Origin of the sequence: Flavobacterium sp. 123, from assembly GCF_003634825.1 — a bacterium.
Taxonomy (GTDB): Bacteria; Bacteroidota; Bacteroidia; order Flavobacteriales; family Flavobacteriaceae; genus Flavobacterium.
Window position 1 is genome coordinate 1 of the sequence record NZ_RBXD01000001.1, and the last position, 115,343, is coordinate 115,343.

At 32.5% G+C, this 115,343-nt stretch carries 94 protein-coding genes, 5 tRNA genes, 3 rRNA genes, 1 other RNA gene and 2 pseudogenes; 43 read left to right on the forward strand and 62 right to left on the reverse strand.

The genetic code is table 11. From position 1 onward, the window contains the following. The coding region (locus C8C88_RS00005) for an OmpA family protein (RefSeq protein WP_147403434.1) at window positions 1–736 on the forward strand (736 nt) is incomplete at its 5' end. Window positions 737–1,130: 394 nt separating this feature from the next. Here the strand turns inward: C8C88_RS00005 and C8C88_RS00010 are convergent. The 9 genes from C8C88_RS00010 to nagB form a co-directional block, all read right to left on the reverse strand. Further along, entirely contained in the window at window positions 1,131–1,640 is a 510-nt protein-coding gene (locus tag C8C88_RS00010) for a CAP domain-containing protein (protein ID WP_121336187.1), read from the reverse strand. Between the two features lie 348 nt (window positions 1,641–1,988). After that, window positions 1,989–2,498 (reverse strand): CAP domain-containing protein, encoded by a 510-nt coding sequence (locus tag C8C88_RS00015; protein ID WP_121336187.1) that lies wholly within the window; start codon window positions 2,496–2,498, stop codon window positions 1,989–1,991. A 556-nt stretch (window positions 2,499–3,054) separates the two neighbouring features. Next, window positions 3,055–3,699 (reverse strand): pyridoxamine 5'-phosphate oxidase, encoded by a 645-nt coding sequence (pdxH, locus tag C8C88_RS00020; protein WP_121336188.1) that lies wholly within the window; start codon window positions 3,697–3,699, stop codon window positions 3,055–3,057. A gap of 65 nt (window positions 3,700–3,764) precedes the next feature. After that, window positions 3,765–4,670 carry a ribonuclease Z gene (locus C8C88_RS00025; RefSeq protein ID WP_121336189.1) on the reverse strand — a complete coding sequence of 302 codons (906 nt, stop codon included), beginning with the start codon at window positions 4,668–4,670 and terminating at the stop codon, window positions 3,765–3,767. 78 nt (window positions 4,671–4,748) lie between these two features. Further along, window positions 4,749–5,081, reverse strand: coding sequence for a ribonuclease Z (locus C8C88_RS00030; RefSeq protein WP_121336190.1), 333 nt, complete (start codon window positions 5,079–5,081; stop codon window positions 4,749–4,751). A gap of 72 nt (window positions 5,082–5,153) precedes the next feature. Next, window positions 5,154–6,080: an aspartate carbamoyltransferase catalytic subunit gene (locus C8C88_RS00035; protein ID WP_121336191.1), complete on the reverse strand. Its 927-nt coding sequence runs from the start codon at window positions 6,078–6,080 to the stop codon at window positions 5,154–5,156. Window positions 6,081–6,088: 8 nt separating this feature from the next. After that, window positions 6,089–6,634 (reverse strand): bifunctional pyr operon transcriptional regulator/uracil phosphoribosyltransferase PyrR, encoded by a 546-nt coding sequence (gene pyrR, locus C8C88_RS00040; RefSeq protein WP_121336192.1) that lies wholly within the window; start codon window positions 6,632–6,634, stop codon window positions 6,089–6,091. A gap of 261 nt (window positions 6,635–6,895) precedes the next feature. Then, the gene (locus tag C8C88_RS00045) at window positions 6,896–8,512 is read right to left on the reverse strand and encodes an ABC-F family ATP-binding cassette domain-containing protein (protein ID WP_121336193.1); all 1,617 of its coding nucleotides are present in this window, start codon (window positions 8,510–8,512) and stop codon (window positions 6,896–6,898) included. A 247-nt stretch (window positions 8,513–8,759) separates the two neighbouring features. Further along, window positions 8,760–10,697 (reverse strand): glucosamine-6-phosphate deaminase, encoded by a 1,938-nt coding sequence (nagB, locus tag C8C88_RS00050; RefSeq protein ID WP_121336194.1) that lies wholly within the window; start codon window positions 10,695–10,697, stop codon window positions 8,760–8,762. Window positions 10,698–11,100: 403 nt separating this feature from the next. On the opposite strand from nagB, the gene C8C88_RS00055 reads away from it, so the two are divergent. Beyond that, a complete protein-coding gene (locus tag C8C88_RS00055; RefSeq protein WP_121336195.1) occupies window positions 11,101–12,762 on the forward strand; it encodes an MFS transporter in 1,662 nt (553 codons plus the stop codon). A gap of 103 nt (window positions 12,763–12,865) precedes the next feature. Here the strand turns inward: C8C88_RS00055 and fsa are convergent, their stop codons facing one another. The 3 genes from fsa to ffs all read right to left on the reverse strand — a co-directional run bounded on the left by fsa (window position 12,866) and on the right by ffs (window position 14,690). After that, on the reverse strand, window positions 12,866–13,522 hold the full coding sequence (gene fsa / locus C8C88_RS00060) for a fructose-6-phosphate aldolase (protein ID WP_121336196.1): 657 nt from the start codon (window positions 13,520–13,522) through the stop codon (window positions 12,866–12,868). A 137-nt stretch (window positions 13,523–13,659) separates the two neighbouring features. Next, window positions 13,660–14,463: an SDR family oxidoreductase gene (locus C8C88_RS00065; protein ID WP_121336197.1), complete on the reverse strand. Its 804-nt coding sequence runs from the start codon at window positions 14,461–14,463 to the stop codon at window positions 13,660–13,662. A gap of 129 nt (window positions 14,464–14,592) precedes the next feature. Beyond that, window positions 14,593–14,690: signal recognition particle sRNA small type (ffs, locus tag C8C88_RS00070), an RNA gene on the reverse strand. A gap of 87 nt (window positions 14,691–14,777) precedes the next feature. Between ffs and C8C88_RS00075 the strand changes: the two genes are divergently transcribed. The 3 genes and pseudogenes from C8C88_RS00075 to hutI all read left to right on the forward strand — a co-directional run bounded on the left by C8C88_RS00075 (window position 14,778) and on the right by hutI (window position 17,336). Continuing rightward, entirely contained in the window at window positions 14,778–15,827 is a 1,050-nt protein-coding gene (locus tag C8C88_RS00075) for a glutaminyl-peptide cyclotransferase (RefSeq protein ID WP_121336198.1), read from the forward strand. 107 nt (window positions 15,828–15,934) lie between these two features. Beyond that, a pseudogene (locus tag C8C88_RS13020) lies at window positions 15,935–16,003 on the forward strand (glutaminyl-peptide cyclotransferase); the annotation flags it as partial. 94 nt (window positions 16,004–16,097) lie between these two features. After that, window positions 16,098–17,336, forward strand: a complete 1,239-nt coding sequence (gene hutI, locus C8C88_RS00085) for an imidazolonepropionase (RefSeq protein WP_121336199.1) — start codon at window positions 16,098–16,100, stop codon at window positions 17,334–17,336. A gap of 51 nt (window positions 17,337–17,387) precedes the next feature. Here the strand turns inward: hutI and C8C88_RS00090 are convergent, their stop codons facing one another. Beyond that, window positions 17,388–18,272, reverse strand: a complete 885-nt coding sequence (locus C8C88_RS00090) for a hypothetical protein (RefSeq protein WP_121336200.1) — start codon at window positions 18,270–18,272, stop codon at window positions 17,388–17,390. Window positions 18,273–18,361: 89 nt separating this feature from the next. On the opposite strand from C8C88_RS00090, the gene C8C88_RS00095 reads away from it, so the two are divergent. The 3 genes from C8C88_RS00095 (at window position 18,362) to C8C88_RS00105 (ending at window position 21,420) form a co-directional block, all read left to right on the forward strand. After that, the gene (locus C8C88_RS00095; RefSeq protein ID WP_121336201.1) at window positions 18,362–19,393 is read left to right on the forward strand and encodes a formimidoylglutamase; all 1,032 of its coding nucleotides are present in this window, start codon (window positions 18,362–18,364) and stop codon (window positions 19,391–19,393) included. 132 nt (window positions 19,394–19,525) lie between these two features. Then, the gene (locus C8C88_RS00100; RefSeq protein ID WP_121336202.1) at window positions 19,526–20,782 is read left to right on the forward strand and encodes a DEAD/DEAH box helicase; all 1,257 of its coding nucleotides are present in this window, start codon (window positions 19,526–19,528) and stop codon (window positions 20,780–20,782) included. Window positions 20,783–20,961: 179 nt separating this feature from the next. Continuing rightward, window positions 20,962–21,420 (forward strand): Hsp20/alpha crystallin family protein, encoded by a 459-nt coding sequence (locus C8C88_RS00105; RefSeq protein WP_121336203.1) that lies wholly within the window; start codon window positions 20,962–20,964, stop codon window positions 21,418–21,420. A 101-nt stretch (window positions 21,421–21,521) separates the two neighbouring features. Here C8C88_RS00105 and C8C88_RS00110 read toward each other — a convergent pair whose 3' ends face one another. After that, window positions 21,522–22,796, reverse strand: coding sequence for a dicarboxylate/amino acid:cation symporter (locus tag C8C88_RS00110; RefSeq protein ID WP_121338503.1), 1,275 nt, complete (start codon window positions 22,794–22,796; stop codon window positions 21,522–21,524). 99 nt (window positions 22,797–22,895) lie between these two features. Further along, window positions 22,896–23,966 carry a chorismate synthase gene (gene aroC / locus C8C88_RS00115; protein WP_121338504.1) on the reverse strand — a complete coding sequence of 357 codons (1,071 nt, stop codon included), beginning with the start codon at window positions 23,964–23,966 and terminating at the stop codon, window positions 22,896–22,898. Window positions 23,967–24,156: 190 nt separating this feature from the next. On the opposite strand from aroC, the gene C8C88_RS00120 reads away from it, so the two are divergent. Beyond that, the gene (locus C8C88_RS00120) at window positions 24,157–24,636 is read left to right on the forward strand and encodes a hypothetical protein (RefSeq protein ID WP_121336204.1); all 480 of its coding nucleotides are present in this window, start codon (window positions 24,157–24,159) and stop codon (window positions 24,634–24,636) included. Between the two features lie 50 nt (window positions 24,637–24,686). Here the strand turns inward: C8C88_RS00120 and C8C88_RS00125 are convergent, their stop codons facing one another. The 10 genes from C8C88_RS00125 to C8C88_RS00170 form a co-directional block, all read right to left on the reverse strand. Beyond that, window positions 24,687–25,112, reverse strand: a complete 426-nt coding sequence (locus C8C88_RS00125) for a protease complex subunit PrcB family protein (RefSeq protein ID WP_121336205.1) — start codon at window positions 25,110–25,112, stop codon at window positions 24,687–24,689. A 17-nt stretch (window positions 25,113–25,129) separates the two neighbouring features. After that, window positions 25,130–26,263 (reverse strand): N-acetyl-alpha-D-glucosaminyl L-malate synthase BshA, encoded by a 1,134-nt coding sequence (bshA, locus tag C8C88_RS00130; RefSeq protein WP_121336206.1) that lies wholly within the window; start codon window positions 26,261–26,263, stop codon window positions 25,130–25,132. A gap of 123 nt (window positions 26,264–26,386) precedes the next feature. Continuing rightward, entirely contained in the window at window positions 26,387–26,998 is a 612-nt protein-coding gene (locus C8C88_RS00135; RefSeq protein ID WP_121336207.1) for a phosphatase PAP2 family protein, read from the reverse strand. Between the two features lie 30 nt (window positions 26,999–27,028). After that, a complete protein-coding gene (locus C8C88_RS00140) occupies window positions 27,029–30,028 on the reverse strand; it encodes a glycoside hydrolase family 3 N-terminal domain-containing protein (RefSeq protein WP_121336208.1) in 3,000 nt (999 codons plus the stop codon). 13 nt (window positions 30,029–30,041) lie between these two features. After that, entirely contained in the window at window positions 30,042–30,524 is a 483-nt protein-coding gene (locus C8C88_RS00145) for an ABC transporter ATPase (RefSeq protein ID WP_121336209.1), read from the reverse strand. Window positions 30,525–30,561: 37 nt separating this feature from the next. After that, window positions 30,562–31,170 (reverse strand): hypothetical protein, encoded by a 609-nt coding sequence (locus C8C88_RS00150; RefSeq protein ID WP_121336210.1) that lies wholly within the window; start codon window positions 31,168–31,170, stop codon window positions 30,562–30,564. A 2-nt stretch (window positions 31,171–31,172) separates the two neighbouring features. After that, window positions 31,173–31,964, reverse strand: a complete 792-nt coding sequence (locus C8C88_RS00155) for a (Fe-S)-binding protein (RefSeq protein WP_121336211.1) — start codon at window positions 31,962–31,964, stop codon at window positions 31,173–31,175. 65 nt (window positions 31,965–32,029) lie between these two features. After that, on the reverse strand, window positions 32,030–33,361 hold the full coding sequence (locus C8C88_RS00160; RefSeq protein WP_121336212.1) for a (Fe-S)-binding protein: 1,332 nt from the start codon (window positions 33,359–33,361) through the stop codon (window positions 32,030–32,032). A 5-nt stretch (window positions 33,362–33,366) separates the two neighbouring features. Then, window positions 33,367–34,332 carry an MlaD family protein gene (locus tag C8C88_RS00165; RefSeq protein WP_121336213.1) on the reverse strand — a complete coding sequence of 322 codons (966 nt, stop codon included), beginning with the start codon at window positions 34,330–34,332 and terminating at the stop codon, window positions 33,367–33,369. 50 nt (window positions 34,333–34,382) lie between these two features. Then, entirely contained in the window at window positions 34,383–35,549 is a 1,167-nt protein-coding gene (locus C8C88_RS00170; protein WP_121336214.1) for an N-acetylmuramoyl-L-alanine amidase, read from the reverse strand. Between the two features lie 82 nt (window positions 35,550–35,631). On the opposite strand from C8C88_RS00170, the gene C8C88_RS00175 reads away from it, so the two are divergent. Together C8C88_RS00175 and C8C88_RS00180 are read left to right on the forward strand one after the other, a co-directional pair. Further along, window positions 35,632–38,370 carry a putative LPS assembly protein LptD gene (locus tag C8C88_RS00175; protein WP_121338505.1) on the forward strand — a complete coding sequence of 913 codons (2,739 nt, stop codon included), beginning with the start codon at window positions 35,632–35,634 and terminating at the stop codon, window positions 38,368–38,370. 7 nt (window positions 38,371–38,377) lie between these two features. After that, window positions 38,378–38,758 carry a RidA family protein gene (locus C8C88_RS00180; protein WP_121336215.1) on the forward strand — a complete coding sequence of 127 codons (381 nt, stop codon included), beginning with the start codon at window positions 38,378–38,380 and terminating at the stop codon, window positions 38,756–38,758. Here the strand turns inward: C8C88_RS00180 and C8C88_RS00185 are convergent. The 5 genes and pseudogenes from C8C88_RS00185 to C8C88_RS00205 all read right to left on the reverse strand — a co-directional run bounded on the left by C8C88_RS00185 (window position 38,739) and on the right by C8C88_RS00205 (window position 46,695). Next, window positions 38,739–39,001: pseudogene (locus C8C88_RS00185) on the reverse strand (methylglyoxal synthase). The gene C8C88_RS00180 and the pseudogene C8C88_RS00185 overlap by 20 nt on opposite strands. A gap of 6 nt (window positions 39,002–39,007) precedes the next feature. Continuing rightward, window positions 39,008–39,859, reverse strand: coding sequence for an N-acetylglucosamine kinase (locus C8C88_RS00190; protein ID WP_121336216.1), 852 nt, complete (start codon window positions 39,857–39,859; stop codon window positions 39,008–39,010). 134 nt (window positions 39,860–39,993) lie between these two features. Then, window positions 39,994–40,998, reverse strand: coding sequence for a type I glyceraldehyde-3-phosphate dehydrogenase (gene gap, locus C8C88_RS00195; protein ID WP_121336217.1), 1,005 nt, complete (start codon window positions 40,996–40,998; stop codon window positions 39,994–39,996). A gap of 98 nt (window positions 40,999–41,096) precedes the next feature. Then, window positions 41,097–42,083 carry a 6-phosphofructokinase gene (gene pfkA, locus C8C88_RS00200; RefSeq protein WP_121336218.1) on the reverse strand — a complete coding sequence of 329 codons (987 nt, stop codon included), beginning with the start codon at window positions 42,081–42,083 and terminating at the stop codon, window positions 41,097–41,099. Between the two features lie 235 nt (window positions 42,084–42,318). After that, window positions 42,319–46,695: a translocation/assembly module TamB domain-containing protein gene (locus tag C8C88_RS00205; protein ID WP_121338506.1), complete on the reverse strand. Its 4,377-nt coding sequence runs from the start codon at window positions 46,693–46,695 to the stop codon at window positions 42,319–42,321. 252 nt (window positions 46,696–46,947) lie between these two features. On the opposite strand from C8C88_RS00205, the gene tsaD reads away from it, so the two are divergent. The 8 genes from tsaD (at window position 46,948) to C8C88_RS00245 (ending at window position 53,847) form a co-directional block, all read left to right on the forward strand. After that, window positions 46,948–47,970, forward strand: coding sequence for a tRNA (adenosine(37)-N6)-threonylcarbamoyltransferase complex transferase subunit TsaD (tsaD, locus tag C8C88_RS00210; protein WP_121336219.1), 1,023 nt, complete (start codon window positions 46,948–46,950; stop codon window positions 47,968–47,970). A 3-nt stretch (window positions 47,971–47,973) separates the two neighbouring features. Next, window positions 47,974–48,681: a 16S rRNA (uracil(1498)-N(3))-methyltransferase gene (locus tag C8C88_RS00215; protein ID WP_121336220.1), complete on the forward strand. Its 708-nt coding sequence runs from the start codon at window positions 47,974–47,976 to the stop codon at window positions 48,679–48,681. A 20-nt stretch (window positions 48,682–48,701) separates the two neighbouring features. Further along, window positions 48,702–49,340, forward strand: coding sequence for a DUF4159 domain-containing protein (locus C8C88_RS00220; RefSeq protein ID WP_121336221.1), 639 nt, complete (start codon window positions 48,702–48,704; stop codon window positions 49,338–49,340). Window positions 49,341–49,349: 9 nt separating this feature from the next. Next, window positions 49,350–49,868, forward strand: coding sequence for a TrmH family RNA methyltransferase (locus C8C88_RS00225; protein ID WP_121338507.1), 519 nt, complete (start codon window positions 49,350–49,352; stop codon window positions 49,866–49,868). 106 nt (window positions 49,869–49,974) lie between these two features. Next, window positions 49,975–50,925, forward strand: coding sequence for a zinc metalloprotease (locus C8C88_RS00230; protein WP_121336222.1), 951 nt, complete (start codon window positions 49,975–49,977; stop codon window positions 50,923–50,925). 76 nt (window positions 50,926–51,001) lie between these two features. Continuing rightward, on the forward strand, window positions 51,002–52,093 hold the full coding sequence (locus C8C88_RS00235; protein ID WP_121336223.1) for an AI-2E family transporter: 1,092 nt from the start codon (window positions 51,002–51,004) through the stop codon (window positions 52,091–52,093). Window positions 52,094–52,095: 2 nt separating this feature from the next. Then, the gene (locus tag C8C88_RS00240; protein ID WP_121336224.1) at window positions 52,096–53,277 is read left to right on the forward strand and encodes a class I SAM-dependent methyltransferase; all 1,182 of its coding nucleotides are present in this window, start codon (window positions 52,096–52,098) and stop codon (window positions 53,275–53,277) included. A 3-nt stretch (window positions 53,278–53,280) separates the two neighbouring features. Then, entirely contained in the window at window positions 53,281–53,847 is a 567-nt protein-coding gene (locus C8C88_RS00245) for a hypothetical protein (protein WP_121336225.1), read from the forward strand. Here C8C88_RS00245 and C8C88_RS00250 read toward each other — a convergent pair whose 3' ends face one another. The 12 genes from C8C88_RS00250 to C8C88_RS00305 form a co-directional block, all read right to left on the reverse strand. Beyond that, window positions 53,848–54,510, reverse strand: coding sequence for a M15 family metallopeptidase (locus tag C8C88_RS00250; RefSeq protein WP_121336226.1), 663 nt, complete (start codon window positions 54,508–54,510; stop codon window positions 53,848–53,850). It abuts the gene before it with no gap. Window positions 54,511–54,576: 66 nt separating this feature from the next. Beyond that, window positions 54,577–55,641, reverse strand: coding sequence for an ACR3 family arsenite efflux transporter (gene arsB / locus C8C88_RS00255; RefSeq protein WP_121336227.1), 1,065 nt, complete (start codon window positions 55,639–55,641; stop codon window positions 54,577–54,579). A gap of 1 nt (window position 55,642) precedes the next feature. Then, window positions 55,643–56,272, reverse strand: coding sequence for a low molecular weight phosphatase family protein (locus tag C8C88_RS00260; RefSeq protein WP_199711368.1), 630 nt, complete (start codon window positions 56,270–56,272; stop codon window positions 55,643–55,645). Between the two features lie 24 nt (window positions 56,273–56,296). Beyond that, entirely contained in the window at window positions 56,297–56,767 is a 471-nt protein-coding gene (locus C8C88_RS00265; RefSeq protein WP_121336228.1) for a DUF6428 family protein, read from the reverse strand. Window positions 56,768–56,786: 19 nt separating this feature from the next. After that, on the reverse strand, window positions 56,787–57,119 hold the full coding sequence (locus C8C88_RS00270) for a helix-turn-helix transcriptional regulator (RefSeq protein ID WP_121336229.1): 333 nt from the start codon (window positions 57,117–57,119) through the stop codon (window positions 56,787–56,789). A gap of 196 nt (window positions 57,120–57,315) precedes the next feature. Continuing rightward, complete coding sequence (locus C8C88_RS00275) at window positions 57,316–57,861, reverse strand: YceI family protein (protein WP_121338509.1); 546 nt, start codon at window positions 57,859–57,861, stop codon at window positions 57,316–57,318. An 11-nt stretch (window positions 57,862–57,872) separates the two neighbouring features. Further along, complete coding sequence (locus tag C8C88_RS00280; RefSeq protein WP_121336230.1) at window positions 57,873–58,214, reverse strand: cytochrome c; 342 nt, start codon at window positions 58,212–58,214, stop codon at window positions 57,873–57,875. A 15-nt stretch (window positions 58,215–58,229) separates the two neighbouring features. Next, window positions 58,230–59,096 (reverse strand): DUF5777 family beta-barrel protein, encoded by an 867-nt coding sequence (locus C8C88_RS00285; RefSeq protein ID WP_121336231.1) that lies wholly within the window; start codon window positions 59,094–59,096, stop codon window positions 58,230–58,232. Between the two features lie 10 nt (window positions 59,097–59,106). After that, window positions 59,107–59,496 carry a hypothetical protein gene (locus tag C8C88_RS00290; RefSeq protein WP_121336232.1) on the reverse strand — a complete coding sequence of 130 codons (390 nt, stop codon included), beginning with the start codon at window positions 59,494–59,496 and terminating at the stop codon, window positions 59,107–59,109. A 222-nt stretch (window positions 59,497–59,718) separates the two neighbouring features. After that, window positions 59,719–59,792: transfer RNA gene (locus tag C8C88_RS00295), tRNA-Arg, on the reverse strand. 24 nt (window positions 59,793–59,816) lie between these two features. Then, window positions 59,817–59,891: transfer RNA gene (locus tag C8C88_RS00300), tRNA-Pro, on the reverse strand. A gap of 18 nt (window positions 59,892–59,909) precedes the next feature. Next, window positions 59,910–59,993, reverse strand: a tRNA-Ser gene (locus C8C88_RS00305). Between the two features lie 240 nt (window positions 59,994–60,233). Here C8C88_RS00305 and C8C88_RS00310 point away from each other — a divergent pair. Beyond that, window positions 60,234–61,412, forward strand: a complete 1,179-nt coding sequence (locus C8C88_RS00310) for an acetyl-CoA C-acyltransferase (protein WP_121336233.1) — start codon at window positions 60,234–60,236, stop codon at window positions 61,410–61,412. Window positions 61,413–61,449: 37 nt separating this feature from the next. Beyond that, window positions 61,450–62,211 carry a C40 family peptidase gene (locus tag C8C88_RS00315; protein ID WP_121336234.1) on the forward strand — a complete coding sequence of 254 codons (762 nt, stop codon included), beginning with the start codon at window positions 61,450–61,452 and terminating at the stop codon, window positions 62,209–62,211. Window positions 62,212–62,260: 49 nt separating this feature from the next. Here C8C88_RS00315 and C8C88_RS00320 read toward each other — a convergent pair whose 3' ends face one another. Both C8C88_RS00320 and gyrA read right to left on the reverse strand, forming a co-directional pair. Next, entirely contained in the window at window positions 62,261–63,529 is a 1,269-nt protein-coding gene (locus C8C88_RS00320; RefSeq protein WP_121338510.1) for a tetratricopeptide repeat protein, read from the reverse strand. A gap of 43 nt (window positions 63,530–63,572) precedes the next feature. Then, window positions 63,573–66,191, reverse strand: a complete 2,619-nt coding sequence (gyrA, locus tag C8C88_RS00325; RefSeq protein WP_121336235.1) for a DNA gyrase subunit A — start codon at window positions 66,189–66,191, stop codon at window positions 63,573–63,575. 255 nt (window positions 66,192–66,446) lie between these two features. Between gyrA and C8C88_RS00330 the strand changes: the two genes are divergently transcribed. From C8C88_RS00330 to C8C88_RS00350, 5 genes are all read left to right on the forward strand, one after another. After that, complete coding sequence (locus C8C88_RS00330) at window positions 66,447–68,993, forward strand: ATP-dependent Clp protease ATP-binding subunit (RefSeq protein WP_121336236.1); 2,547 nt, start codon at window positions 66,447–66,449, stop codon at window positions 68,991–68,993. Window positions 68,994–69,132: 139 nt separating this feature from the next. Then, a complete protein-coding gene (rimK, locus tag C8C88_RS00335; protein WP_121336237.1) occupies window positions 69,133–70,503 on the forward strand; it encodes a 30S ribosomal protein S6--L-glutamate ligase in 1,371 nt (456 codons plus the stop codon). A gap of 49 nt (window positions 70,504–70,552) precedes the next feature. Next, complete coding sequence (locus C8C88_RS00340) at window positions 70,553–71,068, forward strand: DUF421 domain-containing protein (protein WP_121336238.1); 516 nt, start codon at window positions 70,553–70,555, stop codon at window positions 71,066–71,068. Window positions 71,069–71,132: 64 nt separating this feature from the next. After that, a complete protein-coding gene (locus C8C88_RS00345; protein ID WP_121336239.1) occupies window positions 71,133–71,726 on the forward strand; it encodes a Crp/Fnr family transcriptional regulator in 594 nt (197 codons plus the stop codon). A 90-nt stretch (window positions 71,727–71,816) separates the two neighbouring features. Then, window positions 71,817–72,695: a pirin family protein gene (locus tag C8C88_RS00350; protein ID WP_121336240.1), complete on the forward strand. Its 879-nt coding sequence runs from the start codon at window positions 71,817–71,819 to the stop codon at window positions 72,693–72,695. 76 nt (window positions 72,696–72,771) lie between these two features. On the opposite strand, the gene C8C88_RS00355 is transcribed toward C8C88_RS00350, so the two are convergent. Genes C8C88_RS00355 through hutH form a run of 3 tightly spaced genes read right to left on the reverse strand, consistent with a single transcriptional unit; the run spans window position 72,772 to window position 76,351 of the window. Next, a complete protein-coding gene (locus C8C88_RS00355) occupies window positions 72,772–74,115 on the reverse strand; it encodes an inorganic phosphate transporter (protein WP_121336241.1) in 1,344 nt (447 codons plus the stop codon). Window positions 74,116–74,143: 28 nt separating this feature from the next. Continuing rightward, a complete protein-coding gene (locus tag C8C88_RS00360; protein WP_121336242.1) occupies window positions 74,144–74,788 on the reverse strand; it encodes a DUF47 domain-containing protein in 645 nt (214 codons plus the stop codon). 60 nt (window positions 74,789–74,848) lie between these two features. Next, window positions 74,849–76,351, reverse strand: a complete 1,503-nt coding sequence (gene hutH / locus C8C88_RS00365) for a histidine ammonia-lyase (protein WP_121336243.1) — start codon at window positions 76,349–76,351, stop codon at window positions 74,849–74,851. Between the two features lie 649 nt (window positions 76,352–77,000). Here hutH and thrA point away from each other — a divergent pair. The 3 genes from thrA to thrC all read left to right on the forward strand — a co-directional run bounded on the left by thrA (window position 77,001) and on the right by thrC (window position 81,792). Beyond that, window positions 77,001–79,448 carry a bifunctional aspartate kinase/homoserine dehydrogenase I gene (gene thrA, locus C8C88_RS00370; RefSeq protein WP_121336244.1) on the forward strand — a complete coding sequence of 816 codons (2,448 nt, stop codon included), beginning with the start codon at window positions 77,001–77,003 and terminating at the stop codon, window positions 79,446–79,448. Window positions 79,449–79,546: 98 nt separating this feature from the next. Beyond that, on the forward strand, window positions 79,547–80,470 hold the full coding sequence (locus tag C8C88_RS00375) for a homoserine kinase (RefSeq protein WP_121336245.1): 924 nt from the start codon (window positions 79,547–79,549) through the stop codon (window positions 80,468–80,470). 32 nt (window positions 80,471–80,502) lie between these two features. Further along, window positions 80,503–81,792: a threonine synthase gene (thrC, locus tag C8C88_RS00380; protein ID WP_121336246.1), complete on the forward strand. Its 1,290-nt coding sequence runs from the start codon at window positions 80,503–80,505 to the stop codon at window positions 81,790–81,792. 73 nt (window positions 81,793–81,865) lie between these two features. On the opposite strand, the gene C8C88_RS00385 is transcribed toward thrC, so the two are convergent. Next, complete coding sequence (locus tag C8C88_RS00385) at window positions 81,866–82,405, reverse strand: YSC84-related protein (protein WP_121336247.1); 540 nt, start codon at window positions 82,403–82,405, stop codon at window positions 81,866–81,868. A gap of 224 nt (window positions 82,406–82,629) precedes the next feature. On the opposite strand from C8C88_RS00385, the gene C8C88_RS00390 reads away from it, so the two are divergent. Further along, the gene (locus tag C8C88_RS00390) at window positions 82,630–83,136 is read left to right on the forward strand and encodes a GNAT family N-acetyltransferase (protein WP_121336248.1); all 507 of its coding nucleotides are present in this window, start codon (window positions 82,630–82,632) and stop codon (window positions 83,134–83,136) included. Window positions 83,137–83,207: 71 nt separating this feature from the next. On the opposite strand, the gene C8C88_RS00395 is transcribed toward C8C88_RS00390, so the two are convergent. From C8C88_RS00395 to C8C88_RS00425, 7 genes are all read right to left on the reverse strand, one after another. After that, the gene (locus C8C88_RS00395) at window positions 83,208–84,059 is read right to left on the reverse strand and encodes an NAD(P)H-hydrate dehydratase (protein WP_121336249.1); all 852 of its coding nucleotides are present in this window, start codon (window positions 84,057–84,059) and stop codon (window positions 83,208–83,210) included. Window positions 84,060–84,244: 185 nt separating this feature from the next. Next, a 5S ribosomal RNA gene (rrf, locus tag C8C88_RS00400) occupies window positions 84,245–84,354 on the reverse strand. Window positions 84,355–84,521: 167 nt separating this feature from the next. Continuing rightward, window positions 84,522–87,403 (reverse strand): 23S ribosomal RNA (locus C8C88_RS00405). Window positions 87,404–87,592: 189 nt separating this feature from the next. Further along, a tRNA-Ala gene (locus tag C8C88_RS00410) sits at window positions 87,593–87,666 on the reverse strand. A 92-nt stretch (window positions 87,667–87,758) separates the two neighbouring features. Next, window positions 87,759–87,832, reverse strand: a tRNA-Ile gene (locus C8C88_RS00415). A gap of 128 nt (window positions 87,833–87,960) precedes the next feature. Continuing rightward, window positions 87,961–89,474, reverse strand: a 16S ribosomal RNA gene (locus C8C88_RS00420). Together the 16S, 23S and 5S rRNA genes with 2 tRNA genes alongside form the textbook arrangement of a ribosomal RNA operon. Before the next feature lie 921 nt (window positions 89,475–90,395). Next, on the reverse strand, window positions 90,396–91,073 hold the full coding sequence (locus C8C88_RS00425) for a DUF4294 domain-containing protein (protein ID WP_199711369.1): 678 nt from the start codon (window positions 91,071–91,073) through the stop codon (window positions 90,396–90,398). Window positions 91,074–91,157: 84 nt separating this feature from the next. Here C8C88_RS00425 and C8C88_RS00430 point away from each other — a divergent pair, with 84 nt between their 5' ends. The 7 genes from C8C88_RS00430 to C8C88_RS00460 all read left to right on the forward strand — a co-directional run bounded on the left by C8C88_RS00430 (window position 91,158) and on the right by C8C88_RS00460 (window position 101,208). Beyond that, on the forward strand, window positions 91,158–92,246 hold the full coding sequence (locus tag C8C88_RS00430; RefSeq protein ID WP_121336250.1) for a M42 family metallopeptidase: 1,089 nt from the start codon (window positions 91,158–91,160) through the stop codon (window positions 92,244–92,246). Between the two features lie 76 nt (window positions 92,247–92,322). Further along, complete coding sequence (locus tag C8C88_RS00435) at window positions 92,323–93,003, forward strand: response regulator transcription factor (RefSeq protein WP_121336251.1); 681 nt, start codon at window positions 92,323–92,325, stop codon at window positions 93,001–93,003. Next, complete coding sequence (locus tag C8C88_RS00440; RefSeq protein WP_121336252.1) at window positions 93,000–94,361, forward strand: HAMP domain-containing sensor histidine kinase; 1,362 nt, start codon at window positions 93,000–93,002, stop codon at window positions 94,359–94,361. The genes C8C88_RS00435 and C8C88_RS00440 overlap by 4 nt, the downstream gene beginning before the upstream one ends. A 74-nt stretch (window positions 94,362–94,435) precedes the next feature. Beyond that, window positions 94,436–95,683, forward strand: coding sequence for a TolC family protein (locus C8C88_RS00445; protein ID WP_121336253.1), 1,248 nt, complete (start codon window positions 94,436–94,438; stop codon window positions 95,681–95,683). Between the two features lie 59 nt (window positions 95,684–95,742). Then, entirely contained in the window at window positions 95,743–96,828 is a 1,086-nt protein-coding gene (locus tag C8C88_RS00450) for an efflux RND transporter periplasmic adaptor subunit (RefSeq protein ID WP_121336254.1), read from the forward strand. 4 nt (window positions 96,829–96,832) lie between these two features. Further along, window positions 96,833–98,098, forward strand: a complete 1,266-nt coding sequence (locus C8C88_RS00455) for a carbohydrate porin (protein WP_121336255.1) — start codon at window positions 96,833–96,835, stop codon at window positions 98,096–98,098. 11 nt (window positions 98,099–98,109) lie between these two features. Continuing rightward, window positions 98,110–101,208, forward strand: a complete 3,099-nt coding sequence (locus C8C88_RS00460; protein WP_121336256.1) for an efflux RND transporter permease subunit — start codon at window positions 98,110–98,112, stop codon at window positions 101,206–101,208. A 187-nt stretch (window positions 101,209–101,395) separates the two neighbouring features. Here C8C88_RS00460 and C8C88_RS00465 read toward each other — a convergent pair whose 3' ends face one another. The 4 genes from C8C88_RS00465 to C8C88_RS00480 form a co-directional block, all read right to left on the reverse strand. After that, window positions 101,396–102,352 (reverse strand): phosphoribosylaminoimidazolesuccinocarboxamide synthase, encoded by a 957-nt coding sequence (locus C8C88_RS00465; protein ID WP_121336257.1) that lies wholly within the window; start codon window positions 102,350–102,352, stop codon window positions 101,396–101,398. A 120-nt stretch (window positions 102,353–102,472) separates the two neighbouring features. Continuing rightward, window positions 102,473–103,297, reverse strand: a complete 825-nt coding sequence (locus C8C88_RS00470; protein ID WP_121336258.1) for a Cof-type HAD-IIB family hydrolase — start codon at window positions 103,295–103,297, stop codon at window positions 102,473–102,475. Between the two features lie 165 nt (window positions 103,298–103,462). Then, the gene (locus C8C88_RS00475; RefSeq protein WP_121336259.1) at window positions 103,463–104,413 is read right to left on the reverse strand and encodes a PhoH family protein; all 951 of its coding nucleotides are present in this window, start codon (window positions 104,411–104,413) and stop codon (window positions 103,463–103,465) included. A gap of 22 nt (window positions 104,414–104,435) precedes the next feature. Beyond that, the gene (locus C8C88_RS00480) at window positions 104,436–104,960 is read right to left on the reverse strand and encodes a hypothetical protein (RefSeq protein ID WP_121336260.1); all 525 of its coding nucleotides are present in this window, start codon (window positions 104,958–104,960) and stop codon (window positions 104,436–104,438) included. 116 nt (window positions 104,961–105,076) lie between these two features. On the opposite strand from C8C88_RS00480, the gene C8C88_RS00485 reads away from it, so the two are divergent. The 5 genes from C8C88_RS00485 (at window position 105,077) to dnaN (ending at window position 109,920) form a co-directional block, all read left to right on the forward strand. Beyond that, window positions 105,077–105,904, forward strand: coding sequence for an S-adenosyl-l-methionine hydroxide adenosyltransferase family protein (locus tag C8C88_RS00485; protein WP_121336261.1), 828 nt, complete (start codon window positions 105,077–105,079; stop codon window positions 105,902–105,904). A 63-nt stretch (window positions 105,905–105,967) separates the two neighbouring features. After that, window positions 105,968–106,264: a putative quinol monooxygenase gene (locus tag C8C88_RS00490; RefSeq protein ID WP_121336262.1), complete on the forward strand. Its 297-nt coding sequence runs from the start codon at window positions 105,968–105,970 to the stop codon at window positions 106,262–106,264. 19 nt (window positions 106,265–106,283) lie between these two features. Next, the gene (gene gldF / locus C8C88_RS00495) at window positions 106,284–107,009 is read left to right on the forward strand and encodes a gliding motility-associated ABC transporter permease subunit GldF (RefSeq protein ID WP_121336263.1); all 726 of its coding nucleotides are present in this window, start codon (window positions 106,284–106,286) and stop codon (window positions 107,007–107,009) included. Next, window positions 107,009–108,694, forward strand: coding sequence for a gliding motility-associated ABC transporter substrate-binding protein GldG (gene gldG / locus C8C88_RS00500; protein WP_121336264.1), 1,686 nt, complete (start codon window positions 107,009–107,011; stop codon window positions 108,692–108,694). Before gldF ends, gldG begins: the two co-directional genes overlap by 1 nt. Before the next feature lie 107 nt (window positions 108,695–108,801). Further along, on the forward strand, window positions 108,802–109,920 hold the full coding sequence (dnaN, locus tag C8C88_RS00505) for a DNA polymerase III subunit beta (protein ID WP_121336265.1): 1,119 nt from the start codon (window positions 108,802–108,804) through the stop codon (window positions 109,918–109,920). A gap of 114 nt (window positions 109,921–110,034) precedes the next feature. Here the strand turns inward: dnaN and C8C88_RS00510 are convergent, their stop codons facing one another. The 3 genes from C8C88_RS00510 to C8C88_RS00520 form a co-directional block, all read right to left on the reverse strand. Next, complete coding sequence (locus tag C8C88_RS00510; RefSeq protein WP_121336266.1) at window positions 110,035–111,807, reverse strand: DNA mismatch repair protein; 1,773 nt, start codon at window positions 111,805–111,807, stop codon at window positions 110,035–110,037. A 91-nt stretch (window positions 111,808–111,898) separates the two neighbouring features. Then, a complete protein-coding gene (locus C8C88_RS00515; RefSeq protein WP_121336267.1) occupies window positions 111,899–112,732 on the reverse strand; it encodes a universal stress protein in 834 nt (277 codons plus the stop codon). A gap of 84 nt (window positions 112,733–112,816) precedes the next feature. Further along, entirely contained in the window at window positions 112,817–113,650 is an 834-nt protein-coding gene (locus C8C88_RS00520; protein ID WP_121336268.1) for a universal stress protein, read from the reverse strand. A gap of 179 nt (window positions 113,651–113,829) precedes the next feature. On the opposite strand from C8C88_RS00520, the gene mnmE reads away from it, so the two are divergent. Next, window positions 113,830–115,230, forward strand: coding sequence for a tRNA uridine-5-carboxymethylaminomethyl(34) synthesis GTPase MnmE (mnmE, locus tag C8C88_RS00525; RefSeq protein WP_121336269.1), 1,401 nt, complete (start codon window positions 113,830–113,832; stop codon window positions 115,228–115,230). The last annotated feature ends 113 nt before the right edge of the window (window positions 115,231–115,343 follow it).

The window sequence follows — 115,343 nt, forward strand, 5'->3', positions numbered from 1 at the left end:
AAGAGGTTTTTTTACTTCTAACAGAGACGGCGGACAAGGTTATGATGACATTTATAAATTCTTAGAAACTAAAAGACTTCTTTGTGAACAAGAATTATATGGAGAAATTACTGATCTTGAAACCTCAGCTTTATTGCCTGATGCAAAAGTAAGTTTGTTCGACAGCAGATTTAATCTGGTTAGTGTAACCAATTCTGATGAAAAAGGAAATTATTCTTTTAACGTTGAATGCGGAAAAACATATAATGTAAGAGCTGAAAAAATAGAATATACTACCAAAGAACAAAAAGTTACTGTTGACGACAAAAGAGGGAAAACACATTTACCTATTGCCCTAGAAAAATCAACTTGTAAAGTAGCTATTGGCGATGATTTAGGAAAATGTTTTGGTATTAAAATGATTTATTTTGATCTAGACAAATACGACATCCGTAGAGAAGCCGCTTTTGATTTAGAAAAAATATTAGATGTTCTTAGTCAAAATCCAACTATGAAACTTGATATCAGATCACATACTGATAGCAGACAAACATTTAAATACAACGAAATTTTATCCGAAAAAAGAGCTAAATCAACGATCAATTGGTTAATTAAAAATGGTGTTGACCCTAGTAGATTAACAGGAAGAGGATATGGCGAAACACAGTTAGTAAATCAATGTGCGGATGGTGTGAAATGTTCTGAAGAAGAACACCAACTTAACAGACGTAGTGAATTTATAATTACAGGTTTGTAAGATTCACTTATATATAAAAACTAAAGCAGCTAATGATATAAAACCCATTAGCTGCTTTTTTTATAATGTAGAATTAGGAGCAATAGCCGTTTATAGTATTACAAATTAAACTAAATAAATAATCTGTGATAAAACCGTATTATAAAAATTTTTTTAAACTGGATCCGAAAACAACCGCTAATATTGTTTTTTTAAAGTGTTTAGAAAGGTTTAAAGCATCTTTTTATTAAAGTTTTATAAATACACATACTTATAATTTAGACCAAAAAAAAGGCTCAATTATCAATAACAATTGAATCCGTTTTACATTTTCAAACTAACCGAAAATACAATCCTTCCAATAAAAAAAGGCTATCTTTTCAGATAGCCTTTTGAATATTTAAACCAAACTTATTTACATTTTTATGAAGATGTTGGTATAGTATTTTTTTCCAGTAGTTGGGTTCTCTCTTACTGCTATTCCAAAATGTGTAAAATCACCTTCGATATTTTCTTTATGTCCTGGACTATTTAACCATGCATTTAATGCTGCTTGTGGAGTTGCAAAATTATAAGCTATATTTTCTGCTACTGTTTTTGCTCCTACTTTTTTCATGATGTCTTCTGATCTTGCTACAAAATCATCGTGGCTTACTACATTATTAGTAATCATATAAGTATCATGAGCTTCACATTTATAAGATACGTAATCATTTTTTTCTAATGCATTTAATCCAATACTTACTCTATAAGTATTTATCAATTGCATAGTTTCTAATTCAGTAGCACTGTATGAATATTTAACTAATGAAGAAGATGAAGTTGTTGAACTTACGTCTGTTGAATCTGCTGAATCTGGTGAACAAGAATTAACGGAGTACATAATTGCTATTAGCATTAACGAACGGATAATTATTGATTTCATGACTAGGTAATTTAAATGTTGGTATTCAGTGTTAATTTTTGTTCCTTTATTATGGTACAAATCTACATCAAATATCGTTAAAGTACACAATAAAATCGATGAACTACATCTTTTTTATATTTACATGCGATATTTCCTAACTTTTTAATCAATTTTAAATCCGCTATTTAGCAAAAATTAAATCTTTAGTTTTTAATCTATTACCTAATTCTTTAATCCCTAAATAAAACTTTACATCATCTAGTTATTGCTAAAACTAATTTTTACATAAATCACTAGCATTCAATCCTTCCAATAAAAAAAGGCTATCTTTTCAGATAGCCTTTTGAATATTTAAACCAAACTTATTTACATTTTTATGAAGATGTTGGTATAGTATTTTTTTCCAGTAGTTGGGTTCTCTCTTACTGCTATTCCAAAGTGTGTAAAATCACCTTCGATATTTTCTTTATGTCCTGGACTATTTAACCATGCATTTAATGCTGCTTGTGGAGTTGCAAAATTATAAGCTATATTTTCTGCTACTGTTTTTGCTCCTACTTTTTTCATGATGTCTTCTGATCTTGCTACAAAATCATCGTGGCTTACTACATTATTAGTAATCATATAAGTATCATGAGCTTCACATTTATAAGATACGTAATCATTTTTTTCTAATGCATTTAATCCAATACTTACTCTATAAGTATTTATCAATTGCATAGTTTCTAATTCAGTAGCACTATATGAATATTTAACTAATGAAGAAGATGAAGTTGTTGAACTTACGTCTGTTGAATCTGCTGAATCTGGTGAACAAGAATTAACGGAGTACATAATTGCTATTAGCATTAACGAACGGATAATTATTGATTTCATGACTAGGTAATTTAAATGTTGGTATTCAGTGTTAATTTTTGTTCCTTTATTATGGTACAAATCTACATCAAATATCGTTAAAATACACAATAAAATCGACAAACTACATCTTTTTTGTATTTACATAAGATATTTCCTAACTTTTTAATCAATTTTAAATCCGCTATTTAGCAAAAATTAAATCTTTAGTTTTTAATCTATTACCCAATTCTTTAATCCCTAAATAAAGTTTATGTAATCGAAGTAGAATTGAAAATCATAAACCACTATTACTTTAATGATGTTACACATTAAGCATCTGGTTATTAAATGAATAAAAAAAAATATGATTACACTTTAATAAATTATGGTGCAAAAAAAACCATTATTACTTTTGAAGTAATAATGGTTCATAATTGTTAAATTTAAAGTAGATGTGGGGCAAAAACTTCAAAAATATTTCAAAACAAAAACCTTGTTTGAAATTGATATTCAAATGTAGTAATAAAATCGACTAAGTCACAATAAAATCGACGAAATGCGTGTTTTTTATATAAAACAATGTATTTATCTTACATTAAGGAGATAATCTGTCTATCTTCCAAGAATAATCTTCTTGACTCGTATACCGTATTCTATCATGCAATCGATTTGGTCTTCCTTGCCAAAATTCGACTTCAAACGGAACAACTAGATATCCTCCCCAATGTTTAGGTCTTGGAATTACAATCCCTTCATAATCATTTTCTAATTGTTTTAAGTTTTCTTCCAAAAAATCTCGTGAAGGTACTACTTCGCTCTGATTAGATACTATTGCGCCTAACTTACTCCCTGTTGGTCTAGAATCAAAATAACCATCTGATATGTTTTCAGAAGTTTTTTGAGCGATACCTTTTATTATTACTTGGCGTTCCATACTTGACCAAAAAAACGATAGACATATATTAGGATTGTTTTCTATAGCCCTTCCCTTTTCTGAATTGTAATTAGTATAGAAAATAAATCCTTCCTCATTAAATTTCTTTAATAAGACAACTCTTGATTTTGGGAAACCATCTACTCCTATTGTAGCAACAGTCATAGCATTAACCTCTTCATTTCCACCAAAATCTTCTACTTCATGAAACCATCTATTAAAAAGATTAATAGGATCCTCTGGAATATTGGATTCTAATAATTCACTTTTATTATATGATTTTCTATAATTACTTAAATCTTTCATGTTCACTAGTATTTCAACCTATTATACCTTAGTCCAATAGTATTGTTTATAATATATCTTTCAAATTAAAAATCAAATGATGCGCCATCATCAGCCAGAAGTACATTAGGGAAAATTTGCGAAGCTTCTTCTTTGAATTGACTTAATCCGTCATATCTAGTAGAATAATGCCCTAAAACAAGTTGTTTTACGTTTGCCTTCAAAGCAATTTTAGCGGCGTCCTGTGCTGTAGAATGCAATGTTTTTTGAGCCAAAGTTTCTTCTGATTGTAAGAACGTTGATTCGTGATATAAAATATCTACATTTTCAATTATGGGAACAATTGCTTCGTTATAAACCGTATCAGAACAAAATGCATAGCTCTTGGCAGGAAGGGGATCAAAAGTTAACTCCCCATTTTTAATAATTCTACCATCTTCTAGAGTAATGTCTTTCCCGTTTTTTATATTTTGATAATAACAACTATCTATTTCGTAATTCTGAACTGCATCTACATTTAGTTTTCGCTCTCCTATTTTTTCTTGGAACAAAAAACCATTTGTATAAATTCTATGTTTTAAAGGTATTGTTTTGACTAAAACCTTTTCATCTTCATAAATTACTTCGCTCCCATCCGATTCTAATTCATGAAAAAACAAATTGTAATTAGTCCATGAATTTGACAAACGCAATTGAAGTTTTATGATTTCTTTTATTCCTTTTGGGCCGTATAGGTGTAAATCTGTTACTCTATTAAGTAATGTAAAAGTAGAAATTAAACCAATCAGTCCAAAAAAATGATCTCCATGCAAATGGGAAATGAAAATATGATTGATTTTTGAAAACCTAATTTTGTTTTTACGCAATTGTACTTGCGTTCCTTCGCCACAATCGATTAAAAAAAGTCTGTTTCTTATTTCCAATAACTGAGACGTTGGATTCGTAAAGGTTCGAGGAGTTGCAGCATAGCAACCAAGAATGGTAAGTTTCAAATTAAAGTTTATTCGGTTATTTATTGATTTAGCAAATTGATTGCTGTTAACTAAAATTCAAATACTAAGTTCCAGCAACTAAAACCCTAAATCTCTTTCTATTTCTTCCATTTCAATGATATCGTGTGCCTCTAGTAAAGAAGGAACAACTGCAAGTTTTGCAGGAACTGCATTATAATCAAAATCAGAGGCAACTACAATAAAAGATTTTTTTGCTTTTTTTTGTTGCTTGGATAGCGGCAAAAACAATTTTATTTCATCAACAGTCAACGCAGTACAATGCAATAAATCTATAATAACATTGTGTTTCTCGTATGATTTAAACTGCTGGTTTACTTTTGCAAAAAAAGAATTAAAGTCACCTTGTGTGTCTTTAATTGTTATCGTGTGCCCTTTTTGATCTACTTTCATTTTTTTTAGTTTCAGAGACTGCTACATTGCAGAAGGTTACTAACTAGCTAAGCTACTGTGTTTTCTGTAAAATTATTGAATTTTTGAAGCTAAAAGATAAATTACAGCCATTCGTATTGCAACTCCATTTTCTACTTGATTCAGAATTACAGATTGCTGAGAATCTGCCACATCGCTAGTAATTTCAACCCCACGATTGATAGGTCCGGGATGCATTATCACGATTTCTTTATCAAGAGAATCTAAAAGCTGTTTGTCAACTCCGTATTGCTGAGCATATTCTCTTGTAGAAGGGAAAAAGTTCACATCCATTCTTTCATTTTGCACACGCAACATATTTGCTACATCACACCATTCTAGTGCTTTTCGCAAATTTGGTTCTACAGTAACTCCTAGAGATTCAATATATTTGGGAATTAAGGTTTTTGGCCCACAAACTTTTACCTCTGCGCCTTGCATTTGCAGCGCATATATATTAGATAATGCGACTCTTGAATGCAGAATATCACCTACAATTACCACTTTTTTTCCAGCTACATCTCCTAATTTCTCTCTGATCGAATAACTATCTAATAGCGCTTGTGTAGGATGTTCATGAGCTCCATCTCCTGCATTTACAATACTGGCTTTTACATTTTTTGATAAAAAATAAGCAGCTCCTGGATTTGCATGACGCATAACAACCATGTCAACTTTCATCGAAAGAATATTATTTACCGTATCGATAAGCGTTTCTCCTTTTTTAACGGATGATTGTGCAGCCGAAAAGCTTATCACATCTGCGGATAATCTCTTTTGGGCTAACTCAAAAGAAAGTTTAGTTCTGGTACTGTTTTCAAAAAATATATTGGCAATCGTAATATCTCGTAATGAAGGTACTTTTTTGATGGGTCTATTAATAACTTCTTTAAAATGATCGGCTGTTTCAAAAATAAGGTCAATATCTTTCTTGTTGATATATTTTATTCCTAATAAATGATTTACGCTAAGTTCGCTCATTTTTACTTTTATTGATTATTATTAATTAAAAAAACACCATCCTCACCATCTTGTTCTTCCCAGCAAACCTTAACTTTTTCACCATTTATAGCATCGACCTGACGACCTCTATAATCGGGCTGAATAGGTAAATCTCTACTAAAACGTCTGTCAATTAAAGTCAATAGTTCAATACTAGATGGTCTTCCAAAAGATTGTATGGCAGTCAAAGCGGAACGAATACTTCTTCCGGTAAACAAAACATCATCTATGAAAATTACTTTTTTATTTTCAACAATGAAATCAAGATTTGTTTTATTGGCTTCTAATGGTTTATTGGTTCTACGAAAATCATCTCTGAAAAAGGTAATATCTAAATATCCCAAAGTAATTTTGGGCGTATTATATTCTGTTTCTAAAATTTTCTTTAAACGTTCTGCTAAATAAACACCTCTTGGCTGAATTCCAACCAATATAGTATCTGAAAAATCTAAGTGCTTTTCAATCAACTGGCAGGCCAAACGATGTAGTATGATAGTAACTTCTTTTGCAGTAAGTAATACTTTTTGACTCATAATAAAGTGTAGTGTTTGGTTGTGCAAATATACAAATTCCGATTTATGATTTATTAATTATATGATGAGAAAATAAAATCCTTTATTTTTTTTCTAAAGAAACCTAATTTATAAGTGCTTTTTATATTAAAAACAGTCGTGATTTTTAACTAAAAGGCGCCTTTCAAAAGTATGCGTTTTTTTATAAAACTTATTCAAAAAAAAGCCCCAAATAAAAAATTTGAGGCTTGCTATTTATTTTAGTTTTTGTGTTTCAAAAACTTATGAATACATTTTAACTCTTAATTCTTGTACTTTCTCGTCATCTAAATATTCATCAAATGTCATGTAACGATCAATCGCTCCGTTCGGTGTCAATTCCACCACACGATTACCTACAGTCTGAGCGAACTCATGATCATGAGTGGTAAAAATAACTGATCCTTTAAAGTTTTTCAAGGAGTTATTAAAAGCAGTAATTGACTCTAAGTCAAGGTGATTCGTTGGTTCATCAAGCATTAATATGTTAGCACGCTCCATCATCATTCTGGATAACATACAACGTACTTTTTCACCTCCAGATAAAACACGGCTCGTTTTTAAAGCTTCTTCTCCAGAGAAAATCATTTTTCCAAGAAATCCTCTAACAAAAACCTCATCACGTTCCTCTTCTGTTTTTGCCCATTGACGCAACCAATCTACCAATGATAAATCATTTTCAAAAAACGAATGATTCTCAACTGGCAAATACGCTTGATTAGTTGTAATACCCCAATCAAAAGTACCTAAATCTGCTTTTTGATTTCCATTCAAAATTTCATAAAAAGCGGTTGTTGCACGAGAATCTTTAGAGAAAAGAACAATCTTATCTCCTTTTGCCATATTCAAATCAACTCCTTTAAATAAAACTTCACCGTCTATTGAAGCACTTAAATCCTGAACGTTCAATATTTGATCTCCAGCTTCACGATCCTGATCAAAAATAATAGCAGGATAACGACGGCTTGATGGTTTAATTTCTGATATATTCAATTTAGAAATCATTTTTTTACGAGAAGTAGCTTGCTTTGATTTAGCCACATTCGCAGAAAAACGACGAATAAATTCTTCTAATTCTTGTTTCTTTTCTTCTGCTTTTTTGTTTTGTTGTGCGCGTTGTTTAGCTGCTAATTGGCTTGATTCATACCAAAAAGTATAGTTTCCAGAATAATGGTTTATTTTTCCAAAATCAATATCTGAAATATGTGTACAAACAGAATCTAAAAAGTGTCTGTCGTGAGAAACTACAATTACAGTGTTCTCATAATTAGCTAAGAAATTCTCTAACCAAGCAATCGTTTCAAAATCCAAATCATTTGTAGGCTCATCCATAATCAGCAAATCAGGATTGCCAAAAAGGGCTTGCGCCAAAAGCACACGTACTTTTATTTTACCCTCAAGATCCGCCATCAATGTGTAATGATTATCCTCTGAAATACCAAGATTTGAAAGCATTGAAGCGGCATCAGAATCTGCATTCCAACCGTTCATTTCTTCAAACTGAACTTGTAATTCCCCTATTCGATCTGCATTTTTATCATTATAGTCTAAATAGAGTTCATCCATTTCTTTTTTGATTGCATACAAATTTTTGTTTCCCATTATTACGGTTTCCAATACGGTATGCTCATCAAACATATTGTGGTTTTGATTTAAAACCGACATACGTTTTCCTGGTTCCAAATGAATATGTCCTGAAGTAGGATCCATATCCCCTGAAATTATTTTTAAAAAAGTAGATTTTCCAGCACCGTTAGCTCCAATTACTCCATAAATATTACCGTGTGTAAAGGTTGTATTTACTTCGTCAAACAAAATTCGTTTGCCAAACTGAACTGATAAATTATTAACTGTTAACATGAATAGGATTTATTAATTTTGCTGCAAAAGTAATTAAAAGTGCTCAGTCTTGGGTATTTAGTAAGTAGTTTTTTTTATTGCTACAATTCGCTTTGGGATTCTTTTTACAAACCGACTTCTAAACGTTCAAAATTAGGCAACACTTTAAAAACAAATCCTTCTTTATTGATTCTAAAATTGACAATTAAAGCATATCCCAAAAAAAAAGCTTGGTAATTTCTTACCAAGCTTACTAAACCTAAACCGACTAATATGGAAACCTTTTAAAAGCTTCAATAGCTTCATACTCTGCTAATCCTAATTCATCATAAAGTTTTGCCGTATTTTTGTTTCTATCTTCGGCTCTTACCCAAAATTCTCTAGAGTCATTCCCTTGAAACATAACCCTATCCTTTTGTGATTGGTGGTATAATATTGCGTTTCTTTTTAACAAAACCTCATCTGGACTTAAAGGCACAGCCATATCAATTTCGTGAATGTCCCATTCGTGCCAAGCGCCTCTATACAACCACAGCCAACAGTCATTCATATACGGTTCAGACTTTAAAGCGGCTAATGCGGCATATATTGCATTCAAACAAACTTCATGAGTTCCATGCGGATCTGCTAAATCGCCTGCAGCAAAAACCTGATGTGGTTTTATTCTCGATATAATTTCTTTTACAATCTCAATATCTTCTGGGCCAATAGGTTTTTTCTTTACATGACCCGTTTCATAAAAAGGCATATCTAAAAAATGAATGTTCTCATTTTTTAAACCAATGTATCTGGTCGCACCATACGACTCTCTTCTTCTTATCAATCCTTTCAATCTTCGAACTTCAACTGAATCCACTTCGTTCTCTGATTTATTATTTAAAAAGTCAATAACTGCTTTAAAATTTATTTTTGAAGAATCATCTCCAACAAAATCATTACAAACCTCAGCAAATTTTAAAGCTTCATCATCTGTAACAGCAATATTCCCCGAAGTCTGATACACTACATGAACATCATGTCCTTGTTTGATTAATTTTGAAAAAGTGCCTCCCATAGATATCACATCATCATCGGGATGTGGACTAAAAAGTATTACTCTTTTCTTAGCGGGATTTGCTCTTTCGGGTCTATGTGAATCATCCGTATTAGGTTTTCCTCCTGGCCAACCTGTTATGGTATGCTGCAACACATTGAACATATTAATATTCAAATCATATGCTGAACCTTCTTGTGCCAAAAGATCTGACATACCGTTGTTGTTGTAATCTCTATCTGTTAATTTAAGAATGGATTGTTTTGTTTTTTGGCAAAGCCAAACAATAGCTTTACTTTTTAATTCTTGCGTCCAAATGCATTCCCCAACTAACCATGGGGTTTTAAATCTAGTCAATTCTGAAGCAGCATGTTGATCTAATACAAAAGTAGTATTGGTATGGTTTTGCAAAAAAGTAGCTGGCACTTCTGAACTGATATCACCTTGAATTGTTCTTTTTATAATATCGGCTTTATTTTGGCCCCAAGCCATCAAAACAATTCTCTTTGACCTAAGAATTGTAGAAACGCCCATAGTAATGGCTCTTTTAGGAACATTATCAATCCCATTAAAATCTGACGAAGCGTCAACTTTAGTAATATGATCCAATGTAATAATTCGAGTTCCCGAATTAATATGGGAACCCGGCTCATTAAAACCTACGTGACCTGTACGACCAATGCCTAACAATTGAAAATCTAATCCTCCAACACTTTTAATCTTTGCTTCATAATTATTGCAATATTCATTTAAATTTTCAAGAGCAACCGTTCCATCTGGAATATTAATATTTTCTGGTTTTATATCAATATGATTGAATAAATGCTGGTGCATGAAATAGTGATAACTTTGATTGTTCTCCTTATTCATTGGGTAATATTCATCTAAATTAAAAGTAATGACATTACTAAAACTTAGTCCTTCTTCTTTATGCATTCGAACCAATTCATCATACACTTTTATTGGAGATGAACCTGTTGCTAAACCTAGCACGCACATTTTATTCTCCGCTTTTTTGCTTAAAATTAATTGAGCAATTTCTTGAGCAACAATTATGGATGCTTCGATTGAGTTTTTAAAAATTTCATTATGAATTTTTTCAAATCTAGTTTCTTCAAATTTACCTGCGCTTTGATAGCTAATATCGCGCTTTGATTCTAAAGCATTTTTCATTTTATTTTTTTTAAACTGATTTATAAAGATATATATTTTTTAAAAATGTACTCCTGAATTTTAGCAACTAAATAATTCTAAAAACTAACTTTTTATTTTAAGAAAATTATACGTACAAATGAGCTTAAAATAAAACTATTAAAGCCCTAGTAAATAAAGTCTGTTTTTCTTGATTTAGATAAGGATAAATTAAAGAAAAAATATTAAAATTTAAATAGTGTATTAATATTTTACCTGAATACTTAAAACAGCTAAAAAATAAAACATTTTTCAAACAAATAGTGACGATTACATAATTCTACTAAAAATTATCACATTTTACTTTTTTTTAATTTACTTAACAAATACATTTACAGTCTACAGCAAAATTGAAATAATTAACCTAAAAACCAAAAAATAAATTATGAATTCAGAACAAACGAAGTCGAATAACTCGGCTCTTTATACCCTAATTACAGTATTTTTCTTTTGGGGATTTATTGGTGCATCTAACGGTGTATTTATCCCTTTTTGTAAAGCTAAATTTGGCTTAGATCAATTTCAAAGTCAGCTTATTGATTTTGCATTTTATGGTGCTTACTACATTGGTGCTTTACTATTATTCATTTTTAGTAGTTTAGCTAAAAATGATATTCTTAATGCATGGGGATTCAAAAAAGGAATTATCTATGGATTATTGATTAGTACTTTTGGAGCTGCTTTAATGATATTAGCCGTTACACAAGGAAGCTATTTATTCATTCTTGGTGCATTATTTATAGTTGCATTAGGATTTTCATTACAACAAACATCTGCGCAACCTTTTGCAGCGTCTTTAGGAGAACCACATAGCGCTTCAAGCAGATTAAACCTTGCTGGTGGAATCAACTCATTAGGAACAACAATAGGACCAATAGTGGTGTCTTTCGCATTATTTGGCGTGTTTTCTGGAGTTAGCATTGAAGAATTTGCTCAAAAAGAAAATTCATTAGATTCTATGAGAATTCTATATGTATTTGTTGGAGGACTATTCTTATTAGCTGGTGCTTTATTTCATTTTTCTAAAAAATTACCTTCTGGAAAAAGTGATTCAACTTTTGAAACAGCAAGCAAAGCAATGAAAACGCTTATTACAATAACTATAATATTAGCGGTAATATTTGCTTACATATTTTCTCGTTATGAAGATCCTGAATTCATTTCTCGTTTTATAGAAAATAAAGAAAAAGATTATTTAGGATTAAGTTTAAGTATTTCTACTTTATTAATTGTTGTTATTGGATTATTCTTCGCAAACTTCAAAGCTCAAAAAAGTGCTGAAGGTTGGGGAGCAATGAAATACCCTCAATTAGTATTAGGTATGCTAGCTTTATTCTCTTATGTAGGTGTTGAAGTAACTATTGGTAGTAACTTGGGAGAATTATTAAAAACAACCGCTTTCGGATCTATTACAGGTCCTGGTTTAGCGCCTTATATGTCTATGTACTGGGGAAGTTTAATGATTGGACGTTGGGCTGGTGCAATTTCAGTTTTTAACCCTTCTTCTCAACTTAAAAAGATTTTACTTATTGCTGTTCCTTATTTAGCATTTGGAATCGTATTAGCTGCTAATGCTATTTCTGGACAAGATGTAACACCATTATATGCTTATGCATTTGTTATTTTGTTCCAAATTGCAGGTTTCTTTTTAGGAAAAGATCACCCATCTAGAACTTTAATGATTTTTGGATTAATGGGATTAATTGCTATGTTAATAGGTTTATTCACAACGGGTACAATTGCAATTTTTGCTTTTATGAGTGGTGGTTTATTCTTAAGTATCATGTGGCCATGTATTTTCTCATTAGCAATTGCTGGTTTAGGAAAATACACTTCTCAAGGATCTGGATTCTTAGTAATGATGATTTTAGGTGGTGGTATTATCCCTCCATTACAAGGAAAACTTGCTGATATCATTGGAATTCATGCTTCATATGCTATTCCTGTTTTATGTTTCGGTTTCATAGCATTCTATGGCTGGAAAGTAATTGCAATTTTGCAAAAACAAGGAATTGGTGATGAAATTGAATTAGGTGGAGGACACTAATATTCATACAAACTAACCAAACCAAATAAAAAATCCCATCTAATCTAGATGGGATTTTTTTATTAAAAAGTTTAAATCTGTAGAGAATAAAAACTGTAGTATTTTATTTATTTCCTTTTTCGAAATCAGCAATAAATTGAGCCAATCCAATATCAGTCAAAGGGTGTTTCAATAATCCTGAAATAGCTGATAAAGGCCCAGTCATAACATCAGCACCAATTTTAGCACAGTTTACAATATGCATTGTGTGACGAACTGAAGCAGCAAGAATTTGAGTTTCGTAACCGTAGTTATCATAAATCAATCGAATCTCTTCAATAAGCGCTAAACCATCTGTAGACACATCATCAAGACGACCAATAAATGGAGACACGTAAGTAGCTCCCGCTTTAGCAGCTAATAAAGCTTGTCCAGCTGAGAATACTAAAGTTACATTTGTTTTAATTCCTTTATCCGAAAAGTATTTAGCAGCCATAACACCTTCTTTAGTCATAGGCAACTTCACTACGATTTGATCGTGCAAATCAGCTAACTCTTCTCCTTCTTTAATCATTCCTTCAAAGTCCAAAGCATTAACTTCAGCACTTACATCACCATCCACAAGGTTGCAAATGTCAACATAATGTTTCAAAATGTTGTTTTTTCCTGTAATTCCTTCTTTAGCCATCAATGATGGATTTGTAGTAACGCCATCCAAAACGCCTAATGCTTGTGCTTCTTTAATCTGAGCTAAATTAGCCGTGTCAATAAAAAATTTCATATTATTTCTATATTTAATTGTGTTCTTAATTATATGGGTGTGACCCAAGGGTCGGGCTTTACGTTACAATCTTTTACTTTTTTGAAGAAAAGTAAAAGGATTTTCACTTCAATCCCTCACGCAAATTCGGCGCAAAATTACAACTTATAATGATTCATCAACATTTTTTCGTACACTTTATCTGGTAAAATTCTCTTTAATACAATAGAGAATTTTTGCATAAAAACGCCCACTTTATAATGTATTTTTGGTTCTGCTGTTTGAATAATTTTATATACAGCTTCTGCCATTTCATTCGGATTGCTGCCACTATCCACATGTTCATCCATCGTTTTTAAGGTATTCCCATACGGACTTTCATAAGCTGAACCTTTAATAACAGGAGCATGAAAACGTCCTGAAGCAATATTAGTAGCAAAATCCCCCGGAGCGACATTAGTAATGTGAATTCCAAATGGTTTTACTTCCATTCGCAATCCTTCGGTAATAAGCTCTAAAGCCCCTTTTGAGGCTGAGTAAACGCTTCTATATGGCAAACCCATATACGCAGCAATAGATGTAATATTGATTATTAAACCTGATTGTTGTGCACGCATTTGTGGCAATACCGCTTTCATTACTTCAATAGGCCCAAAGAAATTAGTTTCAAAATTATTCTTAATTTCATGCATCGGAATTTCTTCCAAAGGTCCTGTTATTCCAACACCTGCATTATTAATTACAACATCTAATCTTCCAGAAATTTTTATCACTTTGGCTACAGCCGTATGAATTGAATCTGCATCACGAACATCTAGTGATACCAATGGGAAAACCGAATTTAAAATTTGTTCTGGGTTTCTACTAGTACCGTAAACAACATAGCCTTTGTAATGTAAAAACTCTCCTATGGACTTCCCTATTCCTGATGAACCGCCTGTAATTAAAACTACTTTACTCATTTATTTTGTTTAAGGTTTAAGGTTTTTAACATCTTGTACAACTACAAAAAGTGAAACCCAACTTCCGTTAGAATAGTCCAAAAATAAAAAAATCCTCCCGAAGGAAGACTACTTTTTGTATTAAATAAAAAATGGCAAGCGACCTACATCGCACCGCTCAACCACGTACCCTTGCTATGTTCCCATCCTGGGGGAGTCTGCAGGAGCTGGTCGTGTAGGACTTGCCGGTGCAAATATACAACCTTTTTATATTTTTGCAAGTGCTTTGCACCTATAAAATAAGGTTGTATATTGGGTGCTTCAAATTTAAAACTATGAAAAATTATAACTTCCTATTTATCATTTTATTAGGAATCACTTTAGCCAATTGTGACGATACAAAAAAAGAAGAAAATAGTCTCTTTACTTTTGATATTTCTTCTTTTAAAGAACAATATCAACCTCAGGAAACAATAGATTTAGGTATTTTAAACCCAGAATCGAAAGAAATCGATAGTATCGTTTATTACGTAAATGATAAAAAAATTAGTTCCAAAAAAGGATTGGATAAATTAAAATTTCCTTTAAAAGATCAAAAACTAGGCTACCAAAACCTAAAAGCTGTTGTCTATTTTGAAGGTGAGAACTCAGAAGCTACACAGCGAATTGAATTGGTTTCGAATGTACAGCCAAAATTATTAAAGTTTACTATTGTCAATACTTTTCCGCATGATACCACTTCATTTACGGAAGGATTTGAGTTTCACAAGGACACATTATGCGAAAGTACCGGACAAAAAGGCGCTTCTTACTTTAGAAAATACGATTACAAAACGGGTAATATTTTCAAGCAAATTGATTTAGATGCTAAATATTTTGGAGAAGGAATCACTTTTATAAACGGAAAATTATACCAATTAACTTGGCAAGAAAAAACAGGCTTTATTTACAATGCAAAAACCTTGAAACTAGAAAAGACCTTCACTTTTGAGAAAGATATTGAAGGTTGGGGAATGACAAATGATGGTAAATACATTTACCAAACAGATGGCACAGAAAAAATTTGGAAAATGGATCCTAGCAATCAAAAGATGATTGATTACATCAATGTGTATTCTGGAGATTCTAAGATTAAATCTATCAATGAACTAGAATGGATTAATGGAAAAATATATACCAATGTTTGGCAAAAAGACGCTATTGCTGTAGTAAATCCTGCAAATGGAGCTGTTGAAGGTATTCTGGACATGTCAGGGTTGAGAAAATTTGTAAAAAATAAAACCGCTGAAGTTTTAAACGGAATTGCTTACAATCCAAAAACCAAAACCATTTTTGTAACTGGTAAGAATTGGGATAAAATGTTTGAAATAACAGTTTCGGAGTAATTTTAAAAACCGCAAATTCGCAAATTTTAAAACTAAATTCAAATGATAATTTGCGAATTTGCGGTAATTTTTTTATAATGTTTTCTAATTAACGGAATTGACTAGAAACCAAAACCATTTTTGTAACTGGTAAGAATTGGGATAAAATGTTTGAAATAACAGTTTCTTCGGAGTAATTTTAAAAACCGCGAATTTTAAAATTTTAAAACTAAATTCAAATGATAATTTGCGAATTTGCGGTATTTTTTTATCATAACACTTTCACACTAAATGACAACACTAATCATCAACATCAAGGAATTACTCCAAGTACGTGAAACTTCTGTTTCTAAGGTTTCTGGTGCTGAAATGGGTATTCTCCCTAGTATTAAAAATGCTTATTTGGTGATTGAAAATAATCTGATTGCTGATTTTGGAGCAATGGAAAATCTTCCAAAAATCAATTCGGATAAAACGATTGACGCAACAGGAAAAATAGTTTTACCAACTTGGTGCGACAGTCACACTCATATTGTTTATGCTGGCAATCGGGAGCAGGAATTTGTAGATCGAATTAATGGGTTGACTTATGAAGAAATTGCCAATCGTGGTGGAGGAATCTTAAATTCAGCTAAAAAACTCAACGATTCTACTGAAGAAGAAATCTACAACCAATCAAAAGCAAGATTGAAAGAAATCATGCAGTTAGGAACTGGAGCGGTCGAAATAAAATCAGGATATGGTCTAACAGTTGACGGAGAGCTCAAAATGCTTCGCGTAATTCAACAATTAGCACAAAACTACCCTATAACTATAAAAGCAACTTTTCTTGGCGCACATGCTTTCCCTTTAGAATATAAAGCAAACCGTCAAGAATATATTGATATACTCATTAACCAAATGCTTCCTGAAATTGCCAAAAATAAATTGGCTAATTTTATCGATGTCTTTTGTGAAACGGGTTATTTTACTGTTTCTGAAACAGAACAAATTATGGAAGCTGGTATTGCTTTTGGTTTAAAACCAAAAATTCATGTCAACCAGTTTAATTCTATTGGAGGAATTCAAGTTGGAGTAAAACACAAAGCACTTTCTGTGGATCATTTAGAGATAATGAATACAGAAGATATTCAAGCTTTAAAAAACACCGAAACAATGCCTGTGGCTTTACCTTCTTGTTCTTATTTCTTGAGTATTCCGTATACGCCAGCACGAGATATGATTGCTGCGGGTCTTCCTTTAGCATTAGCATCTGATTATAATCCAGGCTCTACTCCTTCTGGGAATATGAATTTTGTAGTAGCAACAGCTTGCATCAAAATGAAAATGACTCCTGAAGAAGCCATAAATGCTGCCACAATTAACGGTGCATACGCCATGGGAATTTCAGAAACTCACGGAAGTATCACCATTGGTAAAAAAGCGAATATCATCCTAACAAAACCAATACCTTCCTATTATCAATTACCCTATGCTTTTGGCAGTAATTTAATTGATTCTGTTTTTATTGAAGGAGAGATTTTAATATAAAAAAAAGAGGAACAAATGTTCCTCTTTTTTATTCACTATATTGTCATAAAGCTATCTTAAAGTAAAGCTAGTTTTAGAAACTAACTCATCTTTATCAAATACATTGATAAAATAAGTTCCTTTAGCAAAATCTTTTCCTGGTAAATCTTGTGAAACATTAACTGTTTTATTTTCATATTTTACAGTAGTTGCAAAGCTATAAGTCAAAGATTTTTCTCCAAAAGATTCTGTTTTTTTATCTCCTAAAACATTGCTTTTGCTATCAATTACTTGAACAAAATACGTTTTATCACCTGATTTTGCAATTTGGTTTTCAGCTATTGTAAAGCTAACTTTAAGGATATCAGCTCTACTTGCTTTATCCGTTTCGATTTGTTTTCCTGAACTTCTTAATTTGTAAGCAGATGTTTTAGTATTTAAAACAGTTAATTTAGAACCTTTTTCAACTGTTTTTGACAACTCTTGGTTTTGTCCAACTAATACTTCATTGTATTTTTTTGATTCTCCTAAAACAACAACTGTACTATCACGTTGCGTAGTTAAAGTTACATTTTGTTTTTTCAACCCTTCATTTTCAGCCATTAAGGTTTTCATATTGCTTTGTAAAGCAAGAAACTGAGCTTTATATTTTGACATAGAAGCAACATCTCCTTTTGATTTATTCAAATCATCCATTAATTTTACAACTTTATCTCTTTCTTGAATAAGCTCTTCTGACATAGTTGTGTTTTCTGCAATTGCAGCATCATAAGTTGCTTTTAACTCTTGTAAATCTTTCATAACCGATTCTTTTTCGGTCATTGTAGTTTTCAATTCAGTTTGAACGATTTCTACATCAGATGACATTTTAAAAATATAAACTAGACTCCCTACTAATAAAACTGCCAACACGGCAATTACTGCTTTTAAACTTGAATTACTTTTTTGATTTTCCATTTTTAATATTTTTTTTCACAAATTTAATAATAAATATAAGCTAACAACGTAAGTTAGCACAATTATATTATTTTTGAGAAATTTTTTTTATGGAAAAACTGGTTCCTTTCACGATAAATGATCTTGCTAAGATTACAAACCACCGAAGTGGTGAAATCAAATTTGGGGAAAAAATGATTACTGTACCCAAAGATGCAGTTCCTTTAGAATTTCTAAAAACTTGCGATGCTAAATACGTTTTGTTTGGTATTCCCGAAGACATCGGCGTAAGAGCAAATTATGGAAGACCTGGGACAGCTTCTGCTTGGGATAGTGCTATAAAAAGTATTGCTAATATTCAGCACAATCGGTTCTGTAAAGGCAGTCAAATAATTGTTTTAGGACAATTGAATGTTTGCGATGAAATGAAAGAAGTTAAACACTTAGATTTTAATGATATTGATGATCGCTCTAAGCTCAGTCAACTGGTTGAAAAAATTGATAAAGACGTATCTCATATTATTTTCAACATTGTAAAACTAGGCAAAACACCTATTATTATCGGAGGAGGACACAATAATTCTTATGGGAATATAAAAGGTACGGCTTTAGCCAAAGGGAAATCAATAAACGCGATTAATTTTGATGCTCATTCTGATTTTAGAATTTTAGAAGGACGTCATAGCGGAAATGGATTTTCTTATGCATACGAAGAAGGGTTTCTTAAAAAGTATTTTATATTCGGTTTACACGAAAACTACACCTCTAAAAGTGTCTTGGATATTATTAAAAAAATTGAAGACCGTGTTCAATATAACACCTACGACAGTGTAAATATTCGAAAAGAAAAGGAATTTTATCAAGAAATGATTCATGCCAATGAATTTGTGAGTACAGATCCTTTTGGAATTGAAATAGATTTAGACGCTATTCCTAATATTGCTAGTAGTGCTATGACTTTAAGCGGTTTTTCGGTTGAAGAACTTCGACAATTTGTTTCGTTTTTTGGCCAAAATAAAAATGCAGCTTATATTCATATTTGTGAAGGCGCACCTGATTTAGGCGAAGATAAAAACAATCACCTGATCGGTAAATTAATCGGTCATTTGGTTACCGATTTTATAAAAGCCAATAATAACTAACTTACAGATTCTTTCTAAAAATGCATTTACTGCTTCCTTGCGAAAGTAGTTCGTTCAAAACATCAAAAATAATAATACTATCTTTGCAAAACTATCTATGTACCTATTACAAGATATTTAATACAAAGAAACATGTTATTCGAAGATTTATCGTTATCAAAAAGTATACAAAAAGCAGTATTTGAAGAAGGTTATTTAAGCCCTACTCCTATTCAAGAACAATCCATTCCATTAGTTTTAGCCGGTAGGGATTTAATAGGTTGCGCTCAAACTGGAACTGGAAAAACAGCTGCTTTTGCTATCCCAATAATACACCAATTACATCGCATTGTAGGCTCATCAAAAAAAGCCAAACAAATTCGCGCCTTAATAGTTACTCCTACGAGAGAATTAGCCGTTCAGATAGGACAAAGTTTTGACACCTATGGAAAATATACTAATTTAACTCAATTAACCATTTTTGGAGGTGTTTCGCAACTCTCACAGGTTGATGCATTACGAAAAGGAGTTGATGTCCTTGTAGCTACACCAGGAAGATTACTTGATTTACACAAACAAGGTTTTATAGACTTTGACCATTTACATACTTTAGTTCTTGATGAAGCAGATCAAATGCTTGATATGGGATTTATCAATGATGTCAAAAAAATTGTAAAGCTTACGCCAAAAAACAGACAAACTTTATTATTCTCTGCTACAATGCCAATTGCTATTAGAGAATTAGCCGAAATGTTTCTGCAAGATCCTGCTAAAGTAGAAGTTTCTCCAGTATCATCTACTGCTGAAAATGTTGAGCAACGAATCTATTTTGTTGACAAAACAGAAAAAAGAAACTTATTATACCATCTGATTAAAAATGAAAATTTATCGGATGTATTGGTTTTTTCAAGAACAAAACACGGAGCCGATAATGTTGTAAAAGCTTTACGCAAAAACAATATTGCCGCAGAAGCTATACACGGTGATAAATCTCAAAATGCGAGACAACGTGTTCTGGATGCATTTAAAAACAAAGAAGTTGGTGTATTAGTCGCTACTGATATTGCTGCTCGTGGAATTGATATTGACCAGCTTCCTTATGTAATCAACTTTGATTTGCCAAACATTCCTGAAACCTATGTTCACCGTATAGGAAGAACAGGTCGTGCAGGTAATGGCGGTATTGCAATTTCTTTTTGTAGTAAAGACGAACATCCGTACTGGAAAGACATTCAAAAACTAATAAAAGTTGATGTAAAAACAATTTCTGACCATCCTTATCCATGGCATTCTGGTAGTCCTGAAGCAACTGGAGCTCCTGTAAAACAAAAAAATTCAAATAGAAGTGGTGGAGCACATAAATCAAGAAAATCAGATGCTTCAAAACAGAACAAAAAACGCTGGTATTAATCCTTCTTTTTTTTAACAATTCAAGTGTAAGAAATCTATATTAACTAATGTTTCTAGACATGTATATCGTCGTTAATTAATTCATTTTCAACGATTAATGTGTTAAAATTAACATTGCAAAGTCTCTATTGTGATTAAATTTGTAGCTATAAATAAGTAACAATTTAATTTTAAATAGTATGGAAACATTAGTTAAAAGAAACGGCTTATTTCCGTTAGTTCCAGTAAACACTCTTTTAGATGATTTTTTTTCTAAAGACATTTTTGATTGGTCTGATAAAAACTTTTCGTCTTTAGGAAGTAATTTACCTTCTGTGAATTTAAAGGAAACAGATGATAAAATTAAAATCGAATTAGCAGCTCCTGGATTAAAAAAAGAGGATTTTAAAGTCGAAATTGATAACAATATGCTTATGATTTCTTCTGAAAAAAAAGAAGAGAAAGAGGAAACAAGAAAAAAAGACAATTACATTAGAAAAGAATTTAATTACCAGTCTTTCTCTAGATCTTTTTCTTTACCTGAATATATAGATGACAGCAAAATTGAAGCAAATTATAAAGATGGAATCCTTCATGTTGATATTGCTAAAAAAGAAAATGGCAAGAAAAAAGTAACCAAAAAAATTGCTATTAAATAAACCGTTGAGATCTTTAAAAATATTAAAGTCGACAAATTCATATATAAAAAAAGAAGCCTCATAATGAGGCTTCTTTTTTTATATATGATATTTATTTTGTACTATTCAGCGGTTTCATGTTCGTCACCAGCTTCCCATTGTCCGACAACAGATGTAGCTAAAGCATTTCCTAAAACATTAGTTGCGCTTCTAAACATATCGCAAAAATGATCTATAGGTAGGATTAATGCAATTCCTTCAATTGGAATTTTAAACATTCCGCATGTAGCAGCTACTACAACTAAACTAGCTCTTGGCACACCAGCAATTCCTTTACTGGTAAGCATTAAAACCAAAAGCATTGTCATTTGTGTTCCTAAATCTAAATTAATTCCATAGGCTTGTGCTATAAAAATACTGGCAAAAGTCATGTACATCATACTACCATCTAAATTAAAGGAATATCCTAAAGGCAACATGAAAGAAACAATTCTGTCTTTTACACCAAAGCGTTCCAATTCTTCGGTAAGTTTTGGAAAAACAGCTTCACTACTTGTAGTACCAAATGCAATGATTAATGGTCCAACAATCCTTTTGAGTAAGATTGTCATTCTGCTTTTTAGAAAAATAAATCCAACAAGTATCAAAAAAACCCAAAGTGATGAAATTCCAATTAAGAAAGAACCAAAAAATTTGAAATACGTTATAGCTAATTCTTGGAAATCTCTTACTGCAAAAACACCTGCAATAGCTCCAAAAACACCTATTGGAGCAAATTTCATCACATAATTCACCATTTTAAGAACAATATGTGATGTCTTATCTAATGCATTAATTACGGGCTTAACATGATCACCTAAAGAAGCTGCGGCTAAACCAAAGAAAATAGAAAAAATAACAATTTGCAAAATTTCATTTGTTGCCATCGCTTCAAAAATACTTTTGGGAACAATATGCTCAATGAAATTTTCAAAAGATAAACTTTGTGTTTTTGCTGTAACTTCAGAAGCAGAAGCTAAATCAACATTTGATAAATTTAATCCAACTCCAGGTTCAAGAACATTTACAAAAAACATCCCTAACAATAAAGAAATAAATGAAGCTGTAAAAAACCATCCTAATGCTTTTCCTCCAATTCTTCCCACTGCTTTTATATCCCCTAATTTAGCAATTCCTACAACTAAAGTCGTAAATACCAATGGCGAAATAATCATTTGAACCAATCGGATAAAAACAGTAGCTAACATTTTAATTTTACTACTAAATGCTTGAGCAGTTTCTGCAGAAATGGAATTGTGAATAACAATACCTAATACTGCACCTAATAGCATTGCAATAAGTATTTGTCCTGTTAAACCTGAAAAAAATGAGGGCTTCTTTGTGGTAGTTTCTTGCATAGTTTGATTTGGATCTTGCATTTTTAATTGAAGTACGGAATGTATTTTAACCAAAAATGGATTAACGATAACACATTCCGTACTTAATAAAAATGGATTTTAGAAATTAGAATTATACGTTTTGTTTATTAGATAAAAATCTGCTAAAACAATTGCTGCCATTGCTTCTACAATAGGCACCGCGCGTGGAACTACGCAAGGATCATGGCGTCCCTTACCTGTCATTTCAGTAATATTTCCTTTATTATCTAATGATTCTTGTTTTTGCATGATTGTAGCTACTGGTTTGAAAGCTACACGGAAATAAATATCCATTCCGTTACTGATTCCTCCTTGAATACCTCCTGAAAGGTTTGTTCTTGTAGTACCATCTGCATTATACAAATCATTGTGTTCACTTCCTTTCATTTCAGAACCACAAAAACCGCTTCCAAATTCAAATCCTTTTACAGCATTTATAGAAAGCATCGCTTTTCCTAACTCAGCATGTAGTTTGTCGAAAACAGGTTCTCCTAAACCTATAGGCACATTCTGAATTACGCAAGTTACAGTTCCTCCAACAGTATCTCCTTGTTTTCGGATATCCCGAATATATTCTTCCATAATAGCTGCAGACTCTTCATCAGGGCAACGAACTGGATTTGTTTCTGTTTTTGAAAAATCTAAGTCTTGGTATGGTTTATTTAAATAAATAGGACCAACCGAAGAAACATAAGCATTGATTTTGATTTCTGGCAACATTTGTTTTGCAACAGCACCAGCTACTACTCTACTTGCCGTTTCACGAGCTGAACTACGTCCTCCACCTCGGTAATCACGAACGCCATATTTTTGATCATATACATAATCAGCATGACTTGGTCTGTAATTATCTTTTATATGGGAATAATCATCTGATTTTTGATTGGTATTAGGAATTATAAACCCAATAGGAGTTCCGGTTGTTTTACCTTCAAAGATTCCAGATAAAAATTGCACATCATCTGGTTCTTTTCGTTGGGTAACTATAGCCGATTGTCCTGGCTTTCTTCTTGACATTTCAAATTGAATTGCCTCTAAATCTATAGTAATTCCTGAAGGACAACCATCAATGATTCCGCCTAAAGCTTCTCCATGCGATTCTCCAAAAGTAGTTATTCTGAATAGTGTTCCGTAGCTATTTCCTGCCATTATAATTAGTTTTGAACAAAAGTACCATTTTAGTTTAAAGTTTAAAAATTTAAGGTTTAAAGTTTTTAAAGTCATTCCTCTATTTGTGGTCTCTCCTCTAAAAATTTTTAAAAAAAATTACATTATTTTACAATAATTCAATTGTTGGCTCGTTTATTGAACATAATAAAATCAACAATAAAACTTTCTTATGAAAAAAATTATTTTATCGGCTATTATGCTAATTGGTTTAGCATTTACCACACAAGCTCAGGAAATTTCTAAAAATGCTCTAGGATTACGTTTAGGAGACAATGATGGTTTTGGTGGAGAAATATCGTATCAAAGAGCATTGTCTGACAATAATCGTATTGAAGCAGATTTAGGTTGGAGAAACAGCAAAGAAGTTGATGCTTTCAAACTAACTGGTATTTACCAATGGGTTTGGAATATTGATGGAGGATTCAATTGGTATGCTGGTGTTGGTGGTGGTTTAGGAAGCTGGAGCAACAATAGCATCAATGATAGTGGAACTTTTGTATTTGCTGCGGGTGATATCGGAATTGAATATGGTTTTAAAGAAGTACCACTTTTACTTTCTTTAGACTTTAGACCTGAATTTGGAGGAAGCGGTTATTATTCAAACAACTACGGATCTGACGTAGCATTGGGAATTAGATACCAATTCTAATCCTTGATAAAGCTGAAATAAATAAGGCGCCTTATAATAAGGCGCCTTTTTTATTTAATAACAATTTCTTTTTTAGAGTTTATTTTGACTACACAAAAAGGATTTGTAAATGATTGTGAATTCATATTATCCGTTTTAGGAACAGTCTCTTTTATTGTAACAATTATATTTTTATCGGTTTCCGTTACACTTTCAATTCCTATTTGGTATCCACCTGATGGTTTTTCTCCCATATTCAAAACAATAAAATTAGAATTCTGAATATCATTCGGATTTATTTTATGTTTTAAACTCTCATCATTCTCTAACATTTTAATCTCATTAGGTTCTGTTAAGATTTCAAAAAAACGAATGCTTGCGCCTCCATCTGCTTGCTGTGTCAAAACTTCAAATAATGGTTTTTCGGCATTTTTTAAAGATGAAGCACCACAAGAAACCAAAAAAGGGATTAGTATTACTAGAAGTGCTTTTTTCATTTTAAATGATTTATTGATTATAGGTATTTATTAATTGCTTTATGGTATAAATCTTCATATAAAGGTAAGATATTTTTGATGTCAAATTTTTTGGCAACCTCTAAAGCATTCTTTTTAAATTTAGCAAGAACAGCATCATCTTTAAGAATTTTTAAAGCATTTATAGCCATTTCATCTGTATGACCTACATCACTTAAATAACCTGAAATTCCCTCAAAATTAACTTCGGGAAGTCCTCCAGAATTACTTGAAATTACAGGAACGCCACAAGCCATAGCTTCAAGGGCTGCAAGACCAAAACTTTCTGTTTCCGAGGGCAACAAGAATAAATCTGTCAGACATAGAATTTTGTCTATTTCATTACTGTTTCCAAAAAAAATCACTTTATCTAAAATTCCCAATTCCTGACATAAATATTCAGCTTTTTCCTTTTCAGGACCATCACCAACCATCATTAATTTAGCCGGAATTTCTTTTTGGATATTATAAAATATCTTGATTACATCTGGAATCCTTTTAACTTTTCGGAAATTACTGATGTGAGTTATTATTCGTTCTTCGGCATTAGCCATTACTGATCGATGACAGGTTGTATTTGAAACTTCATTTCCTTTATCTAATTCAATAAAATTAGGAATAACTTGAATTTCATTTTTTATTTTGAACAATTTTAGCGTATCGTCTTTTAAACTTTGAGAAACAGAAGTCACAAAATCTGATTTATTGATACTAAAAGTTACTGCTGGCTTATAAAATGGATGATTTCCAACCAGAGTAATATCTGTTCCATGGAGCGTTGTAATCATAGGAATATTAATTCCTTCATCTTTCAGCATTTGTTTAGCCATATAACCTGCATAAGCATGCGGAATTGCATAATGCACATGAAGTAATTCTATTTTATATAATTTAACCATATCCACTAACTTACTAGACAAAGCAAGTTCATACGGTTGATAATGAAACAAAGGATATTCAGGCACATTAACTTCATGATAATGCACATTAGGATTTAACAATGCCAGACGCACGGGTTGACTATAGGTGATAAAGTGAATTTCGTGTCCCCTACGAGCTAATTCAAGTCCCAATTCAGTGGCAACAACACCACTTCCTCCAAAGGTAGGATAACAAACTATTGCTATTTTCATTTAAATTTTTTAAGAATACGAATTTACAGAAAATAGAAATGCATTGTAAGAAAAAATGAAGCTAAAAATTTTAAATTCCAATAAAAAGTAATTGAATTTTACAACAGCTTATTTATTAGGTCACTAATTATGCTTTCTCTTATTTAACCATTTATTCGCCTTATGGGTAAGGTAAGCAGAGCCGCTACCTATTATTGCTCCCACAAAGACATCCGTAGGATAATGCACACCTAAATGCATTCTTGAATAACCAACTGCACTTGCCCATGCAAATGACGGAGCAATGATATACCATTTAGGATATGCAATACTTAATGCTGTTGCTGTAGCAAAAACACTAGATGTATGTCCCGAAGGCATCGAATAACTACCCTCAACTGCATGAGGTTCAATTTCTGGATAGGTAACATAAGGTCTGTTTCGCTTAATAATATCTTTTAAAGCTATAGTCACAAAAGCTGAAGCAAGAAATGTTTCACCAATATAAATAGCTTGCTTTTTTGTCAATGAATCTTTTTTAATTAATCCAACTGAATAAATTAATACTGGAGTTGCAATACTAATAGGAACCGCAGTATTTGTTATTGTTTCAAAAGCGTGATCCAATGATTTATTTCTATGAATATTGATATCCCTAAGTAAGTTGATATCAAAATTTTGAGCATTCGAATAGTTCATGCTTAAAAGCATCACAAGGATTGAGCATATTTTAAAAAACATTTTTTTAGTAATCATTTGGATACGCTTTATTAAAATATGATTTTTCTATTTCTTTATAGCTTCGTAAATTATCTTTTGAATATCTTCTCTAATATTTTCTTTAGACAATATATTCTTGGCATCATTTGGAAATGTTCTATTGGATAAAAATACATAAACTATTTCACTTTCTGGGTCTGCCCATGCCATTGTTCCAGTAAATCCAGTATGACCAAAACTGGTCATAGAAGCACAACCACACGTTGGGCCGTCAATACCTAATTGAGGTTTGTCAAAACCAACCCCTCTTCTATTCCCTTCGGAACAAAAATAGCACGTATTAAAATCATTAAATGTTTTTTCTGAAAAATACTGATAATTGCCGTAGTTCCCTTTTTGAAGATACATTTGCATTATTTTAGCAACATCCATCGCATTCGAAAAAATCCCTGCATGTCCAGCTACTCCACCTTCCATTGCCGCTGCCATATCATGCACATATCCTTGAATGATTTGATGACGAAAATAAGTGTCAATTTCTGTTGGAGGTATATCGTTTTTATTAAATTTTTGTAATGGATTATAAGTTGTGTTATTCGCTCCAAGTGATTTATAAAAATTCTCAGAACTTAAAACATCCAGTGTTTTACCTGTTGTTTTCTCCAAATAGTCTTTCAGAATCATAAACGTAAAATCGCTGTATTTATATTCTTTTTTAGGCGATAATTTACTTTCTACAATTATTTTCATAATTGTATCATGGTAATCATTTCGCATAAAAAGACTATCGGCTACTTTTTTAGAAAACTGTTCATCTTTTATTTTTCTATAATATTTATCCAATGGCTTTGAAGAATGGTCCAAAGTAGCTTTGTAAAAAGGTATCCAAGCAACAAGCCCTGCATAATGGGACAATAATTCTTTAAAATGAATATCTTGCTTATCAGAATTATTAAAAATAGGCAACATTGTTCCTAATGTTGTCTCCATATTAATTAAACCCTTATCGTATTGTTGCATAACATTAGGCAAAGTCGAAAGAATTTTTGATAGTGATGCTACATCGTATATTGTTGAATTATTAATTTTAGTAGTAGCATCATAGGTTTGATAACCAAACGATTTTTGATATATCACTTTTCCTTTTCTTGCAACAAGTACTTGAGCCCCAGGTGTCATTTTTTCTGAAATTGCTTTTTGTACAATTGCATCAATATTGGACAAAATTTTTGGATCCATCCCAACATTTTCTGGTGCTGTAAAACCCAGTCGATTTATTTTTTCTGTAGATAATCCATCATTTACTTTGAAATTATCGTTTATTGATACAGGTAATTTTCCTTTAGCTTCAATAGCACCAAAAATTAATTCTGCTGATACTTCTTGAGAAATAGCATTATTTTGATAGGAAACAATAATTCCTTCTATTCCATCAAAATTAGCAAAAGGCAACAACGAATATGGTTTTGCAAAAACATCCAGAATAACGTTATTATTTCTAGCTATTTCCTGCAACCAGATTAATTCTTTACCTGTAAAATCATTGTTGCGCCATACATTATCTGATTTATGATATCCAACAATTACAGTATCAAATCCTTTTAACTTTAGATTTAAACTATCAATAGATACATCTGAAACTTCAGTAACATCTGCATATTTTTTTAAAGTAGAAATAAAAGAACTGTTGCTATCGTCTCCAAGTTTTACGTAAGCAATTTTGTTATTCTCTATTTTTTTTATGGGTAGAATTTGATTTTCATTTTTCAGAACCGTTATTGCATTTTCATATAATTGATATTGCAATGCTTCATTTTCAGAAGGGTTTATATCATTATACAAATTTGAAACTTCAATAGGTTTGTAAGCATTTAAACCCGCTTTAAATTTATAATGCACAATTTTCTTGACAGAAAGAGCAAGTCTTTCTTCAGAAACAATATTGTTTTTATAGGCATTTCTAATTTTTTCAACTGCCAAAGGAATATTTTCTACAAAAAGCAAAATATCATTTCCTGCTAAAAAAGCATCTAAATTAACATCATCAGTTCCTTTAAAACCACTAACGCCTTTCATATTCATGGCATCCGTAAAAATCAATCCTTCAAATTCCATATCCCTTTGAAGAAGATTTGTAACTACATTATAAGAAAGTGATGACGGATAGTTTTGGCGTAATTCCAGACTTGGCACGTCTAAATGTCCGACCATTACCGAAACTAATCCTTCGTCAAACATTCGTTTATAAGGATATAACTCAATTAAATCAAGATGATCTCTAGATGAGGTAACAATAGGTAAACTTGTATGAGAATCTGTAGCGGTGTCTCCATGCCCAGGAAAATGTTTTCCAGTTGAAAAAACACCTTGATTTTGAACTCCAGTCATTAAAGCAATAGCTCTTTCGGTAACATTAACTTTATTTTCACCAAAAGAACGGTTCCCAATAATTGGATTTTTTGGATTTGTATTAATATCTAAAACTGGAGCAAAATTAAAGTGAACGCCCATACGCTTACTTTCTTTGCCCATTTTTTCACCAACTTTTTCAATCAGTTTCAAGTCTTGAATAGCTCCCAGAGTCATATTCCAAGGGTATCTATACGTAGAATCAAGACGCATACTTAATCCCCATTCGGCATCAATTCCAACAAACAAAGGTATTTTAGATTTTGATTGGTAGTGATTTGTTAAATGAGCTTGACGGACAGGACCACCTTGAAAGAAAATAACACCACCTATTTTATACTCTTTAATTAACTTATCAATAGCATTAACATGAGTTGTATCCCTATTAGAGTATGCGGCAACCATAAAAAGCTGCCCAATTTTATCCTCTAAAGTCATTTGATTGTAAACACTGTCAACCCATACATTTTCTGCATACGAGTCTTTGAAAAAATTTTTCCTGTCTGATTTTAAATGAGGAACATAAATTTCTTCATTTTCAGAAATTGTAGGTTTTTCAAGAGTTTGATTTAATATATTTTTTTTAGAAGTCCCGCAATTTGTTACCAAAAACAATAAGGCAAAGAACAAGACTATTCTAATAAAGAAAATTTTCATTAAGTATTTTATTTTAGAAAAAACGGCTGTGCCAGCTATCTACAGCCAAAACTTCCCAAGATTCATTAAATTCTTCTATATTATTAACCAAATTATTAAAAACAACGGTGTTTTCAGTAACAGCTTTGTCTTTAACCATTTTTTTGAAATCAATCAAAGGTTTATGAGCAATATGTTCGCCTAACTTGAAAGTAACGTTCATTTTATCCAATAAATCAACTTGATATTTTTTTTCTAAACTCTGAATAAATTCTACTGAAGAATCAATCGAACATCCAGTTGCTGCTTGTACTTCTTGGTTCACAGCAAGTATTATGAATCTATTGTATCGTAATTGATATGAGGATTCTAAAATGGTTCCATGCGCTGCCCAATTTTCAAGAAAAGATTGTAAAGCTGTTTCGATTTCAGCAAATTCTTCATCCGAAAACTTTCTATTGGATTGATAGATCCAAACTCTAGATTCTCCTGGCAAATTTTCAAATGGAACGTACATAATATTATTTTTTTATTAAATTTTCAGAAATTAAAATTTACTTTTTTTCTAAATCAGTTATGATTTTAAAATATCTAAATTCTTTGTTTTTTGGATCAAAAAGTTCAATTTCAGTATAACTTACTTTGACATTATCTTTTTTATTAATCTCATTATTAGTCAATAAAGAAGCTGTTTCAAAATAATCTAATAAAAGAAAACTAAAATTTCTTCCATTTTTATCTTTTACCTGAAGTGTGATGAATTGTTCTGTTTTTATTTCGGTTACTTCACCTTCAATAAAAGTGATTTCTTTTGCTTGCTCCGCAGCATCATCCTCATCAACAGATCTTTTGCCCATTTCTAATATAATTTCTGGACAACTAACCATCATTTTCATTGCAACTTTTTCTCCTAAGTTTTTCAAACCTACTTCATCATCAAAACTTATTTTATCTTCAGGTTTAAATTCTGAAAGATGTGATGAATAACTTTGTATCATGCATATTCCAACTTGAGTTTGCATGTCCTTTTTATTCATCTTGGAATAATCAACCTTTTTTGTGTTTAAACATTCACAAGTTTCTTTCCCTACAATATCATAAGCATCTTGTGAATATGATATGGAATTACAAAGTACAATTAGAATCAAAAATATTTTTTTCATAATTATAAATCTTGTGCGTTAGCTATAAGTTCCGCTATATCCATTACTTTAACTTCGCCCTCTTTTTCTTTGTTTTTGATTCCATCAGTCATCATTGTATTACAAAAAGGACAACCTGTAGCAATAATTTGAGAATTAGTTTCTAATGCGTCTTCGGTTCTTTCAACATTAATTTCCTTATTTCCAGGTTCAGCATCTTTAAACATTTGAGCTCCTCCAGCTCCACAACACAATCCATTAGCACGAGATCGCTTCATCTCAATTAATTCTGCATCTAGTTTTTGAATTAAATCCCTTGGCGCTTCGTAAACTTTATTTGCTCTTCCTAAATAACATGGATCATGAAATGTAATTTTTTTTCCTTTGAATTCGCCACCTTCAATCGTTAATCTTCCATCATCTAACAATGATTTTAGAAACTCCGTATGGTGAACTACTTCATATTTTCCACCTAATTCAGGGTATTCATTTTTTAAAGTATTAAAACAATGTGGGCAAGCCGTAACTATTTTTTTTACTTCATAGGCATTTAAGACTTCAATATTAGTCATTGCCTGCATTTGAAATAAAAACTCATTCCCAGCTCTTTTAGCGGGGTCACCTGTACAACTTTCTTCGGTACCCAGAACAGCAAAAGAAACATTTGTACGGTTTAAAATTCGAACAAATGCCTTTGTTATTTTTTTTGCTCTATCATCAAAACTTCCTGCGCAACCTACCCAAAACAAAACTTCTGGTTGCTTTCCTTGGGCTAGCATTTCTGCCATTGTTGGCACTATTAAATTCTCTGACATATATTTTGTTGATTCGGTTATATGCTAAAACAAATAACCCATTAAAAAGTTATACGATTTAAAGACTATTCGTTTTTCCAGTTCAATCGATCTTGCTGATTGTACTGCCAAGGTGCGCCGTTATTTTCAATATTTGTCATCATTGCATTTATTGGCATTGGAGCTGCACTTTGCTCCATTACTAAATAGCGTCTCATATCCATAATAATTGAAAGTGGGCTAATATTCACTGGACATTCTTCAACACAAGCATTACAGGATGTACAGGCCCATAACTCTTCTGGGGAAATGTAATCATTCAATAATGATTTATTATCCGGTACAAAAACACCTTTGTTCAAATCGATATTTCTTCCTACCTCTTCTAATCGATCTCTTGTATCCATCATAATTTTACGAGGAGACAACTTTTTGCCTGTTAAATTTGCTGGACAGGATGAAGTACAACGTCCACATTCTGTACAAGTATATGCGTTCAATAATTGTACCCAATTCAAATCAGCAACATCACTTGCGCCAAATTTAGCTGGAACATCATTATCAATAACTGGCTGTACAGCAAAAGGATCTGCATTTGGATCCATCATAAGCTTTACCTCATTTGTAACCGATTCTAAATTATCAAATTGTCCTTGAGGATTTAAATTTGCAAAATAAGTATTTGGGAAAGCTAAAAGTATGTGCAAGTGTTTTGAGAAATATAAATAGTTCATGAAAACTAAAATCCCTACAATATGCAACCACCAGAATATTTCAGAAAATAACATAACTAACTCATTGGAAACTCCGTTAAAAAGAGGTTCAATAAATTGACTTATTGGGAAAGATCCAGCTTTAACAAAGTGCGAAAATCCACCTGGTACATTTTGCAAATGCAAATCGGAAGCATTCATTAATAAAAACAGAGACATCAATACCACCTCAAAATACAAGATGTAATTTGCATCTTTCTTTGGAGATCCATCCAAATCAGAACTTATAAATCGTTTTATTTTAATGAAATTTCTTCTGGACCAAAAAATAACAACAGCGACAATAACTAGTAGTGCTAAAATTTCGAACGAACCTATCAAAACATCATAAGTTAATCCTAAAAAAGAAAAAACTCTGTGAGTTCCCAACAAGCCATCGATAATTATTTCTAATAACTCAATATTAATTATTATAAATCCTACATAAACAATAATATGGAGTATTCCTGCCAGTGGACGTTTAACCATTTTAGATTGTCCTAGAGCAATCATTCCCATGTTTTTCCAACGGGCATTAGGATTGTCTTTTCTATTTACGGCTCTCCCTAAATTAATGTTTCTGATTATTTTTTTAATGTTTCCATAAAAATAACCAAACCCAATAATCAATACTATTGCAAATAACACATTATCTAAATAGTTCATAATTGCTAATTTTTAGCTTTCGAAATAGAATCTTTTACAGGACTAACATAAGGTTTGTTTTTCTTTCCAAAAAGAGAAACATTAACATATCGAGTTGGATAAAGTCTAACATCTTGAAGCAACAACTCCATTTCTTTAGTAGTTGATTTTAGATTATTATACAACGCTTCATCACTTAATAACTTACCTGCTGAACCTTTTCCTGATTTTAAATCTGACATAATCCCATCTACTTTAGACAAAGTTTCATTAAGATTTTTAACTGTTTTGCCTAAATCTGCTTTGTTTAAAGAGTCTGAAATTTTAGAAAAATCACCAGATATTTTATTGAAGTTAGAAACAACACCTTTAATTTGTGATTTGTTGTCGTCCAAAATTGTATTCACACTTGTAGAAGCTTTGTTAATTTGAACCATAGTCGTACTCAATTCAGAAAGAGTTCGTTTCAAATCTTCTTGAGTTTTTTTATCCAAAACATTATTCAAGCCAGAAACTAAATTATCAACGTTAAGCATTAGTTTTTCTAGCTTTTGTTGTAAAGGAGCTAATTTTTCACCCACTGATGAGGTAAGTCCTAATTTTACTTCACCTTGTAATTTTTGTCCTTCAACAGCTGGAGTTTTATTACTAAAATCTGGCAATATTGAAATTTGTTTACCACCTATGAATCCAGGCTCATATATAGATGCAATACTCGTTTTTGAAATTGGAAAATCTGTTTTTAGTTGTAATTCAACTAATAATTTTCCAGTGTTTTCATCTATGGTTATGCTATTGACTTTACCAATAATCAATCCATTTAATGTCACTGATGCTGATGGAGCTAATCCTTCAACATTATCATATTCAACATAAAAAGTTTTGTAATTTGTAAAAAGGTCTTTCCCTTTTAAAAAACTATACCCCCAAATGAATAGTAAAATAGAAGCAATAACCAGTATTGCTGTTTTAATCTCTCTTGTTATTTTCAAAATAAAAATATTTTTTGCAAAATTAATATAAAAAATTCGACTTGACGTTATTATTTGATTGCATCTTGGATACTAATTTTTTCGCCATTTTTGAAAGCAATCAAAAATGCAGAATCATATCCTTTTGACTTAACCTCTTCTAATTTACTTTTAGCTTCTTCATAATCAGCGGTTTCTCCATACATATACTTATAAACCCTATTATCAAAAGACATAGAGACTGATTTGAGCCCTTTAAAATTTCTAGGTTCTAAAGCTAATTTTCTCGCACTCGCAGACAATTGTACTTTATAAATAATTCCCGAAACCTCTTTTTTATTTTCTACTTTTTTTATTTCCGAAGAATTTATAACAGCTTTAGGTTTTACCGGAGTTGTAGTATCTTTTACAACTTTTTCGATAACCTTTTGAGACGGTCTAACTTCAGGAGTGTCGATATCTCCATTACCAAAATATTCATTTCTATAACTAATAATCGCATCAGCAATAGCTCTTGCAATTTCATTTTGGCCGTCTTCAGAATTTAGCTTATCACCCTCGATTGGATTAGATATAAATCCCATTTCTATAAGTACTCTAGGCATATATGCTTTATGAAGTACCATAAAAGGAGCTTGCTTTACTCCACCATGTCTTAATTTTTTACCTAAACCTGCAAAAGATTCTTCTACTTTACTTGCCAAAGAAATACTATTATCTAAGTATTCCTCTTGCATTAAAGTCATTCCTATCATGGTTTCAGGAGAGTTCGGATCAAAACCTTCGTATTTTTGTTTATAATCCTTTTCAAGGGTAATTACAGAGTTCTCTTTTTTGGCGGCTTCTAAATTTGATGCAATTTTATTCATACCCATCACATAGGTTTCTGTTCCATCTGCAGCCGTATTTTTATTTGCATTACAATGAATTGATACAAAAATATTAGCATCGGCTCTATTGGCAATGTTAGCTCTTTCAATCAAATCAATGAAAACATCTGTTTTTCTTGTATAGATAACATCAAATTTGGGTGTTGATTCTAATAATTTACCAACTTTCAAAACAACTTCCAAAGCAATATTTTTTTCGATACGCCCACTATAAACAGCTCCAAAATCATGAGCACCATGACCTGCATCTAATGCAACCTTGAAACGACTAGATTGACCGTAAGTACAAAAAGAAATTATAGTTAGAAAAAAAATAAAGAATACTTTAATTTTATTAGTAATATGCATAAATCTAAAAGTTAATTTAATTAAAACTCTTCCATTATAATTTTTTTATTTGACTATTTTTGACAAAAAATTATATGTAAGTTTGGCACGTCAAAAAACAAGCCATAATTTTACAAAAATAGCATTTAAACCTTTGCGTACAAACTTATTTAATATCGTTTTATTATCAATTTTCCTAACAATAGGAACTACAAAATTATATTCACAAGATATAACAAAAAAAACGACCGCTATACCCACTAAAAAACAAATAGATACCAAAATAACTGGTGTTAATCCTGCTCCAAAAACGGCGGAAATTTCAAAAAAAGAATTGGATACGGTCAAAAAAGATACTATTAAACCAAAAAAAATATTTTTGGATGGAAAGGTGAATTACAAAGCTGATAATTACGCTAAAATAGATCAAAAGAAAAAACTCATTACTTTATATGATAAAGCCGAATTATACTATCAAGACGTTGAACTAAAGTCCGGTATCATTGTAATGGATTATGAAAAAAATGAGGTTTATGCTGGTAGAATAAAAGATTCAACAGGTGCTTACACTCAATTTCCTAATTTCAAACAAGGTGCAAATGTGGTTGAACCCGATTCTATTCGCTTTAATTTTAAAACGAAAAAAGCATTAATTTGGAATTCAAGATCGGAACAAAATGAATTCAAAATAAAAGCAGCTGTGACCAAAAAAGAGAATGATTCCGTTTATTTTCTTAAAGGAGCCCGATTCACAACTTCGAAAGATGTAGACAATCCCGAATATTATTTTCAAACAAACAAAGTGAAATTTATTCCTGGTAAAAAAGTAGTTACAGGATTAACCAATATGGTTATTGCTAATGTCCCTACTCCTATTGCTTTGCCTTTTGCTTTTTTTCCAATGAGCAAAGAAACGAGCGTTTCGGGAATACTTTTGCCTAGTTATAACGATTCAAATACCAGAGGGTTTTCATTGCAAAATGGTGGATATTATTTTGCTCTAAGTGATAATTATGATTTAACAGTCTTAGGAGATTATTACACAAACGGAAGTTACGGGATGCGGTTTGAATCAAGTTATGCCAAACGATATAATTATCGTGGAAATTTAAACATTCGTTTTGAAAACCTAATCACAAGCGAAAGAGGATATCCTGATTATTTAAAACAAAACATTTATAATATTCAATGGTCTCACGCTAGAGATGCAAAGGCGAATCCAAATTCAAGTTTTTCAGCCTCTGTGAATCTTGGAAGTAGTAAATATTTTAAACGCTCCATCAATCAAAACAATATTGGTTCAAATCTTAATAATACATTAAGTTCTTCTGTTTCGTATAGCAAAACCTTCAACATGATTCCACAAGCAAGATTATCGTTGACGGCGACTCACTCTCAAAACACACAAACCGAAGAAATCAATATGACATTGCCAACTGTGCAGTTTAGTGTTGACAGAATCTATCCTTTTGTAGGCAAAGAGGGTGTAAAAAAAGGTTTTTTTAAAAATATCAATTTACAATATGACTTAAGTGGAAAAAACAGTATAACGACAACTGATTCCCTGTTTTTTAAACCTAAAATGTTTGATAATGCAAAAATTGGCGTTCAACATTCCATACCATTAAGTACTAATTTTAAATTATTCAAATATTTCAGCGCATCATCTTCTTTAAACTATAAAGAAGTTTGGTACACAAAAACTATTAAAAGAGAATATAATACGGCACAAAGTAAAGTTGTTGACACTAATGTAAACGGATTCGACGCCTATAGAACCTATTCGTTCTCCTCTAGCTTAGGAACTACAATTTATGGAACATTCAATTTTGGGAATGACAAAAAAATACAATCTTTAAGACACGTTATGCGTCCGTCTGTATCTTACAGCTATACACCAAGCTTTGAGAAATATTATGATACTTATGCCTCTGATGCGAGTGGAACAATGAAAAAATATTCAAGATTTGAAAGCGGGATTTTTGGAGCTCCAGGTCTTTCAAATTCAAATATTTTAGGTTTTGATTTAAGCAATACCTTTGAAGCAAAAGTTAGGGATAGCGATAGTACAAAAGTGGAACCTAAGAAAGTAATGTTACTAAACAACTTAAACTTCTCTACCAGCTATAATCTTGATGCTGATGGAGTAAATTCATTAGCATGGTCACCTGTAAGAGTAAGTGGTGGAACACAGTTGCTGGACAAAAAAATGAATGTAAACTTTGGAGCTACTTTAGACCCTTATGCCATTGATAATTCTGGAAAGAGAATGAATGTATTTAATATTGATAATGGCGGAAGTTTGTTTAGAATGACAAGTGCTAATATGACTTTAAATTATTCTCTTTCGAGCAAAGAAAAAGAACCTAAAAAAGATAAAAACAATCAAAGCCAGCGAAATGGTGGTCGAGAAGATGATTTGTTTGGAACAAATACAGACTTAAGTGACAGTAGAAAAAGCCAATTTGCAGAAAGCGAAGAAGGTGAAGATGTAGTTTCTGAATTTTTCAGTTCAAAATTACCTTGGGATATGACCTTTGCTTATTCTTTAACCTATGGCAACAACAACCGTGAAAAGAAAATTATTGGTAACTCAATAATGATTTCTATAAATGCTGATTTAACTCCAAAATGGAAAACTGGGATTTCTACCGGTTATGATTTTGTTCAAAAAGGAGTTACCTTTACTCAACTCCGCTTTGAAAGAGATTTGCTAAGCTGGAGAATGTCTTTCAACTGGACTCCATTTGGTAATAATGCAAACTGGGGCTTCTTTATTGGAATAAAATCGGGTATCCTAAGTGATATCAAATGGGATAAACGTAGTGTAAATAACAGATAATAGTATTATGAAAAAGATAATTTTTACAGATAAAGCACCTGCACCGATAGGTCCTTATAATCAAGCCGTATTAAAAGGAAATACACTTTTCACATCTGGGCAAATTGCAATAAACCCAGCAACTGGAGCATTAGTTTTAGATACTATTGAAGCGGAAACTACCCAAGTTATGGAAAACATGAAAGCAGTACTTGAAGCAGCTGGAATGACCTTTGAAAACGTAGTAAAAACAACCATTTTCATTATGGATATGAATGATTTTGGAAAAATAAATACTATTTACGGATCTTATTTCAACGAAAAAACCGCTCCAGCACGTGAAACGGTTCAAGTGGCATGTCTGCCAAAAAATGTAAATGTTGAAATTTCTATGATTGCAATGCTATAGCATTCAATAATAATTGCGCTGTTGCTTCATTTGTTGCCAATGGCACGTTATGAACATCACAAACACGAATCAGCATATTAATATCTGCTTCGTGAGGATGGCTTGATAATGGATCTTTAAAAAAGAACACCATATTGGTTTTACCTTCAGCCACTCTTCCTGCAATAAAAGCGTTTTGTTTTTAATTAAAAAATTAACTAAATCAACTTTTTTACCGTCATGAGCAATAATAGCAATTTCCATAAATTTTTATTTATTCGCTATGTGATATGCAATTAAACCATCAATTGGTCGTCTTAACACATTACCTAGAGTCATTTCATATTTATCAAATGTCAATTGTAATTCGTCTTTCAAATAGAAGGCAATTGAACCTACAAAGTGAACAGGAACTTCTTTACAATTATCATATTGTCTGATGTAATTTTTTACAAAAGATTTCATTCCTTTGAAAATAATTTTTTTGCAGAAATCATCTTCTTTATGTTGAATCAAAAACTTAGCAAACGTAGCTAAATACGCGTTAGGATTTGGTTCTTTGTATAGTTTGCTTTTGATATAATCTGGGTCTAAATCATATTCTTTTTCAAACTCAACAGCCAAATGTTTTGGCATTTTATTAAAATAGTATTTTCTTATTAGTTCTTTTCCAAAAACGTTACCACTACAGTCATCCATAACGATATAACCAAGTGATTGTACTTTTTGGTGCAATTCTTTACCATCAAAGAAACTACAGTTAGAACCAGTTCCTAAAATACTAACAATTGCTTGTTCGCCTTTAGGCGTAGTAGCATATACAGCTGCATAGGTATCCTCATGAACCGAAATTATTGCATTAGGAAAATAAGTTTGAAAAATTTGAGACAATTCAACTTTCAATCGCTCTGTTCCACAACCTGCTCCGTAGAAAAATAAATGAGTTGCATTTTTTTTATTTTGAAGAATATCAAAACGATCGTTAAGACGTTCCACTATTTCATCTCCTTCAAGAATCTCTGGGTTTAATCCTAGAGTTTGAGTTGTAAACAATACTTTTCCACTATCATCTATCGCAATCCAATCGGCTTTGGTAGAACCACTATCAACTATTAATTTCATTTTTTTGGTTTTTTTTTGGTTTAGTTTTTTTTAACTACTTTTTAAAAGTGTTTAAAATACACTTTTAAGCATGTAGATAAAATAATAAAATCCCGTTATTGTTAAAATAACGGGATTTTAAGCATTTATGTGAATTATTTTAAACCTGCAATGTGTACAGATAAGTCAATCAATTTACTTGAATAACCATATTCATTATCATACCAAGAGATGATTTTGAAGAAAGAAGAATTCAAACCAATACCTGCATTAGCATCAACAATAGAAGTTCTTGAATCAGAAACGAAATCTTGAGAAACAACTAAATCTTCAGTATATCCTAAGATACCTTTCATTGTAGTTTCAGAAGCTAATTTCAAAGCAGCCATAATTTCAGCATAAGAAGTTTCTTTAGCTAATTTCACAGTTAAATCAACAACTGATACGTCTACAGTAGGAACACGCATTGACATACCTGTTAATTTTCCGTTTAATTCAGGAATAACTTGACCTACAGCTTTTGCAGCTCCTGTAGAAGATGGGATAATGTTGCATGAAGCAGCACGACCACCTCTCCAATCTTTTCTAGATGGACCATCACAAGTCATTTGAGTAGAAGTAGTAGCGTGAACTGTAGTCATCAATCCTTCAACAATTCCAAAATTATCATTAATTACTTTAGCTAATGGAGCTAAACAGTTTGTTGTACAAGAAGCGTTAGAAACAACTTTATCAGTAGCTAAAGCTTTAGTATGGTTAACACCCATAACAAACATTGGTGCATCTGCAGATGGAGCAGAAATGATTACTTTTTTAGCACCACCTTTGATGTGCTCGTTTGCAGTTTCAACAGTAGTAAAGAAACCAGTACATTCAGCAACAACATCAACGTCAACTTCATTCCATTTTAAATCAGCTGGATTTCTTTCTGCTGTTACACGGATTAATTTTCCATTGATATACAATTGACCTTCTTTAACTTCAACTGTTCCATTGAAACGACCGTGAACTGAATCGTATTTTAACAAGTAAGCTAAGTGATCAACATCTAATAAATCATTGATAGCAACAACTTCTACATTATCTCTATTGAAAGACTCTCTAAAAACAATTCTTCCAATTCTTCCGAAACCGTTTATTCCTAATTTTACTTTTGACATTTTAATTTGATTTTAATTTGATTTTAATTTTTATTTAAGTCGATATTTATGGTTTTAGGTTCTCATAAAATCAAACCTTAAACATTAAATTCTGTATTCTAAATTGACATTATATCAGAAACACGCAATAATTCTCTATCTATTTCTGAGTGTCCTTTTATAGCTTGTTCCAATGGTGTAAGTGTAATTTGATCTTTGATAATTCCAGCCATATAATTTGACTTTCCTTCTAATAAAGATTCTACAGCCTTAACTCCTAACCTGCTTGCTAAAACTCTATCAAAACAAGATGGAGAACCTCCTCTTTGCATATGACCTAGAACCGAAACTCTAACATCATATTCTGGGAAATTAGATTCAACATAATCTTTAAGTTCAAATACGCTCTTGCCTATTTTATCTCCTTCAGCAATAACAACTATACTTGATGATTTTCCAGCTGCCTTACTTTTCTTAAGTGAATCTAGTAATCTATCTAAACCTAAATCTTCTTCTGGGATTAAAATTTCTTCAGCTCCTGCTCCAATTCCGGCATTTAAAGCGATATGTCCAGCATCACGTCCCATAACTTCGATTAAAAATAATCTATTATGTGAGCTTGCTGTATCTCTAATTTTATCTATAACTTCAACAACTGTATTAAGGGCTGTATCATATCCTAAAGTATGACTAGTTCCATAAATATCATTATCGATTGTTCCTGGTATACCAATTACTGGGAAATCATATTCGCTATTGAATAACAACGCTCCTGTAAAACTTCCGTCTCCACCAATAACTACTAATGCATCAATTCCTGCATTAACTAAATTTTGGTGCGCAATTTTTCTTCCTTCTGGAGTTCTGAAATCTGCAGAACGTGCTGATTTTAGAATAGTTCCTCCTTTATTAATAATATTATTTACGCTGCGAGGCCCCATTTCTTTGAAGTCTCCTTCAATCATTCCTTGATAACCTCTATAAATCCCTACACATCCTATATTGTGAAAAGCACATGTTCGAACAACTGATCGTATAGCAGCATTCATTCCTGGTGAATCTCCACCTGATGTTAGTACTCCTATTTTTTTTATTGTATTTGACATTATTTATGTATTAAAAGTGTAAATTTAGCAAACATCCCGCACTTACAAAGCTATGTTTTTAATAAATTAGAAAAACGCATTAAATTCAAACGTTTTCGTTGATAAGTTTTCAAAAAAACAAAAAAAAATACGTTTTATTTAATAAAAAACAATTATTTAGTTATATTTTGATAAATAGTAATTTTAGTCTTAAAAAAACCGACATATTACGATTTGGGTCTTTTTAAAAAATTACTTAATCCTCTTCTGGAATAACGGCCTCTTTGTTGTTTTTGGGACTATCTTTTTTTGATTTTTTCGTATTATAAAAATTAATATAATCTGGCGAAATTGCCGAATCTTGATCGATATATTCTGGACTTATAACTCTTTCTATTTTGTGTTTTTTGAATATTTTATTCACAAGTTCTTTAAATGTATCAAAATCTACTTCATAAGAAATACCAGCTCCTTGTGTATATCCTATTCCCTGTCCGATGTAGTTAATATCATTTTCTTTGTTAAAAAGACGTAAATTCATAGTCCCGTCTTCATTAACTCGGTACAAAACTTCAAGATCCCCAACAATTGCCGATTCATTAATTCCACCAAAAGGAACCCCTACTTTTCCATTTATAGTAATTCGCTCATTTATTTTGGATGAAATTGTAGCCACAAAACGCCCGTCAGTTTCTCTTCCTAACCTCTTATCTGCCCCAATAACATTAATTCCAACTTGAAATTTATCATTATCTGATTTTATAAACCCTCCAAGTAAACTGGTAGCCGTCTCAAATAAACTTCCTGATAAAAAATCAGATCTGTTAACTCCTTCAGGACTCAAAAATCCTCCTGATGACAATAAATACAAAGCCTGAGTTTGCCTAACATCTTTATCTGTTAACTTGTATTGTATTTCGGATTTTAAGACATTACTTACTGTTGGAAAATCAATATTAAAATCTGGATCAGGACTCATCAAATCTCCTCTTACCCCAATAATAACCTCAACTGGAACTTTTGTGTTGAACGATGAATTTTCTAATAAAACAGCAGGATTAGCGGTAGTTTTATAAACCGCCTCAAGATTCAATTGTGCTCTCATCGGATTTCCTTCCCATGAAATTGAACCTCCTTTTTTAACTGCAAATCTTTTGTCTATAAGTCCACCATATTTGAAGTTATAAGTTCCTTCATAGGCCTGGAAGTCACCCCACATATTAAATTTACCTAAGGTATTTATTTTGAACAAAAGAGACCCAAATCCTTTTCCTTTCATTCCGTGACCTGTATTACGATCTAAAATAACTTCAACCTCTGCATCTGGTGTAATATCAAAATCGAACTCCAGTTCAAGTCCATTATAATTCCTAGTTTTATCAACAATTCTATTTTTTATATTGTATTTTTCTTTAGCTGTCAAAAAATGTATGAAGCTATTATCACTAACACTTTCCGCATAATTAATAGGGATTTTTACGGAAGTACCTTTTTCCGATTTTGCATCAACTTTAATAAATAAAGAACCTGTTGGGCCTTTTATAGTTGCGGTTCCGTTAATAAAAGCAGTTCCAAAGTAAGCAGCATCTTCACTATCTTTTGTATCCAATGCCAATAATTTTTTAGAACTAATTGCTAAATCTAATTTCCAATCCGAAAAGTTTTTGTGCTCTACACTTCCATTCAAAGTTCCTTTTGTACCATACTTTGTATCTGTAAGCAAATTGTTTCTAAACAAGAATTTTTCGTCTGTTAAATCAACAATAGTTCTATCATTTAACTGATAATCCACATTAAGATAAGGAATCCCAATGCCAGCGCCATCAACATACAATCGACCATTAATATCCGGTTTAGAAAGTTTTCCTTCTATGGTTGAATTTCCTGAGGCAAAACCCCTAATATTCGATATTACATCACCTCCTATAGGTCCTAAAGTTGCTAAATTAAATTTGTCTAATTTTAGTTTTAAATCAAGAATTGTCTCTTTATCAACAATTTCAAAACTTCCATTAGCATTGAATGATTCCATGTTTTCATTCTCAAGAGAAGAATTCATGGTAAATTTTCTCAAATTTTCATCGCCTTGAATATCAAAATCTAAAGTACCTAAATCCGTATTGTTCAAATTTAAATGATCAATTACCAGCGCTGCTGTGGGTTGGAAAACTGCTTTGTTTTGTTTAAAATTGACATCCCCATTAATATTTCCTTTAAAAATGAACTTGTTGTTTTCAGGAGTAATTTTATTTAAATCAACATCTTTGAAACTTAATTTCAAGTCTTTATAGGTACTGTCTTTTATAACTCCTTTAAGTTCGATTAATTGATTTTCATGAGACAATAAAATATCATCAATGGTGAAATTTTTAAATGCTTTATCAAAAACAAGTTGATTATTTGGCGTTTCTTTTTCATTCAAAAACCACAAATAATCTTTAAATTTAACCTCGGACTTACTGATTCCTACAACATTATTATTGTCTTTATTAATTGTGTGGTATAAGTTTAAATTGTAATAATCTTCTCCTTTTTCTCCTCCTTTGAACTCCGTACGAAAGTACAAAGTGTCTTTCATTGTGACATTAATCAAACTAAAATCTCGAATTTTATAATATTTTGTTTTTATACTATCCAGCTCAATATAAGCGTTATAAAGCGGATTTTTATTATCAATAGAAACTCTTATATTATCAAATGTGTTTTTTGAAGCAACAATTTTAGGTGAATTAAAATTCAATTTAAATTCATTTGTATCAGAATTCAAATTCCCTTTTAAAACGGTATTGGAACCAATGGAAATTTCAGGATACAAAATCTCAATAATTTTACTGTAGATGGTAAAATCAAACTTTAAGAATTGTCCCTTATTGACTTTATGAGGTTTGAAATTTGTATAAAGACTCCCTAAAGAATTTCGGAGTAATTTATTCAACTGATTAAATTGAAATTTACCTATTATTTGCCCTTCAACAATATCTGGAGAGTTTACGTTTATTGTACGTACTCGATTTGCATCAAAATTTGAATTTACAGCAAAGTCATCAAAAACATAGGTTGATTTTGAATTTTGATAGGTAGTTTTTTTAATAAAAACAGCTCCTTGCAAATTTTCAATCGTATTTCCAGATGCTTGCACTACAACATCTCCTTTTAATAGTGAAGTAGTATCTTTAACAAATTTCAACTTGTGCAAATCGGCATTTTCAACATTAATATGGAAATCAAATCGGCTATCTTTTTTACTCAAATCAACTAAACCATCAAAAGTCATATTCAAATTAGGGTCGCTTACTGAGATTTGACCTTTATAAAGTGGTAACTTGAAGTTCCCATTCAAAATAACATTATGATAGGTATAGTTTTTATAATCTATTTGACTCAAATCACCTTTTATGGCAGTATTGAGGTACTTTTCAGAAAACCCTTTCCCATCAACATCTAGATTCAAAGTTACTTTGCCTAAATCTTTATTTTCAAGAAAAGTTCCAATATCAAAATTCCCCAATACCACATTTCCTAAATAAGTAGCATTGTCAATGAAATTAATATTTTCCATTACCAAATCTGATTCTACTTTACCTAAAGCTGAAGTCATCTTGAAACTAGCTGTAATTGCAGTTGTAGTAATTTGGGAATTTCCAATCAAATTTACAGTTCCTAGCTTTTTTAATCTAATTGGTAATCGTTTACCCAATACATTAGGCAATAACGCAACGAGATTGTCATAACTGGAAGTAAGTTTATCAAATTTTCCATTCATGTAGAATTTCTGTTCTTTTTTAGGAAAGAGATTCTTAAACCTTATTTCGCCTATTAATTGGGTGTTTCGAGAATCTACAACTCTTAATTTAGTAAATTTCAGATCGTTTAAAGTTCCCTTGATTTTAGATCTGATATAAAAAAGTTGGTTTTTACCTAACTCTTTATAAAAACCTCGAATGTCATTTGAAGCTAAAATAGAAGGTTTTAATTTGACATCAAATTTCACCTTGTTGTTGAAATCTGCGAAATCTTCAATTTTATAATTAAGCGTAACCGTTCCCTTAACCTTAGATTCTTTAGTAGTTAAATCTAAATTATCAAGTTTGATTTGTTTTTTTGTATAGCTGAATACGGAACTTAAATTAGTCACGTAAATTCCACGATGATCTAAAAACGACATGGTTTTAATGTTCGTATTAACATCTGGACCAAAAAGTTTAAAATCTGAAATATGAGTGTTTAGTTTTGTAAAATCAACATCTTTAGGCACCGCACGATTTTCATCCGTAAGTAGAAAATGACCTTTAGTAATATAGGCTTCCTTAGCTGTAAGTAAAAAGTGTTTGCCTGAAGTTTTTTTACCTGTATCAAAAGCCCTAATAAATCGATCTAAATTAGTTTCCTTTTCGTTTTTATAAGTTTTTAAGTTAAAAAGCAATCCGTCTAACCTTAATTCTTTAAAAATCAAATCTCCATCCAATACTCTTTTGCTATCCAGAAAACTAGTTTTAATTCTATTGCAATAAATCAAAGTGTCTTTATGATGATCCAGAATTAATACCTTTTTGAACTTAACACCTCCAAAAGAAGATATGGCTACTCCATCTATTGAAATATTAACCCCATAATCTTTATTGATAGTTTTCATGAAATACTGGGCAATCCTTGTTTGCACAGCTGGCAATGTCAAGGTAATTCCCAATACTAACAAAAGTAGGATAAATCCAAGTAGAGAGCGAAATAGTATTTTTCTAATTTTTTTGATACCTTTTATTTTAATTTTTCGAAAATCTAATTTGGCTATCGAAACAGCAATTCTTTAAATAAAAATTCTTTAATTTTGGCTCCTGCAATTTTTTCAAACAGATTGTCAAATATAATTCAAAATTTGTGCCTTTATATGCAAAATCCAGAGGTTTTTATTCTTGCCATCGAAAGTTCTTGTGACGATACCGCAGCAGCAGTTTTACATAACGATAAAGTATTATCTAATGTTGTCGCTAATCAGCTAATTCACAATCAATACGGCGGTGTAGTTCCTGAATTAGCATCCAGAGCACATCAACAAAATATTGTTCCAGTTATTGATGCTGCACTTCAAAAAGCAAATATACAAAAAGAACAATTGTCAGCAATTGCTTTTACGCAAGGACCAGGACTTATGGGATCACTTCTTGTTGGTAGTTCCTTTGCAAAATCATTAGCTTTAGCTTTACAAATCCCATTAGTAGCTGTAAATCATATGCATGCGCACATTTTAGCTCATTTTATTGACGAAGAAGGATTTGACAAACCTACTTTTCCTTTTTTAGCATTGACCATAAGCGGTGGACATACGCAAATCGTAAAAGTGGATGGTTTTTTTGAAATGACAATTATCGGAGAAACTACAGATGATGCCGTTGGCGAAGCTTTTGACAAAAGTGCAAAAATATTAGGTCTTCCTTATCCTGGTGGTCCATTAGTTGATAAATATGCCCAATTGGGTAACCCAAAAGCTTTTGCTTTTACAAAACCAAAAGTTCCAGGAATGGACTTTAGTTTTTCTGGATTAAAAACAGCTATTTTATATTTCATCCAAAAGAAAAAAATAGAAAATCCCGATTTTATTGAAGAAAATCTAAACGATATCTGCGCTTCTATACAGCATACAATCATTGAGATTTTAATGGATAAGCTAAAACTAGCCGTAAAAGAAACTGGTATAAAACAAATAGCTATTGGCGGTGGTGTTTCTGCTAATTCTGGCATTCGAAACACATTAAAAGAAACAGAGAAAAAATACGGTTGGAAAACCTTTATCCCTAAATTTGAATATACTACCGATAATGCTGCAATGATTGGAATTGTAGGTTATCAAAAATTTTTACATCAAAATTTCGAAGCTTCATCAGTCGTTTCTAAAGCACGAATTCAATTCTAATCTATGCAATTATTTTACAATCCAAAAATAAACGAACTTACTGAAGACTTTTCATTTGATAAAGAGGAGAGCAAACATATCATTAAAGTATTACGTAAGAAAGATGGTGATATACTATACGTTACTAATGGTTTAGGTTTTCTTTTTAAAACAGAAATTACTTTAGCTTCAGATAGCAAATGCACCGTTAAAATTCTTTCTTTCGAAAAAAAGGAAGCACCAAAATTTCACTTACATCTTGCTGTTGCTCCTACTAAAATGAATGATCGTTACGAATGGTTTTTAGAAAAAGCTACCGAAATTGGCATTCAGGAAATAACCCCGATTATATGTGATCGCTCCGAAAGAAAAGTAACCAACAACGAACGATTTGACAAAATCATTCTGTCAGCAATGAAACAATCTAATGAATTGTATTTACCAAAACTGAATGAAGCCATTTCTTTTAAAGAATTTATCAAACGTAAAAATGAAGGAGCGCAATTAATTGCTCATTGTGAAGAAACAGATAAAAAAACACTCAAATCTGTTTTGAAAACAAATGAAAATGTAACTTTACTAATAGGTCCTGAAGGTGATTTTTCTGAAAAAGAAATTGCTCTAGCCTTAGATAATAATTACAACCCTGTGTCATTAGGAAATACAAGATTACGCACCGAAACAGCAGCAATTGTAGCTTGCCACAGTGTTGTTTTTTTTAATGAGAATTAAATATTTTATTCCTATAAATTATGAGAAAAATATCTTTCTTGTTTTTTTTTATTTGTATCAATTGTTACTCGCAAGAAATAGCTTTGGTAAAATATAAGGGTGGTGGAGATTGGTATGCAAATCCAACTTCATTGTCTAATTTGATAAAGTATTGCAACGCCACAATTAATACCAAAATAAAGGCCAAACCCGCTATAGTAGAACCCAGCAATCCTGATTTATTTTCGTATCCATATATTCATATGACTGGGCACGGAAATGTTGTTTTTAGCGATTCTGATGTGACTAATTTGCGGAATTATATGCGCGCTGGTGGATTTCTGCATATTGATGATAATTACGGATTAAATCAATACATTAGAAAAGAAATAAAGAAAATATTCCCGGAAAATGATTTGGTTGAAATCCCCGCTAATCACCCCATTTTTCAAAAACCATTCCTCTTCCCTGCTGGATTACCAAAAATACATGAGCACGATGGAAAACGTCCTCAAGCTTTTGGGATATTTATAAATTCACGATTAGTTCTTCTCTATACTTATGAATGTGATTTAGGAGATGGTTGGGAAGATCCTGAAGTTCACAATGACCCCATTGATGTTCGAGAAAAAGCATTAAAAATGGGTGCAAATATTATGAATTATATCTTTACAAATTAATAGATGTCAGTGCAACTAATACACGAAGAACTCCCTTTTGAAAAGAAAACATTTCCAATAATTTTGGTATGTGATCACATTTATTTCCAACAAAATATTGGTTCAATTTTCAGAATTAGTGAAGCATTTGGGGTTGAAAAAATAATTTTTACAGGAAAAGATATTCCTCTAAATCCTAGAAAAATAAATAAAACTTCCCGAAGCACGCATTTACATATTCCTTACACAGTCATTGAAGAAACTACTGATTTAATTGATTATTTATTGACTGAAGACCTCGAAGTAATTGCATTAGAAATAACTAGCAATAGCAAGCCCCTTAAAGAAGTAGTCATTCCTGATTTAAAGAAAATTGCTTTAGTGATTGGAAGTGAAATAAACGGAATAAGTGATGGCATTTTAAACATTTCAAACCAAATTGTACATATTAATATGTTTGGAGAAAACAGCAGCATGAATGTGGTACAAGCCGTAAGTATTGCGTTATACGAAATCACATCTTTAAAAATCGCATCCAATAAAAAGTAATCTTTTTCATATTTTTTTATCAAATATTTTTTTTATCAAATAAATTGTTATAAAATTGTAATACTATTAATAAAAATCATTTATTTATAACAAACCCCCAATTATTATGAAAAAAATTGTTTTAATCGCCGTTGTTGCATCAATGCTTTTCTCGTGTCAAAACGACGAATCAGGAGCTGCAAATACAGAAACTAGTGCTATAACAAAACGGAATTGTGCTGCCCAAGATGTCTTAGAAGCACAATTAAAAGCGGATCCAACCTTAGCCTTACGAATGAATGAAATAGAAGCTTTTTCCCAAAAAGCAATTCTAACGGGAAGATTAGTAAACGGGAAAGTAATAATTCCTGTTGTCGTAAATGTTCTCTATAGAACAGCCGCCGAAAATATTTCTGACGCACAAATACAATCTCAAATTGATGTGCTAAACCAAGATTACACCGCTACAAATGCTGATTTTAGTAGTACACCTGCTGAATTTTCTGGAGTTGCAGCAAATGTTGGGATTACTTTTGAGTTAGTAAAAATAAACCGAAAAGCAACTACAAAATCATCTTGGGGAACCAGAGATGCTATGAAAAAAACAAAACAAGGTGGATTAGACCCAACATCACCTGCGACAAATCTTAACATCTGGGCCTGTACAATAGGTGGTGGAATATTAGGTTATGCACAATTTCCTGGAGGAAGCGCTGCTACTGATGGAGTTGTAATTGATTCTAAATATTTTGGTTTATCAAGTGCTGCTAGTTATCCATACAACTTAGGAAGAACTGCTAGTCATGAAGTGGGTCACTGGATGAATCTTAGACACATATGGGGTGATGCTTCTTGCGGAGATGATTTAGTTGCAGATACACCAGTTCATAAAACATCTAACTTTGGAGTACCTGTCTATCCATATGTAAGTACTTGTTTACCTGCACATAACGAAATGACAATGAACTACATGGATTATACGGATGACAGAGGTATGTATATGTTCACGAATGGTCAAAAAGCTAGAATGTCTGCTCTGTTTGTTGCCGGTGGCGCAAGAGCAGGTTTTGGAATATAATTTTTTTTTTTAGATTTTTTAAACTCGCTACTTGTTAGCGAGTTTTTTTTATCTTTATATCCTAAAAAAAAAATAAATGATTACATCAAAAGTTATTGCAAATGGAATTCTAAGAGCTATTGCTTATTTGATTTTGACTGCTTTGATTCTTTATTTTTTATATCAAATACAATCCGTCTTAATTTACTTAGTAATTGCGTTAATCCTAACACTTATAGGAAATCCAATTTTAGATTTCTTCAAAAAAAGATTACGATTCAACCATACTTTCGCTACAATTACAACTCTTTTAATTTTTATTTTAATTATCGCTGGACTAATAACCATGTTCGTCCCTTTAATCCTAAGTCAAGGACAGAATTTATCCTTGTTAAACACTGTTGAAATAGAAAAAAACAGTTTGCAATTAATCAATCAAATAGCCGCTTTTTTAGAAAGTCATCATATCGATTCCTCCAAAGTATTAAAGGAGGCTAATATTACATCTAAAATAAATTTTGGAATCGTAACTGATTTTTTAAATGTAATTCTTGGTACTATAAGCAGTTTTGGAATGGGTCTAGCTTCTGTTCTATTTATTACTTTTTTCTTTTTAAAAGATAGATTGTATTTCATCATTAGTGCCAAAAAATTAATTCCAGACAGTCACGAAGAACAAATTTTAAATTCTTTAGAAAAAATTAATCATTTACTATCGCGTTATTTTATTGGTCTGCTAATTCAACTGTTTATTGTTTTTATTTTATATCTGGTTGTTCTAATTATTTTTGACATTCCAAATGCTATTATTATCGCTTTTTTATGTGCCGTCTTAAATATCATTCCATACATAGGTCCATTGATTGCTTCTCTTTTGGCAGCAGCTTTAACAATGTTAAGTCACTTAGGAAATGATTTTCAAACGGATATTTTACCCGCTACAATTTATGTATTAATTGGATTTTGGATTGTACAAATTTTAGACAACAACATTTCTCAGCCCATAATTTTTTCCAAAAGTGTTAGTTCACATCCATTAGAAATTTTTCTGGTAATTCTTATTGCTGGTTTTCTTTTTGGTATTTTAGGTATGGTAATCGCAGTTCCTTTATACACCATATTTAAAGTAATTGGAAAGGAATTTTTCCCTGAAAACGTTGTTATTCAGTTATTAACTAAAAATATTTAATTTTGGATTTAACACTTCTAAATCCCAATATTCAAGAATTTATTAATGCCAATATTGATGTAAAAATCACGAAATTAGCATTGCAAAAAAATCCTTTCCCAAATGTGGATTGGATTTCTATTTTAAATCAAATTGAAGCTAAAACTAAAGCTAAGGATAAACTTCCAACATGGTTTGCAACTAAAGATATTATTTACCCAAGTAAAATTTCTATAGAACAAACCTCATCAGAAAAAACAGCTTTATATAAATCAACGCTCGTTTCAGGTGATAGTTTAATTGATTTAACAGGAGGTTTTGGAGTGGATGATTATTATTTTTCAAAAAGAATTAATACCATTGCGCATTGCGAAATCAATCTAGAATTATCAGATTTAGTTAAGCATAATTTTGAACAATTAGAGGTAAAAAACTGTTCCTGCTATAAAGGAGATAGTTTAACAACATTATCTTCATTAAACCAAAAATGGGATTGGATTTATATTGATCCTTCGAGACGGAATGATGCCAAAGGAAAAGTCTTTATGCTCAAAGACTGTTTGCCAAATGTGCCCGAAAATCTTGATTTTTATTTTAAAAACTCAAATGCTATTTTAATAAAAACAGCTCCTTTGCTAGATATTTCGGCAGGTTTGTCTGAATTGAAAAACGTAAAAAACATTCATATTGTAGCTTTAGATAATGAAGTAAAAGAACTTTTATGGGAATTACATAAAGACTATTCTGGCGAAATAACAATTAAAACTATTAATATTTTAAAGGATAAAACAGAAAGTTTTGATTTTGTTTTAAATCAAGAACAGAGAGTTCCTTCTTACAGTTTGCCACAGAAATATTTATATGAAGCTAATAATGCCATAATGAAATCAGGTGGATTTGATGAAGTAAGTAATTTATATTCCATAAACAAACTTCATAGGCATTCGCATTTATATACTTCAGAAAATTTAGTGGCTTTTCCAGGTAGAATTTTTGAAATCCAAAATTCAATTTCATACAATAAAACGGAAATGAAAATGCTTCTAGAAAATAAAAAAGCAAACATTACAATCCGAAATTTTCCAGATTCAGTTGAAGTCATCAGAAAAAAATGGAAAATAAAAGATGGAGGAAATATCTATTGTTTTTTTACAACTGATGTAAATAATAATAAAATAGTTTTAATTTGCACGAAAATAAAATAATCAATGAAACATCTATTATCCATCTCTTTTTTTCTTTTAAGCGTAACTGTATTTGCCCAAACTCCATGTGAATTTAGCGCTAATGTAACTGATTCTATTGGTACTTATAAATCAACAAAAGAATATATGATTTGCGAAAAAAATTTCGCAGAAACTTCTAGCTACATTTTCTTTTCAATAGCAGTGATAGATGGATTACCTACCTTAAATGTTCAATTAATCCAAAAAAGTAAATCATTCCTAAAAGCAAACTGTTTTGATAAAAATTCTAAACTCTTTCTCCAACTAAACAATGGTAAAGTGATCACTTTACTTCATATAGAGCAAGAAGATTGTGGTACATTGTTGCGGGATGATAAAGGTTTTGATAATAGAATAATGATAGGTTCTTTTATGTTTATGAAAGATAGTTTTGAGGATTTAAAAAGTTCGCCTGTATCAATGATGAGAATAAAATACCTTACCGATACTGAGGATTATGTTCTTAAAAAACAATTTAAATCAGAACTAAATAATGAAATTTACGAGCCTGAAACTTATTTTATAAACAACCTGCATTGCATCGAATAATTATTCGCAATTCCATTTAGTGTTTGAAACCTTATCGTTTAGGGCTGATTTCAAGTTATAATGCCACCATTCTGAATCAAAAGAATTGAATCCTTTTTTGATCATTATTTTCTTTAATAGCTTTCTGTTGTTTTTAACCTCATCAGAAATATTTTGATAATTATGACTCGCTTCTTCTCCAAAAAAGTCGAAAGGAGTTCCCATGTCCAATTCTTTGCCTGTGCTGCTATAAACAAGAGTGATATCAACAGCACCACCTCTATTATGTATGGAACCTTTGGCTGGATCCGCAACATATTTAGGATTAGAAACTATTTCCCACATTCTTTTTTGAATAGCTAAAGGTCTGTAACAATCAAAGATTTTGATTCTAAAACCTTTTTTAACAAATACTTTATTTGCTTCTATAAGTGCTTTGACCGTTTTTAAACGCAAAAAACATTCGGCACAGTCATATACTTTTGATTTCAAAAAATTATCCTCCGAAGCATACTTCATGTCATAAACAAAGTCTTGACTATATGAATTCAAATTAACAAAAGTAGTATCACTAATAATGCTGCTGTTTTCAATTTCAGCAGTTAAGATACCATTTTGTGATTTACAAGAAACAATCCAAAAAAGAGCTATTAAAACAAGGGATGGTTTTAAGAATAAAGTCATAAACAGATTTTTTATAAAATTATAACAATTATACTGATTTTATAGGTCTTCCGTTTTTAAAACTTTTTATTCTTTATAATACTTATTTCGGAACCAAAATGCAAGATTTACTAATGCAATTAATGCAGGAACTTCAACTAATGGTCCAATCACACCCGCAAAAGCTTGCCCACTATTAATTCCAAAAACACCTATTGCAACGGCTATTGCTAATTCAAAATTATTTCCTGTTGCTGTAAATGCAATTGCTGTAGACTTAGAATAATCTGCTCCAAAATTTTTACCTATAAAAAAGCTAATGACAAACATAATAGCAAAATAAATCACTAGCGGCAAAGCAATTCGTGCTACGTCCATAGGAATTTGAACAATTAATTCTCCTTTTAGACTAAACATTAAAACGATAGTAAATAACAAAGCAATTAAAGTAATAGGAGAAATTACAGGTACATATTTAGTTTGAAACCACTCCTCCCCTTTTAACTTTATTAATACATACCGACTTATAAAACCTAGAGCAAAAGGAATCCCCAAATATATGCCAACACTCTCAGCAATTTGTCCAATACTAATAGCAACTTCAAAACCAGTATACCCAAAATAAGTAGGCAAAATAGTTATAAAAACATACGCATAGACACTGTATAACAATACTTGAAAAATACTATTTAACGCAATTAATCCTGCCGCATATTCTCTATTTCCTCCTGCTAAATCATTCCAAACTACAACCATGGCAATGCAACGTGCTAAGCCTATTAATATTACCCCAATCATATACTCTGGATATCCATTGAGAAAAAATAATGCTAAAAAAAACATCAATATTGGCCCTACAATCCAATTGAGAACTAAAGACGCAAAAAGTACTTTTGTATTTTTGAATACCTCTCCCATCTTAGAGTAATTAACTTTCGCTAAAGGCGGATACATCATCAAAATCAATCCTATCGCTAACGGAATATTAGTAGTTCCACTCGAAAACGAATTAATAAAATTGCTACTAGAAGGAATAAAATACCCTGTTGAAACTCCTATTGCCATAGCAAGAAAAATCCAAAGGGTAAGATACTGATCTAAAAAACTTAATTTTTTCCTTTCTAATACAGGAGTACAATTAATTGCTGACATATTATTTTTTTATTTGTGAGAAAACATAAACCATTTCAGTAGCAATTTGTAAACTACGCTCTTTGTATTTTTCTGCTTGTTGAGGAGTATTATCAAATGCTTTGGGGTCGTCAAAAGTTATTGGAATACGCTTTTCAGCCCCAGAAATAAATGGACAACCACCATCCGCTTGCGAGCAAGTCATTATGGCTGCAAATTCACTTTGCGGATTAAATGCATCGTCATACGTTTTTGAAAATCCAATAATAGGATGTTCATTATCACTATATTTTATGGAGTAAATCGGATTATTTCCTTCGGCAATAGTTTTAATTTTAAATCCTGATTGTTTCAATGTCTCTGCTACAACAGGAAATAAAGCAGTCGCTTCCGTTCCTCCTGAATAACAAAAAACATTTTTAATGTCAAAATAAGCAGCAATTGTTTGCGCCCATACTTGTGACAAATGACTACGTCTAGAATTATGAGTACAAATTAAATTAAGCCTAACTTCTTGTTCATTAGACACTTTATCTTGAATAAAATCAATAAGAGGCTGAAGTATGTTTTTACGTTCTTCTGAAATATTTTCAAAATTAAGAACACGAATTTCATTTTCTATTTCCTTGAATACGATTGTTTTAATTGACATTTTTGAGTTTTAAAGTTTAATAAATTAACAACAGCTACTGTTTGGACCACAACAACTAGTTGCTTTATTTATATCTGATAATTTTACTTTTGGCTTTTCTTGAGGAATCCCACACTGATCCTGAGCTAAACATGTAGTTTGCTTGTTTACCAAAACAAAATCCTTTCCATTAAAATCCAAATCGTATTTACCAATGGTTTCTCCTTGATATTCTACTTCTATTTCAAAGTCCTCAATCCCCAAAACCTTTTCAGATAGTGCAATTATATTATTTAATTTTTGCGGTTTTAAACGGTGTTCAAAATCATTAGCATTCCATAATTGAAAATTCACAACCGTTTCTTTTCGAACAACTCCCCCACAATCTATAAAGTTTTTAGTAATTAAACCAACTTCCGTTACGTGAAAATGCTCTGGTACAAAAGTGCCATCAGGTAATTGAAAATTAACTGTTTCTGCCGTAGCTAAAATGTTTTTTACTTGAGATAATTTCATGATTTCTACAATTTAAAATTTAACAACATTCCTTTTTATTTTTCTCCAAATGATTTGAAACAAGCTGAAAAAAGCTTTTTATTTTTTCAAAACCAGTTTCATTAATACAATAACAAATACTTGTACCCTCAATATTCCCTTTTATCAAACCCGCATTTTTAAGTTCCTTTAAATGCTGAGAGACTGTTGGTTGGGCTAATGGCAATTCGTTTACAATGTCTCCACAAATACAACTATCAACTTTTAATAAATATTCAATAATGGCAATTCTAGCCGGATGACCTAGTGCTTTTGTAAGTACCGACAACTCATTTTGTTGTTCAGTAAAGCAATCTGATTTAGTTATTCCCATAATAAATATATTTATATTGCAATATTACGATATAAGTGAAAAATAAAAAAGGATTTTTTGATATTTAACAATTATTTAATGGTACTCCTCTGAATATAAATTGAATATTTATTTCTTCAAAAAGAACACATTACTTAAATAAAAAAAGGATTCTGATACAAATCAAAACCCTTTTTTATACAAAATCAGAATGTTTTTATTTTTGTTGAAGCACAAAGTTAATTGATACTTTGACATTCTCGGCAATCTTATTTTTAACGAGATTAGGTATTTCAATATTGTAATCTTGAGGCTTTACGATAATATCACTTGAAACAATCACTTTGTCCGAATTTATAAAGATCACCATTTTGGCTTTAATCTTTTTAGTGACTCCGTGCAATGTCAAATCACCCTCTAAATCATATATATTTTTTTTCGAAGACAACTTTGAAGAATCAAACCCAATAATTTTTCCTTTAAAAGTTGACTTAGGAAAAACGGATGATTCAAGATAATTTTCATTAAAATGCTCTTCCATCAAGGGTGCTTTAAATTTAAATGCTTTCACTAATGCCAAAGCAACAAAATCACCGTTTGACTCATCTAGAATACATGAAACTGTATTGTTTTTGGCCGCTATTTCCTCAAAAGCAGGCATTGAAGCTTCAAATTTTATTTCTCCAGAACGAGTCATCATTTTTTGAGAAAAAATAACATTTACTATAAAAAAACAGAAACTAACTATAATTATTTTTTTCATTTCAGTATATTTTATTGATTTACATAACCATTTACAGCCCATGCTTTAATCATATCGATTGTTGCTTGTGGCAATTTAGCTCCTGGAGGCATTATAGAACCACAAGATCCCTCAATTTTACACAACACCTTACCATTAATATAAGCCGATTTAACATTTTCGTAATTATTCAATGCTGGATTTTGACCATTTGAAGAGTGACAACCTGCACATTTTGTATTAAATATAGGCCCTATATTAGAAACATACGTAGGATTTGCTACTACAACTGAAATATCTTGGGTTGAATTTGATTCACAAGAAACCATAAATAAAACACTAAAAAACATCAAAAATATATTTACTTTTTTCATAATTATCTTTTTATTTTAAAAAACTCTATACATATTAAATCCAAAATACAAACTTCCTCCGTTCCATTTCCCTGTAGCATTCGAAAAAACAGCCACATCATTCATAGGCTGACTGTTAGACACTACTAATTGAAAAACGTGTCCTCCAGTTTCTATATCAAGCCCTACAGAAAGAGGATTGTGGTATGTAGAAACAAATCCTTCTGGTAAGTTTGCTCTCGCTGCATATTCAAGATTTGCACTCAATCTTTTAGTTAATTTATATCTTGCTCCAGCACCAACAAGCAATAAATCTTTTTGATCTAAAATTCCATCATACAAATTTTTATGAACATAAATCGGAGCAAGTTCTACTGATAATTTTTTTGAAATTTTTCTTGAAATTAATATTTGAGTAGTATAAGCTAACCTATTACTAAATTTCAATCCAGGCGTAGAAGCATCTTTTTTTAATGCACTATTGATATCCATAGTATTATAACCAACAATAGTTACTGGAAAGCCATTTTCTTCTTGATTAGCTAATTTATATTTAGCCGTCATTTCATACGTTTTGTTATAAGTTTGCCTAGAAGCTCCTAATGACAACCAATTTGTGACTCCATAAATTCCTCCAATTTTTGTTAAAGCATTATCAAAGCCAAAAAAATTAGTCAACCCATTAGTCAAATCACCAAATCTATGGGAAACAACCATATACCATTCGCCTTTTGCAGGCAACTTAGTCGATTGCATATTACAAATTTGCAACCCTTTAAAAGAAGCTGTTTCTACTTGTTTTTCATTAGACTTAATTGTGTCTAATTGATTTAATAAATCATCTTGCGCAAAGACATTTCCAACAATAAAAAACACAAATACAAAACCTAGAAAGTTTTTCATTTACTTTTATTTAATTAATTATAAAACATTGATCTAATTTTAACTCTTCCATTAAGTCATCATACCCAACAACTCTTCCTTTTATGGTAATAATTTCACCTTTTTTTGCGGAAGAATCAGGATTTTTTAAATAGCAAATAATTGAATTATCCACAATAACCTCTAAACCATTAACATTAGTAATTGTACCGGATATTGCAACTGCTTTTTCAAGGTATTTTTTATTTGACTTTTGAATGTTTTTGGAAAACTCAGAAGTTATTTTTTCTGAGGTAATGGTGAAATCAGTTGTTTCTGTAGTCAAATTTCTTTCTCCACCATGTAAAACATAATTATACCCAATTATTGCAACAGATAGGAGAACAATAATTGAAATAATAATTTTTATTTTTCTAGACATAATACTAATGAATAATTTCAAACAAATATATACATCTAAATATCAATTGAATTTTTTAAGAGCTTAAAAAGAGCTTAAAAATTCTCACGAAACTGAAGCTTAAAATTTATATGTTTTCAAAACAGTATTTATATTACTAATACTACTTTAATATATTAGGCTTTTTAAAAGTAAAAAAGCATATAAAAACAAAAAACCCACTGATATCAGTGGGTTTTTAAGTGAAGGCAGAAGGATTCGAACCTTCGACCGCCTGCTTAGAAGGCAGGTGCTCTATCCAGCTGAGCTATGCCTCCATTGCTCGTGTAAAAAAAATCTAGTCGGGGTGGCAGGATTCGAACCTGCGGCCTCCTGCTCCCAAAGCAGGCGCGATAACCGAGCTACGCTACACCCCGAAGTACAAAATTATTAAGCGGAGGGACAGGGACTCGAACCCTGGCATCGATTACTCGATGACAGTTTAGCAAACTGCTCCATTACCACTCTGGCACCCCTCCAAGCTCAAAGAAACGTGTCCTATTTTGCGGTTGCAAATGTAACACATCATTGTATTAATTACAACTATTTTTAAGCTTTTTTTAAATGTTTTTTGACATTTTTATAAAAACACTTCACTATCAAGCCTATAGCGCTAAAGAAAAAACAACTAATTAATGAAAAAATATAATACTTAAATCAAAATTTGAATTTGTATAAAAAAGATTAAATTTGCTTCATAAACTAAGATTATATAAATCATGAACAAAAGAGTCGTTATTGTTTCTGCCGTTAGAACACCTATCGGAAGTTTTATGGGAGGATTATCTACTGTTACCGCTCCAAAATTAGGTGCAATAGCTATAAAAGGTGCTTTGGAGAAAATACAGTTAGATCCAAACTTAGTTAATGAAGTCTTTATGGGGAATGTTGTTCAAGCTGGTGTAGGACAAGCTCCTGCAAGACAAGCCGCTTTATTTGCTGGCCTTCCTAATAATGTTGCCTGTACTACTGTTAATAAAGTATGCGCCTCAGGAATGAAAGCAGTGATGTTTGGAGCGCAAGCAATCATGTGTGGTGATGCTGAGATTGTTGTTGCTGGCGGTATGGAAAACATGAGTTTAATCCCTCATTACATGCACCTGAGAAATGGCGTTAAATTTGGACCTGGAACAATGATTGACGGCATGCAGAAAGACGGACTTACCGATGCCTATGATAATAGCGCTATGGGAGTTTGTGCTGACTTATGTGCATCTGAATACAATATATCAAGAGAAGAACAAGATCAGTTCGCAATTCAATCCTATCAACGTTCTTCAAAAGCATGGGAATCTGGGAAATTCAATAACGAAATCATTCCTGTACCTGTCCCACAAAGAAAAGGAGATCCAATCATAATTTCAAAAGACGAAGAATTTACGAATGTAAATCTAGATAAAATCCCTTCTTTAAATCCTGTATTTACAAAAGAAGGAACAGTAACAGCAGCAAATGCTTCAACAATCAATGATGGAGCGGCAGCAGTTGTTCTAATGAGCGAAGAAAAAGCAATTGCACTTGGCTTAAAACCATTAGCGTATATAAAATCATATGCTGATGCTGCTCAAGAACCTAAATGGTTCACAACAAGCCCTGCGCTTGCTATACCATTGGCTTTGAAAAAAGCGAATCTTTCTATTGAAGACGTAAATTATTTTGAATTTAACGAAGCTTTTGCTGTTGTTGGATTAGCCAATGCAAAAATCCTTAAATTAGACAATGATAAAGTAAATGTAAATGGAGGAGCTGTTTCTTTAGGTCATCCATTAGGATGCTCTGGAGTTAGAATCATCGTGACATTACTAAATGTTTTGGAACAAAATAATGCCAAAATTGGAGCTGCTGCTATTTGTAATGGTGGCGGTGGAGCTTCAGCAATTATCATTGAAAAAGCATAATTAATACGTTAAGCTCTTAACTACTAAATAAACCTAAATGTTTGGAATTTGTAATCTAGCCATAATACCTCTGAGATTTGAACCCAGTGACAAAAGCGAAATTGTATCTCAAGTTTTGTTTGGCGAACATTTTGAAATTTTAGAAAAATTCAATCAATGGTCTCGAATCAAAATGCAATATGACGACTATGAAGGCTGGGTGGATTCGAAACAATATCAATTAATTTCTGAAGCAAATTACAAACAGCTATCACAAGATGCTATTATTTTAAATGCTGATTTGATAGAATACATAACAGGGCCAAACAATTTATTATTACCTATTCCGCTAGCAGCCTCTTTATCATTTTTAAATTATAATGATATAAATACCGCTAGCTTTGACTTTGAAGGAACAAAAATTAGTGGTGTAAAGAGCAAAAGCGCTATTATTAATTCCGCTTTTATGTATCTGAATGCTCCTTATTTATGGGGAGGAAAAACACCTTTCGGAATTGATTGTTCAGGTTTTACCCAAATGGTTTACAAACTAAATGGTTACAAACTACTTAGAGATGCTTCTCAACAAGCAAAACAAGGAGAAGCATTGAGTTTTATTGAAGAAAGCGAGCCTGGTGATTTAGCTTTTTTTGACAACGAAGAAGGGAATATCATACACGTAGGTATCATCATGGAAAACAACTATATCATTCATGCCAGCGGTAAAGTTCGTATAGATAGACTTGATCATTTAGGAATTTATAATGGAGATATAAATAAACACACCCACAAGCTTCGAGTTATTAAAAAAATTATATAAAAAAAACCTGTTTTGAATCAAAACAGGTTTTTTTAGCTTAAGATTGAAATTACATTTTTGCTTTCAATTCTTTTGCTTTATCAGTCATTTCTAAAGCTCTATAAACGCTTAACAAAGTAGATTTCACTTCTTTATTAGCAGGATCTAATTCTGTTGCTTTTTCTAAAAATGGCAATGCATCTTTAAAAACAACTTCTCTTTGTTTTTTAAGAACCTCATAACGTTTGTTGTCTTTTTCAGAGTTTCCTAATTTTTGAATCTCATCAAAAAGTTTTTTGTCCGCATCTAATTTAAGAATTGCTAGATTAAGATATGCATTAACGTAGTCTGGTTTGATTTGGATTGCTCTCAAATAGTATTTTTCGGCATCTGCATTATTTTTTGCATTATAGCTCAATACTCCTAAATTAAAAACTAAATCTGGATCATTTGGACTTTTTTCCAAAACTTCAGCAATTAATTTTTTATAGGTATCAAAGTCTTTAGTTTCTAAATACAAATTAGCTTCTGTCAAAGTCAATGAAGTATCATCTGGATTTGCTTTTCTAGCATCAGAGATTGATTTTTTAGCTTCTTCGGTTTTTCCTTGTTCAACCAAAATTAAAGCCATATTTTTATAAATCTCTCCTCTTTTTGAAGGAATTACTTCGGTTCTAGGTTTTTCGTGAGTCCCAATTTTTACATATCTATCTCTTTCTTGTGCAGTTGCATAAGAATTCTCTTCACCTGACATTTTATTTACAGCCATATATAAAACCCCTTTACCTGAATAATTAAGGTTTTTCAACTCATCATATAATTTAAATGCAGTGGTATACTCTTTTGCATTCACATAAGTTGAAGCTGCGTAATATAAATTTATAGTGTCTTTTTTATCCAATAAATAAGCATCATACAATTTTTTTGCACTTTCAGCATGTTTATCAACTTTAGAATCTTCTATTGCATTATTGATTAATTTATATTTTATCTCTGCAACTGAAGTAGCTGCCTGAGTAGAATATTTTAATTTTTCAGAAGCTTTTTCAACTGCAATTAAATCTTGAAATGATTTTGCTGCAAGCGAAAGATTTTTGTCAGTATCAACTTTTTTATTCGCTAAATCCAACAAAGAATTTCCTTGTACAAAGAAAAACTGTGCTTTTTCAGCATCTGTTGCATTAGCCATCACTGACTCTGCTCCTTGAAGAATTGTTACTGCTTCTTGAGAATTACCTCCTTTAAATGCTTTTTCAGCTGCTTTGATTTGATCTTTTTGAGCAAAAGTAGCTACTGAGATCAACATCGCTGACGCTAGCATTACATATTTACTTTTCATGGTGTTCACTTTAAATTTATTATTGATTAATTGTATTAAAAATTTATGCTTCATCATCAGAATCATCTTCCTCTTCAGAATCCTCATCTTCAAGAACTTCATCATCCTCATCCTCGTCTTCAACTACTCCATCATCTTCAAGTACTTCAAGTACTGGTTTTACTCTTTCGATAGCTTCTGATTCGATAACATTTCCATCCTCATCAACTACTACTTCAGCGACATCGTCTTTCATAACTTTAGTAACTGCAGCAATAGAATCATTTCCTTTTATGTTGATTAGTTTTACTCCTTGAGTAGCTCTACCCATAACTCTTAAGTCTTCAACTGCCATTCTAATAGTCAATCCAGATTTGTTGATAATCATTAAATCATCTGCATCAGTAACTGCGTTAATAGAAATTAGTTTTCCTGTTTTTTCAGTAATATTTAAAGTCTTAACTCCTTTACCACCACGATTTGTAATTCTGTATTCGTCAAGGCTTGAACGTTTTCCATATCCGTTTTCTGCAACTACAAGAATTTCACTGTTCATATCGTTTACAGTAACCATACCAATTACTTCATCCGTATCGTCTTTTAAAGTAATTCCACGAACTCCAGAAGCAGTTCTTCCCATTGGACGGGTTTTAGTTTCTTCAAAACGAACTAATTTACCTGATTTTACTGCTAAGATAATTTGGCTTTCCCCATTAGTTAATTTTGCTTCTAATAGTTCATCTCCTTCTTTAATAGTAATTGCAGCAACTCCATTAACACGAGGTTTAGAGTATTTCTCTAAAGATGTTTTCTTAACCTGTCCTTTTTTAGTTACCATAACTAAATTATGACTGTTAATATAATCCTTGTCTTTAAGATCTTGAGTACAAATGAATGCTTTTACTTTATCATCGCTTTCAATGTTTACAAGATTCTGAATTGCTCTTCCTTTTGCAGTTTTACTTCCTTCTGGGATTTCATACACACGCATCCAGAAACATTTTCCTTTTTGAGTAAAGAACATCATATATTGGTGGTTTGTAGCCACAAACATATGCTCTAAGAAATCTTGATCTCTTGTTCCTGCACTTTTTTGACCAACTCCTCCTCTATTTTGAGTTTTATATTCAGACAAGTTTGTTCTCTTAATATAACCCGCGTGTGATATTGTAATTACCACATTTTCATCAGCAATTAAATCTTCAATGCTCACATCACCTCCAGAATATTCAATCAATGAACGACGCTCATCTCCATATTTATCACGAATTTCAGCAAGTTCTTCTTTAATCAAAGCTGTTCTTAAATTAACATCTGCTAATAAAGCTCTTAAATGCTCAATTAACTTCATAATTTCATCGTACTCCGCTCTTAACTTATCTTGTTCAAGACCTGTTAATTGACGCAAACGCATTTCAACTATAGCACGAGCTTGAATATCAGATAATTTAAATCTTTCAATCAATTTTTCTCTAGCTTCTTCTGTGTTTTTCGAAGCTTTAATTAGAGCTATTACTTCATCAATATTATCTGAAGCAATAATTAATCCTTCTAAAATATGTGCTCTTTCTTCGGCTTTTCTTAATTCGAATCTTGTTCTACGAATAACCACATCATGACGGTGTTCAACAAAATAGTGAATCATATCTTTCAGATTCAGCATTTGAGGACGTCCTTTCACTAATGCAATATTATTTACACTAAAAGAAGATTGTAATTGTGTAAACTTGTAAAGTGTGTTTAAAACAACATTAGGTGTAGCATCACGTTTCAAGATGTAAACGATACGCATACCGTTTCTATCAGACTCATCACGAATGTTTGCTATTCCATCTATTTTCTTATCATTAACTAAATCAGCAGTACGTTTAATCATATCTGCTTTGTTAACTTGATAAGGAATTTCAGTAACAATAATACATTCTCTACCATCAACTTCTTCAAAACCAACTTTAGCACGCATTACTATACGACCACGACCTGTTTTGAATGCTTCACGAACACCTTCGTATCCGTAAATAATCCCACCTGTTGGAAAATCTGGTGCTTTTATATGAGTGATTAATTCATCAATCTCAATTTCATTATTATCTATATAAGCTAATGTACCATTGATAACCTCCGTAAGGTTATGAGGAGGCATATTTGTAGCCATACCCACCGCTATTCCTGTTGCACCATTAATTAATAAGGTAGGAACTCTTGTAGGCATTACTTTTGGCTCATATAACGTATCGTCAAAATTCAACTGAAAATCAACCGTTTCTTTTTCAATGTCTGCCATTATTTCTTCCGAAATCTTACGCATTCTAGCTTCAGTATAACGCATTGCTGCTGGACTATCTCCATCAACAGAACCAAAGTTACCTTGTCCGTCTACCAATAAATAACGTAAACTCCATTCTTGTGCCATACGCACCATAGCATCATAAACTGATGTATCTCCGTGTGGGTGATACTTACCTAAAACTTCTCCGACAATTCTTGCAGATTTTTTATGGGCAGATTTTGAAGTTACTCCTAAATCATACATCCCGTATAGTACTCTTCGATGTACTGGTTTCAAGCCATCTCTAACATCTGGAAGCGCTCTTGATACAATTACTGACATCGAATAATCGATGTAAGCTGATTTCATTTCATCTTCTATGTTAATAGGAATTAACTTTTCTCCTTCAGACATAAGTTGTTATATTAAAAAATTATATTAGTTTCAAAACGTGCCAATATACGGATTTTTCAAATTTTGGCACCTGTTTTGACATACTTATTTAAACGATTTATTAACAAAATTATCTTCGCTTTTAGTTGATAAAATATGTGGCACTTCGCTTGTCTTTCGCTATTTTTTTTGTCAATTAGCTGACAGGACTTCTTAAGGAATGATTTTTGTTTTTGAATCACTAATTCACTAAATTTACAGTACCAAATATATATTATGGATGATAATTTTTCCCCAAGAGTAAAAGATGTTATTACCTATAGCAAAGAAGAAGCATTGCGATTGGGACATGACTTCATAGGAACCGAACACTTGATGTTAGGGATTTTAAGAGACGGAAACGGAAAAGCAATTCAAATATTGAATAACTTATCTGTGGACTTAGATCATCTACGCAGAAAAGTAGAAATCCTAAGCCCTGCAAGCCCTAGCATTGAAGTAGGTGTCGAAAAGAAAAACTTGCATCTTACGCGCCAAGCGGAACGTGCATTGAAAACAACTTTCCTAGAAGCAAAAGTTTTTCAAAGCCCGTCTATTAGCACAGCGCATTTATTATTATGCATTTTAAGAAACGAGAACGATCCAACAACCAAGCTACTCAACAAGTTAAAAATTGATTATGATGTAGCTAAAGAACAATATTTAAATATGACTCCTAGCGAAGAAGAATTTTTAGAAAACTTGCCTAGAAACGAATCATACAACGATGATTCAGGACAAGATGACAGTCTTAAAGAAGGAACTTTCAATAATCCCGCCAATAAATCTAATAAAAAATCGAAAACACCGGTTTTAGATAATTTTGGTAGAGATTTAACTGAAATGGCCGAAGAAGGAAAACTAGACCCTGTTGTAGGACGCGAAAAAGAAATTGAACGTGTCTCTCAAATTTTGAGTCGTAGAAAAAAGAACAACCCGTTACTTATCGGTGAACCTGGTGTTGGAAAATCAGCTATTGCTGAAGGTTTAGCATTACGAATTATCCAAAAAAAGGTCTCTAGAATCTTGTTCAACAAGCGTGTTGTTACTTTAGATCTTGCTAGCCTTGTTGCTGGTACGAAATACCGTGGGCAATTCGAAGAACGTATGAAAGCGGTAATGAACGAGTTAGAAAAAAATGATGATATCATTCTTTTCATTGACGAAATCCATACTATAGTTGGCGCTGGTGGAGCAACCGGATCATTGGATGCTTCCAACATGTTTAAACCTGCATTAGCTAGAGGCGAAATACAATGTATTGGCGCAACAACTCTTGACGAATACAGACAATATATAGAGAAAGACGGTGCTCTTGAAAGACGTTTTCAAAAAATAATTGTAGAACCAACATCGGTTCCTGAAACAATTACAATTTTGAATAACATCAAAAACAAATACGAAGACCATCATAATGTTACCTACACTCCTGAAGCAATTGAGGCTTGTGTAAAATTAACAGATCGATATATGTCAGAACGTTTTCTTCCGGACAAAGCTATTGATGCTTTAGACGAAGCAGGTTCTCGTGTGCACATTACTAATATTGAAGTGCCAAAACAAATTCTTGATTTGGAACGCCAATTAGAAGATGTCCGCGAATTGAAAAATGTAGTGGTCAAAAAACAAAAATATGAAGAGGCCGCTAAACTTCGTGATGACGAAAAAAGAATTGAAAAAGACTTAGCAATTGCTCAAGAACAATGGGAAGAAGATGCTAAAAACAATCGCATTGAAGTTACCGAAGACAATGTTGCCGATGTAGTTTCTATGATGACAGGAATTCCTGTGAATCGTATTGCACAAACAGAAAGCAATAAATTAGCTAAACTTCCAGAACTTATTGAAGGTAAGGTTATTGGTCAAAAAGAAGCGGTAATGAAAATTGCACGTTCAATTCAAAGAAATCGTGCAGGTTTAAAAGATCCGAATAGACCCATTGGTTCCTTTATTTTCCTTGGACAAACTGGTGTTGGTAAAACCCAATTAGCCAAAGTATTAGCCAAAGAATTATTTGACTCAGAAGATGCTTTGATTCGAATTGACATGAGCGAATACATGGAAAAATTTGCAATTTCTCGTTTAGTTGGAGCGCCTCCAGGATACGTTGGTTATGAAGAAGGTGGTCAATTGACAGAAAAAGTAAGAAGAAAACCTTATTGTGTTGTATTATTAGACGAAATCGAAAAAGCACATCCTGATGTTTTCAACATGCTTTTACAAGTTCTTGATGATGGGTATTTGACAGATAGTTTAGGCCGTAAAATTGATTTCAAAAACACTATAATTATCATGACTTCAAATGTTGGAGCAAGACAATTAAAAGATTTTGGACAAGGTGTTGGTTTTGGAACTGCTGCTAAAGTGGCTCAAGCGGATGATAATTCAAAAAGTATTATTGAAAATGCATTGAAAAAAACTTTCGCTCCTGAATTCCTTAACAGAATTGATGATGTTATTGTATTCAATGCTTTAGAAAAACATGATATTGATTTGATTATCGAAATTGAATTGAAAAAACTTTATGCTCGTGTTGCTGAATTAGGTTATAAATTGACCCTTTCAGACAAAGCAAAAGCATTTATAGCTGATAAAGGTTTCGATAAACAATTTGGCGCAAGACCATTAAAAAGAGCTATTCAGAAATATGTTGAAGATTCGCTTGCTGAAGAAATTATTACTTCAAAAATTACATCTGGAGACGAAATTTTTATGGATATTGAAGAAGGCTCACAAGAATTAACGGTTAAAGTTCACAAAGCTGGCGAACCTACAAACCCATAAATCAATAGTATATAGATTTCAAGAAAAGCCCGTTATGTTATTAAAATGTAACGGGCTTATTCTTTTATAAAATCCTACATTTTTTTTGAAAACAAATATTTACATTTGATAAATAAAAACAGGCCAAACAAATCAATTTATGTCCCTAAACAAAGTTATTCTAGGTAGCGAAGAGTGGTGTACTTTCCCAGAATTAGGTATTCCTACCATCAAAGCGCGTGTTGATTCAGGTGCCAAAACATCTGCTTTGCATGCTATAAACATTGCTCCTTTTATAAAAAACGATACTAATTGGGTGAAATTTGATATCAACCCAATTCAAAATAATTTAAAAACAGTAATACATTGCGAAGCACGATTAGTCGACAAACGAATTGTAAAAAGTTCTAGTGGATTCAGAGAACAGCGCTATGTTATCCAAACTAATTTAGAGATTGGAGAATCGAAATGGCCAATTGAAATGACATTGACAAATCGAGATTCAATGGGATTCCGAATGTTGCTAGGTCGAGAAGCTATGAGCGGAAGAGTTCTTGTAGATCCGGAACAAAAATACCTATTAGGACAACCTTCTTCAGATAGTTTGAAAGAGTTATATAAAAATTCTGAAAAAGCAAATTCTGGCTTACGCATTGGTCTTTTGGCTAGTAATCCAGAATTGTATAGCAACAAACGCATCATGGAAGCAGGTGAAATGCGGGGTCATGAGATGCATTTTTTAAATATAAAAGAATGCTACATGAAACTAGATGCTAAAACACCCGAAATTCATTATCGTGGCGGAATAATATTGAATAAATTTGACGCAATTATTCCAAGAATTCGCCCAAGTATTACCTTTTATGGATGCGCTTTAACCCGACAATTCGAAGCCTTAAAAGTATACTGCTTAAATTCGTCTACAGCAATTACGCAATCAAGAGACAAGTTATTTTCCTTACAATTATTACTTAACCATGGTGTTGAAATCCCCACAACTGGTTTTGCAAATTCCCCTTTGGACACTAATGATTTAATAAAAATGGTTGGTGGACCACCTTTGATTGTAAAACTATTAGAAGGAACTCAAGGTAAAGGAGTTGTTCTGGCTGAAACCAAAAAAGCCGCCGAAAGTGTTATCAATGCTTTCAAAAGCCTTAATGCCAATATATTAGTGCAAGAGTTCATTAAAGAAGCTAACGGAAAAGACATACGTTGTTTTGTAATTGACGGAAAAGTTGTAGCCGCCATACAAAGAGAAGCAATGCCAGGAGAATTTAGAGCTAACATTCATCTTGGTGGAACCGCATCCATTATAAAAGTAACACCCGAAGAAAAACGTATTGCTATAAAAGCAGCAAAAGCAATGGATTTAAAAGTTGCAGGAGTTGATATTATTCGTTCATCAAAAGGTCCTTTGTTACTTGAAGTAAATTCGTCACCTGGTTTAGAGGGAATAGAAGGTGCTACAAATAAAGATATTGCAGGAGAAATGATAAAAGCTATCGAAAAAAACTTTAAATTAATATAAACCTCCAAAGCTATTTTGCTTTTATTAATAACTTAAAAACAATATAAGAATGAACTCCTATTTAGATATTATTTTCAGAAGTATGGCTGTTTATTTTTTTATGATAATTGCCTTACGGATTTTTGGTAAAAAAGAATTATCGCAACTAAATACCGCCGATGTCATTTTAATATTATTGATAAGCAACTCCGTTCAGAATGCGATGGTAGGAAATAACACTAGTGTTTACGGAGGTCTTGCGGCTGCTTCAGTACTTTTTAGCATCAATTTTATACTCAAAAAATTAATGTTTAGGTATAAGAAATTTGGTTCTTTTATGCAGGAAAAACCAGAAATATTAATCCATGATGGTCATTTAGACTTTAAAACATTAGGTAAATTAAATATTTCTTCAGAAGAATTAAAAGAAGCTATGCGAGAACATGGCGTTGAATATTTTAAGGATGTAAAGCTTGCTATGCTTGAAATTGATGGTAATATCAGTATTATCTCTGATATTGAAAGTCTCCGTCAAACGCATTATAAACGAAAACGTATTCATAAAAATTTAAGCGGAATAAACTAAGCAGGAAGAATTCAAATACAAGTTTTAAAAAACACAAAACGTCTTTTTTTAAGTCAATATAATTATGTTCGATTCCTTCAAAACATACTTTCAAGCTAAAACGAATATAACAGAGGAGCAATTTGATTCGATTGCTACAAACTTACAATACAAAAAAGTAGAAAAAGGAGCTATCCTACTCCATCAAGGTGATATTTGTCATCATTCATTTTTTGTTTCCAAAGGATTATTGCGCTCCTACACGATAGACGAAACAGGAAAAGAACATATCATTCAATTTGCTCCTGAGAATTGGATAATTTCAGACAGAAGCAGTTCTTTTTTCAACGAACCTTCTGAATTATATATTGATGCTATTGAGGATGCAGAAGTTGTTTTTATCGATAAAAATTTCATTGATGGGGCAACTGAAATTAGTATTTCTTTTCGGCAACAAGATAATTATGCATTACACAACCACATTCGTCAACTTCAAAAACGAGTGAATCTCTTATTAGGCGCAACAGCTGAACAGCGTTATTTAGATTTCATAACCATTTATCCAAGTCTTACATTACGTATTCCACAATGGATGATTGCTTCTTATTTAGGCATTACACCTGAAACCTTAAGCAGAGTTCGTAAGGAATTAGCTAAAAGAAATTTCAAGTCGTATTAATTCTTTTTCAAATTCATTTCTTATCCTACATCAATGCATCTGGATTCAATCCGTAGTAAATTTGTACTATAATTTAAATACGATATAGAAATGAAAACAAAAAATATTGAATTAGTAATAGCTCCACCTCCAACACATATGGTAGGTGATGGATTTAGAGTACACAATTTTATTCCGAGTGGTCGCAATTTAGATATGAAAAGAATGAGCCCATTTATTATGATGGATTATAATTCTAAATTTTATTTTCCTCCAACAGATCAACCCAGAGGTGTTGGCGTACATCCCCATCGAGGTTTTGAAACCGTAACAATCGCCTACCATGGAAAGGTAGCACATCATGATAGCGCTGGAAATAGCGGAGTTATTGGCGAAGGTGATGTACAATGGATGACAGCAGCTTCTGGAATTTTACATAAAGAATATCACGAGGAAGCGTTCAGTAAAAAAGGCGGTGATTTTCAAATGGTACAACTTTGGGTTAATCTTCCTGCAAAGGATAAAATGTCCAAACCTAAATACCAAGGAATTACTAATGATCAAATCAATAAATTTGAACTTCCTGATAATGGCGGTATAATTGAAGTTATAGCAGGAGAATATGAAAATGTAAAAGGCACAGCTTCAACTTTCACACCTGTACATTTACTAAACGCCAAATTGAATAAAGGGACAAATACATCTTTCCAATTTCCTGCTAATTACAATACTGGCTTATTAGTAATTGAAGGAAGTATAAAAGTTAATGAAAAAGAAAATATTTCTGAAAATCATTTTGTTTTATTTGAAAATGAAGGCGAACTCTTCACTATTGAAGCTACTGAAAACACAATCGTTTTAGTTTTGAGTGGCGAACCCATCAACGAACCCATTGCAGCACACGGTCCTTTTGTCATGAATACTCAATCCGAAATTATTCAAGCGTTTAATGATGTTAATATGGGAAAATTCGGTTACTTAGATGAATAATTACTTGTTATATTTTAAAACAAAAACCCATTCGCAATCACGAATGGGTTTTTTATATGAATTTAAAACTATAATTTTAAAAAAATAAGCTTAGTACAAAATAAACCAAACCCGCTAAAAGTGCCGAAATTGGTATTGTTAAGATCCAAGCCCATACAAGACTAACAGTTACTCCCCAACGAACTGCTGAGATACGTTTTGTCAAACCTACACCAATTATAGATCCAGTAATAGTATGAGTTGTACTTACTGGAATTTTTAAATGTTCTGTAAAATATAAGGTTAATGCTCCTGCTGTTTCAGCTGCTACACCTTCGAAAGAAGTCACTTTTGTAATTTTAGATCCCATTGTTTTTACAATTTTCCAACCACCACTCAAAGTACCTGCTGCAATAGCAGAATAACATGCAAGTGGAATCCAACCTGGCATTGCTCCTTTTATATCTAAATCTTCATTAGGTAATACAACTTGCAACCAATCAGGTAAACTAACTTGGGACACCCCACTAGTATGAATATAAACAGCAACTGCCGCAGCAATAATACCCATTACTTTTTGAGAATCATTACCTCCATGCCCCAAACTAAAAGCTGCAGAAGATAGTAATTGCATTTTTTTCAAGATTGAGTTGGCTTGATTTAAATTCAAACTACTAAATATCAAACAAAAAGAACTCACTGATAAAATAATAAATGCTACTAAAAACCATTTAATATTATGAGCTTCAAAAGCTACACTCCAAAAATGAGAATCAAATCTTGGTTTTTCTATTTTGTCATAATACAACATTTGGCTTTCAACAAACCAAACCGTAAGTATCATAAGAGATATAGTAAATAATTTAGGCCAAATACTCTTTCTTGAAGCATTCAAAAGCCAAATAGAAATCAAGTATGAAATAAAAGCGCCTAATAGTGGAGCTAATACAATAAAAGCAATGATGATTACAACCCCAGAAGGCATTCCTCCATCTTTGCCTTCTTTATACCAACTTACTATATTATACCAGTAATGAGTGGCTCCATCTGGTGTTAAATATCCAGAAAAACCATGTACAGAAATTGCATGAGCAATAGCAGCACCTGCAAATCCACCTATTAAAGTATGTGAAGAACTAGAGGGAATTCCTAGCCACCAAGTCAATAAATTCCAACATATAGCCGCAATAACTCCTGCGAGAATTACAACTAAATTAATATCCATTGTACTTGCCGTTTTAGCAACAGTATCTGCTACTCCAAACCCAAAAACCCAATAAGCCAAAAAGTTGAAAAAAGCTGCCCAAAGTACTGCTTGAAAAGGAGTTAATACTTTTGTAGCAACAACGGTAGCTATGGCATTGGCAGCATCATGAAAACCATTAATGTAATCAAATATCAAAGCCAATACTATGATAACTATAAGTAGCGTAAATTCCATAAATATAATTTAAGAATATAATATTAATTTAGGAATGTTTTACAGAAATAGATTCTAAAACACTAGCCACACTTTTACATTTATCAGTCGCTGTTTCCAAAACCGACAAAACTTCTTTGTATTTTATAATATTTTTTGCGTCAGTCTCGTTTTCAAAAATCTCAAAAACTGCTTTATTATAAACAGTATCCGATTTATTTTCTAATTTATTGATTCTTGAACAAGCATCAGTTATAATTTTAACTTTCTTGAAATTTCTTAATTCTTTAACCGCTGTATCAATATTTTGACAAGCTTCAAGATTAATTTCAGTTAGTTTTCTGATTGATTTTGTAATTTTATCTACATGATACAAACGCATTCTACTAGCAGCTCCATGAAGGTTATCTGCAACATTATCAATTGAAGTAACTAATGAGTGAATATCTTCTCTATCAAATGGCGTAATAAAATTTCTGCTCAATTCAAGGTTTGTTTGACGAGTTAAATCTTCTCCACGTTGCTCTAATTCATCTATTTTTTGAAAAAGAACTTCACGCTCTTTCAAAGGAAGATTAACAGCCTCGTGTAATAACGTTGCCAATTGAATTAAATTTGTTGATGCTTCTTCAAAAAGTGGAAAAAACTTTTTGTCTTTTGGTACTAGAAACTGAAAAATACTATTTAATGACATTTTATTTAGATTTTAGGTTGCAAAATTAGTGCATTATTTTAAGCTAATGTTAAGTAATTGTTAACAATCGTGTTCTATTTGAAAACTATTTAAAAATGATACTGTCTTTTCAATATCATAATGTAAGATTCTATCTTCTTTTACAAAAGAAACTTCCTCCCTATAGGCTGTCAAAAACATTTCAATAAAATCACTTGATTTCATAGGACTTCTATAAGCTATTGCCTGTGAAGCATTCAGAAGCTCAATTGCTAAAATACGTTCTAAATTATCCATGATTCTCAAAGTTTTAGTAGCACCATTAGCTCCCATACTCACGTGATCTTCCTGCCCATTACTCGATACAATACTATCAATACTTGAAGGTGTTGCTAATTGTTTGTTTTGACTCGCAATACTTGCTGCAGTGTATTGAGGTATCATTAAACCTGAATTTAACCCAGGATTATCTACCAAAAAAGCAGGAAGGTTTCGTTGACCTGAAATTAATTGATAGGTTCTTCGTTCTGAAATACTTCCAAGTTCTGCTAATGCAATTGACATAAAATCAAGTGCTAATGCCAAAGGTTGTCCGTGAAAATTACCACCTGAAATAATTTGGTCACTTTCAATAAATATATTCGGATTATCTGTAACCGAATTGATTTCTGTTTTAAAGACTTTTTTCACATAATCAATCGCATCTTTTGAAGCGCCGTGAACCTGTGGCATACATCTAAATGAATAAGGATCTTGAACATGCGTTTTAACTTGCTCAATGATTTCACTTCCTTCCAGAAATCCTTTGATACGATTTGCTGTTACAATTTGTCCTTTATGAGGACGTATAAAATGAATTAACTCATTAAAAGGTTCAATGCGGCCATCAAATGCCTCCAAAGAAATAGTTCCTATCAAATCCGCTAAATAGGAGAACTTATTTGCTTTCATCAAAATATGTGCTCCATAAGCACTCATAAATTGAGTACCATTTAATAGTGCTAAACCTTCTTTTGACTGTAATACAATTGGTTCCCAATTAAATTGCTTCAAAATTTGGCTCGAATGTACTTTTTTACCTTTAAAATAAACTTCTCCTTCTCCTATTAAAGGCAAAGACAAATGTGCCAATGGAGCTAAATCTCCTGAAGCACCTAGTGATCCTTGCGTATAAACAACAGGAAGGATATCATTATTATAAAAAGATATTAATCGTTCAACAGTTTGCAATTGAATTCCAGAATGTCCATAACTCAACGATTGGATTTTCAATAACAACATCAACTTAACAATTTCATTTGGGACTTCTTCTCCTGTTCCGCACGAATGAGATTTCACAAGATTTTCTTGTAATTTAGACAAGTTTTCAGTTGATATTTTAACATTACATAACGAGCCAAATCCTGTATTAATTCCATATATAGGACTTGAATGCATCGCCATCTTTTTATCCAAATACTCTCGGCATTTTTGAATATTTATTTTAGCTTCTTCAGATAATTCCAACAGTTTATGATGTGAAATGATTTCTTCCAAAGTCTCTAAAGAAAGTACTTGTGTATTTATATAATGTATGTTATCCATTTTAGAACTGTATTTAAGCGGTCAAAATTCAACAAATCAATATTAAAAAGCAAGATTTGTTAATAATAATTTAAAATAATAGCTGATATAAATCAAAATAATAAATTTCATTCAAACAAGTCTAAACAAAAGCATTCTGATTAGTAGCTTTTCTGTTCTTAGCAAAACTAGAAAGATTAGCCACAATAAATATAAAGAATCTTAGATTAAGAACCTGAAAATAACCCAAAATCGCTTATTTAAAGGTCTAGAAAAGTCATTAACACAAAAGTCTAGCTGCAAAAAAAGATGTCTAAAAATAAGAATAATTCCAATAAACCGAATATTATTCAACAATCAATGATTATCAATCAAATTGCCTTCTTTTTTTTAAAATATTCGCAAAAAATAAATCAAAGGTTTTGTGCTTTTATAAAAAACTGTACTTTTGGGGAACAAAATGGCAAGCAACAGATATACATATCATTCTTCGATAACAACCTTAAGCAAGGTTGCTTCATCTGTTACATTTACTGCTACAACAACTACAACTACTACCCCTTAGGGGTATACATTTTACATATAATCCTATTTTTTTATTTTTTCCAGTTGGAAGAAAGACTTTGGATATATAATAAACATTTGCATTTTTTAAAATAAAACAAACAAAATGAAAGTATTAAAATTTGGCGGAACTTCAGTAGCCAATGCAGAAAATATAAAATTAGTTTTAGATATAATTATCAATAAATCAAAAGAGGACAAATTAGTTGTAGTAGTTTCGGCTCTCAGCAAAGTAACTGACCTTTTACAATTAGCTTCCATCAAAGCCGCTTCAAATGACGAAAGCTTTAAAGATATTGTTGCTGAAATTGAAAAGAAACACCTTGATACTCTAAAAGAACTTATACCGGTAAGTGAACAAAGTGGTTTACTAAGTCATTTAAAAAGAATAGTAAATCATCTAGAAACTTTGTTAGATGGTTGTTTCCTTTTAGGAGAATTATCGCCTAGAACCTCTGATACCATTTTAAGTTTCGGAGAATTATTATCTTCTTATATTATCGCTGAAGCGTTAAAACAAAAAGAAAAAAATATTGGATATGCGGATAGTCGTGAACTAATCAAAACAAATAACAATTTTGGTAAAGCTGCTGTAAATTTTGAAATATCAAACCAATTGATTTCTGATTTTTTTGCTTCAAATAATAACCAAGTAGTTATTATGCCTGGTTTTATTGCATCATCACTTGACGGAATAAATACAACTTTAGGTCGTGGCGGTTCGGATTATACTGCTGCAATTATCGCTGCTGCTTTAAATGCATCTGATTTAGAAATTTGGACAGATGTAAATGGTATGTTTACAGCCAATCCAAAAATTGTAAAACAAGCACAGCCAATAGCTACTATCTCCTATCAGGAAGCCATGGAGTTGTCTCATTTTGGAGCCAAAGTTTTATATCCACCAACAATTCAACCGGTTTTAAGAAAAAATATTCCAATTCTTATCAAAAATACTTTTGAGCCAGAAGCTGAAGGAACTTATATTTCAAATGAAATCACTTCTCAAACTAATCCTGTAAAAGGAATAAGTCATATTGACAATATTTCATTACTTACACTTGAAGGCTCAGGAATGATAGGTGTTTCAGGTTCGTCTAAAAGACTTTTTGAAGTTTTGTCGAATGAAAGCATCAATGTTATTTTTATAACACAAGCTTCTTCAGAACACTCTATTTGTATTGGTATCCAAAATTCAGATGCTGAAACTGCTGAAACTGCAATCAACAAAGCTTTTGAAATTGAAATCGCTCAAAACAAAATTGATCCTTGTATCGTAGAAAAAAACCTCTGTATTATTGCCTTGGTAGGTGAAAACATGAAAAACCACCAAGGTTTGAGCGGAAGAATGTTCAGTACATTAGGTAAAAACAATGTCAACATACGAGCAATTGCACAAGGTGCTTCTGAGAGAAATATCTCTGCTGTTATCAACGAAAGAGATGTTAAAAAAGCATTAAACACATTACACGAAAACTTTTTTGAAGAAAACACAAAACAGTTGAACTTATTTGTGATGGGAGTTGGTAATGTAGGAGAAAAATTTATTGAACAAATTCACCAACAAAAGAAATTCTTAAAAGAGAATCTAAAAATAAACCTGAGAGTTATTGCTTTGTCAAATTCAAGAAAAATGCATTTTGATGAAGATGGTATTTCCTTAAAAGATTGGCAGATTGCTCTAGAAAATGGAGAGCCAGCGGATAAAGATGGATTTATTGCTAATGTAAAAGCCTTAAACTTACGTAATAGTATTTTTGTAGATATTACGGCTAATGAAAGTGTTTCTAAAACATATGAACAGTATTTAAAACAAAATGTTGCTGTAGTTACATGTAACAAAATTGCTTGTTCATCTGCTTATGATAATTACAAAAATCTAAAAAACTTATCCCGTCAGTACAATGCACCATTCCTTTTTGAAACCAATGTTGGAGCTGGATTACCAATTATTGATACGGTAAAAAATCTGATAGCATCTGGTGATAAAGTAAATAAAATACAGGCAGTTTTATCTGGAAGCTTGAACTTTATTTTTAACAATTTCGACGATAAAAATTCTTTTCATGATGTAGTGAAAGAAGCAGGAGTTCAAGGTTTTACAGAACCTGACCCGAAAATTGATTTAAGCGGAATTGACGTAGCTAGAAAAATATTAATTCTGATTAGAGAAAGTGGTTATAAAATGGATATTGATGCAATAGCAAATGAATCATTTATGCCTGCTGAATGTTTAGAAACAACTTCAAACGAAGCCTTTTTCGAATCATTAAACAAGCATGCAGCTCATTTTAATGCTATATACCAAGAAGCTGTAAGTAAAGATTCTAGATTAAAATATGTAGCACAATTCGAAAATGGCAAAGCGAGTGTTGGATTACAATTTATCCCTAAAGACCATCCTTTTTATAATTTAGAAGGAAAAGATAATATTGTTTTGTTCTATACTGACCGTTATGTGGACCAACCATTATTAATAAAAGGTGCTGGTGCTGGTGCTGCAGTTACTGCTTCTGGAATTTTTGCAGATGTAATTAGAATTGGAAATATATAAATTATGTCATCAAGTCAAAAGTCGAAGGTCAAAAAGTCTATATCTTTAGGCATTACAAACTTTCGACTTTAAGACTTTCGACTTTAAGACTATTATAAATGAATGAAATAAAAATATTTTGCCCTGCTACAATTGCTAATCTATCCTGTGGATTTGATGTTCTAGGACTTTGTTTAGAAACTGCTGGTGACGAAATGATTATTCGAAAATCAGATGTAAAAGGAGTTCGTATCACTAAAATTGTTGGTGCTAATTTGCCATTGGAAACTGAAAAAAATGTATCTGGCGTTGCTGCTTTAGCTATGCTTGAAGCTATTGACACAGAATTTGGATTTGAAATCGAAATTTACAAACACATTAAAGCCGGAAGTGGAATTGGTAGTAGTGCTGCAAGTTCAGCTGGTGCTGTTTTTGGTATCAATGAATTATTAGGACGACCATTTACCCGAAAAGAATTGGTTTTATTTGCAATGCAAGGTGAAAAATTAGCTAGCGGAAATGCACATGCGGATAATGTAGCTCCTGCCCTTTTGGGTGGATTTACTTTAGTAAGGAGCTCAAATCCTTTAGATATAATTAAAATACAAAGCCCTTCGGAATTATACGCAACCGTTGTACATCCTCAGATAGAACTAAAAACCTCGGATGCGCGTTCCGTACTAAAACAAACGGTTTCTTTAAAAAGCGCTATTACGCAATGGGGAAATGTGGGTGGATTAGTAGCTGGACTCTATACTCAAGATTATGATTTGATAGGAAGATCGCTTCATGACGAAATTGTAGAACCTTTACGAAGTGTTTTAATTCCAGGATTTGACTTAATCAAAAAAACAGCTTACGAAAATGGTGCTTTAGGTTCAGGAATATCTGGTTCTGGCCCCTCAATTTTTGCTTTAAGCAAAGGAGAAGCTACCGCTAAAAAAATCGCAGAGGCGATGAGTGCTGTTTATGAAAAGATGAACTTGCCGTATGAAATTCACGTTTCAAAAGTGAATGACGAAGGAATGAAAATAATAAAATAAAAACTTGTGCCTTTTGGCCAATGCTCATAAAAATGAAATATTACAGTTTAAACCATAATGCCCCAAAAGTTTCTTTTCAAGAAGCCGTAATTCAAGGACTAGCAACTGATAAAGGATTGTATTTCCCAGAAACGATTAGTCCGTTAGCACCTTCTTTTTTTGATACAATAGAAAATTTAAGCAATGAAGAAATCGCTTTTGAAGCTATCAAACAATTTGTAGGTGATGAAATTCCAGCAGAAACTTTAAAACAAATTATTGCCGAAACTTTGTGTTTCGATTTTCCTGTGGTTGAAGTTGAAAAAAGGATATATTCTCTTGAGTTATTCCACGGTCCAACTATGGCTTTCAAAGATGTAGGCGCTCGTTTTATGTCTCGCTGTTTAGGTTATTTTAATAAAGATAAAAAAGACAACAAAAACACTGTTCTAGTAGCTACTTCTGGCGATACTGGTGGTGCTGTAGCTAGTGGATTTCTTGGTGTAAATGGTGTTGAAGTTGTGATTCTATATCCTTCTGGAAAAGTAAGTGACATTCAGGAAAGACAATTAACAACTTTAGGTCAGAATATAACTGCTCTTGAAGTAGATGGTGTTTTTGATGATTGCCAAGATATGGTTAAAAAAGCATTCTTAGACGACAGCTTAAAGCATAAAAATCTAACCTCGGCGAATTCAATTAATATTGCGCGCTGGTTACCTCAGATGTTTTATTTCTTCTTTGCTTACAAAGCACTAAAGCAACAAAATAAACCCTTAGTTTTCTCTTGTCCAAGTGGAAATTTCGGAAATATCTGTGCTGGTATTATTGCTAAAAAAATGGGATTACCAATTGAACATTTTGTAGCTTCAACGAATGTTAATGATACGGTACCAAGATTTTTAATCAACGGAATTTACGACCCTAAACCTTCTATTGCTACTATTTCAAATGCAATGGATGTGGGTAATCCTAGTAATTTTATCCGTATTCAAGAAATGTATCAAAACAATTTGGAGCAGTTCAAAAAAGATTTTTCATCATTTACTTTCAATGACGAAGAAACTATTGCTGCTATGAAGACTATTTACAATACTGATGGTTATATTGCTGAACCACATGGAGCAGTTGGTTATTTAGGATTGAAACAAGAATTAAAAAACCATCCGAATGCCATTGGTATTTTCTTAGAAACCGCTCATCCAATAAAATTTTTAGACACGGTAGAACCAACATTAAACGTAAAACTACCAATTCCTACACAAATTGAAAGCGTTCTAAACAAAGAAAAAATAAGTATAAAAATTAAAACTTACGATGAATTAAAAGCTTTCTTAGCATAATTTATAATCTCAAAAAACAAAATAAAAACCGACTGATAAATAATTCAGTCGGTTTTTTTTATAGAACAAAATATTACAATTTATTAAATTTAAATTTCTGTCCGCCAATGGATGCCTCATACATAAGACCTCCTTTTTGCATCGTGAATACCATAACACCATCAGTGTACTTAACATTAGCTGAGGCTCCAGCTGTCACAGCTACTGCAGAAGCTTGAGCAGAAAATTCAAAGCGACTCTCTTTAAAACGATCTAATTCCTTTTTGGATTCGAAAAATATCACTTCTCTATAGGCTTGTCCACCAGCCTGAAATCCGATACTCAATTGTGATAACTTGGCCATACCTACCATTTTATTATACTCATATACAACCCCATTACCTGCAGCTCCGCCAACACCAAGTCCTCCTTTACCCACATTAGGAAAGATAACATAACCAGGCGCTTTTTCAAAAAGCCCTTTCATAAGAGCGTCACTTTTAATAAACTCAGCCTTTGCTGTTTTACTGTCAGCAATAATTTTATTCTTTTTAGCACTTGATTGTCCAAATATTGGTGTTATATTTAAAACACAAGCCATCAAAATTACCCAAATAACATTAAAATTTTTCATAATTATATATATTAAATAGTTGCAAATTTTATTTACTTAAAGGTAATTAAAAAAATTTAAATTTTATATAAAATATTGAATATCAATTTATTATAATTACAATTTAGTGAATAGCAATACCCCCTCTACAAATTATAATAAATTAACAAAACATAAGAAATATATTTTTGTTGTCCTTTTACCTACCTTTGAAAACAAATTTATAACGAAGGCATACAATTTATATGATTACAAAAGCAACAGCAGAAGATATTTCTGTATTAAATACATTAATCAATTCTGCTTATAGAGGAGAATCATCTAAAAAAGGATGGACTACAGAAGCAAACCTATTAGAAGGACTTCGAACAACTGAAGAGGAACTAAATGAAACTATTGAGAATGCTAAAAATACAATTCTAAAATTTACTGAAAGCAATCAAATAGTAGGATGCGTATTGTTAATTGAAAAAGAGTTTAAATTGTATTTAGGCATGCTAACAGTTACTCCTAATAAACAAAATAGTGGTATTGGAAAAAAATTATTACAACAAGCTGAAATTCATGCTTCAAAATTAGGATTACCAAAAATAGTAATGACCGTAATATCTGTTCGTGAAGAATTAATTAACTGGTATAACCGTAACGGATATATGGATACCGGAGCAAGAGAACCGTTTCCAGTTAGTGATGTTCATATTTCAATCTCAGAACAACCTTTAGAATTTATTGTTTTAGAAAAAATAATTTAATAAAACAGTTCGTAACATTCAAAATAAACTTTCAAGAATGTAGTTAGAATTCTATTTACATACTCATTTTTTTATTTTTCCAAACTTAAAAATGCTTTACCAATATTTAAAATAATATCAGAAGCGATAAAAGATTGATAACCTGTTTCAGGTAAAGCAATATCTGCCGTCAATCCATGCAAATAGACACCAATAATTGCTGCATCAATTGGTTCATAAGATTGAGCTAATAAACTAGTAATAATTCCAGTTAAAACATCTCCACTTCCTGCTGTTGCCAAAGCTGCATTTCCAGTTGTATTCTGATAAATTTTATCATTATCAATTATTCTTGTTGGAGCATCTTTCATCACAATAATGAGATTATATTTAATTGAAAATAATTTAGCTAAATTAATCTTCTCTTCTTCAGAAGTCCATTTACCTATTAATCGCTCAAATTCTTTTGGATGTGGAGTAATAATAGTTTTAGCTGGTAGTAAAAAAATCCATTCTTTGTTTTTAGACAAAATATTCAATGCATCAGCATCAACTACCAAAGGAAAACTGTTCTGTTCTAAAAATTTATAAAAAGCTTTTTGAGTAACTACTTCCTGACCTAAACCAGGCCCAATACCAATTGCTTGTGGTATAATATCAAAAGATATTTCTGAAATATATCTTTCTTGATTATCCGTTAAAACCATTACTTCAGGAATTGCAGTTTGAAGAATATTATATCCACATTTGGGAATATAAGCTGTAACCAATCCACAACCTGATTTAAGAGCTGCTTTAGAAGAAAGACAAACAGCACCAATTTTCCCATAACTACCTCCTATAATTAAAACATGCCCTTGAATCCCTTTATGAGTATGGCTATCAATGGTTCTATATCTTTTCAGGATTTCTTTATGGTCAATATATAAAGGAAGTTGATTCATCTAACATATTTATTTGCTTAAAATTACAAAAAGCATTCAATAAATAATACCAAAAATCTATAAAAACAAACCCCCTTCATGGCTTGATGAAGGGGGTTTTAAAGAAAGTCGACGAACCGAGCTTGCGAACAGGTCGTACTGATAAAAAAAAGAACCCCAACCTTTTCAGGTTGGGGTTCGATAAAGAAAGGCGACGACATACTCTCCCACAAAATTGCAGTACCATCTGCGCAGGCGGGCTTAACTACTCTGTTCGGGATGGGAAGAGGTGAGCCCCGCCGCAATAACCACCTTAAGATTTTTAAGGCAATAGCCATTAGTCATAAGACTCTTAGCTTCTTGCTTGGGTACCATTACACTTTTGGCTTTTGCCTAATGTCTAATGGCTTATAAGTTAACATACTGAGATAAAGAAAAAAATTAGTTAGAAAGTTTCTCCCCCGGGTTACCCCGGGGAAAAGCGTACATAAGCTTACGGATTATTAGTACTACTCGACTATGACATTACTGCCTTTACATCTATAGCCTATCAACGTGGTCATCTCCCACGATCCTTAAAAGAAATCTCATCTTGTGGTGGGTTTCGCGCTTATATGCTTTCAGCGCTTATCCCTTCCAAACGTAGCTACTCTGCGGTGCCCCTGGCGGGACAACAGATACACTAGAGGTTTGTCCAATTCGGTCCTCTCGTACTAGAATCAGATCCACTCAAATTTCTTGCGCCCACAGTAGATAGAGACCGAACTGTCTCACGACGTTCTGAACCCAGCTCGCGTGCCACTTTAATGGGCGAACAGCCCAACCCTTGGGACCTTCTCCAGCCCCAGGATGTGACGAGCCGACATCGAGGTGCCAAACCCCCCCGTCGATATGAGCTCTTGGGGGAGATCAGCCTGTTATCCCCGGCGTACCTTTTATCCTTTGAGCGATGGCCCTTCCATGCGGAACCACCGGATCACTATGCTCTACTTTCGTACCTGATCGACCTGTATGTCTCTCAGTCAAGCTCCCTTATGCCATTGCACTCTACGCACGGTTACCAAGCGTACTGAGGGAACCTTTAGAAGCCTCCGTTACTCTTTTGGAGGCGACCACCCCAGTCAAACTACCCACCAAGCAATGTCCCCCGAATTACGGGGTTAGGCCTCAGATAAACAAAGGGTTGTATTTCAACAATGACTCCACAACGCCTAGCGACGCCACTTCACAGTCTCCAACCTATCCTACACATCATTTATCCAAGGTCAATACTAAGCTATAGTAAAGGTGCACAGGGTCTTTTCGTCCCACTGCGGGTAAGCGGCATCTTCACCGCTACTACAATTTCACCGAGCTCATGGCTGAGACAGTGTCCAGATCGTTACACCATTCGTGCAGGTCGGAACTTACCCGACAAGGAATTTCGCTACCTTAGGACCGTTATAGTTACGGCCGCCGTTTACTGGGGCTTCAATTCAATGCTTCTCCGAAGATAACATCTCCTCTTAACCTTCCAGCACCGGGCAGGTGTCAGGCCCTATACTTCATCTTACGATTTTGCAGAGCCCTGTGTTTTTGATAAACAGTCGCCTGGACCTCTTCACTGCGGCCAGCTTGCGCTGGCGACCTTTCTCCCGAAGTTACAGGTCTATTTTGCCTAATTCCTTAGCCATGAATCTCTCGAGCACCTTAGGATTCTCTCCTCGACTACCTGTGTCGGTTTGCGGTACGGGTACTATTAACCTGAAGTTTAGAGGTTTTTCTTGGAAGCCCTTAGGTACACTATCTCTTTGTCCGAAGACGCCGAGTACTATCGCATTTCACCAAGCTCTACGGATTTGCCTATAGAGCCTATAGCTAGGTGCTTTAACGAACTATTCCGTCAGTTCGCGGTACTTTCATCACTCCGTCACCCCATCACAGTTAACAGTAGTACGGGAATATTAACCCGTTGTCCATCGACTGTCCCTTTCGGGTTCGCCTTAGGTCCCGACTAACCCACAGCTGATTAGCATAGCTGTGGAAACCTTAGTCTTTCGGTGTGCGGGTTTCTCGCCCGCATTATCGTTACTTATGCCTACATTTTCTTTTCTAACCAGTCCAGCATACCTTACGATACACCTTCTACCCTGTTAGAATGCTCCCCTACCACTTGTAATAAATTACAAATCCATAGCTTCGGTAATATACTTATGCCCGATTATTATCCATGCTCGTCCGCTCGACTAGTGAGCTGTTACGCACTCTTTAAATGAATGGCTGCTTCCAAGCCAACATCCTAGCTGTCTGGGCAGACAAACCTCGTTCTTTCAACTTAGTATATATTTGGGGACCTTAGCTGATGGTCTGGGTTCTTTCCCTCTCGGACTTGGACCTTAGCACCCAAGCCCTCACTGTTATGAAACATTATATAGCATTCGGAGTTTGTCAGGAATTGGTAGGCGGTGAAGCCCCCGCATCCAATCAGTAGCTCTACCTCTATATAACTTTACGCATAACGCTGCACCTAAATGCATTTCGGGGAGTACGAGCTATTTCCGAGTTTGATTGGCCTTTCACCCCTACCCACAGGTCATCCGAAGACTTTTCAACGTCAACCGGTTCGGACCTCCACTGTGTGTTACCACAGCTTCATCCTGCCCATGGGTAGATCACACGGTTTCGCGTCTAACACTACTGACTAAAGCGCCCTATTCAGACTCGCTTTCGCTACGGATCCGTGGCTTAACCACTTATCCTTGCCAGCAACGTTAACTCGTAGGCTCATTATGCAAAAGGCACGCCGTCACCCCACGAAAGGGCTCCGACCGCTTGTAAGCGTATGGTTTCAGGATCTATTTCACTCCGTTATTCACGGTTCTTTTCACCTTTCCCTCACGGTACTGGTTCACTATCGGTCTCTCAGGAGTATTTAGCCTTAGCGGATGGTCCCGCCAAATTCAGACAGGGTTTCACGTGCCCCGCCCTACTCAGGATACCACTATCCTTTACACTTATTACTTATACGAGGCTATCACTCTCTTTGGCTCTACTTTCCAGTAGATTCTAATTCTTTGTGCAAGAAATGTCGTGGTCCTACAACCCCAACATTGCCGTAACAACATTGGTTTGGGCTAATCCGCGTTCGCTCGCCACTACTTACGGAATCACTTTTGTTTTCTTCTCCTCCGCCTACTTAGATGTTTCAGTTCAGCGGGTTTGCCCACCTATCGGTGTACTATGTCTTCAACATAGTGGGTTGCCCCATTCAGGTATTTACGGATCGTATCGTGTGTGCCAATCCCCGTAACTTTTCGCAGCTTATCACGCCTTTCATCGCCTCTGAGAGCCAAGGCATCCCCCATACGCCCTTATTTTGCTTATTGTACCAATCGTAAAATCAATTACGACCGTTTTGTTTCGATTTACTATTAAATAGTAAATCTGCTTTCTACTTTTTAATATTTTCTTATCTCAATATGTCAATGAACTTTTTTTAGTCGAATGTCAATAGTCGAAAGTCGTCAAGTGAAACACTTTGAACTTTATGACTTTAGGCTTTATGACTAAAATCGTGGAGAATATCGGAGTCGAACCGATGACCTCCTGCGTGCAAGGCAGGCGCTCTAGCCAGCTGAGCTAATCCCCCATTTCTAATTTTAAATTATGAATGTTGAATTTTGAATTAATGGTAATTCATACTCATACTTCTAAAATTTCCGTTTATCTTAAGTTAAATAGTAGTCCCGGGCAGACTCGAACTGCCGACCCCTACATTATCAGTGTAGTACTCTAACCAGCTGAGCTACGAGACTCTGTTTTACTTAAAATTTGTATTATTTGAACTAACAGCAAGAGTAATATAACGCACTATTAAATGCACTTCAATTTTTTGTCTTCTTTCTTGAAAGTGTTACTTGAGTAACTAACATTCAAGCTCTAGAAAGGAGGTGTTCCAGCCGCACCTTCCGGTACGGCTACCTTGTTACGACTTAGCCCTAGTTACCAGTTTTACCCTAGGCAGCTCCTTGCGGTCACCGACTTCAGGCACCCCCAGCTTCCATGGCTTGACGGGCGGTGTGTACAAGGCCCGGGAACGTATTCACCGGATCATGGCTGATATCCGATTACTAGCGATTCCAGCTTCACGGAGTCGAGTTGCAGACTCCGATCCGAACTGTGACCGGTTTTGTAGATTCGCTCCTGGTCGCCCAGTGGCTGCTCTCTGTACCGGCCATTGTAGCACGTGTGTAGCCCAAGGCGTAAGGGCCGTGATGATTTGACGTCATCCCCACCTTCCTCACAGTTTGCACTGGCAGTCTCGTTAGAGTTCCCGACATGACTCGCTGGCAACTAACAACAGGGGTTGCGCTCGTTATAGGACTTAACCTGACACCTCACGGCACGAGCTGACGACAACCATGCAGCACCTTGTAATTTGTCTTGCGAAAGTTCTGTTTCCAAAACGGTCAAACTACATTTAAGCCTTGGTAAGGTTCCTCGCGTATCATCGAATTAAACCACATGCTCCACCGCTTGTGCGGGCCCCCGTCAATTCCTTTGAGTTTCATTCTTGCGAACGTACTCCCCAGGTGGGATACTTATCACTTTCGCTTAGCCACTGAACTTGCGCCCAACAGCTAGTATCCATCGTTTACGGCGTGGACTACCAGGGTATCTAATCCTGTTCGCTACCCACGCTTTCGTCCATCAGCGTCAATCCATTAGTAGTAACCTGCCTTCGCAATTGGTATTCCATGTAATCTCTAAGCATTTCACCGCTACACTACATATTCTAGTTACTTCCTAATAATTCAAGTCAGACAGTATCAATGGCCGTTCCACCGTTGAGCGATGGGCTTTCACCACTGACTTATCTAACCGCCTACGGACCCTTTAAACCCAATGATTCCGGATAACGCTTGGATCCTCCGTATTACCGCGGCTGCTGGCACGGAGTTAGCCGATCCTTATTCTTACAGTACCGTCAAGGTTCTACACGTAGAACTGTTTCTTCCTGTACAAAAGCAGTTTACAATCCATAGGACCGTCATCCTGCACGCGGCATGGCTGGATCAGGCTTGCGCCCATTGTCCAATATTCCTCACTGCTGCCTCCCGTAGGAGTCTGGTCCGTGTCTCAGTACCAGTGTGGGGGATCTCCCTCTCAGGACCCCTACCCATCGTAGCCTTGGTAAGCCGTTACCTTACCAACAAGCTAATGGGACGCATGCTCATCTTTCACCGATAAATCTTTAATATATAAATGATGCCATTCATATATACTATAAGGTATTAATCCAAATTTCTCTGGGCTATCCCTTTGTGAAAGGTAGATTGCATACGCGTTACGCACCCGTGCGCCGGTCTCTAGTTCCGAAGAACTATACCCCTCGACTTGCATGTGTTAAGCCTGCCGCTAGCGTTCATCCTGAGCCAGGATCAAACTCTTCATCGTATATTGTTTGCTTAATAAATTAAGCTAAGTATTATGCGACTCAAATCTCTAGTGGTTAATTCTAATCTTACGATTCTATTACTCTTATTATTTGTCTTGAAATCTCTTTCAAAACGGCTGTCAATTCAATATGTCTAGGAACGTGTCTTCTTATTGTTTCGCTTGTATCTCAAAGCGGGTGCAAAAGTAGAAATTCTTTTTTAACTGGCAAGAAATTTTTGAAGTTTTTTTAGAAAAATTTTATTTTTCGTTTCTCCTCTTTTTCTTATCAGCATTTCAATGAACTTCGCTACTTTAGCGGGGTGCAAAACTACAACCTCTTTTCTAATTCCACAAGCTTTTTTTAATCTTTTTTTTATTTCTTTCGAAATTTAAATTCTTAATCAATCTTGTCATTTTATCGAAGAACGTCTGCGTCATTACTTCACCATATTCTTATTGTTATAAGTGTTCAGTGAACTTGTTTGCGGGTGCAAAAGTACAATACTTATTCACTTCTACAAGCTTTTTAAAACCTTTTTTTTGCCCTTTTTAATCCTTTATCCTTAACTCCCTGATTACTCGTTTTTTGCAATGTAATCTTTTTTCGGCTTCAGTAAAGACTTTCTTACTTATAGCCAATTATAATCCTGTTCGGATTGAAAACACAACTCTTTACCGCATTGCAAAACGAGATAATCCAAACCTGTTTTAAGCTTTTAATTCATACCAAAGCCCGAAAAAACTAACGTTGGCAGCAAAATTTGTAGATAAATACCGATTCGCGTTAGGGATAGCAGCGAAAAGCCCACAGGAAAGTGAAGAGAAACGAAACTTGACGAGGACTTGTAGCAAATAGCCCGACCTATATATAAGGTAAAGGCTAATCCTTTTTTAAAGATTAGCCTTTACCTTATATATAGGAACGCAATAATAATTAATCTATTTATTTTGCGCTTCTTTCTTAGATTGCCAGGATTCATTTAGATTATTATAATCAATAGGTACTACCGGTGGTTGATTTTGCAGTCTACCCGATTCAAAGGCTCTTACTAATATAGTCTCTATCAAATAGTCTTCATTAACTTCAAAAGGATTGTATTTTGTTTTAAGATTAATATCAAACATCCTAGCTGTTACATTTGACCAAAATGCCTTCCACCCGCTTTTGAGCGTACTTATTAGTTCATATGTTGTAGTGCCGGTTTGACGATGAATAAGTTTTACAAGTATTTGTCCTTGTTTACGAGAAAGTTTTTTGAGTTTAGCTTCGAATTCATTGCTTAAATAATCCTCTACAATTTTGAAATAGCGACTTTTTTCTCTACTTGTTTTAAGTTTTGCCATTCCCCTATTTAGAAATGTCAATCTTTCGGAAGCTAATTTAGCATATGGATAGGTTTTATAAACTCGGTTTTGAAGAATTAGAAATTGCTTTTTGGCTTCGAGATCTAACTTTTCTCTAGAAATTATAATTTCGGGTAATAATATGGTGTCATTAAGTATGGTATCATTTTCCGTTAAAACATATCCCATTTTGGTTGTGTCCTTTTGAACTATCTGCGCTTTTGCAGATAAAGAAATAAAAACTAAAACCAAAAGTAATTTAATGCGCTTCATGTTAAAAAAATTTAATTGCCAAAATTATACATTATATACGCAACTGTGATGCCAAATTTATAATTTAGCAAAAAAATAATTAATATGAGCACACAATCTATACTAAAAGAAACTTCTCTTACCTTTTTAGAAAATTACCTTAATAATGCTTCTCCAACTGGATTTGAAGCTGAAGGACAAAAACTATGGATGGATTACGTTAAACCATATGTAGATACTTTTATCACGGATACTTACGGAACGGCTGTTGGAGTTATCAATCCTGATGCTCCATATAAAGTAGTTATTGAAGGTCATGCGGATGAAATTGCGTGGTATGTAAATTACATTACTGATGACGGATTAATTTACGTAATAAGAAATGGTGGTTCTGATCACCAAATTGCACCTTCAAAACGTGTAAACATTCATACTAAAAAAGGAATTGTAAAAGGAATCTTTGGATGGCCTGCTATTCATACTAGAAACAGGGACAAGGAAGAAAATCCTAAAATCAGTAATTTGTTTATTGATTTAGGTTGTGAGACTAAAGAACAGGTTGAAAAAATGGGCGTTCATGTAGGTTGTGTTATTACTTACCCGGATGAATTCATGATTATGAACGAAAATAAATTCGTTTGTCGTGCTATAGATAACCGAATGGGAGGATTTATGATTGCCGAAGTAGCTCGTTTGCTTCATGAAAACAAGAAAAAATTACCTTTTGGATTATACATTACCAATTCTGTTCAAGAAGAAGTAGGTCTTCGTGGAGCAGAAATGATAACTCAAACCATAAAACCAAATGTTGCAATCATTACCGATGTATGCCACGATTCAACCACTCCAATGATTGACAAAAAAATTGAAGGAGAAACAAAAATTGGAAAAGGTCCTGTTATTACTTACGCTCCAGCGGTTCAAAATAATTTGAGAGAATTAATCTTGAATACCGCAATGGAAAAAGAAATTCCATTTCAACGATTAGCTTCTTCAAGAGTTACAGGAACTGATACTGATGCTTTTGCTTATAGTAATGGTGGAGTTGCATCTGCTTTGATTTCTCTTCCATTACGATATATGCACACGACTGTAGAAATGGTTCACCGAGAAGATGTAGAGAATGTTATCAAACTTATATATGAAACACTCTTGAAGATTGAAAACGAAGAAACTTTTTCTTATTTCAAATAAAAAAATGTTTAAACGTTAATTCGGTTATTTGATGAATCGATTGAACGAATAACCGAATTAATAAACAAACACTGCTATGAAAATTTTATTACTTGAAGACGATTTTACTTTATCGAAAGAAATTGTAAGCTTTTTCGATTCTAAATCTTTTCAATGCTATCCTTTTTACGATGGTTCACTTCTAGTCAAGAAATACAAACCTAACGATTATGACCTAATCATTCTTGATATTAATGTGCCTGGAAAAAATGGAATTGAAGTTTGCAAAGCTATAAGAGAATTAGACAAAAAGACTCCTATTATAATGTTAACTGCATTTAGCGAAATTGAAGACAAACTAACTTCGTTCGAATATGGGGCAGATGACTATTTAGTAAAACCATTTCACTTTCAAGAGTTATTTGCTAGAGTAAATTCGCTTTTGCGAAGAAAAGAAACACCACAGCAAGTACAACAAAAAATCGTTATTCAAGATTTAGAAATTTTTGAAACCGAAATGAAGGTTTTTCGCGCTGGTGAAGAAATAAAATTAACACCAAAAGAGTTCAAACTATTACTAACATTAGCCAATGCTAATGGAAATATACTTTCAAAACAATTTATTGCGGACAAACTATGGGATTACCACATAGAAACCAACCAAAACACAATAGAAGTTTATATTAACTTTCTGCGAAAAAAAATAGACAAAGATCATCCTGTAAAACTAATTCACACTAAAATTGGATATGGTTATTATCTAAACGAGTTCGAATGACATTAAAAAATAGAATATCACTTTTAGTAAGTTTACTCTTTACAGTCTTATTTGGCTTGGCATCTGCATTTATCTTTATCTTATATTCTAATTTTAGAAAGCAAGAATTCAATGACCGATTAGAAATCAAAGCACTTTCGACAATAAAATTATTAGCAAACGTAAAAGATATCGATTATAAAATAATGAAATTGATAGATAAAAATTCTATCAACGAACTATACGATGAAAAAACATTAATATTTGATGCCGACTTCAACTTAATTTATAGCAGTATTGATGATGCTAAAATAAAGTGGTCCGTTACTGATTTGCGCTTTTTGAAAAATCATAAAACATTCTTCAAAAAACAAGGCGACCGAGAGTTCTACGGAGTATTCTTTGACACGAGAGCCAAAGATTATTATGTATTAATCACCGCCAATGATAGTTATGGGAAAAGAAAATTAGTTTATCTAGAATACATTCTTATCATTTCGTATGTTCTTTTTACAGCACTATGTTGGATTTTAACCTCATTCACTGTCAAAAAAATAATGCAACCTTTGAGTTCTTTCCATCAAAAAATAAAAAACATCAACGAGAATAATCTAGACACTCGAGTAGAAGTAAAAAGCAATAAAAATGAAATCGACTTGATTGCAAATGAATTCAATTTCATGATGGATCGTATTGAAGTTTCATATGAGAAACAAAAAGAATTTACCGCAAATGCCTCTCATGAGCTTAGAACACCATTGTCCCGAATTATTTCTCAAATAGAAAACAAAATTGACAGCGACACTATTGATTCTGGCTCAAAAAGTTTCTTAAACACCATTCTTACCGATGTAAATCATCTTACAGAACTCATTCATTCCTTATTGATTCTATCAAAATTAGATACTAAAAGATATGAGAATAAAGAACCTAATCGTTTAGATGAAATACTTTTTACAGCAATAGAAAAACTAAACAAAACCTTCCCTGATTTTGTAATCCTTTTTGACATTGAAGAAAATGAAAATTTAGATGCGGCATTAGAAATTCGTGGCAATAAAAAACTATTAGAAATTGCCTTAAGTAATATTTTGAAAAATGCCTGTGTTTATTCTGATAACAAACAGGCAAAAGTTACAATTAGTTGCAAAGAGAAAAATCTAATTATTAATGTTTCAAATACAGGAAAAACATTAGACGAAAAAGAACAAAAAAATCTTTTTCAACCTTTCATGAGGGGTAAAAATGCAAACGGAACTTCTGGTTTTGGACTTGGTTTACGAATTGTACAACGCATCCTCACGCTTCATAAAGCAACAATTACGTATAGTGTTCCTAATAAAAACACGAATCTATTCCAATTAATATTTCATTTTTAAGCCTTTTTTAAGGTCAATATTAAGGCGTCCTAAAGCCTTGTGATAGCATCTTTGTATCAAATAAAAATGATACAATGAAAAAATTATTTGGATTATTACTGCTCCTATTTATCAATCAGGCTATTACAGCTCAAAAAACAGCTACACTTCAAGAATGTGAAAGTCAATTCCTGAAAAACAATCTTTTTCTTCTTGCTTCACATTATAATATTGATGCATCAAAAGCGCTCACAATTCAAGCACGAATTTGGGAAAACCCAGCTTTAACAGCTGATTTGAATGCCTACAATCCTGAAAGAAATAAATATTTTGATGTCGGTACGCAAGGTGCAAAATCAATTGGTATTGAGCAACTGATTTACCTTGGAGGAAAAAAAAGAAACGAAATAAAACTAGCCAAAGCTAACGAACAATTAGCAGAACTAGAATTCAATGATTTATTACGAACCTTGAAACTACAATTAAGAAAAAGCTTCTTTACGGTTTATTTCAATTCAAAAAACATTGAAACTACTGACAAACAGCTTTCGCACATTCAAGATTTGATTAACTCCTACTCTATTCAGGCTAAAAAAGGAAATGTTCCTGTGAAAGATTTAGTGCGTTTACAATCTTTGTTTCTGAACTTCAAAAATGAAAGAATGGAAGTTGTCAATAGCAATATTGAAGAACAAGCAAACTTGAAAGTATTATTAAACGAAACTTCAACAATCATTCCTGTAATTAGTGATGTTGAATTTAATAAATACACAAAAGACATTCCTTTTGATGCTAAAGCTTTTAAAAATTTAGCCATTGCAAATCGTCCTGATTATTTAATCAAACAAAAAGATATTGAGGCAAATGAATTGAATGTGAAACTTCAAAAATCACTTTCTATTCCAGATTTGACATTAGGTGCTTCTTACACACAACGAGGCGGGGCTTTTGACAACCAAAAGAATATTAATATTGGTATTCCTTTGCCACTTTGGAACAAAAACAAAGGGAACATAAAATTTTCTAAAACTATTTTAGAACAATCTAAAATTGAAAAACAAAATTTCGATTTGCAATTAGAAAATGAAATAGCTTCAAATTGGAACAAATGGAATGAATCCAGAAAAAATTACAACCAAATAAATCCATCAACAAATTCTGATTTTGAAATGGTTTATAACGGTATACTTGAAAATTTCCAAAAAAGAAACATCAGCCTTTTAGAATTTACAGATTTTATGGAAAGCTACAATCAAGCTGCAGTTCAATTAAATGAATTAAAGAAAAAAGTGGTGCTTTCAGGCGAAGAATTGAACAGTACAATTAATACCGATTTATTTTAATCCCAACACAAAACCTCCTCAAATAAAGGAAATTATCATAAAAATAAAACCATTCAAAAATGAAAAATAAAATAATATTAGGAATTGGATTATTTGCATTAGCACTAACAAGTTGTAAGAAAGCAGAAGAAAATCAAGAAACAAAAGCCACATTTGTATTGAGTGACAATATGCTTAAAACAACAACTACTGCTCCTGCAATTACTGAACCAGTTAAAAACGAATTGAGTTTTTACGGAAAAATTACTGCCGATAATAACAAATCTATAGATGTTTACCCACTTGTAGGCGGAAATGTAGTAAAAGTAAATGTTGAGCTTGGTGATTATGTAAAGAAAGGACAAATACTTGCCACTATAAAAAGTACTGATATTGCTGATTTTGAAAAGCAAATGGTCGATGCCAAAAGTGATTTGCTGGTAGCCAAAAACAATTTAAAAGTATCTCAAGAATTATTTGACGGAAAACTAAACGCTGAGAGAGATGTTTTGGAAGCAAAAGGTCAAGTTGCCAAAGCAATATCACAATTGAATCGAATTGAAGAAACCTACAAAATATACAATATAAAAGGGGGTTCAATTTATCAAGTAACAGCACCAATTAGTGGTTTTATAATTCAAAAAAGTATCAATCAAGATATGCTACTACGAAATGACCGTTCTGAAAACATTTTTGATATTGCTGAAATCAGCGAAGTTTGGGCCATGGCAAATGTCAACGAAAGTGACATAGAAAAAGTAAAATTAGGCGAAGATGCTGATATCACCACATTAAGTTATCCTGACAAAGTATTCAAAGGAAAAGTAGATAAAATATTTAATGTTATTGATCCAAATACAAAAGCTATGAACGCCAGAGTTCGTCTGTCAAACAAAGATTTCCTTTTGAAACCAGATATGAATGCTAGTATCAAACTTTCATTTAATGAAAATGAATCTATGATTGCTGTTCCAAGTACTGCTTTAATATTTGATAAAAGCAAAAACTTTGTTATGATCTTTAAAGACCGAAACAACATTGAAACTAGACAAGTAGAAGTGTACAGACAAGTAGGAGAAACAACCTATATATCAAGTGGTTTAAAAGAAAATGAAAAGGTTATTACCAATAATCAGTTATTTATTTATGATGCTTTAAACGATTAATAAGATGAAGAAATTACCCTTTTTATTTCTTTTTATGAGTGTGTTTTTTTCAACCAAAACAATTTCGCAAACAACGGATTCAATACAAAAATACAGTCTTAAATTTCAAATGACTTCTGTATACCAATGGCATCCTGAGTTCAAAGCGGATTATTCTGGAACGAATAGTATGCTTTCAAAAGAACAACGAGCATTATCACTTACGTCTACACTATTTTTAGACGTTCCCTTATGGAAAGGAGGATTATTTACATTCAATCCTGAAATGTCTGGAGGCGAAGGATTATCTTCTGCCAAAGGATTAGGCGGTTTCCCAAATGGTGAAACATTTAGAATAGGAGAAGCAAAACCAGTTGTTTATATGGCTAGAATGCTATTGCAACAGAAATTCAAATTCAAAAACAACCAATCGTTGCAAATTGTTGCTGGAAAATTTGGTCTTGCTGACTATTTTGATGGAAATACGTATTCACATGATCCTAGAACACAATTTCTAAACTGGTCTTTAATGACACATGGAGCTTGGGATTATGCAGCAAACACCAGAGGATATACCGACGGAATTTATGCAAATTATCAATTTGATACTTGGCAAGTCAGAGCTAGTTTATCTGCATTACCAACGAATGCAAATGGTCCAAATCTTGGATTTAGCTTCAAAAAATCGAATGCTGTTAATCTTGAAGTTGAAAAGAAAATTACTTTCAAGAACAATGATTCGGGTACTATAAAACTTCTTGGATACAAGAATTTAGCTGGAATGGGAAATTATAATCTAGCCAATTCAAATTATATAATTACTCCAAACATTGTTTCAACTAGACAAGACGGTAGAACTAAATATGGTATCGGAATTAATGCTGATTACAGCCATAGTGATACTTGGGGACTTTTTGGAAGGATGAGTTATAATGACGGCAAAAATGAAACTTGGGCATTTACTGAAATTGATCAATCTGCTTCATTAGGAATAAACTTAAAAGGAAAAATATGGAATCGTTCCGATGATTTTGCGGGTTTAGCAATAGCTACTAATGGCTTATCAGCTTCACATCAAACCTACCAAAAACTTGGTGGAAATGGTTTTATGATTGGTGATGGGAATTTAAATTATGGTACTGAAAAAATTGTAGAAGCTTTCTACAGCTTTGCTATCCCTCATACCTCTTTTACTCTTTCGCCAGATTACCAGTTTGTAGTAAATCCAGGATATAATAAAGATAGAGGACCAATACAATTTGTTGCTTTGCGTTTTCACGCACAATTTTAATATCAAAAAACATGAACAAATTCATTAAAAATATTATTGCTTTTTCGCTAAAGAATAAAGCATTTACCTTCTTTTGGGTAGGGATTTTGGCAGTTGCTGGTTTTATAGCTTTCAAAAACATGCCAATTGAAGCTTTTCCCGATGTGACAAATACACAAATCATAATTGTAAATCAATGGAACGGTAAAAGTGCCGAAGAAATTGAACGATTTGTAACTTCACCTATCGAGATTTCGATGAACTCTGTACAAAAAAAGACCAGTGTTCGTAGTATCACTATGTTTGGATTATCTGTTATCAAAATCATTTTTGATGATGGTGTAGATGATGCTTTTGCCCGTCAACAAGTCAACAATTTATTAAAAAACGTTTCGCTTCCTGATGGTGTTGATGTTGATGTTCAACCTCCTTATGGTCCTACTGGCGAAATTTTTAGATATGTTTTAAAAAGTAATAATCGTGACACTAGAGATTTATTGACCATTCAATCTTGGACAATTGACAGACAATTGAGAGCTATTCCTGGAGTGGCTGATTTAGTTGCTTTTGGTGGACAAGAAAAAACATATGAAGTAGGTGTTGATCCTATAAAACTTGCTAAATACAATATTACTCCATTACAAGTTTATGACGCAGTTAATGCCAGTAACTTAAATGTAGGTGGTGATGTAATCGAAAAAAATGGACAAGCTTATGTAGTTCGTGGTGTGGGTTTATTGAAATCAATAGCTGATATTGAAAACATCATTGTTGATGATGCAAATGGGAATCCTATATTAGTTAAAAACTTAGCTAATGTATACGAAAGTTCAATGCCTCGTGTGGGACAAGTTGGATTAAATGGAAATGATGATGTTGTTGAAGGGATTGTTGTGATGCGTAAAGGTGAAAATGCAAAAGAAGTATTAGCCTTAGTAAAAGCAAAAATTGAAGAACTGAACAATGGCATTTTACCAAAAGATGTTAAAATGGAAACGTTTTACGATCGTGACAAGCTAATGAATTTCACGACCGAAACCGTAATGCACAATTTATTAGAAGGAATTATTCTAGTAACGTGTATTGTTTTCCTTTTTATGGCCGATTGGCGTACTACATTTACAGTATCGATTGTGATTCCACTATCATTACTTTTTGCCTTTTTATGTTTGAAATTAATGGGAATGAGTGCCAATTTATTAAGTCTTGGTGCGGTCGATTTCGGGATTATTATAGATGGAGCAGTTGTAATGGTCGAAGGATTATTTGTGGTACTGGATCATCGAGCGCATCAATTAGGAATGGAAGCCTACAATAAAATTGCAAAAGGTAGTTTGATTAAAAAGACAGGGACAGAAATGGGTAAAGCAATTTTCTTTTCTAAATTAATAATCATAACCGCTTTACTTCCTATATTTTCTTTCCAAAAAGTAGAAGGAAAAATGTTCTCACCATTAGCTTATACGCTTGGATTTGCATTAATGGGAGCCCTAATTTTTACTTTGACTTTAGTACCCGTTTTATCTCATTTACTTTTGAATAAAAATGTAAAAGAAAAACACAATCCATTTGTAAATTTTTGGGACAGAATTGTAAGTAAAGGATTTACATGGACCTACAAACACAAAGTAAAAACACTTACTGCTTCATTGGTGCTATTAGTTGGGGTTTTCTTTTCAGCTACTTTTTTAGGAACAGAATTTTTACCACAATTAAATGAAGGTGCACTTTGGGTAGAAGCTAAATTACCTATGAGTACCAGTTTAACTCAAACGGTAAAAACTACCGCTGTTTTAAGAAAAGAACTGCAAACATTTCCTGAGGTAAACGGTGTACTTTCACAAGTTGGTCGTAGTAATGATGGAACAGATCCAAGTGGTTTTTACTATGTTCAAATGCAAGTAAACTTAAAACCTAAGGAAGAATGGAAACGCAAAATTTCTATGGATCAATTAGTGGATCAAATGGATCAAAAGCTAAAAAAACATCAGGGAATTGGATACAACTATTCCCAACCTATTATTGATAATGTTGCCGAGGCTGTTGCGGGAATTAATGCCTCAAATGCAGTGAAGATTTACGGTGATGATTTAGATAAACTAGATGATTTAGCGAATCAAGTAATTGCTAAAATCCAAAATGTTCCTGGTATTAAAGATGTGGGAATTTTAAGAAATGTTGGTCAGCCAGAAATAAGTGTCATTCTTGATAGAGAAAAAATGGCCGCTTATGGTGTAACGCTAAAAGATGCGCAAGCGGTTCTAGAATTAGCTTTTGGAGGAAAAACAGCAACTCAAAAATACGAAGGAGAAAAGAAATTTGATGTCAGAGTTCGTTATGCAAAAGAATATCGTAAAGATGAAAAAGACATCTCAGACTTAAAAGTTCCAACAATAAGCGGTGCAAAAATTCCTTTGAAAGAAATCTCAGAGGTTAAAAAAATTACTGGACCTGCTTTTATTTATAGAGACAATACCAAACGATTTATTGGGGTAAAATTCTCTGTTCGTGATCGAGATTTAGGAAGTACTATTGCTGATGCGCAATCCAGAGTAGCAAAACTAAAATTACCTACAGGTTATACTGTAGGATGGACTGGGGAATTTGAAAACCAAGTACGTGCAAGTGCTCGATTGGGACAAGTAGTGCCAATAAGTTTAATAGGAATATTTGTTTTGCTTTTCATTTTGTTTGGAAACATAAAAGATTCGTTATTGGTTTTAGCAAATGTTCCTTTTGCAATTATAGGTGGTATTATTGCACTACATCTAACGGGAATGAATTTTGGTATCTCAGCTGGTGTTGGTTTCATAGCCTTATTAGGAATTTGTATCCAAAATGGAGTTATCTTGATTTCGGAATTTCATAATAATTTGAAAGCCAAATTTACGCTCGAAGAATCCATTTTTATGGGAGTAAAAGCAAGAACAAGAGCTGTTGTAATGACTGCGCTTATGGCTTCAATTGGACTTATGCCTGCAGCAATTTCTACAGGAATTGGTTCTGAATCTCAAAAACCTTTGGCAATTGTTATCATTGGTGGTTTAATAACGGCTACTGTTTTAACGCTCTTAGTTTTTCCAATTATATTTTGGGTTTTCAACAGAAAAAAACACGAACAAATAGAATAGAAGATAGTTTTAATTGTTAATTATTGCTTGGTTAGGGAAAAAGCGCCACTATACTTGTTATAGTGGTGCTTTTTGATTTTAGAATAATTTTTTATTTGTTCTAATCCAATGGCTAATAAATTTTATGCATAAAAAAAATCCAACTATGACTAGTTGGATTTTTTGTTTTTCTCATAGAGAATTAAATCTATTTTCTACTTTGCAAATAGGCTAAAACATTCTTTTCAATTCGATCATTGATGTTTGAAATATCTGCTTTTACAAATTTCTCTCCAAGAATATTTTCATATAATTCAATATATCTTTCTGAAACAGTTTCAATATATTCATCTGTCATATTAGGAATTTTTTGTCCTTCAAGTCCTTGAAAACCGTTTTGGATTAACCAACGACGTACAAACTCTTTAGACAATTGTTTTTGTTCTTCTCCTTTGTCTTGACGCTCTTGATATCCTGCTGCATAAAAATAACGGGAAGAATCTGGTGTATGAATTTCATCAATAAGAACGATATCTCCATTTTTGTTTTTACCAAATTCGTACTTAGTATCTACTAAAATTAATCCTCGGCTAGCCGCTATTTCTGTTCCTCTTTGGAACAATGCTCTAGTATATTTTTCTAAAACTAAATAATCTGCTTCACTAACAATTCCTTTTGAGAGTATATCTTCTCTTGAAATATCTGCGTCATGCTCTCCATTATCTGCTTTTGTAGTAGGCGTAATAATTGGCTCTGGAAACTTATCATTTTCTTTCAATCCTTCTGGCATAGTTACACCACAAAGTGTTCTTTTACCTGCAGCATATTCTCTGGCAGCATGTCCTGAAACATACCCACGAATTACCATTTCAACTTTAAAAGGTTCGCATAAATAACCAACCGCAACACTTGGATCTGGAGTAGCTATCAACCAATTTGGCACAATATCCTTTGTTAACTCCATAAACTTAGTAGCAATCTGATTTAGAATTTGACCTTTATAAGGAATTCCTTTTGGTAAAACTACGTCAAAAGCCGAAAGCCTATCTGTAGCAACCATTACTAAAAGCTCATCATTTATATTGTATACTTCTCTAACTTTTCCTCTATAGACAGATTTTTGATTAGGAAAATTAAAATTAGTTGTTGTGATTGTATTGCTCATTATTCTATGTTGTGAGGTTGTTGTTTTTTATGAATGCAAATTTAGGGTTATTTTAGTAAGAAATGCAAAGAAACCTATTAGTTCAAGCAATTAAAAATTGTTCTATATTATAGATTGATTTTATTTTAAAAGTGAAGATGCCAGAAATTCTTGGTGCAAATGTTTTGCAACACCATCATTGTCATTCGTAAGAATTACTTCTAAATGAGAAAGCTTATTCTTTAGAGAATCTGGTGCATTACCCATAACTAATCCTTTGCCTGTAGCTTTAAGCATATTTTCATCATTGAATCCGTCTCCAAAAGAAATTGCTTCTTCAAAAATCAGATTTTCTTTCTCTAAAATTTTAGCTATAGCAACACTTTTATCAACCGATTTATCCATAAACTCCAAACAAATTGGAAGACTAAAAGCATGACTAAAAAGATCTGAATGATGCTCTAAAATTTGCGCTCTTAATTCTAATAACTTAGAATGTTTTTCATGGGTAAAAAACACTTTAATCGCGCTTAAATCTTCAACAGTACTGAAATCCACTAATTCAGGATGGTAGTTTAATTCTGTTTGAAAACTATTTAATTTTTCATTGTGCTTATTGGTTTGCCATACATTTTCACGAAATAAAACAGTTGTAATTTCAGGGTCGATATCTAAAGATAAAATAGATTTTACATGATCACTTTCCATATTAACCGAGAAAAGTAATTCTTTGGTTGGTGAATGAATTCTCGCACCGTTTGATGTTACTAAATAAAGTGGAACACCTAAACTTTCGACTAATGGCATAGCATCCAAATGATGGCGTCCAGTAGCCACAATTACTAAATAGTTTTGATTGTGTAGTTCTTGAAAAACGGTCTTGGTATATTCTGATATTTTATGGTGGGCATTAAGTAATGTTCCGTCTAAGTCACTAATTACTACTTTAATTTTCTGTTTTGTCATTGCTCGTTTTTCTCTTTCCTAAATAATTTCAAATTTATTGCATTTAAAACAGATAAGCAAATCTTATAATTAAACCGCTGGTTTTTCATTAATTTAATCTTTAAAAAGCAAAAAAGGATGTAATTAAATAGTTAAATTACATCCTTTTAGCTTAAAATTTATTTTTTAATCATGATTTTCGATCTGCTTGTAAGCATCAATTACTTTTTTAACTAATCGATGACGTACAATGTCCTTATCATCTAAATAAATAATACCTATTCCGTCAATGTCTTTCAAAACTAATATGGCTTCTTTAAGACCGGAAATAGTTCTTCGAGGTAAATCAACCTGACCTGGGTCACCCGTAATCATAAATTTGGCGTTTTTTCCCATACGAGTTAAGAACATTTTCATTTGAGAATGGGTTGTGTTTTGAGCTTCATCTAATATTACAAAAGCATTATCTAACGTTCTACCGCGCATAAATGCTAAAGGTGCAATTTGGATAATTCCTTTCAAGATATAATCTTCGAGTTTTTCATTAGGTAACATATCACGTAACGCATCATAAAGTGGTTGCATGTATGGATCTAATTTTTCTTTCATATCTCCAGGCAAAAAACCAAGGTTCTCCCCTGCTTCAACAGCGGGTCTTGTTAATATGATTCGTTTGACTTGTTTTTCTTTTAAGGCTTTGATAGCCATGGCCACACCGGTGTACGTTTTACCTGTTCCAGCAGGTCCAACAGCAAAAACCATATCGTTTTTATCCATCGTGTCAACCAGTAACTGTTGGTTAGGAGTCATCGGTTTGATGATTTTACCACCTACACCATGCACTAATATTTTGTCTTGACCTTGGATTTTTCTTTCGTCTTGACCATCGCCTAGAATGACACGCTCAATTACATTATCATCAATAGTATTGTAACGTGTAAAATGCAACATCAAACGTTGAAAACGTTTCTCGAACTCGTCCAAAACTTCTTTCTCACCAAAGGCCTTAATTGTTGTACCCCTTGCAACGATTTTTAATTTAGGGTAATATTTTTTAATGATTTCAAGATGAGTGTCTTGAGCACCCCAAAATTCTTTTGGAGCGATGTCTATGAGCTCGATTATTCTTTCGTTCAAAAGCAGTAGTTTTTAGTTTGTTTTAATTTAATGTCAATCGCAATCCTATTCCGTTTTTATTGGTAATCAATTCCATCTTTGTATTATAAAATTGATTGGAACCTAGAGCTGCCTGATTGTTATAATCAGTTACTACTTTTTCAATTTTTCTTGAAAAACCAATTTTAACAGGAATGGCGATTATAATTGCTGCAATACCTATATAAGTCAATGCTGTTGGATAGGTTTTCTCACTTTGTAAACCATAATATCCTCCACCTAATGGAGTTGCGGATATTCCAGATGCAGTAAGTCCATGAATTAAATCAGCAGTCAAAAATCCAAAACCACTAATTAGCAACACATTACCAACCGTCTTCTTGGTTCTTCCGCTATTGTAATTATCCAATATTTCCTGATTAGAGGCTAAAATTGTTCTAATTTTTTCTGGTGAAATTTTATGGTTTTCAGTATCAGTAATATTCCCATTAGAAGTATAAACCAGCTTCTGGCTAAATGCTTGAAGGCTGCAAAAGAATAGAAAAATTAAAAAAAGAGGTTTAATCATCTGTTGGGTTTTAAATTAAAATTCTATTTAATTAAAGCCTAAAATACTTTAGCTTTGCATTTCTCAAATTTAATAAAAATTAGGTTTAGGTATCGCCAATAGTTATAAACAAAATTATGTCAATAATTACCCTTACTACTGATTACGGCTTGAAAGATCACTTTGTAGGTGCATTGAAAGGGAAGATTTTATCTGAATATTCAGAGGCATCAATTATAGATATTTCACATGATATCGACCCATTTAACACAGTAGAAGCAAGTTACATTATTAGCGCATCGTATGCGAGTTTTCCAAAAGGTACTGTTCATCTTATAGGAGTTGATATGGAATGGAATAAAGAAAACCAACATATTGTGATGCAATGGAACGATCATTATTTTATTGCAGCTGATAACGGGATTTTAAGTATGCTTTCGCAAAAAATTGTCCCACAAAAAATTGTAGCTATAAATATTCATGACCGTCTACATAATGAGGCAACTGATATGGATGTTTTTGTAAAAGTTGCATGCCACATTGCCAAAGGTGGTTTATTGAACGTTATTGGCAAAGAAACGAACAGTATAAAACAAGTAACAGAACTGCAAGCTATTGCTTCTGTAGATGGAAATTCATTGAAGGGCCATGTGATTTATATAGATCATTTTGGGAATGTAATTACTAATATTTCTAAAAAACAATTTCTTGAAATTGCCAAAGGCAGACCTTATGAGATTGTAATGAAAACAAAAAACATCAAGACAATTTTGCCGAACTATTCCGCAATTGCAAGTTCTGATAAATATCCAATAAAGTATTATGAAGGCGAAAAACTGGCTATTTTTAACGAAGCTGGTTTTCTTGAAATTGCCATTTTCAGAAGCAATCCGTCTAAAGTAGGTTCTGCCAATAGTTTATTAGGATTGAATTATAGAGATAATATACTTATAAAATTTGTTTAAAGTTTAAGGTTTAAAGTTGAGCAACTTTAAACGTATTGAACTTTAAACTTTAAACAAAAAACAATGTTTGTACGAATAGTAAAAATGAGTTTTCACGAAGAAAATATTCCTGCTTTTTTGGAAAATTTTGAATTAATGAAAGACAAAATACGAAATGCGCCTGGAAACCGTTTCTTAGAATTGTATCAGGATAAAAACAATAAAAGTATTTTCTTCACTTACAGCTATTGGGAAACCGAAGATGACTTGGAAAATTATAGAAAATCAGAACTTTTTAACGAGGTTTGGGCTTTTACCAAGAAATTATTCAATGACAAACCAGAAGCTTGGAGTGTGAACAAATTAGTTACTTTGGTTTAAACTTTTAAACAAAAAACAAATGAAATCAATCGTATTACGTGAAATAAAATCTTTTTTTGGGTCGCCAATCGGCTACTTAGTTATTGCCATTTTTTTAATTATAAACGGCCTTTTCCTTTGGGTTTTTGAAGGTGATTATAACATTTCAAATAGTGGTTTCGCTGATTTAACTCCTTTTTTCACCTTAGCACCTTGGATTTTTATTTTCTTAATTCCAGCAGTAACTATGCGCAGCTTTTCGGATGAAAAAAAACAAGGGACATTGGAGTTATTACTAACCAAGCCACTGTCCATTTGGCAAATTGTAAACGGAAAATTTCTTGGAGCTGTTGTACTCATCATAATGGCAGTTATTCCAACCTTTATATATGTAGCGGTAATTTCAAATTTAGGAATGCCAGAAGGTAATATCGATATGGGAAGTACAATTGGTTCTTATTTTGGTTTATTATTTTTGATTTCGGCTTATTGTGCCATAGGCGTTTTCACCTCTACCCTTTCTGACAATCAAATTGTAGCTTTTATTATATCGGTATTTTTATGCTTTATATTCTATTTTGGTTTTGAAGGAATTGCCAGTACTATTCCAAGTTTATCAACTATAATTGCTTCTTTAGGAATGCAAGATCATTTCAAAAGTATGAGTCGTGGCGTTATTGACACGCGTGATAGTATCTATTTTGCTAGTATCACAATCTTGTTCCTTTCGTTTACTGTTTATAATTTAAAATCTGTTAAATCGTAATGACTACTTCCAATAAAAAAAACATAAAATCTTTACTGAGTATAATTTTAATAGTATTGCTTTTGAATGTAATAAGCAACAGTTTTTTTCATCGTTTTGATTTAACAAAAGACAAAAGATACACGCTTTCAACTACTTCGTTGAATATTATCAAACAAGTCAAAAATCCACTGTCTATAAAGGTATATATGCAGGGTGATTTGCCTGCTGAGTTCAAGAGATTACAACAAGAAACCAGACAATTATTAGAAGAATTTCAAGGATATAATTCGAATATTGTTTTTGAGTTTGTTGATCCTTTGGAAAACCAAGACGAAAGTATGGACAACATCAAAGAGTTGTACCGAAAAGGTCTTACACCAATAAACATAACCGTTGACGATAAAGGGAAACAATCACAAGCAATGGTTTTTCCTTGGGCAATTGCCGTTTATGACAACAAAGAAGTCAATATTCCTTTGTTGAAAAATATTATGGGTGCCTCTACCACTCAAAAAGTAATTGGCTCGGTGCAACATTTAGAATATTCCATTGCAGATGCTTTGAATAAAATCACCAAAGCCAAGCAAAAAAAGATAGCCATTATCAAAGGAAATGGGGAGTTTCACGAAGCTTTTATTGCTAAATTTCTGTTACAAGTTAGAGAAAGTTATCACATTGGACCTTTTACACTTGATTCTGTGGCAAAAAATCCAACAGGAAGTTTAGCTGCTTTAGAAAAATATGATTTAGCGATTATTGCTAAACCCACAGAAACTTTTACCGATAGCGAAAAACAAGTTTTAGATCAATTTATAATGAATGGTGGAAAAACAATGTGGCTTATTGATCAAGTTGCTGTAGAAATGGATAGTTTGTATAACAATTCGGGAGCTACACTTGCGTATCCAAGAGATTTGAATTTGAATGATATGTTTTTCAAATATGGCATCCGAATCAATCCTGACATTGTAAAAGACGAACAAGGAAGTCCTATAAAACTAGCTTCGGGAGATCCAGGAAGTGCTGCTCAATTTCAGGAGTTTACTTGGAAATTTGCGCCGCAAGTATATCCTACTAGCAAGCATCCGATTGTAAAAAATTTAGGCAGTATCAAATTTGATTTTGCAAATCCCATTGACACCTTGAAAAACGGAATCAAAAAAACCGTTCTTTTACAATCCTCTCAATATTCAAAGAAAATAGGAGCTCCATCCGAAATTAATTTAAGTATCGTAACCGAAGAAACAAGTCCGAACGACTATTTAAATAAAGGAAACATTCCTCTTTCGGTATTGTTAGAAGGCTCGTTTCACTCGATGTTTGAAAACCGTGTTTTGCCTTTTGACCAAAAAACATTTTTATCGAAAGGGAAAGAAAATAAGATGATTGTTATTGCTGATGGAGACTTAATAAAGAATCAATTAGACAAGAATTTTCAACCCGTAGAATTAGGTTACGATCAACGTTCTGGGAATTTGTATGACAACAAAGATTTTCTAGTAAATTGTGTCAATTATCTTTTAGATGATACTGGACTTATTAACATTCGAAGTAAAGATCTTGATTTGCCATTATTAAATAAAGAAAAAGTTTATGAAAACTATACCCGAACACAGTTCATAACTATCGGGCTACCAATTCTAATTTTGCTACTTTTTGGACTTGTTTTTACATTCCTAAGAAAAAGAAAATACAGTAAATAGATGTTAATAAAAAATTTTCCAAACTCGAATAGTTTACGATATATTTGTAGGGTGGATGATTTTAAAAGAAGTTAAAAAGTTTACCCAAAAATAATAAAACACAACAGATGAAATTTATAGTATCGAGTTCATACTTATTAAAACAATTACAAGTTTTAGGTAGCGTTATCAATAGTAGCAATACTTTACCTATTTTAGATAACTTTTTATTTGAATTAGACCACAATGTATTAACCGTTTCTGCTTCGGATCTAGAAACTACAATGTCAGCTACATTAGATATTGATTCAACCAGTAAAGGAAGCGTTGCTGTTCCTGCAAAATTACTTTTGGAAATTCTTAAAACATTCCCAGAGCAACCACTAACTTTTACAGTTGAGGAAAACAGCACTATAGAAATCAGTTCAAATTCAGGTAAATATGCTTTGGCTTATGCTCCTGGTGATGAATTTCCAAAATCAGTAAATCTAGATGAACCTTCTGTAACACTAGTTCCTTCAGATGTTTTGGCAACAGCTATCAGCAAAACTATTTTTGCAGCTGGAAATGATGATTTACGTCCTGTTATGTCAGGTGTATTCTTCCAATTCTCGCCACAAGGATTAACTTTTGTAGCTACTGATGCTCACAAATTAGTAAAATATGCACGTACTGATGTAACAGCTTCTCAAGTAGCTGATTTTATCATGCCGAAGAAACCGTTGAACATCTTAAAAAATATCCTTTCAACATCAGATACTGAAGTAAAAATTGAATACAACGATTCAAATGCTACTTTCTCTTTTGATAATTACATCTTGATGTGCCGTTTAATAGATGGAAAATATCCAAACTACGAAGCGGTTATCCCAAAAGAAAACCCAAATAAACTAATGATTGATCGTTCTCAATTCTTGAGTTCTGTTCGTCGTGTGGCAATCTTTTCGAATAAAACTACACACCAAATTCGTTTGAAAATAGCTGGAGCTGAATTGAATGTTTCTGCGGAAGATATTGATTACTCTAACAAAGCTGAGGAAAGATTGACTTGTGATTATCAAGGTGATGATATGCAAATAGGGTATAATTCTCGTTTCCTTACTGAAATGTTGACCAACTTACAATCCGATATGATTATGCTTGAAATGTCATTACCTAACAGAGCTGGAATCCTAACTCCAGTTGATGGATTAGAAGAAGGTGAAACTGTTACAATGCTTGTAATGCCAGTTATGTTGAATAGCTAATTCATAATAAAATAGCAAACTAACCAAAACCATTTATATTAAAAAACCACAATTTCTAACCAAAATTGTGGTTTATTGTTTTTATAATAAATTGGAATTTTAGAACCCGTTTGCTTAAATCACACCCATCTTTTTCATTAGGAATGTGGCACTTTTGTTTTGACAAATCCCATCCCGAAGTTTATAATCAAAATACAATTCATCGTTTTTAATCTCAACTTCAAAGCATTTATTAGTCAAAACATTTGGATACTCATTTGTAGTCAGACACACTTCAATATCATGAGTTGCAATAGCTCCAATGGTCTTCTTTTTAATCACTTTTTTAACCACTTCAATTGTTCCATTACGTTTGTCATCAGAATTTGTTCCTCGTAATATTTCGTCTAATAAAACAAAAGCGGGACTGACTTCTAATTCATCCATAATCAGTTTTAAACGTTTGATTTCAGCAAAGAAATAAGATTCACTATCCGACAAAGAATCGGATAATCGCATCGAAACCAAAACGGGTAACGGATGCACATTTGCCTGACTAGCACAAACAGAAGAACCAATACCAGTTAATACCATATTTATTCCCAAGCTTCTCAAAAACGTACTTTTACCTGACATATTTGAACCCGTTAAAATCATAAACGACTGCGGATAAAATTGTACCTCATTCCCTATTCTAGTTTCAGGATTCAATAACGGATGGCTTAAATTAGAGAACTCAATTTCAAAATTGGTATTCAAAGTTGGATAAACAAAATCAGGATTATTATACGAAAGATTCGCTAAACTATTTAACATTTCAAATTCGCCGATAACTTCAAGCCAATCTTCTAATGCATCAGCGTGGTCTTTACGCCATTGGATTAAAGCTTTAAGCACGTGAAAATTAAATAAAAAAGTTCCGTTAAAAACTAATCCAGTAACAAAGTTTCCAATACTATCCATCTTTGAAAACAAATTAGCTAACTGTTTCAAATGAACGCTAGCATTCTCTTTTTTATAGGTAAGACGTTTTTGTAAATCGATTAATCGTTCCGAATGAAATGTTTCTTCCTCAATTTTTTGCATCAACAAAGCATACTTATTGATAATCATATCAATAGTTGAAGCATTAGCGATTTCTATCTGAATGCGTTTTAAAAACCTACCTAAAAAAGCTAAATTAATAACAAATACATAAGCAAGATAGGATAAGAAAACTGTTTTATAGGTTATTAAATAAGCCATCAAAGTGCCTATAAAAAGCAATGGAAGCACATACGAAATCCAGATGCTAATTTTAGACAATGGAGAACTATTAAACCGATTCCATTGCAAAAGTGTTTTATAACTGGTTTGGTTATCATTGCTTATTTTGGCGAAAGCCAAAAACTCTTGACGCCAATCTATTTTTTCGGATAACTCTTGAACAGCTTTATGATTTCTATGGATATCTTCATTAGGTAAAAGCGTCAATAATTGATTTGCTAATGTTTTTTTGCCAATAAAAGTAGCGGTTCTATTTAGGTTTTGAAACAAAGAATGTTCTCCAAAAATATCTAAATCATAAGCATATGGGTGGTTAAAATCATTGAATTCAACTCCATTTTCGAAAGGATTTTTTTCTCTTTTCAAATAAGCAATTTCATTTTCATTAATTGCTATTAGGGCTTGTTTGATTTGCTTCTGAAAGACTAACTTAGAATGAAAGCGCATTAAAACAAGGAAGATTCCAAAAAACAAAACAGCTAAAGCTATAAAAATAGCTTCTCCATTTTTGATATAATAATACATGCATACCAAAAAAAATACAATAGCACCAAGCCTTAAAATGCTGATACTATTGTATTTTTTATTGATTGTATTCAACTGAACCGAATACAAATCCCTATTTATTTCATACACTCCCATAATTCATCTGATGAGTTGCAAATATAGGAGGTTATTTAAAAAAGCATCCTTTTAAATTGATTGATTTGTATGTAAAAAACTATTTTTAAAATCAATCAATATGCATGGCCAAGATTGGAATGTCAAAATTGGATATTATTTTTTTAGTTAAACTTGGTTTAAATATTCCTTCAAAAAATCCTCTTTTATAAGTAAGCATTGTCAAAACATCAATGCTTTTATAGAGAATAAAATCATATATAGTTTCTTTTACTTCATCGCTGTTAATCACAAAAAACTCAATTGGGTCATCTCTAAACTCATTTTCCCATGCTTCAATAGTTTTGGTTTCAACATCTGAATCACTTGTTTTTACATACAAACATTTCACAACTGCGTTTGTTTTTTGGGCAATACTCAAGACTTTTTTTAATGCTTTTTTATCTTTTGGTCTAAAGCGAGTGGTAAATCCAATGGTTTCAATTTTTCTAAATTCTGCTTCTAATGGAACGCATAACATCGGTACATCAACACCAGAAATCACATCATTTGTATTTGTTCCTACAAAAAAAGCCTCCCATCCCGTGGCTCCTGCTGTTCCCATTACTACAAAATCAATTTTATCTTCTTTAATTGATTTTTTAATATTATGTAGTAAATCCCCATCCATAAGCTTATGTGTCATTTTAATTTTATCGAGGTTATGTGCTTCAGCTATAGCGCGCAACTTTGGAATTTCATGTTTGAATACTTCAAATTGAGACAACTCCAATGAATCATAAATAACCGCATAATTTTCAGGAAAAAACTGGTTGTCAAATACTGGCAAATCAAACGAGTGCAGTAAAACAAGTTCGGCTTGAACAATTTTCGCAAATTCTAAAGCATGCACAAACGCATTTGTAGCAACTTCGGAAAAATCTGTTGGAAATAGAATTTTTTTCATCGTATCAAAAATTAATATAGTTTCTATTAAAAAAAAAACAATCTATAAACCCTAAACCTTCTGGTTTACTTTAGAATCTAATTCTTATGAACCGTGAATCGCCAAAATAGGCACATTCACATGAAAACTCAATTTTTTAGAAAGACTAATTTGAAATAATTTTTCGAAGAAGTTTTTGTGATACACGTGCATGGTTATTAAATTCGTTTTATTTAAATCAATAAAATCTAAAATAATCCCTTCAACATCATTCCCCATAATAGAATGCAAGAGCACATCTTCATTTTTTACAATTTCTTCCCATTCTTTTATATTTTCCCGATTGTCAATTTGATGAGGCGCTTTAACATACAAACAATCAATATGCGCTTGAAAAACTTTGGCCAAAGCCATAATCTTTTTCAATATTTGAATATCTTTAGGCAAGTATTCTGTAACAAAAAGTATTTTTTTTATGGGCTGAAAATGGCATCCTTCAGGAATAGCAAGAACAATCGCTTGCGTGTCGTTCATCACTTTTGTGGTATTTGTACCTAAAAAAGTTTCCTTTAAGCCTGAAGCACCTTTGGTACCCATAACTATGTAGTCAATTTTTTCTTTATTAGTTAAAGTGATTGTCTCTTGAATCAAATTCCCTCTAACCAAGACATGACTCATCTTGATGTGCTCTAATTTATTTGCTTCGGCAATTGTTCTTAAAACCGGAACTTCATCCCGATAGTTTTCAAAATTGCTCAATTCCGTTACCTCATAAATTTCTTGTAAATATGGAGTCACGTCAATATAACTGGTTTGAGGTAAATCATAAACATGCAAAGTGATAATTTCAGCATGGATACTTTCAGCCAATTTCAAGGCATAAATAAAGGCGTTTTTAGAAACATCTGAAAAATCTGTGGGAAATAAAATTTTTTTCATAACACAAGTTAATTTATTACCAATCAGTTATTTACATAAAATTACAAAACATATATGAATATAGCATGATAATTATCAGTTTGGCAAATTTTTAACTAAAAATAAAGTTAAAGCATTTAAACCTTGAACTTGTTGACTGCCTATTTTTACTTACTTTTGCATAAAATTGATTTAAAAATATGATTTCAAATGATTCTATAGTTGCTTTAGCCACTCCTTCAGGAGCTGGAGCAATAGCCATAATCCGAATTTCGGGCGAAAATGCCATTGCTATTGGTCATTCTGTTTTTAAATCTATCAAAAATAAAGATTTAAGAAATCAAAAAACTCATACATTACATCTAGGTCATATTATGGATGAAACCAAAACTTTAGACGAAGTTTTAGTTTCTATTTTTAAAGGACCTAACTCCTACACTGGTGAAAATACAATCGAAATTTCTTGTCATGGTTCGACTTATATTCAACAGCAAATTATCCAATTGTTGCTTCGAAAAGGCTGTCGAATGGCTGACCCTGGAGAATTTACCCTTCGTGCTTTCTTGAACGGAAAACTCGATTTATCACAAGCCGAAGCTGTAGCCGATTTGATTTCGTCCGATAATGAAGCGTCTCACCAAATAGCGATGCAACAAATGCGTGGTGGTTTTTCAAATGAAATCGCTAAACTCAGGGAAGAACTTTTGAATTTTGCTTCGCTGATTGAACTCGAATTGGATTTTGCCGAAGAAGATGTTGAATTTGCAGACAGAACCCAATTTCATGAATTAGTCAACCGAATTGAGTTTGTATTGAAACGTTTAATTGATTCTTTTGCCGTGGGGAATGTCATCAAAAATGGAATTCCTGTGGCGATTGTTGGTGAACCAAATGTGGGAAAATCAACACTATTAAATGCTTTATTGAATGAGGAACGTGCTATTGTTTCTGAAATTGCAGGAACTACTCGTGATACCATTGAAGACGAATTAGTCATTGGTGGTATTGGTTTTAGATTTATTGATACTGCTGGAATCCGAGATACTACTGATGTTGTGGAAAGCATTGGAATTCGCAAAACATTTGAAAAAATTGAGCAAGCACAAGTCGTTTTATATTTATTTGAAAGCTTAAAATTTAAAGTTCAAAGTTCAGAATACATCGTAGAAATCGAGAAAATCAAAAATCAATTTCCTCTAAAACCTTTAGTAGTTGTTATCAATAAAATTGATTTGCTTTCAGAAAATGAAGTTCTAAGCATTCGCAAACAACTGGAACCATTAGATGTTAAACTTGAAACCATTTCTGCAAAAGAAAAAATTGGGGTTAATGAACTTAAAAACCAATTACTATCTTTTGTAAACACTGGTGCGCTTCGCAATAACGAAACAATCGTGACTAATACGCGTCATTATGATTCTTTATTGAAAGCTTTGGAAGAAATCCAAAAAGTAAAATACGCATTAGAAACCAATTTATCTAGCGACTTAATGGCTTTAGATATCAAAGAAGCCTTGTATCATTTCGGGATGATAACTGGACAAGTTACCAATGATGAATTGTTAGGGAATATTTTTGCTAATTTCTGTATCGGAAAGTAACCTCACAAAACATAACAAAGCAAAAAATCCCAGTTAAAATGCTATTTTATAACATTTTAACTGGGATTTTCTTTATGTTTATATAGCTTTATTTGCAGATAGTTTGCTCTTTT

Bases quoted from the DNA above. Each gene is read 5' to 3' on its own strand.
- C8C88_RS00095 (WP_121336201.1), top strand. From the start codon at position 18,362: ATGGAAAAACTGGTTCCTTTCACGATAAATGATCTTGCTAAGATTACA.
- gldF (WP_121336263.1), top strand. From the start codon at position 106,284: ATGAAATCAATCGTATTACGTGAAATAAAATCTTTTTTTGGGTCGCCA.
- C8C88_RS00315 (WP_121336234.1), top strand. From the start codon at position 61,450: ATGTTTGGAATTTGTAATCTAGCCATAATACCTCTGAGATTTGAACCC.
- C8C88_RS00340 (WP_121336238.1), top strand. From the start codon at position 70,553: ATGAACTCCTATTTAGATATTATTTTCAGAAGTATGGCTGTTTATTTT.
- C8C88_RS00150 (WP_121336210.1), bottom strand. From the start codon at position 31,170: ATGAAAAAAATATTTTTGATTCTAATTGTACTTTGTAATTCCATATCA.
- C8C88_RS00250 (WP_121336226.1), bottom strand. From the start codon at position 54,510: ATGACTTTATTCTTAAAACCATCCCTTGTTTTAATAGCTCTTTTTTGG.
- pdxH (WP_121336188.1), bottom strand. From the start codon at position 3,699: ATGAAAGATTTAAGTAATTATAGAAAATCATATAATAAAAGTGAATTA.
- C8C88_RS00390 (WP_121336248.1), top strand. From the start codon at position 82,630: ATGATTACAAAAGCAACAGCAGAAGATATTTCTGTATTAAATACATTA.
- C8C88_RS00360 (WP_121336242.1), bottom strand. From the start codon at position 74,788: ATGTCATTAAATAGTATTTTTCAGTTTCTAGTACCAAAAGACAAAAAG.
- fsa (WP_121336196.1), bottom strand. From the start codon at position 13,522: ATGAAATTTTTTATTGACACGGCTAATTTAGCTCAGATTAAAGAAGCA.
- C8C88_RS00100 (WP_121336202.1), top strand. From the start codon at position 19,526: ATGTTATTCGAAGATTTATCGTTATCAAAAAGTATACAAAAAGCAGTA.
- C8C88_RS00230 (WP_121336222.1), top strand. From the start codon at position 49,975: ATGAAAAAAATTGTTTTAATCGCCGTTGTTGCATCAATGCTTTTCTCG.
- C8C88_RS00290 (WP_121336232.1), bottom strand. From the start codon at position 59,496: ATGTCTAGAAAAATAAAAATTATTATTTCAATTATTGTTCTCCTATCT.
- C8C88_RS00430 (WP_121336250.1), top strand. From the start codon at position 91,158: ATGAGCACACAATCTATACTAAAAGAAACTTCTCTTACCTTTTTAGAA.
- C8C88_RS00035 (WP_121336191.1), bottom strand. From the start codon at position 6,080: ATGAGCGAACTTAGCGTAAATCATTTATTAGGAATAAAATATATCAAC.
- gap (WP_121336217.1), bottom strand. From the start codon at position 40,998: ATGTCAAAAGTAAAATTAGGAATAAACGGTTTCGGAAGAATTGGAAGA.
- C8C88_RS00220 (WP_121336221.1), top strand. From the start codon at position 48,702: ATGAGAAAAATATCTTTCTTGTTTTTTTTTATTTGTATCAATTGTTAC.
- C8C88_RS00520 (WP_121336268.1), bottom strand. From the start codon at position 113,650: ATGAAAAAAATTTTATTTCCCACAGATTTTTCAGATGTTTCTAAAAAC.
- C8C88_RS00090 (WP_121336200.1), bottom strand. From the start codon at position 18,272: ATGGAAAATCAAAAAAGTAATTCAAGTTTAAAAGCAGTAATTGCCGTG.
- bshA (WP_121336206.1), bottom strand. From the start codon at position 26,263: ATGAAAATAGCAATAGTTTGTTATCCTACCTTTGGAGGAAGTGGTGTT.
- pfkA (WP_121336218.1), bottom strand. From the start codon at position 42,083: ATGTCAAATACAATAAAAAAAATAGGAGTACTAACATCAGGTGGAGAT.
- C8C88_RS00455 (WP_121336255.1), top strand. From the start codon at position 96,833: ATGAAGAAATTACCCTTTTTATTTCTTTTTATGAGTGTGTTTTTTTCA.
- dnaN (WP_121336265.1), top strand. From the start codon at position 108,802: ATGAAATTTATAGTATCGAGTTCATACTTATTAAAACAATTACAAGTT.
- C8C88_RS00280 (WP_121336230.1), bottom strand. From the start codon at position 58,214: ATGAAAAAAGTAAATATATTTTTGATGTTTTTTAGTGTTTTATTTATG.
- C8C88_RS00170 (WP_121336214.1), bottom strand. From the start codon at position 35,549: ATGCATATTACTAATAAAATTAAAGTATTCTTTATTTTTTTTCTAACT.
- C8C88_RS00510 (WP_121336266.1), bottom strand. From the start codon at position 111,807: ATGGGAGTGTATGAAATAAATAGGGATTTGTATTCGGTTCAGTTGAAT.
- C8C88_RS00205 (WP_121338506.1), bottom strand. From the start codon at position 46,695: ATGAAAACTATCAATAAAGATTATGGGGTTAATATTTCAATAGATGGA.
- C8C88_RS00435 (WP_121336251.1), top strand. From the start codon at position 92,323: ATGAAAATTTTATTACTTGAAGACGATTTTACTTTATCGAAAGAAATT.
- C8C88_RS00270 (WP_121336229.1), bottom strand. From the start codon at position 57,119: ATGGGAATAACTAAATCAGATTGCTTTACTGAACAACAAAATGAGTTG.
- C8C88_RS00145 (WP_121336209.1), bottom strand. From the start codon at position 30,524: ATGTACGTTCCATTTGAAAATTTGCCAGGAGAATCTAGAGTTTGGATC.
- thrC (WP_121336246.1), top strand. From the start codon at position 80,503: ATGAAATATTACAGTTTAAACCATAATGCCCCAAAAGTTTCTTTTCAA.
- aroC (WP_121338504.1), bottom strand. From the start codon at position 23,966: ATGGCAGGAAATAGCTACGGAACACTATTCAGAATAACTACTTTTGGA.
- C8C88_RS00260 (WP_199711368.1), bottom strand. From the start codon at position 56,272: ATGTCAATTAAAACAATCGTATTCAAGGAAATAGAAAATGAAATTCGT.
- C8C88_RS00075 (WP_121336198.1), top strand. From the start codon at position 14,778: ATGAAAAATTATAACTTCCTATTTATCATTTTATTAGGAATCACTTTA.
- thrA (WP_121336244.1), top strand. From the start codon at position 77,001: ATGAAAGTATTAAAATTTGGCGGAACTTCAGTAGCCAATGCAGAAAAT.
- C8C88_RS00460 (WP_121336256.1), top strand. From the start codon at position 98,110: ATGAACAAATTCATTAAAAATATTATTGCTTTTTCGCTAAAGAATAAA.
- C8C88_RS00285 (WP_121336231.1), bottom strand. From the start codon at position 59,096: ATGAAAAACTTTCTAGGTTTTGTATTTGTGTTTTTTATTGTTGGAAAT.
- gldG (WP_121336264.1), top strand. From the start codon at position 107,009: ATGACTACTTCCAATAAAAAAAACATAAAATCTTTACTGAGTATAATT.
- C8C88_RS00055 (WP_121336195.1), top strand. From the start codon at position 11,101: ATGAATTCAGAACAAACGAAGTCGAATAACTCGGCTCTTTATACCCTA.
- C8C88_RS00395 (WP_121336249.1), bottom strand. From the start codon at position 84,059: ATGAATCAACTTCCTTTATATATTGACCATAAAGAAATCCTGAAAAGA.
- C8C88_RS00485 (WP_121336261.1), top strand. From the start codon at position 105,077: ATGTCAATAATTACCCTTACTACTGATTACGGCTTGAAAGATCACTTT.
- nagB (WP_121336194.1), bottom strand. From the start codon at position 10,697: ATGAAAAATGCTTTAGAATCAAAGCGCGATATTAGCTATCAAAGCGCA.
- C8C88_RS00135 (WP_121336207.1), bottom strand. From the start codon at position 26,998: ATGATTACTAAAAAAATGTTTTTTAAAATATGCTCAATCCTTGTGATG.
- C8C88_RS00330 (WP_121336236.1), top strand. From the start codon at position 66,447: ATGGATGATAATTTTTCCCCAAGAGTAAAAGATGTTATTACCTATAGC.
- C8C88_RS00015 (WP_121336187.1), bottom strand. From the start codon at position 2,498: ATGAAATCAATAATTATCCGTTCGTTAATGCTAATAGCAATTATGTAC.
- C8C88_RS00065 (WP_121336197.1), bottom strand. From the start codon at position 14,463: ATGAGTAAAGTAGTTTTAATTACAGGCGGTTCATCAGGAATAGGGAAG.
- C8C88_RS00010 (WP_121336187.1), bottom strand. From the start codon at position 1,640: ATGAAATCAATAATTATCCGTTCGTTAATGCTAATAGCAATTATGTAC.
- C8C88_RS00385 (WP_121336247.1), bottom strand. From the start codon at position 82,405: ATGAAAAATTTTAATGTTATTTGGGTAATTTTGATGGCTTGTGTTTTA.
- C8C88_RS00515 (WP_121336267.1), bottom strand. From the start codon at position 112,732: ATGAAAAAAATTCTATTTCCAACAGATTTTTCCGAAGTTGCTACAAAT.
- rimK (WP_121336237.1), top strand. From the start codon at position 69,133: ATGTCCCTAAACAAAGTTATTCTAGGTAGCGAAGAGTGGTGTACTTTC.
- C8C88_RS00160 (WP_121336212.1), bottom strand. From the start codon at position 33,361: ATGAACTATTTAGATAATGTGTTATTTGCAATAGTATTGATTATTGGG.
- C8C88_RS00375 (WP_121336245.1), top strand. From the start codon at position 79,547: ATGAATGAAATAAAAATATTTTGCCCTGCTACAATTGCTAATCTATCC.
- C8C88_RS00275 (WP_121338509.1), bottom strand. From the start codon at position 57,861: ATGAAAAAAATAATTATAGTTAGTTTCTGTTTTTTTATAGTAAATGTT.
- gyrA (WP_121336235.1), bottom strand. From the start codon at position 66,191: ATGTCTGAAGGAGAAAAGTTAATTCCTATTAACATAGAAGATGAAATG.
- C8C88_RS00355 (WP_121336241.1), bottom strand. From the start codon at position 74,115: ATGGAATTTACGCTACTTATAGTTATCATAGTATTGGCTTTGATATTT.
- tsaD (WP_121336219.1), top strand. From the start codon at position 46,948: ATGCAAAATCCAGAGGTTTTTATTCTTGCCATCGAAAGTTCTTGTGAC.
- C8C88_RS00470 (WP_121336258.1), bottom strand. From the start codon at position 103,297: ATGACAAAACAGAAAATTAAAGTAGTAATTAGTGACTTAGACGGAACA.
- C8C88_RS00245 (WP_121336225.1), top strand. From the start codon at position 53,281: ATGAAACATCTATTATCCATCTCTTTTTTTCTTTTAAGCGTAACTGTA.
- C8C88_RS00345 (WP_121336239.1), top strand. From the start codon at position 71,133: ATGTTCGATTCCTTCAAAACATACTTTCAAGCTAAAACGAATATAACA.
- C8C88_RS00445 (WP_121336253.1), top strand. From the start codon at position 94,436: ATGAAAAAATTATTTGGATTATTACTGCTCCTATTTATCAATCAGGCT.
- C8C88_RS00125 (WP_121336205.1), bottom strand. From the start codon at position 25,112: ATGAAAAAAGCACTTCTAGTAATACTAATCCCTTTTTTGGTTTCTTGT.
- C8C88_RS00465 (WP_121336257.1), bottom strand. From the start codon at position 102,352: ATGAGCAATACAATCACAACAACTAATTTTAATTTTCCTAATCAAAAA.
- C8C88_RS00190 (WP_121336216.1), bottom strand. From the start codon at position 39,859: ATGAAATTAATAGTTGATAGTGGTTCTACCAAAGCCGATTGGATTGCG.
- C8C88_RS00215 (WP_121336220.1), top strand. From the start codon at position 47,974: ATGCAATTATTTTACAATCCAAAAATAAACGAACTTACTGAAGACTTT.
- C8C88_RS00265 (WP_121336228.1), bottom strand. From the start codon at position 56,767: ATGAAATTATCTCAAGTAAAAAACATTTTAGCTACGGCAGAAACAGTT.
- C8C88_RS00180 (WP_121336215.1), top strand. From the start codon at position 38,378: ATGAAAAAGATAATTTTTACAGATAAAGCACCTGCACCGATAGGTCCT.
- C8C88_RS00155 (WP_121336211.1), bottom strand. From the start codon at position 31,964: ATGTCAGAGAATTTAATAGTGCCAACAATGGCAGAAATGCTAGCCCAA.
- C8C88_RS00320 (WP_121338510.1), bottom strand. From the start codon at position 63,529: ATGAAAAGTAAATATGTAATGCTAGCGTCAGCGATGTTGATCTCAGTA.
- C8C88_RS00490 (WP_121336262.1), top strand. From the start codon at position 105,968: ATGTTTGTACGAATAGTAAAAATGAGTTTTCACGAAGAAAATATTCCT.
- C8C88_RS00350 (WP_121336240.1), top strand. From the start codon at position 71,817: ATGAAAACAAAAAATATTGAATTAGTAATAGCTCCACCTCCAACACAT.
- hutI (WP_121336199.1), top strand. From the start codon at position 16,098: ATGACAACACTAATCATCAACATCAAGGAATTACTCCAAGTACGTGAA.
- C8C88_RS00105 (WP_121336203.1), top strand. From the start codon at position 20,962: ATGGAAACATTAGTTAAAAGAAACGGCTTATTTCCGTTAGTTCCAGTA.
- C8C88_RS00440 (WP_121336252.1), top strand. From the start codon at position 93,000: ATGACATTAAAAAATAGAATATCACTTTTAGTAAGTTTACTCTTTACA.
- C8C88_RS00235 (WP_121336223.1), top strand. From the start codon at position 51,002: ATGATTACATCAAAAGTTATTGCAAATGGAATTCTAAGAGCTATTGCT.
- C8C88_RS00030 (WP_121336190.1), bottom strand. From the start codon at position 5,081: ATGAAAGTAGATCAAAAAGGGCACACGATAACAATTAAAGACACACAA.
- C8C88_RS00045 (WP_121336193.1), bottom strand. From the start codon at position 8,512: ATGTTAACAGTTAATAATTTATCAGTTCAGTTTGGCAAACGAATTTTG.
- C8C88_RS00450 (WP_121336254.1), top strand. From the start codon at position 95,743: ATGAAAAATAAAATAATATTAGGAATTGGATTATTTGCATTAGCACTA.
- C8C88_RS00140 (WP_121336208.1), bottom strand. From the start codon at position 30,028: ATGAAAATTTTCTTTATTAGAATAGTCTTGTTCTTTGCCTTATTGTTT.
- mnmE (WP_121336269.1), top strand. From the start codon at position 113,830: ATGATTTCAAATGATTCTATAGTTGCTTTAGCCACTCCTTCAGGAGCT.
- C8C88_RS00120 (WP_121336204.1), top strand. From the start codon at position 24,157: ATGAAAAAAATTATTTTATCGGCTATTATGCTAATTGGTTTAGCATTT.
- hutH (WP_121336243.1), bottom strand. From the start codon at position 76,351: ATGGATAACATACATTATATAAATACACAAGTACTTTCTTTAGAGACT.
- arsB (WP_121336227.1), bottom strand. From the start codon at position 55,641: ATGTCAGCAATTAATTGTACTCCTGTATTAGAAAGGAAAAAATTAAGT.
- C8C88_RS00110 (WP_121338503.1), bottom strand. From the start codon at position 22,796: ATGCAAGAAACTACCACAAAGAAGCCCTCATTTTTTTCAGGTTTAACA.
- C8C88_RS00425 (WP_199711369.1), bottom strand. From the start codon at position 91,073: ATGAAGCGCATTAAATTACTTTTGGTTTTAGTTTTTATTTCTTTATCT.
- C8C88_RS00480 (WP_121336260.1), bottom strand. From the start codon at position 104,960: ATGATTAAACCTCTTTTTTTAATTTTTCTATTCTTTTGCAGCCTTCAA.
- C8C88_RS00310 (WP_121336233.1), top strand. From the start codon at position 60,234: ATGAACAAAAGAGTCGTTATTGTTTCTGCCGTTAGAACACCTATCGGA.
- pyrR (WP_121336192.1), bottom strand. From the start codon at position 6,634: ATGAGTCAAAAAGTATTACTTACTGCAAAAGAAGTTACTATCATACTA.